The organism is Pseudomonas sp. KH_040, from assembly GCF_057839305.1.
This window is the reverse complement of record NZ_CM174487.1, coordinates 5998392-6113734: the sequence shown is the minus strand read 5'-3', so window position 1 is coordinate 6113734 and position 115343 is coordinate 5998392. Positions and strand designations below refer to the sequence as shown.

The 115343-nt window shown below is 58.0% G+C and carries 94 protein-coding genes, 7 tRNA genes and 3 rRNA genes (1 of these 104 only partly in view); 60 read left to right on the top strand and 44 right to left on the bottom strand.

The features are described from left to right. From AC3IUF_RS27305 to AC3IUF_RS27295, 3 genes are all read right to left on the bottom strand, one after another. Positions 1–1433 carry the 5' portion of a PhoX family protein gene (locus AC3IUF_RS27305; RefSeq protein ID WP_007910026.1) on the bottom strand. The gene continues 469 nt to the left of window position 1, outside the view, so the window shows 1433 of its 1902 coding nt (coding positions 1–1433); the start codon lies at positions 1431–1433; the stop codon falls past the left edge of the window. Positions 1434–1503: 70 nt separating this feature from the next. Next, positions 1504–2268 carry a TOBE domain-containing protein gene (locus tag AC3IUF_RS27300; protein ID WP_038363250.1) on the bottom strand — a complete coding sequence of 255 codons (765 nt, stop codon included), beginning with the start codon at positions 2266–2268 and terminating at the stop codon, positions 1504–1506. Positions 2269–2460: 192 nt separating this feature from the next. Further along, positions 2461–3195: a ComFC family protein gene (locus tag AC3IUF_RS27295; RefSeq protein WP_007910029.1), complete on the bottom strand. Its 735-nt coding sequence runs from the start codon at positions 3193–3195 to the stop codon at positions 2461–2463. 91 nt (positions 3196–3286) lie between these two features. Between AC3IUF_RS27295 and bioB the strand changes: the two genes are divergently transcribed. From bioB to AC3IUF_RS27245, 10 genes are all read left to right on the top strand, one after another. Further along, positions 3287–4342, top strand: a complete 1056-nt coding sequence (bioB, locus tag AC3IUF_RS27290) for a biotin synthase BioB (protein WP_007910031.1) — start codon at positions 3287–3289, stop codon at positions 4340–4342. A gap of 130 nt (positions 4343–4472) precedes the next feature. Then, positions 4473–5651 (top strand): 8-amino-7-oxononanoate synthase, encoded by a 1179-nt coding sequence (bioF, locus tag AC3IUF_RS27285; protein WP_414915567.1) that lies wholly within the window; start codon positions 4473–4475, stop codon positions 5649–5651. Continuing rightward, positions 5644–6375: an alpha/beta fold hydrolase gene (locus tag AC3IUF_RS27280; RefSeq protein WP_007910035.1), complete on the top strand. Its 732-nt coding sequence runs from the start codon at positions 5644–5646 to the stop codon at positions 6373–6375. Before bioF ends, AC3IUF_RS27280 begins: the two co-directional genes overlap by 8 nt. After that, positions 6368–7177 carry a malonyl-ACP O-methyltransferase BioC gene (gene bioC / locus AC3IUF_RS27275; RefSeq protein WP_007910042.1) on the top strand — a complete coding sequence of 270 codons (810 nt, stop codon included), beginning with the start codon at positions 6368–6370 and terminating at the stop codon, positions 7175–7177. Before AC3IUF_RS27280 ends, bioC begins: the two co-directional genes overlap by 8 nt. Next, on the top strand, positions 7174–7854 hold the full coding sequence (gene bioD, locus AC3IUF_RS27270; protein WP_007910044.1) for a dethiobiotin synthase: 681 nt from the start codon (positions 7174–7176) through the stop codon (positions 7852–7854). Before bioC ends, bioD begins: the two co-directional genes overlap by 4 nt. Positions 7855–7961: 107 nt before the next feature. Then, positions 7962–8258: a hypothetical protein gene (locus AC3IUF_RS27265; protein WP_007910046.1), complete on the top strand. Its 297-nt coding sequence runs from the start codon at positions 7962–7964 to the stop codon at positions 8256–8258. Between the two features lie 275 nt (positions 8259–8533). After that, the gene (locus AC3IUF_RS27260) at positions 8534–10339 is read left to right on the top strand and encodes a phenylacyl-CoA dehydrogenase (RefSeq protein ID WP_095112722.1); all 1806 of its coding nucleotides are present in this window, start codon (positions 8534–8536) and stop codon (positions 10337–10339) included. Positions 10340–10531: 192 nt separating this feature from the next. Further along, positions 10532–11821, top strand: coding sequence for a GGDEF domain-containing protein (locus AC3IUF_RS27255; protein ID WP_122604332.1), 1290 nt, complete (start codon positions 10532–10534; stop codon positions 11819–11821). A 90-nt stretch (positions 11822–11911) separates the two neighbouring features. Further along, positions 11912–13708, top strand: a complete 1797-nt coding sequence (locus AC3IUF_RS27250) for an acyl-CoA dehydrogenase C-terminal domain-containing protein (protein WP_489279775.1) — start codon at positions 11912–11914, stop codon at positions 13706–13708. Positions 13709–13904: 196 nt separating this feature from the next. After that, positions 13905–15683: an acyl-CoA dehydrogenase C-terminal domain-containing protein gene (locus AC3IUF_RS27245; RefSeq protein ID WP_007910055.1), complete on the top strand. Its 1779-nt coding sequence runs from the start codon at positions 13905–13907 to the stop codon at positions 15681–15683. A 227-nt stretch (positions 15684–15910) separates the two neighbouring features. Here the strand turns inward: AC3IUF_RS27245 and AC3IUF_RS27240 are convergent, their stop codons facing one another. Beyond that, positions 15911–16825, bottom strand: coding sequence for a LysR family transcriptional regulator (locus AC3IUF_RS27240; protein ID WP_007910057.1), 915 nt, complete (start codon positions 16823–16825; stop codon positions 15911–15913). Between the two features lie 169 nt (positions 16826–16994). On the opposite strand from AC3IUF_RS27240, the gene AC3IUF_RS27235 reads away from it, so the two are divergent. The 4 genes from AC3IUF_RS27235 (at position 16995) to AC3IUF_RS27220 (ending at position 19468) form a co-directional block, all read left to right on the top strand. Continuing rightward, entirely contained in the window at positions 16995–18278 is a 1284-nt protein-coding gene (locus tag AC3IUF_RS27235; RefSeq protein ID WP_095112719.1) for an aspartate aminotransferase family protein, read from the top strand. A gap of 252 nt (positions 18279–18530) precedes the next feature. Then, positions 18531–18887 carry a type II toxin-antitoxin system RelE/ParE family toxin gene (locus AC3IUF_RS27230; protein WP_095112718.1) on the top strand — a complete coding sequence of 119 codons (357 nt, stop codon included), beginning with the start codon at positions 18531–18533 and terminating at the stop codon, positions 18885–18887. Then, a complete protein-coding gene (locus tag AC3IUF_RS27225) occupies positions 18880–19200 on the top strand; it encodes a helix-turn-helix domain-containing protein (RefSeq protein ID WP_007910062.1) in 321 nt (106 codons plus the stop codon). Before AC3IUF_RS27230 ends, AC3IUF_RS27225 begins: the two co-directional genes overlap by 8 nt. A 109-nt stretch (positions 19201–19309) precedes the next feature. Further along, entirely contained in the window at positions 19310–19468 is a 159-nt protein-coding gene (locus tag AC3IUF_RS27220) for a YqaE/Pmp3 family membrane protein (RefSeq protein ID WP_003228885.1), read from the top strand. A gap of 111 nt (positions 19469–19579) precedes the next feature. Here AC3IUF_RS27220 and AC3IUF_RS27215 read toward each other — a convergent pair whose 3' ends face one another. From AC3IUF_RS27215 to rpsU, 17 genes are all read right to left on the bottom strand, one after another. Beyond that, positions 19580–21391, bottom strand: a complete 1812-nt coding sequence (locus tag AC3IUF_RS27215) for a S9 family peptidase (protein ID WP_489279772.1) — start codon at positions 21389–21391, stop codon at positions 19580–19582. After that, positions 21357–22517 (bottom strand): pyrroloquinoline quinone biosynthesis protein PqqE, encoded by a 1161-nt coding sequence (gene pqqE / locus AC3IUF_RS27210; protein ID WP_123375972.1) that lies wholly within the window; start codon positions 22515–22517, stop codon positions 21357–21359. The genes AC3IUF_RS27215 and pqqE overlap by 35 nt, the downstream gene beginning before the upstream one ends. Further along, the gene (gene pqqD / locus AC3IUF_RS27205; protein ID WP_007910068.1) at positions 22489–22764 is read right to left on the bottom strand and encodes a pyrroloquinoline quinone biosynthesis peptide chaperone PqqD; all 276 of its coding nucleotides are present in this window, start codon (positions 22762–22764) and stop codon (positions 22489–22491) included. The genes pqqE and pqqD overlap by 29 nt, the downstream gene beginning before the upstream one ends. Further along, positions 22761–23513 carry a pyrroloquinoline-quinone synthase PqqC gene (gene pqqC / locus AC3IUF_RS27200; RefSeq protein ID WP_007949605.1) on the bottom strand — a complete coding sequence of 251 codons (753 nt, stop codon included), beginning with the start codon at positions 23511–23513 and terminating at the stop codon, positions 22761–22763. Before pqqC ends, pqqD begins: the two co-directional genes overlap by 4 nt. A 134-nt stretch (positions 23514–23647) precedes the next feature. After that, positions 23648–24559, bottom strand: coding sequence for a pyrroloquinoline quinone biosynthesis protein PqqB (gene pqqB, locus AC3IUF_RS27195; RefSeq protein ID WP_095112716.1), 912 nt, complete (start codon positions 24557–24559; stop codon positions 23648–23650). Positions 24560–24640: 81 nt separating this feature from the next. Continuing rightward, positions 24641–24715 (bottom strand): pyrroloquinoline quinone precursor peptide PqqA, encoded by a 75-nt coding sequence (pqqA, locus tag AC3IUF_RS27190; protein WP_003422658.1) that lies wholly within the window; start codon positions 24713–24715, stop codon positions 24641–24643. A 157-nt stretch (positions 24716–24872) separates the two neighbouring features. Beyond that, positions 24873–27287, bottom strand: a complete 2415-nt coding sequence (pqqF, locus tag AC3IUF_RS27185) for a pyrroloquinoline quinone biosynthesis protein PqqF (RefSeq protein ID WP_489279771.1) — start codon at positions 27285–27287, stop codon at positions 24873–24875. A 38-nt stretch (positions 27288–27325) separates the two neighbouring features. Then, a complete protein-coding gene (locus AC3IUF_RS27180; RefSeq protein WP_489279770.1) occupies positions 27326–28120 on the bottom strand; it encodes a carbon-nitrogen hydrolase family protein in 795 nt (264 codons plus the stop codon). Positions 28121–28132: 12 nt separating this feature from the next. Beyond that, positions 28133–29815, bottom strand: coding sequence for a flavin monoamine oxidase family protein (locus AC3IUF_RS27175; RefSeq protein WP_489279768.1), 1683 nt, complete (start codon positions 29813–29815; stop codon positions 28133–28135). Between the two features lie 223 nt (positions 29816–30038). Next, on the bottom strand, positions 30039–30500 hold the full coding sequence (locus AC3IUF_RS27170) for an Lrp/AsnC family transcriptional regulator (RefSeq protein ID WP_007910086.1): 462 nt from the start codon (positions 30498–30500) through the stop codon (positions 30039–30041). 145 nt (positions 30501–30645) lie between these two features. Continuing rightward, positions 30646–31740 (bottom strand): pyoverdine biosynthesis transaminase PtaA, encoded by a 1095-nt coding sequence (gene ptaA, locus AC3IUF_RS27165; protein WP_007910087.1) that lies wholly within the window; start codon positions 31738–31740, stop codon positions 30646–30648. 176 nt (positions 31741–31916) lie between these two features. Beyond that, positions 31917–33017, bottom strand: a complete 1101-nt coding sequence (locus tag AC3IUF_RS27160; protein WP_489279766.1) for an acyltransferase family protein — start codon at positions 33015–33017, stop codon at positions 31917–31919. Between the two features lie 231 nt (positions 33018–33248). Next, positions 33249–33325, bottom strand: a tRNA-Ile gene (locus AC3IUF_RS27155). 15 nt (positions 33326–33340) lie between these two features. Beyond that, a complete protein-coding gene (locus tag AC3IUF_RS27150; RefSeq protein ID WP_123375976.1) occupies positions 33341–37087 on the bottom strand; it encodes a bifunctional diguanylate cyclase/phosphodiesterase in 3747 nt (1248 codons plus the stop codon). A 126-nt stretch (positions 37088–37213) separates the two neighbouring features. Then, entirely contained in the window at positions 37214–39058 is a 1845-nt protein-coding gene (gene rpoD / locus AC3IUF_RS27145; RefSeq protein ID WP_007949604.1) for an RNA polymerase sigma factor RpoD, read from the bottom strand. 67 nt (positions 39059–39125) lie between these two features. Next, positions 39126–41090, bottom strand: a complete 1965-nt coding sequence (gene dnaG / locus AC3IUF_RS27140) for a DNA primase (RefSeq protein ID WP_095112712.1) — start codon at positions 41088–41090, stop codon at positions 39126–39128. Positions 41091–41575: 485 nt separating this feature from the next. Continuing rightward, a complete protein-coding gene (gene rpsU / locus AC3IUF_RS27135; protein ID WP_002551877.1) occupies positions 41576–41791 on the bottom strand; it encodes a 30S ribosomal protein S21 in 216 nt (71 codons plus the stop codon). A 199-nt stretch (positions 41792–41990) separates the two neighbouring features. Here rpsU and tsaD point away from each other — a divergent pair, with 199 nt between their 5' ends. After that, positions 41991–43016, top strand: coding sequence for a tRNA (adenosine(37)-N6)-threonylcarbamoyltransferase complex transferase subunit TsaD (gene tsaD / locus AC3IUF_RS27130; protein WP_007910097.1), 1026 nt, complete (start codon positions 41991–41993; stop codon positions 43014–43016). 23 nt (positions 43017–43039) lie between these two features. Here tsaD and plsY read toward each other — a convergent pair whose 3' ends face one another. Further along, the gene (gene plsY / locus AC3IUF_RS27125; protein WP_007910103.1) at positions 43040–43609 is read right to left on the bottom strand and encodes a glycerol-3-phosphate 1-O-acyltransferase PlsY; all 570 of its coding nucleotides are present in this window, start codon (positions 43607–43609) and stop codon (positions 43040–43042) included. Between the two features lie 74 nt (positions 43610–43683). Between plsY and folB the strand changes: the two genes are divergently transcribed. Next, positions 43684–44040, top strand: a complete 357-nt coding sequence (folB, locus tag AC3IUF_RS27120) for a dihydroneopterin aldolase (protein WP_007910104.1) — start codon at positions 43684–43686, stop codon at positions 44038–44040. After that, entirely contained in the window at positions 44031–44546 is a 516-nt protein-coding gene (gene folK / locus AC3IUF_RS27115; protein ID WP_007910111.1) for a 2-amino-4-hydroxy-6-hydroxymethyldihydropteridine diphosphokinase, read from the top strand. Before folB ends, folK begins: the two co-directional genes overlap by 10 nt. An 89-nt stretch (positions 44547–44635) precedes the next feature. On the opposite strand, the gene AC3IUF_RS27110 is transcribed toward folK, so the two are convergent. The 11 genes from AC3IUF_RS27110 to AC3IUF_RS27060 form a co-directional block, all read right to left on the bottom strand. Next, on the bottom strand, positions 44636–45859 hold the full coding sequence (locus tag AC3IUF_RS27110) for a multifunctional CCA addition/repair protein (protein ID WP_095112711.1): 1224 nt from the start codon (positions 45857–45859) through the stop codon (positions 44636–44638). A 63-nt stretch (positions 45860–45922) separates the two neighbouring features. After that, entirely contained in the window at positions 45923–47485 is a 1563-nt protein-coding gene (locus AC3IUF_RS27105) for a SpoVR family protein (RefSeq protein ID WP_007910113.1), read from the bottom strand. Beyond that, complete coding sequence (locus AC3IUF_RS27100; RefSeq protein ID WP_007910114.1) at positions 47482–48753, bottom strand: YeaH/YhbH family protein; 1272 nt, start codon at positions 48751–48753, stop codon at positions 47482–47484. The genes AC3IUF_RS27105 and AC3IUF_RS27100 overlap by 4 nt, the downstream gene beginning before the upstream one ends. Before the next feature lie 121 nt (positions 48754–48874). Continuing rightward, the gene (locus tag AC3IUF_RS27095; RefSeq protein WP_007910115.1) at positions 48875–50797 is read right to left on the bottom strand and encodes a PrkA family serine protein kinase; all 1923 of its coding nucleotides are present in this window, start codon (positions 50795–50797) and stop codon (positions 48875–48877) included. 297 nt (positions 50798–51094) lie between these two features. Next, positions 51095–51424, bottom strand: a complete 330-nt coding sequence (gene glpE, locus AC3IUF_RS27090) for a thiosulfate sulfurtransferase GlpE (protein WP_016983139.1) — start codon at positions 51422–51424, stop codon at positions 51095–51097. A gap of 33 nt (positions 51425–51457) precedes the next feature. Further along, positions 51458–52339, bottom strand: a complete 882-nt coding sequence (locus tag AC3IUF_RS27085) for a symmetrical bis(5'-nucleosyl)-tetraphosphatase (protein ID WP_007910125.1) — start codon at positions 52337–52339, stop codon at positions 51458–51460. After that, entirely contained in the window at positions 52339–52719 is a 381-nt protein-coding gene (gene apaG / locus AC3IUF_RS27080; protein ID WP_007910127.1) for a Co2+/Mg2+ efflux protein ApaG, read from the bottom strand. Before apaG ends, AC3IUF_RS27085 begins: the two co-directional genes overlap by 1 nt. 113 nt (positions 52720–52832) lie before the next feature. Continuing rightward, positions 52833–53651 carry a 16S rRNA (adenine(1518)-N(6)/adenine(1519)-N(6))-dimethyltransferase RsmA gene (gene rsmA / locus AC3IUF_RS27075; RefSeq protein ID WP_007910128.1) on the bottom strand — a complete coding sequence of 273 codons (819 nt, stop codon included), beginning with the start codon at positions 53649–53651 and terminating at the stop codon, positions 52833–52835. Next, positions 53648–54637 (bottom strand): 4-hydroxythreonine-4-phosphate dehydrogenase PdxA, encoded by a 990-nt coding sequence (gene pdxA, locus AC3IUF_RS27070; protein WP_414915555.1) that lies wholly within the window; start codon positions 54635–54637, stop codon positions 53648–53650. Before pdxA ends, rsmA begins: the two co-directional genes overlap by 4 nt. Continuing rightward, positions 54634–55950 carry a peptidylprolyl isomerase SurA gene (gene surA / locus AC3IUF_RS27065; protein WP_045121567.1) on the bottom strand — a complete coding sequence of 439 codons (1317 nt, stop codon included), beginning with the start codon at positions 55948–55950 and terminating at the stop codon, positions 54634–54636. The genes pdxA and surA overlap by 4 nt, the downstream gene beginning before the upstream one ends. Continuing rightward, positions 55931–58726, bottom strand: a complete 2796-nt coding sequence (locus tag AC3IUF_RS27060) for an LPS-assembly protein LptD (protein WP_007910133.1) — start codon at positions 58724–58726, stop codon at positions 55931–55933. Before AC3IUF_RS27060 ends, surA begins: the two co-directional genes overlap by 20 nt. 130 nt (positions 58727–58856) lie before the next feature. Here AC3IUF_RS27060 and AC3IUF_RS27055 point away from each other — a divergent pair, with 130 nt between their 5' ends. The 3 genes from AC3IUF_RS27055 to AC3IUF_RS27045 are packed head-to-tail and all read left to right on the top strand — an operon-like array spanning position 58857 to position 61313. Continuing rightward, complete coding sequence (locus AC3IUF_RS27055; protein ID WP_489279763.1) at positions 58857–59876, top strand: aminoglycoside phosphotransferase family protein; 1020 nt, start codon at positions 58857–58859, stop codon at positions 59874–59876. Further along, positions 59873–60544, top strand: coding sequence for an N-acetylmuramate alpha-1-phosphate uridylyltransferase MurU (gene murU, locus AC3IUF_RS27050; RefSeq protein ID WP_489279762.1), 672 nt, complete (start codon positions 59873–59875; stop codon positions 60542–60544). Before AC3IUF_RS27055 ends, murU begins: the two co-directional genes overlap by 4 nt. A gap of 1 nt (position 60545) precedes the next feature. Beyond that, positions 60546–61313, top strand: coding sequence for a TerB family tellurite resistance protein (locus AC3IUF_RS27045; RefSeq protein ID WP_007910140.1), 768 nt, complete (start codon positions 60546–60548; stop codon positions 61311–61313). 122 nt (positions 61314–61435) lie between these two features. Here the strand turns inward: AC3IUF_RS27045 and AC3IUF_RS27040 are convergent, their stop codons facing one another. After that, positions 61436–62425: an alpha/beta hydrolase family protein gene (locus AC3IUF_RS27040; RefSeq protein WP_489279761.1), complete on the bottom strand. Its 990-nt coding sequence runs from the start codon at positions 62423–62425 to the stop codon at positions 61436–61438. Between the two features lie 73 nt (positions 62426–62498). Between AC3IUF_RS27040 and AC3IUF_RS27035 the strand changes: the two genes are divergently transcribed. The 10 genes from AC3IUF_RS27035 (at position 62499) to trpE (ending at position 75060) form a co-directional block, all read left to right on the top strand. Beyond that, positions 62499–64895, top strand: coding sequence for a PAS domain-containing sensor histidine kinase (locus tag AC3IUF_RS27035; protein WP_095112706.1), 2397 nt, complete (start codon positions 62499–62501; stop codon positions 64893–64895). 84 nt (positions 64896–64979) lie between these two features. Further along, positions 64980–65609 carry a response regulator gene (locus tag AC3IUF_RS27030; protein ID WP_007910149.1) on the top strand — a complete coding sequence of 210 codons (630 nt, stop codon included), beginning with the start codon at positions 64980–64982 and terminating at the stop codon, positions 65607–65609. 348 nt (positions 65610–65957) lie between these two features. Then, positions 65958–67082 carry an ABC transporter ATP-binding protein gene (locus AC3IUF_RS27025; RefSeq protein WP_007910151.1) on the top strand — a complete coding sequence of 375 codons (1125 nt, stop codon included), beginning with the start codon at positions 65958–65960 and terminating at the stop codon, positions 67080–67082. A 48-nt stretch (positions 67083–67130) separates the two neighbouring features. Further along, positions 67131–68174, top strand: a complete 1044-nt coding sequence (locus AC3IUF_RS27020) for an ABC transporter substrate-binding protein (RefSeq protein ID WP_038363355.1) — start codon at positions 67131–67133, stop codon at positions 68172–68174. 200 nt (positions 68175–68374) lie between these two features. Further along, positions 68375–69622, top strand: coding sequence for an ABC transporter permease (locus tag AC3IUF_RS27015; protein WP_489279758.1), 1248 nt, complete (start codon positions 68375–68377; stop codon positions 69620–69622). Positions 69623–69634: 12 nt separating this feature from the next. Then, entirely contained in the window at positions 69635–70459 is an 825-nt protein-coding gene (locus tag AC3IUF_RS27010; RefSeq protein WP_016985352.1) for an ABC transporter permease, read from the top strand. A 295-nt stretch (positions 70460–70754) separates the two neighbouring features. Further along, positions 70755–71903, top strand: coding sequence for an iron-containing alcohol dehydrogenase (locus tag AC3IUF_RS27005; RefSeq protein ID WP_489279756.1), 1149 nt, complete (start codon positions 70755–70757; stop codon positions 71901–71903). A gap of 114 nt (positions 71904–72017) precedes the next feature. Continuing rightward, entirely contained in the window at positions 72018–72692 is a 675-nt protein-coding gene (rpe, locus tag AC3IUF_RS27000) for a ribulose-phosphate 3-epimerase (protein ID WP_007918813.1), read from the top strand. Next, positions 72689–73507, top strand: a complete 819-nt coding sequence (locus tag AC3IUF_RS26995) for a phosphoglycolate phosphatase (RefSeq protein WP_007918811.1) — start codon at positions 72689–72691, stop codon at positions 73505–73507. The genes rpe and AC3IUF_RS26995 overlap by 4 nt, the downstream gene beginning before the upstream one ends. Positions 73508–73578: 71 nt before the next feature. Continuing rightward, on the top strand, positions 73579–75060 hold the full coding sequence (gene trpE, locus AC3IUF_RS26990) for an anthranilate synthase component I (RefSeq protein ID WP_095112702.1): 1482 nt from the start codon (positions 73579–73581) through the stop codon (positions 75058–75060). 173 nt (positions 75061–75233) lie between these two features. On the opposite strand, the gene estP is transcribed toward trpE, so the two are convergent. Continuing rightward, positions 75234–77141: an esterase EstP gene (estP, locus tag AC3IUF_RS26985; protein WP_489279754.1), complete on the bottom strand. Its 1908-nt coding sequence runs from the start codon at positions 77139–77141 to the stop codon at positions 75234–75236. Between the two features lie 408 nt (positions 77142–77549). On the opposite strand from estP, the gene AC3IUF_RS26980 reads away from it, so the two are divergent. The 4 genes from AC3IUF_RS26980 (at position 77550) to AC3IUF_RS26965 (ending at position 80872) form a co-directional block, all read left to right on the top strand. Continuing rightward, positions 77550–78143, top strand: a complete 594-nt coding sequence (locus AC3IUF_RS26980; protein ID WP_489279753.1) for an aminodeoxychorismate/anthranilate synthase component II — start codon at positions 77550–77552, stop codon at positions 78141–78143. A 9-nt stretch (positions 78144–78152) separates the two neighbouring features. Next, positions 78153–79202, top strand: coding sequence for an anthranilate phosphoribosyltransferase (trpD, locus tag AC3IUF_RS26975; protein WP_007918805.1), 1050 nt, complete (start codon positions 78153–78155; stop codon positions 79200–79202). Then, positions 79199–80035 (top strand): indole-3-glycerol phosphate synthase TrpC, encoded by an 837-nt coding sequence (trpC, locus tag AC3IUF_RS26970; RefSeq protein ID WP_489279751.1) that lies wholly within the window; start codon positions 79199–79201, stop codon positions 80033–80035. Before trpD ends, trpC begins: the two co-directional genes overlap by 4 nt. A gap of 135 nt (positions 80036–80170) precedes the next feature. After that, positions 80171–80872, top strand: coding sequence for a lipoate--protein ligase family protein (locus tag AC3IUF_RS26965; RefSeq protein ID WP_007918880.1), 702 nt, complete (start codon positions 80171–80173; stop codon positions 80870–80872). A 9-nt stretch (positions 80873–80881) separates the two neighbouring features. Here AC3IUF_RS26965 and crp read toward each other — a convergent pair whose 3' ends face one another. After that, positions 80882–81526, bottom strand: coding sequence for a cAMP-activated global transcriptional regulator CRP (crp, locus tag AC3IUF_RS26960; protein WP_007918881.1), 645 nt, complete (start codon positions 81524–81526; stop codon positions 80882–80884). Positions 81527–81762: 236 nt separating this feature from the next. Here crp and AC3IUF_RS26955 point away from each other — a divergent pair, with 236 nt between their 5' ends. Continuing rightward, positions 81763–82185: an OsmC family protein gene (locus AC3IUF_RS26955; RefSeq protein WP_003228794.1), complete on the top strand. Its 423-nt coding sequence runs from the start codon at positions 81763–81765 to the stop codon at positions 82183–82185. Between the two features lie 237 nt (positions 82186–82422). Beyond that, entirely contained in the window at positions 82423–83217 is a 795-nt protein-coding gene (speD, locus tag AC3IUF_RS26950) for an adenosylmethionine decarboxylase (RefSeq protein ID WP_007918883.1), read from the top strand. Positions 83218–83327: 110 nt separating this feature from the next. On the opposite strand, the gene coq7 is transcribed toward speD, so the two are convergent. The 6 genes from coq7 to hemJ all read right to left on the bottom strand — a co-directional run bounded on the left by coq7 (position 83328) and on the right by hemJ (position 87905). Then, entirely contained in the window at positions 83328–83975 is a 648-nt protein-coding gene (gene coq7, locus AC3IUF_RS26945) for a 2-polyprenyl-3-methyl-6-methoxy-1,4-benzoquinone monooxygenase (protein ID WP_007918889.1), read from the bottom strand. Between the two features lie 200 nt (positions 83976–84175). After that, complete coding sequence (locus tag AC3IUF_RS26940; protein WP_003228789.1) at positions 84176–84514, bottom strand: histidine triad nucleotide-binding protein; 339 nt, start codon at positions 84512–84514, stop codon at positions 84176–84178. Positions 84515–84595: 81 nt separating this feature from the next. Further along, positions 84596–85384, bottom strand: coding sequence for an SDR family NAD(P)-dependent oxidoreductase (locus AC3IUF_RS26935; RefSeq protein WP_095112697.1), 789 nt, complete (start codon positions 85382–85384; stop codon positions 84596–84598). Between the two features lie 61 nt (positions 85385–85445). Further along, on the bottom strand, positions 85446–86396 hold the full coding sequence (locus AC3IUF_RS26930; RefSeq protein WP_007918894.1) for a DUF805 domain-containing protein: 951 nt from the start codon (positions 86394–86396) through the stop codon (positions 85446–85448). A gap of 78 nt (positions 86397–86474) precedes the next feature. After that, entirely contained in the window at positions 86475–87443 is a 969-nt protein-coding gene (locus AC3IUF_RS26925) for an NAD(P)H-dependent flavin oxidoreductase (protein ID WP_414915547.1), read from the bottom strand. 33 nt (positions 87444–87476) lie between these two features. Further along, positions 87477–87905 (bottom strand): protoporphyrinogen oxidase HemJ, encoded by a 429-nt coding sequence (hemJ, locus tag AC3IUF_RS26920; protein ID WP_007918898.1) that lies wholly within the window; start codon positions 87903–87905, stop codon positions 87477–87479. Between the two features lie 133 nt (positions 87906–88038). Between hemJ and argC the strand changes: the two genes are divergently transcribed. Continuing rightward, complete coding sequence (gene argC / locus AC3IUF_RS26915) at positions 88039–89073, top strand: N-acetyl-gamma-glutamyl-phosphate reductase (protein ID WP_007918900.1); 1035 nt, start codon at positions 88039–88041, stop codon at positions 89071–89073. 168 nt (positions 89074–89241) lie between these two features. Then, positions 89242–89592: an iron-sulfur cluster insertion protein ErpA gene (gene erpA / locus AC3IUF_RS26910; protein WP_007918905.1), complete on the top strand. Its 351-nt coding sequence runs from the start codon at positions 89242–89244 to the stop codon at positions 89590–89592. A 73-nt stretch (positions 89593–89665) separates the two neighbouring features. Here the strand turns inward: erpA and AC3IUF_RS26905 are convergent, their stop codons facing one another. Both AC3IUF_RS26905 and AC3IUF_RS26900 read right to left on the bottom strand, forming a co-directional pair. Beyond that, positions 89666–90757: an anhydro-N-acetylmuramic acid kinase gene (locus tag AC3IUF_RS26905; RefSeq protein WP_489279747.1), complete on the bottom strand. Its 1092-nt coding sequence runs from the start codon at positions 90755–90757 to the stop codon at positions 89666–89668. Between the two features lie 3 nt (positions 90758–90760). Then, entirely contained in the window at positions 90761–92179 is a 1419-nt protein-coding gene (locus AC3IUF_RS26900; protein WP_489279746.1) for a peptidoglycan DD-metalloendopeptidase family protein, read from the bottom strand. A 212-nt stretch (positions 92180–92391) separates the two neighbouring features. Between AC3IUF_RS26900 and tyrS the strand changes: the two genes are divergently transcribed. From tyrS to rpoC, 22 genes are all read left to right on the top strand, one after another. Continuing rightward, positions 92392–93591, top strand: coding sequence for a tyrosine--tRNA ligase (gene tyrS / locus AC3IUF_RS26895; protein ID WP_007918909.1), 1200 nt, complete (start codon positions 92392–92394; stop codon positions 93589–93591). Between the two features lie 496 nt (positions 93592–94087). Next, positions 94088–95624: ribosomal RNA gene (locus AC3IUF_RS26890) — 16S ribosomal RNA — on the top strand. Positions 95625–95705: 81 nt separating this feature from the next. Continuing rightward, positions 95706–95782 (top strand) — tRNA-Ile (locus tag AC3IUF_RS26885). Between the two features lie 30 nt (positions 95783–95812). Continuing rightward, positions 95813–95888, top strand: a tRNA-Ala gene (locus AC3IUF_RS26880). Positions 95889–96135: 247 nt separating this feature from the next. Next, a 23S ribosomal RNA gene (locus tag AC3IUF_RS26875) occupies positions 96136–99029 on the top strand. A 151-nt stretch (positions 99030–99180) separates the two neighbouring features. Then, positions 99181–99296 (top strand): 5S ribosomal RNA (rrf, locus tag AC3IUF_RS26870). The 16S, 23S and 5S rRNA genes sit together here with 2 tRNA genes alongside, the layout of an rRNA operon. A gap of 132 nt (positions 99297–99428) precedes the next feature. Then, positions 99429–100382: a bifunctional biotin--[acetyl-CoA-carboxylase] ligase/biotin operon repressor BirA gene (gene birA, locus AC3IUF_RS26865; RefSeq protein ID WP_123375836.1), complete on the top strand. Its 954-nt coding sequence runs from the start codon at positions 99429–99431 to the stop codon at positions 100380–100382. Beyond that, positions 100372–101124, top strand: coding sequence for a pantothenate kinase (locus AC3IUF_RS26860; RefSeq protein WP_123375837.1), 753 nt, complete (start codon positions 100372–100374; stop codon positions 101122–101124). The genes birA and AC3IUF_RS26860 overlap by 11 nt, the downstream gene beginning before the upstream one ends. Before the next feature lie 7 nt (positions 101125–101131). Continuing rightward, positions 101132–101563 carry a hypothetical protein gene (locus AC3IUF_RS26855; protein WP_007918473.1) on the top strand — a complete coding sequence of 144 codons (432 nt, stop codon included), beginning with the start codon at positions 101132–101134 and terminating at the stop codon, positions 101561–101563. 143 nt (positions 101564–101706) lie between these two features. After that, positions 101707–101791: transfer RNA gene (locus tag AC3IUF_RS26850), tRNA-Tyr, on the top strand. Positions 101792–101816: 25 nt separating this feature from the next. After that, positions 101817–101890: transfer RNA gene (locus tag AC3IUF_RS26845), tRNA-Gly, on the top strand. Positions 101891–101916: 26 nt separating this feature from the next. Next, a tRNA-Thr gene (locus tag AC3IUF_RS26840) sits at positions 101917–101992 on the top strand. A gap of 85 nt (positions 101993–102077) precedes the next feature. Beyond that, positions 102078–103271 (top strand): elongation factor Tu, encoded by a 1194-nt coding sequence (tuf, locus tag AC3IUF_RS26835; protein ID WP_053124324.1) that lies wholly within the window; start codon positions 102078–102080, stop codon positions 103269–103271. A gap of 53 nt (positions 103272–103324) precedes the next feature. After that, positions 103325–103400: transfer RNA gene (locus AC3IUF_RS26830), tRNA-Trp, on the top strand. A 45-nt stretch (positions 103401–103445) separates the two neighbouring features. Beyond that, on the top strand, positions 103446–103814 hold the full coding sequence (secE, locus tag AC3IUF_RS26825) for a preprotein translocase subunit SecE (protein ID WP_007916493.1): 369 nt from the start codon (positions 103446–103448) through the stop codon (positions 103812–103814). A gap of 9 nt (positions 103815–103823) precedes the next feature. Next, a complete protein-coding gene (gene nusG, locus AC3IUF_RS26820; protein WP_007916492.1) occupies positions 103824–104357 on the top strand; it encodes a transcription termination/antitermination protein NusG in 534 nt (177 codons plus the stop codon). Between the two features lie 117 nt (positions 104358–104474). Continuing rightward, positions 104475–104906 carry a 50S ribosomal protein L11 gene (gene rplK / locus AC3IUF_RS26815; RefSeq protein WP_003228756.1) on the top strand — a complete coding sequence of 144 codons (432 nt, stop codon included), beginning with the start codon at positions 104475–104477 and terminating at the stop codon, positions 104904–104906. Further along, the gene (rplA, locus tag AC3IUF_RS26810; protein ID WP_007916481.1) at positions 104906–105601 is read left to right on the top strand and encodes a 50S ribosomal protein L1; all 696 of its coding nucleotides are present in this window, start codon (positions 104906–104908) and stop codon (positions 105599–105601) included. The genes rplK and rplA overlap by 1 nt, the downstream gene beginning before the upstream one ends. Positions 105602–105799: 198 nt before the next feature. Beyond that, the gene (rplJ, locus tag AC3IUF_RS26805; RefSeq protein ID WP_007916479.1) at positions 105800–106300 is read left to right on the top strand and encodes a 50S ribosomal protein L10; all 501 of its coding nucleotides are present in this window, start codon (positions 105800–105802) and stop codon (positions 106298–106300) included. A gap of 78 nt (positions 106301–106378) precedes the next feature. Then, positions 106379–106744: a 50S ribosomal protein L7/L12 gene (gene rplL / locus AC3IUF_RS26800; RefSeq protein ID WP_007916477.1), complete on the top strand. Its 366-nt coding sequence runs from the start codon at positions 106379–106381 to the stop codon at positions 106742–106744. Between the two features lie 221 nt (positions 106745–106965). Further along, a complete protein-coding gene (gene rpoB / locus AC3IUF_RS26795) occupies positions 106966–111039 on the top strand; it encodes a DNA-directed RNA polymerase subunit beta (protein ID WP_007950180.1) in 4074 nt (1357 codons plus the stop codon). A 64-nt stretch (positions 111040–111103) separates the two neighbouring features. Then, a complete protein-coding gene (gene rpoC, locus AC3IUF_RS26790) occupies positions 111104–115303 on the top strand; it encodes a DNA-directed RNA polymerase subunit beta' (RefSeq protein ID WP_007916472.1) in 4200 nt (1399 codons plus the stop codon). Positions 115304–115343 lie beyond the last annotated feature (40 nt).

Here is a 115343-nt window from a genome sequence, read left to right as displayed (position 1 = left end):
CGCAGGATCTGCCCGTAGACGTTCTTCTCGCGCGGGTTCGGTCCGCCCACTGGTTGCCCGTCTTCGCCGCGCTTGGCGTTGTTGGTCAGGGTGCAATAGACCTGGCCGTCCTTCGGACTGACGACGATCCATTCCGGGCGGTCCATGCGCGTTGCGCCGACTACGCTGGCGGCGAGGCGCGCATGGATCAGCACTTCGGCCTGATCGGCAAAACCACTGCTGGCATCGATGCCGTTTTTGCCGTGGGTCAGCTCGATCCACTGGCCCTGGCCTTTCGGGTGATCGGGGTTGCTGTCGCCGTTGTCGAATTTCGCTACGTACAAGGTGCCGTGGTCGAGGATGTCGCGGTTAGCCTTGGCGTTGCGGTGGTTGATGCGGTCGCGGCTGACAAACTTGTAGATGAACTCGCCACGCTCGTCGTCGCCCATGTACACCACGGCGCGACCGTCGTCGGTCTCGGCCAGGGCGGCGTTTTCATGTTTGAAGCGGCCCAGTGCCGTGCGTTTGACCGGAGTCGATTGCGGATCGAACGGATCGATCTCGACCACCCAGCCGTGACGGTTGAGTTCGTTGGGGTTTTTCGCCATGTCGAAGCGCGGATCGTACGGGTGCCAGTTGATCTCGCGGCTGGCGACCGAGACGCCGTAGCGCTTCTGCGCCGGGTCGAACTGCTGCTGGGCGTTGCTGCTGCCGAAGCAGTCGGTGAAGTTTTCTTCGCAGGTCAGGTAAGTGCCCCACGGCGTTTTGCCGTTGGCGCAGTTCTGGAACGTGCCGAGGACTTTCTTGCCGTGTTTGTCGGCGGCGGTTTTCATCAAGTCGTGACCGGCCGCCGGGCCGCTGATGCGCAGCGGCGAGTTGCCGTGAATGCGGCGGTTGTAGCGCGAGCCTTGGACGAACTGCCACTGACCGTTCTTGCGCTGCACTTCGATCACCGACACGCCTTCGCAGGCCAGTGCCTTGCGCACGTCTTCGGCCGATTGCGGCATGCCGCCGTGCGGGTAGAGGTAGCGGTAGTTGGTGTATTCGTTGTTGATCGCCATCAACGCGCGATTGCGGTCGTCGGGGAAGGCGAACAGGCTCATGCCGTCGTTGTTGTCGCCGAACTGCACTTCCTGTGCGGCTGCGGTGCCGTTGCCGCTCGGGTCGAAGGCCGGGCCATTTTTCTGCAATGGCTGGCCCCAACTGATCAGCACCGAAGACTTGTAGCCTTTGGGCAGCGTGATGACATCGGTGGTCGCAGCGGGAATGCTCTCGAAACCGAGCAGGCGACTGTTGCCGGCGCTGACGCCGGTGGCCAGCGCGCTGCGGCTCAACAGACTGCCACCGAGGAACATCGCCGCGCCGCACAGCGCACCGGCGCCGATGAAACCACGACGGCTGAGGCCGACCATCTTTTCCAGATCAGTGGATTGGTTTTCTTCTAATAGGCTCACATCAGGCTCCCTGCTTGGTTTTGGCAGCTACCTTAATGAGCGTCGATGACGCTTTCGTTGCAGCGCCTGACTACAGCGGCGTGCCGATCAGCACATTGGACGGCGAAAACTGCACCTGCACCGGTTGCTCGACGGTCAGCCCGCGCGTGCGCAAATCGAGCGGCTCAGCCAAGGCGCAGAGGGTATGGCCGTTGGGCAGGGTAATCCGTACTTCGCTGGGGCCGTCCTCGGCGTCGAGAATCGCTTCGATAGTGCCCTTCAGAAGATTGTGACCAGACGTTGCAGATTGCTCGGTGCCGAGCAATTCCAGCCAGCCGGCCTTGATCAGCGCCACCACTTCGGTACCGGTTTGCAGCTCAAGATGCACGGTGCTGTCGTGGGTGATCTGCGCGTCGAGGCACAGCCCTTCGGCCAGTTCGAGACGGATCAGGTCATTACGGCCCTGCGCTGCGATTGCCACGACTTTGCCGTGCAACTGATTGCGCGCACTGGTTCTGAGCATCAAGCGACCGAGCAGGTCGAGGTCGCTGGCATCTTCCGCTGCCTCCAGCACCTGGGCCTGCAAGGCCTGAAGCTTTTGATACAGGCGCAACACGCGCTCGCCTTCGCTGGAGAGTTTCGCACCGCCCCCGCCCTTGCCGCCGACGGCACGCTCGACCAGCGGTTTTTGCGCCAGATTGTTCAGCTCATCGATGGCATCCCACGCGGCTTTGTAACTCAGGCCTGCGCTCTTCGCGGCGCGGGTGATCGAGCCCTGTTCGGCGATGTGTTGCAGCAGGGCGATGCGCTGCGGACGGCGGACGATGTGCTGGGACAACAGGGACGGCATGGACATGGATGGGGTGCTTTTTTGCTGTGGCGGTGGGGGAGGAAGTTGGCCGCTCGCAACGCGAGAGTCAAGCCGAACCCAAATCCATTGTAGGAGTGAGCCTGCTCGCGATGGCGGTGGATCAGTCAGCATAATAAATGTTGGCAATGATGACGCTATCGCGAGCAGGATCATTCCCACAGGGGGATTGTGTCGACTTCAACCTCCAGGCTTTGGCGTGCGGGCCAGGCAATAGACATCGACCCGCGCGGCGCCAGCGTTCATCAGCAACCGGGCGAGAGCCTGTGCGGTAGCGCCGGTGGTCAATACGTCATCAACCAGCGCGAGATGTCGGTTTTTTACCTGCGCATCCGGCATGAGGTCGAAGGCATTGCGCAGATTACGTTTACGCGATTTGGCATCGAGCGACTGCTGGGCATCGGTGTCCTTGACTCGGCGCAGAACCGTTTCTTCACACGGCAGATCCAGCGACTCACTCAACCACCGCGCCAACATAGCTGCCTGGTTGAACCCGCGTTGACGCAGGCGTTTATTCGCCAGCGGTACCGGCAACAACGCATCAGGCCGTGGCAAACCCTCATCGAAGCGATGTTGCAGGTATTGCCCGAGAACGTCGGCGAGCAGGTGGCCAAACGGCCATTTTGCGTTGTGTTTAAAGCGCGTAATCAAACTGTCGACGGGGAAGCCATACTGCCACGGCACCACCACCTGTTCGAACGCCGGCGGCTCTAGCAGGCACTCGCCGCAGGTCAGGCCCGCGGCGAGGAGTGGCAAGGCGCAGGTCTGGCAGTGGTCGCCGAGCCAGGGCAGATCAGTTTCGCAAGCCACGCAAATTGGCATTTCTGCTTCTGCCGGCTCATCGCAAAGCAGGCAGGTTTGTACATTATTTAAACAGATGTAAACCGGTCCTTCGTATCGTGGTTGACAGCGCATGACTCTTCCTTAAATATGCCGAACATCCGTGTCGCGCCTGTGGGTATTCCATTCCCGCAGCCGCCAGCCAAGCATAACCAAGGAACTACCCATGAGCGCGAGCACCACCGCCACCCTGCGTCACGACTGGTCTCTGGCCGAAGTCAAAGCACTCTTCGTACAGCCATTCAACGACTTGCTGTTCCAGGCGCAAACGGTGCACCGCGCACATTTCAACGCCAACCGCGTTCAGGTTTCGACCCTGCTGTCGATCAAGACCGGCGCCTGCCCGGAAGACTGCAAGTACTGCCCGCAGTCCGGTCACTACAACACCGGCCTGGAAAAAGAAAAGCTGATGGAAGTGCAGAAGGTCCTCGAAGAGGCAGCACGCGCCAAGGCAATCGGCTCGACACGTTTTTGCATGGGCGCGGCGTGGAAGCATCCGTCGGCCAAAGACATGCCGTACGTGCTGAAAATGGTTGAAGGCGTAAAGGCCATGGGCCTGGAAACCTGCATGACTCTTGGCCGTCTCGACCAGGACCAGACCGAAGCACTGGCCAAGGCCGGTCTCGATTACTACAACCACAACCTCGACACGTCGCCCGAGTTCTACGGCAGCATCATCACCACCCGTACTTACAGCGAGCGTCTGCAGACCCTGGCTTACGTGCGTGAGTCGGGAATGAAGATCTGCTCCGGCGGCATCCTCGGTATGGGTGAATCGCTGGATGACCGCGCCAATCTGCTGATCCAGTTGGCCAACCTGCCGGAGCATCCGGAATCGGTGCCGATCAACATGCTGGTGAAAGTCGCCGGTACGCCACTGGAAAACGCCGAAGACGTCGACCCGTTCGACTTCATCCGCATGCTCGCCGTGGCGCGCATCCTCATGCCGCAATCCCACGTGCGCCTGTCCGCCGGCCGCGAAGCGATGAACGAGCAGATGCAGGCCCTCGCATTCTTTGCTGGGGCCAACTCGATTTTCTACGGCGACAAGTTGCTGACCACCGCCAACCCGCAGGCGGACAAGGACATGCAACTGTTTGCGCGTCTGGGCATTCAGCCGGAAGCCCGCGAGGAGCATTCCGACGAGGTGCATCAGGCCGCGATCGAGCAAGCGCTGGTGGAGCAGAAGAGCAGCGAGCAGTTCTACAACGCCGCCGTCTGATCGCCATACCGATTCCATGTAGGAGCTGCCGAAGGCTGCGATCTTTTGATCTTGTCTTTTAAAAAACAACATCAAAAGATCGCAGCCTTCGGCAGCTCCTACACAGTCATTTTTCAGATGTGAGGCCTGCATGTCTTTCGATCTCGCCGCACGCCTTGCTGCCCGTCGTGCCGAAAACCTCTATCGCCAGCGACCGCTGCTCGAGTCCCCGCAGGGGCCGCAAGTGGTGGTCGACGGCAAACCGCTGCTTGCCTTTTGCAACAACGATTACCTCGGTCTGGCCAATCACCCGCAAGTGATCGAAGCCTGGCGCGCCGGCGCTGAACGTTGGGGTGTCGGTGGTGGCGCCTCGCATCTGGTGATCGGCCACAGCGGCCCGCATCACGCACTGGAAGAAGCGTTGGCCGATCTCACCGGGCGTCCGCGTGCGCTGTTGTTCACCACCGGCTACATGGCCAATCTCGGCGCCGTCACGGCGCTGGTCGGGCAGGGCGATACGGTGCTGGAGGATCGGCTCAATCACGCCTCGTTACTGGATGCGGGTCTGTTGTCCGGCGCGCGTTTCAATCGCTATCTGCACAACGACGCGGTGAGCCTGGCCAAACGTCTGGAGAAAGCTACCGGCAATACGTTGGTCGTCACCGATGGCGTGTTCAGCATGGACGGCGACCTCGCTGATCTGCCGGCATTGGCCCGCGAAGCCAAGGCCAAAGGCGCGTGGCTGATGGTCGATGACGCTCACGGTTTCGGGCCGCTGGGTGCAAATGGCGGCGGGATTGTCGAGCATTTCGGTTTGAGTCAGGAGGACGTGCCGGTGCTGGTCGGCACCCTCGGTAAAGCGTTCGGCACCGCTGGCGCGTTCGTCGCGGGCAGCGAAGAGCTGATCGAAAGCCTGATCCAGTTCGCCCGTCCGTATATCTACACCACCAGTCAGCCACCGGCGCTGGCCTGCGCAACGCTGAAAAGTCTGGAGCTACTGCGCACTGAGCATTGGCGTCGAGAACATCTACAAACGCTGATCCGTCGGTTCCGCCATGGCGCCGAGCAGATTGGCCTGGAGTTGATGGACAGCTTCACGCCGATTCAGCCGATCATGATTGGCGATGCCGGGCGCGCCGTGCGGCTGTCGCAGATGTTGCGCGAGCGCGGCCTGATGGTCACGGCGATCCGCCCACCGACCGTGCCCGCCGGCAGCGCTCGCTTGCGCGTGACCCTGACCGCTGCCCACAGCGAGGCGCAGGTGCAGCTATTGTTAGAGGGACTGGCCGATTGCTTTGCCCAATTGTCGTCGGAGCCAAGCCATGCGTGATCGCCTGATTCTGCTGCCCGGCTGGGGCCTCGGTGTGTCGCCGATGGAGCCTCTGGCTGCGGCGTTGCAGGGGCTCGACGAACATCTGAAAGTCGACATCGAGCCGCTGCCGGAGCTGGATTCCAGCGATCTGCAGGACTGGCTCGAGGAACTCGATGAAAACATTCCTCAAGACGTCTGGCTCGGTGGCTGGTCGCTGGGCGGCATGCTTGCGTCCGAACTGGCGGCGCGCCGCGGCGAGCGTTGCTGCGGGTTGCTGACGCTAGCGAGTAATCCTTCTTTTGTTGCCCATGAACAATGGCCGAACGCGATGCCGGGCGAAACGTTCGATGCGTTTCTCGCCGGTTGCCAGGCCGATCCGCGGATGACCCTCAAACGTTTTTCGCTGCTCTGTGCTCAGGGGACGCAGGATCCGCGCGGCCTGTCGCGATTGATGTTGGGCGGCGCACCGCACACTGCGCCGACTGCATTGATGGCGGGACTGGAATTGCTCGCGCAGATGGACACACGCGAAGCCCTGCAAGCATTTCGCGGTCCGCAATTTCATCTGTTCGCGGGACAGGATGCCCTGGTCCCGGCGGAAGCGGCGGGGGCGTTGTTCGCCCTGTTGCCGGATATCGAAATAGGTCTGATCGAACAGGCCTGTCATGCGTTTCTTCTGGAAGACCCCCACGGACTGGCGGGCGCTATCCAGGCTTTTCTACACGAGTGCGGTGATGACTGATTTGTCTCTTGTGCTGCCTGGCGGCTTGCCTGACAAGCGTCAGGTCGCAGCCTCTTTTTCTCGCGCGGCGGCCAGTTACGACAGCGTCGCCGAGTTGCAACGTGATGTCGGTACACAATTGCTGCAGCGCTTGCCGGTGGATTTCGTACCAGCGCGCTGGCTGGATCTGGGCTGCGGCACGGGGTATTTCACCCGGGCGCTGGCCTCGCGTTTTGTTGAAGGCCATGGTCTGGCGCTGGATATCGCCGAAGGCATGCTTGAGCATGCGCGGCCACTGGGCGGTGCCGAGCATTTCATTGCTGGCGACGCGGAGCGGCTGCCGCTGCAGGAGTCGACCTGCGACCTGATTTTCTCCAGCCTCGCGGTGCAGTGGTGTGCGGATTTCGATGCAGTGCTCAGCGAAGCTTTTCGCGTGCTGAAACCGGGTGGGATTTTTGCGTTTGCTAGTCTTTGTGTAGGGACGCTGTTTGAGTTGCGCGACAGCTGGCGGCAAGTCGACGGGCTGGTGCACGTCAACCGCTTCCGCGAGTTCGCCCGTTATCAGCAATTGTGTGCGGCCAGTGGCTTGCGCACGCTGAGTCTGGAGAATCAACCACACGTGCTGCATTACCCGGATGTGCGCAGCCTGACCCATGAATTGAAAGCCTTGGGCGCGCACAATCTGAACCCGGGGCGGCCGGGCGGTTTGACCGGGCGGGCGCGGATTCTCGGTTTGGTTGAAGCTTACGAGCAGTTCCGTGAGGCGTCGGGGTTGCCGGCGACTTATCAGGTGGTCTACGCCGTGTTGGAGAAACCCGTATGAGCGCAGCCTATTTCATCACCGGAACGGATACCGATGTCGGCAAGACCACCGTTGCCGCCGGGTTGCTGCATGCAGCTCGTTCGGCGGGCTTGAGTACGGCGGCGGGCAAACCGGTGGCGTCCGGGTGCGAAGTGACGCCCAAGGGGCTGCGCAATTCCGATGCGTTGGCGCTGTTGGCCGAATGTTCGCTGCCGCTGACTTATCAACAGGTCAATCCGGTAGCGTTCGAGCCGGCGATTGCTCCGCATCTAGCAGCGCGCGAGGCCGGTGTAGCGTTGACCGTGCAATCGTTGCTGGCGCCGATGCGTGAGATTCTGGCAATGAATGCCGATTTCACCTTGATCGAAGGCGCGGGCGGCTGGCGAGTGCCGCTGGCGGATCAGGATAATTTGTCGGATCTGGCGATTGCCTTGAAACTGCCGGTGATCCTGGTGGTAGGCGTGCGGCTGGGTTGCATCAGTCATGCCTTGCTGACGGCGGAAGCGATTGCTCGTGATGGGCTGCAGTTGGCCGGGTGGGTGGCGAATATCATCGATGCGAAGACTTCGCGGCTGGAAGAAAACCTCGCGACGTTGGCCGAGCGGATTCCGGCGCCGTGCCTGGGGCGCGTGCCGAAACTCAAGGCCTTGAGTGCAGAGGCGGTGGCCGATCATTTGCAACTGGATCTGCTCGACTAAGCTTTTCTCTATGGGCAGGCACTGTGCCATTAGTGTTTTTGACGGGTGTTTTTCTGACGCCTCTGCTTCAATGGCGCCATTGATCCTTCCCAAGGATGAGAACCGTTATGGAAATCTCCGGTAACACAGCTTTTTATGCAGGTCTGAGCTCGATTCAGAGCGGGCAGAACCGCGTCGATCAGGCGGCCAGCCAGATTGCCAATAATACGATTGAACGCTCGGTGACCAGCCAGTCGTCCGAAGTGCAGGTTGACCGTCTACGCGGTGTCGATCGTGCCCAGCAATCGGATCTGGCCAGCAATATGGTCGAGATGTCTCAGGGCAAGATCCAGGCGGAGCTGGGTGTGAAGGTCGCCAAAGCCTCCGACGAAGTGCTCGGTACGATCATCGACACCTTCGCCTGATTTTTCTGTCTTCTGCACGCTGAACGCCGCGACCTGTCGCGGCGTTTTTCATGGTAAGTCCTTCTCCCTCAACTAATCTTTTTTCAGCACCCGTGACTCGTGCGAGCTCATGGCGGTTTGCTGTGCCCTGCGTTTGAAAATTCTGATGACGAACGGCAAAAGATCGATGCTTGACAAGATTTCGGCGTAAACGTATGTTTCAAACAACTGTTTGACCGTCACAACAAATCAACACGGTCGTTCATTCCCGGTTACATCAGCAGAGGTTTATCGCTATGCCTGACTACAAGGCCCCCTTGCGTGATATTCGCTTCGTTCGTGACGAACTGCTCGGCTACGAAGCGCACTATCAGAGCCTTCCGGCTTGCGCAGACGCAACTCCGGACATGGTTGACGCCATTCTCGAAGAAGGCGCCAAGTTTTGTGAGCAGGTACTGGCACCGCTGAACCGCGTGGGCGACCTCGAAGGTTGCACCTGGAGCGAGTCCGGCGTGAAAACCCCGACCGGCTTCAAAGAGGCTTACAAGCAATTCGTCGAAGGCGGCTGGCCAAGCCTGGCCCACGACGTTGAGCACGGCGGCCAAGGCCTGCCGGAGTCGCTGGGTCTGGCCGTGAGCGAAATGGTTGGCGAAGCCAACTGGTCGTGGGGCATGTACCCAGGCCTGTCGCACGGCGCGATGAACACCATCTCCGAGCACGGCACTCCAGAGCAGCAAGAAGCCTATCTGACCAAACTGGTTTCCGGCGAATGGACCGGCACCATGTGCCTGACCGAACCGCACTGCGGCACCGACCTGGGCATGCTGCGCACCAAGGCCGAACCTCAGGCCGACGGCTCCTACAAAGTTTCCGGCACCAAGATCTTCATCTCGGCCGGTGAACACGACATGGCCGACAACATCGTCCATATCGTACTGGCCCGCCTGCCGGACGCACCGGCTGGCACCAAAGGCATCTCGTTGTTCATCGTTCCGAAATTCATGCCGAATGCTGATGGCACCGTCGGTGCACGCAACGCAGTGAGCTGCGGTTCGCTGGAACACAAGATGGGCATCCACGGCAACGCTACCTGCGTGATGAACTTCGACGGCGCCACCGGTTACCTGATCGGCCCGGCGAACAAAGGCCTGAACTGCATGTTCACCTTTATGAACACCGCACGACTGGGTACCGCGCTGCAAGGTCTGGCCCACGCCGAAATCGGTTTCCAGGGCGGTTTGAAATACGCTCGCGATCGTCTGCAAATGCGCTCCCTGACTGGCCCGAAAGCGCCGGACAAAGCTGCTGACCCGATCATCGTGCACCCGGATGTACGCCGCATGCTGTTGACCATGAAGGCGTTCGCCGAAGGCAACCGTGCGATGGTGTACTTCACCGCCAAACAGGTCGACATCGTCAAATACGGCGTCGATGAAGAAGAGAAAAAGAAAGCTGACGCACTGCTGGCCTTCATGACTCCGATCGCCAAAGCGTTCATGACCGAAGTCGGTTTCGAATCCGCTAACCACGGCGTACAGATCTACGGCGGCCACGGCTTCATCGCCGAGTGGGGCATGGAGCAGAACGTTCGCGACAGCCGCATTTCGATGCTGTACGAAGGCACCACCGGTATCCAGGCACTCGACCTGCTGGGCCGTAAAGTGCTGATGACTCAAGGCGAAGCCCTGAAAGGCTTCACCAAGATCGTCCACAAGTTCTGCCAGAACAACGAAGGCAACGAAGCCGTTGCAGAATTCGTCGCACCGCTGGCCGCGATCAACAAGGAATGGGGCGAGCTGACCATGAAGGTCGGTATGGCCGCCATGAAAGATCGCGAAGAAGTCGGTGCGGCTTCCGTGGACTACCTGATGTACTCCGGTTATGCCTGCCTGGCTTACTTCTGGGCCGACATGGCGCGTCTGGCTGCTGAAAAGCTGGCCGAAGGCACCGGCGACGCGGCGTTCTACACCGCCAAGCTGCAAACCGCGCGCTTCTACTTCCAGCGCATTCTGCCGCGTACCCGTACCCACGTGGCCACCATGCTGTCGGGCGCCAACAACCTGATGGACATGAAAGAAGAAGACTTCGCACTGGGCTACTAAGTCTTAGCGCGGTCTTTTGAAAACCGCTGCTCCTGTTAGGGGGCGGCGGTTTTTTTGTTAGTGAATCGCTCAGATAGTCGGGCTTCCGGCCGTTAAAGAGACAGTGTGTGATCTGGGTCACATTGTGTGGGCTTGGCCGCACTTTGCAGGCACAATGCCATCTCTTTGATATGACGGGTCGGAGCTTTACCCTTGCCGCGTTCTTCCGCTGTACGTTTCAGCCATTTCCTACCTTCACTGCTGTTGTTACTTGCGGGGTTGGCGGCTGCGTACGTCAAAGACCTCAGCGTGTTCTTCACGTCGCTGTTCAACGTGTTGCCGACGTTGGTGCTGTTGCTGGGCGGCGCTTATTGCGCGGTTTACCGGCGTCAGCGCGAACTGTTTCTGATGCTCACGGTGTACATCGCCTACTTTCTGCTCGACACCCAGACCGACTATTACCGCGACAACGGCAAGGTCCGCGAAGACGCTGCGGTGGTCTTCCATCTCGTCTGTTTATTGCTGCCGTTGTTGTTTGGGCTGTTTGCGGCGTGGCAGGAGCGCACGCATCTGTTTCAGGACATGGTCGCGCGCTTCGCCGTTTTGCTGGCCTTCGGCAGCGTGGCGCTGGGACTTGAACAAAGTTATCCCCAGGCGCTGCTGATCTGGCTGTCGGAGATCCGTTGGCCGGCGCTGCACGGCGCGTGGATGAGTCTGATTCAGCTGTCCTATCCGGTGTTTATTTCGGCGTTCCTGCTACTGGCCTGGCAATACTGGCGCAATCCGCGTCCGCTGCATGCGGCGCAATTGGTTGGCCTGCTCGGCGTGTTCTGGATGCTGCCGAAAACCTTCATCCTGCCGTTCACCCTGAACATCATGTGCAGCCAAGTGATGTTGATGATCGCCGCAGCGGTTGCGCACGAGGCTTATCAAATGGCCTTCCGCGACGAACTCACCGGTCTGCCGGGCCGTCGCGCGCTCAACGAACGCATGCAACGCCTTGGTCGCAACTACGTATTGGCGATGAGTGACGTCGATCACTTCAAAAAATTCAACGACACCCACGGCCACGATGTCGGTGACCAGGTACTGCGATTAGTCGCCAGCAAACTGTCGAAAATCAGCGGTGGCGGTAGGGCGTATCGCTATGGCGGTGAGGAATTCGCCTTGGTGTTTGCAGGCAAAACCCTTGAGGAGTGTATGCCGCACCTTGAGGTGATCCGCGAGTCGATTGCGTCCTACAACATTCAGCTGCGCAATCAGGAAAACCGCCCGCAGGATGATCAGCAAGGTCGTCAGCGCCGCGCCGGCTCGGGTGCCTCCAGTGTGTCGGTGACGGTGAGCATCGGCGTCGCTGAACGAGTGGAACAACGCAACCCGGAACAAGTGCTGAAGTCTGCCGACGAGGCGCTCTATGCCGCAAAAGGTGCGGGGCGTAATTGCGTGATGGCCTACGGACAAAACCGCCGCGGCGCGGTGCGCATGGACACGGCCGCAGGTTGAGTGATGACGGCGCATTCAGCGTCTGCACAATGATTGTGGGGCGTGGTGGCCGGCAGTAGGTTGAGGAAATCTGCTGACGGAGAAGCCACCATGCCTGAGTACAAAGCTCCCCTGCGCGACATGCGCTTTCTGATCGACCACGTCTTCGACTTCCACGCCAATTACGCCACCCTCGGCGCGCACGACGCCAGCCCGGACATGATCAACGCGATTCTCGAAGAGGGCGCGAAGTTCTGCGAGAACGTTCTGGCGCCGCTCAATCGCAGCGGTGACGAAGAGGGCTGCCATTTCGACAATGGTGTGGTGACAACGCCTACAGGCTTCAAGCAAGCCTTCGCACAATACGTCGAGGGCGGCTGGCACGGTCTGGCAGCAGATCCGGTTTACGGCGGCCAGGGCTTGCCGAGTTCGCTGGGATTGGTGATCAGCGAAATGGTCGGCTCCAGCAATACCTCTTGGGGCATGTACCCGGGTTTGACCCACGGCGCGATGTCGGCGATCCACGCTCACGGCAGCGCTGAGCAAAAAGACACCTACCTGAGCAAACTCACCGCCGGCCAGTGGACCGGCACCATGTGCCTGACCGAAGCCCACTGCGGCACCGACCTGGGCATCATCAAGACCCGCGCCGTGCCTCAGGCCGACGGCAGTTATGCGGTCACCGGCAGCAAGATTTTCATCTCCGCCGGCGAGCACGACATGAGCGATAACATCATCCATCTGGTGTTGGCCAAGTTGCCGGATGCGCCGGCCGGGACCAAAGGGATTTCGCTGTTTATCGTGCCGAAATTCTTGCCGGATGCGGTGGGTGAGGCAGGCGAGCGCAACGGCGTGTCCTGCGGTTCGATCGAACACAAGATGGGCATCAAGGCCTCGGCCACTTGCGTGCTCAACTTCGACGGCGCCAAGGGTTACCTGATCGGCGAGCCGAACAAGGGCCTGAACTGCATGTTCACCATGATGAACCACGCACGGCTCGGCACCGGGATGCAGGGTTTGTGTTTGGGTGAAGCGAGTTTCCAGGGCGCCATCAAATACGCCAACGACCGCTTGCAGATGCGTTCACTGACGGGCGCCAAAGCCCCGGACAAAGCCGCCGACCCGATCATCGTCCACCCGGACGTGCGGCGCATGTTGTTGACCATGAAAGCCTTTAACGAAGGCAATCGGGCGCTGACCTACTTCACCGCGCAGTTGCTCGATGTCGCGCATCTGAGCACTGATGCCGAAGCACGGCAGGAGGCCGAGGATTTGTTGGCGTTCCTCACGCCGATCTGCAAAGCGTTCATGACCGACACTGGCCTGGAAGTGACCAACCACGGCATGCAGGTATTCGGTGGCCACGGCTTCATTCGTGAATGGGGCATGGAACAGTTGGTTCGCGACTGTCGGATCGCGCCAATCTACGAGGGCACCAACGGTATTCAGGCGCTGGACCTGCTCGGGCGCAAGGTGTTGGGCAGTCAGGGTAAGTTGCTGCGCGGTTTCACCAAAATCGTCCATAAGTTCTGCGCGGCCAACGCTGAGCACCCGCAGCTGGGCAGTTTCGCTGCGCAGCTCAATGAGCTGAACCAGCAGTGGGGCGACCTGACCATGAAGGTCGGCATGGCGGCCATGAAGAACCCGGATGAAGTGGGCGCGGCGTCGGTGGATTACCTGATGTACAGCGGTTACATCATTCTCGGTTATCTGTGGTTGCGCATGGCGTTGGTGGCGCAGGCGCAGCTGGAGGCGGGCGAGGGTGAGGCGGATTACCTGCGCGGGAAATTGGCGACGTGCGAGTTCTACTTCAAGCGTTTGTTGCCGCGTACGGCGGCGCATCGGGCGGCGATCGAGGCGGGGAGTGATTGCCTGATGAAACTGTCTGCGGAGTTGTTTGCACTTTAGAGAAGATAAAAAGATCGCGGCCTTCGGCAGCTCCTACAGGGAATCGGGCGTTGTCGAGGCTGCGATTTATTGTGGTGACTAAAAATAACAAATCAGTCACCGGTTGACCCTATGTGTCGCAAAAGTTGTTGAGGTACACTCGGGCTCAGAAAACATCATTCCACGAATCACCTGTTTAGATCTTGCGAGGTTTGCCATGGCTGACTACAAAGCGCCGCTGCGCGATATGCGCTTCGTCCTCAATGAAGTGTTCGAAGTCGCCAAACTCTGGGCCGAACTGCCGGCGCTGGCTGAGACTGTCGACGCCGAAACCGTTGAAGCCATTCTCGAAGAGGCCGGCAAGGTCACCAGCAAAAGCATCGCGCCGCTGAGCCGTGCCGCTGACGAAGAAGGCTGTCACTGGGCCGACGGCGCCGTCACCACTCCAGCCGGTTTTCCACAGGCTTATCAGACTTACGCCGAGGGCGGCTGGGTTGGCGTCGGTGGCGATCCGCAATACGGCGGCATGGGCATGCCCAAAGCCGTATCGGCGCAGGTTGAAGAAATGGTCAACTCCGCCAGCCTGTCGTTCGGTCTGTACCCGATGCTGACCGCTGGCGCCTGCCTGTCGATCAACGCCCATGCCAGCGAAGAGCTGAAAGCCGCGTACCTGCCGAACATGTATGCCGGCGTCTGGGCCGGCTCCATGTGCCTGACCGAGCCGCACGCCGGCACCGACCTGGGGATTATTCGGACAAAAGCCGAGCCTCAGGCCGACGGTTCCTACAAAGTCAGCGGCACCAAAATCTTCATTACCGGTGGCGAACACGATCTCACCGAAAACATCATTCATCTGGTGTTGGCGAAACTGCCGGACGCCCCGGCGGGTCCGAAAGGCATTTCGCTGTTCCTGGTGCCGAAGTTCATGGTCAATGCCGACGGCAGTCTGGGCGCACGCAATCCGGCGAACTGCGGTTCGATCGAACACAAGATGGGCATTCAGGCGTCCGCGACCTGCGTGATGAACTTCGACGAAGCCGTGGGTTATCTGGTTGGCGAGCCGAACAAAGGCCTGGCCGCGATGTTCACCATGATGAACTACGAGCGCCTCGGCGTCGGCATCCAAGGCCTGGCCACCGGCGAGCGTTCGTATCAGAACGCCGTTGAATACGCCCGCGACCGTCTGCAAAGCCGTTCGCCGACCGGCGCGCAGAACAAAGACAAAGTCGCAGACCCGATCATCGTCCACCCGGATGTGCGGCGCATGCTGCTGACCATGAAAGCCTCGAACGAAGGCGGCCGTGCGTTCTCCACCTACGTGGCGATGCAACTCGACACCGCCAAGTTCAGCGAAGACGCCACCACCCGCAAGCGTGCAGAAGATCTGGTCGCGTTGCTGACGCCGGTAGCCAAGGCATTCCTCACCGACCTGGGTCTGGAAACCACCGTGCACGGCCAGCAGATTTTCGGCGGCCACGGCTACATCCGCGAATGGGGCCAGGAGCAACTGGTGCGCGACGTGCGTATCACTCAGATCTACGAAGGCACCAACGGCATTCAGGCGCTGGACCTGGTCGGTCGTAAGATCGTCGGCAGCGGCGGCGCGTTCTACAAGCTGTTCGCCGACGAGATCCGCCATTTCACCGCGACAGCCAGTGCCGATCTGGGCGAATTCACCAAACCGCTGAACGATGCCGTCGACACGCTCGACGAGCTGACCTCGTGGTTGCTGGATCGGGCAAAAAACAACCCGAACGAAATTGGCGCGGCTTCGGTCGAATATTTGCAAGCATTCGGATACACGGCGTATGCCTACATGTGGGCATTGATGGCCAAAGCTTCGCTGGGCAAAGAAGCGCAGGACGATTTCTATGCCAGCAAGTTGGGCACTGCGCGCTTCTATTTCGCCCGCTTGCTCCCGCGGATTCACTCGTTGAGTGCGTCAGTAAAGGCCGGTAGCGAGTCGCTGTTCCTGCTGGATGCAGCGCAATTCTGATGCGATGACGTCATGTAAGCATTCTCTTACATGACGTGCTGCTGTTCTCCCATAGGCGAAGATTGGATCCACAGCTAATCTACATTTCATGGACGTCGCGCAGGAAGCGCAAAGCAACAACACGGACACGTAGGATTCTGCCAGGGTGGCGGAGTGAAATGGATGTCAGGGAAACAGTCTGCAAAGCCCCGCTTCGGCGGGGTTTTCTTTTGCCTGAAGAAAAGTGCTCAGACCAAAGGATCGAGCGGCGGCTTTACTTCTCGCTCCATCACTTCTTCCAGCAACGTCCGCAACAGCGCCAAAGAGGCCTGCTGGCGCTGCACATCGCGACACACCAGGCCAACCTTCAGCGGCACGCGCGGTTCGCTCAGCGGTTTCCACAACAGATCCTGATCGTCGTATTCCTTCTGCGAACGCCCCGGCAGCACTGTCGCCAGTTTGGTGTGTGGAAGGCTGTCGAGAATACCCACCATATTGTTCAACTCGGCTTGTACCTGCGGACGGCGCCCGAGGGCGGTCAGTTGCGCCTGCCATATCTGGCGGATCTGGAACTCTTCGCCCAGCAGCAACATCGGCAATTCGGCAGCCTGACGCATCGAGACTTTCTTGAATTCACGCAATGGATGATCCGCCGGGATGACCAGCGTCAGCTCATCTTCGTAAAGCATCACACCGTGCAGGCCCGGTTGGCGCGGCGGCAGGTAACTGATGCCGATGTCCAAAGAACCGTTGAGCAGCCGCCGTTCGATCTCAAGTCCGGTCAATTCATAGATTTGCACCACCAGATGTGGCTGTGCCTTGCGCACCCGCTCAAGCATTTGCGGGACCAGACTGGTGTGCACCGTTTGCAGCACGCCGATCGCCAGCGTGCGCAAGGCCTGGCCCTTGAAGTTGCCCAGCGCCTCGCGCGCTCGTTGCAAGCCATCGAGCAGCGGCAACGCATGGTTGTACAACGTGTGCGCGGCGAGGGTCGGCAGCAGGCGCTTGCTGCTGCGCTCGAACAAGGTGACGTCGAGGTTCTGTTCGAGCTGGCGGATCTGCTGCGACAGCGCCGGTTGCGAGATCGACAGGCGTTCAGCCGCCCGGCCGACATGACCTTCTTCGTAGACCGCGACGAAATAACGCAGTTGCTTGAAATCCATAAGTAACGCTTATCGAAAATGCTGATAAATCGAAATGGCCCGAAGCCGTCAGTGCGCCTAGTCTAACCGCATTCACAAGGCTTACAGGGCCAGAAAGCGCGATGAATAGCGATCGCTTCGACAGTGTTTGCATAGGCAGTTCAAAAAACCTCGAACGAGGGTTTTTTCAATGAATCTGTTCAGTTTGCGGCGCCAGACGCCGAGTCTTGATGACCTCGCTTTCGAGGCCAACCCTTCAGACATCAGCGAAAGTCTCAGCGCCGAGCGCCTGATGCCTAGCGTCGAACGGCCGCAACAGGTGTTTGTCCGTGGTCAGGGGTCGTGGCTGTGGGGCAGTAACGACCGCGCGTATCTCGACTTTTCTCAGGCCGGCGGCGCCAACAGCCTCGGCCACAGCCCGTCGGCGCTGGTCAAAGCCATCAGCAGTCAGGCGCAGGCGCTGATCAATCCCGGCTTCAATCTGCACAATCGAGGCATGCTCAGCCTTGCCGAGCGTCTGTGCGCCGCTACCTCCAGCGATCAGGCCTACCTGCTCAACAGCGGCAGCGAAGCCTGTGAAGCGGCGATCAAACTCGCGCGCAAATGGGGGCAGCTGCATCGCGGCGGCGCCTCGCGGATCATTGTCGCGAAGCAGGGTTGTCACGGTCGCAGTCTGGCGACGATTTCCGCCTCCGACAGCTGCAACCTGCACAACCGTTTTGCGCCGTTGCTGCCGGGGTTTGATCTGGTGCCGTTCAACGACTTGCCGGCCCTGCACGCCGCGGTCGATGCGCAAACCGTCGCGATCATGCTGGAGCCGATTCAAAGCGATGCCGGCGTTATTCCGGCCACTGAACATTACCTCAAGGGTGTCGAACGACTCTGTCGTGAACTGGGCATTCTCTTGATCCTCGACGAAGTGCAAACCGGTATCGGCCGCTGCGGCACTCTGCTCGCGGAACAGTCCTACGGCGTGCGCGCCGATATCGTCGTGCTCGGCAAAGGACTTGGCGGCGGTGTGCCATTGGCGGCGCTGCTGGCGCGGGGCAAAGCGTGCTGTTTCGAGGCCGGCGAACTGGGCGGCACCCATCACGGCAATGCATTGATGACGGCGGCCGGTCTGGTAGTGCTCGACAGCGTGCACGACCGCAGTTTCCTCCAGCAGGTCAACGACAACGGCCAGTACCTGCGCGAAGGCCTGGTCCGATTGGCACACCGCTATTACCACGGCGAACTGCGCGGTCAAGGCCTCTTCTTCGGACTGACCCTGTCAGACGATTCCGCAGAGGCCGTGGTCCACGCCGCCCTGCACGAAGGCCTGCTGCTCAATGCGCCGCAAGCCAACTGCCTGCGTTTCACCCCGGCCCTCACCGTCAGCAAAACCAACATCGATGAAATGCTCCTGCGCCTAGGCCGCTCCTTCTCGCGAGTGCGCACCGCGCAACTGCAATGCCGCAAAGGGATTGCCGTCTGAGCTGAAGTTTCCCACCCGATTTCCAGAACCGTCTCGCGGTATAACGCACGCCCCACGCCTGATTCTTTTGGCGTGGGGCGTTTTTTTTTGGCCGGGTTTTGCAGATGGCGTTTAGTGCTTGAGAGTTCGTTGTGCGAATGGTTTTTTAGAAAGTCCCTGCAGGGAATGCGGGGGCAGACCGATCGATATTTTCGAGACGGATGGCTTTGTAATCTATACCACTGGGTGGTATGTTTTTTGGAAGGGATACCGATGTCATTCAGGCTGTTCAAAACCAAGGGTTTTGCGATACGAGCCGGCAAGGCTTGGATCAGCGACGCGGAGCTCCGGGAAGCATTTTGCGAGATGCTTGAAGGTCAGGCTGACGATCTTGGTGGTGGCGTCTGGAAGAAGCGGTTGAACGCCAACCGTCATCGTTCGATTGTTTTGGCTAAGGGCGGGCGTTACTGGATCTATCAAGTGCTGTTCGCCAAGAAAGATCAGAGCAACATCACAACATCCGAATTGAAGGATTTACGAAAGTTAGCCAAAACCTATGCTCAACTGACCGAGGAGCAGATCCGGGATTTGTTGGCAATGAAGGAGTTTGTGGAGATATTTCATGAGTAAGAAATTCAAAAGTGAAGTTTTTGAATCGATACACGAATCAGCCAGCGCTCTACTGGCTGTCGGAGCAATCAGCAAGGCAACAATGCGGGAGTTTGATGAGTCGTGTCTGGCAACGGTTCCTGAAGCGATCCCGGCGGAACAGATCAAGGCTCTGCGCGAACGCAATAACGTCAGCCAGCCGGTATTCGCTCGCTACTTGAACACTAGCGCGTCGACAGTCAAACAATGGGAGTCGGGAGACAAACACCCCAGCGGAATGGCGCTGAAGTTACTGAGCATCGTGCAGAAGCACGGACTGCAAATTCTTAGCTGAGCTATCAGTTTGATACCGACACTGTGATTAGCACTGAACCCTGACGAACGGCGCGGGTCGATTAGCTTGTATGGCTCAAATGAGCCAACCCCCACACAGGAGCTGCCCCATGGATTTCATTCGCATCATCATCGCTATTCTGTTGCCACCACTGGGCGTGTTTCTGCAGGTCGGATTTGGCGGGGCGTTCTGGTTGAACATTCTGCTGACGTTGTGCGGGTATATTCCGGGGATCGTGCATGCGGTGTATATCATCGCCAAGCGCTGAGTCAGCGGCATAAACCTGTAGGTGCTGCGGCACGCTGCGATCTTTTGATTTTAATTCGAGGATCAGGATCAAAAGATCGCAGCGTGCCGCAGCTCCTACAGGAAGAGGGTTTCAGTCTGTAAATCCCATCACCCGCCGATAGAACTTCCACTCCTGCTCCAGCGCATGCGCCTGATTGGCGGCGCGGCGGAAGCCGTGGCGTTCGTCGGGGTAGTAATGCGCTTCGACCGGGACGCCGTTTTGCTCCAGCGCCGTGACCATGTCGCGGGTCTGTTGCGGGACAACGACGGCGTCCAGTTCACCTTGAAAGAAGATCACCGGTACGCGGATGTTGTTTGCGTGCAACAACGGCGTGCGGGCGGCGTAGCGTTCGGCGTCTTGCTCGGGATCGCCGATCAGCCAGTCCAGATAATCACCCTCGAATTTGTGCGTTGCCCGAGCCAATGCAACCGGGTCGCTAACGCCGTACAAACTCGCTCCGGCGCGGAAGACGTGTTTGAACGCCAGCGCACATAACGTGGTGTAGCCGCCTGCGCTGCCACCTCGAATGAATGCGCGTTCACCGTCGATCAAACCCTGTTCGGCGAGATAACTCACCGCCGCACAAGCATCCTCGACATCCACCTCGCCCCAGCTCAGATGCAGTGCCTGTCGATATTCCCGGCCATATCCACTGCTGCCGCGATAGTTGAGATCGGCGACGGTGAAGCCGCGTTGCGTCCAGTATTGAATGCGCGGGTCGAGCATCGGATAGCAGGCTGACGTCGGGCCACCGTGGATGAATACTACCAACGGCGGTTTCGTCTCACCGCTCATGGCTGGATAAAAGAATCCATGCGCTTCGCCCGAACCGCTTGGGTAGCGCAGGGTTTGCGGACGGCTGATGCGTTCGGCGGGCAGGGGCGCAACACCACCGGCCAGCACTTTCACTTCGCGACTCGTTCGATCAATAGCGATGACCGCCGAAGGGTTGATCGGCGAGGCGGCGATGCAGTAGATAAATTGCGCATCCAAAGCCAAATGCCGGAAGCGGCTGTAGTCGCCAGTGAAATCGTCATCGCCAAGCATCAGACGCCCGAAACCACCTTCGCTCCAACTGGCTAAAACCGAATTTTCAACAGGCAGCCAGGTGCAGCCGCCCAATTGCCACGGTGCTGGCGCGTGATCGGCTTGCGCAGCAGGTAATGGCTCCAAACCGTCGGAAGTCTCAGCCCACGGCTGCCAGAATCCACCACGATCGGTCAGGCAACAAAGGCGATTGTCGGCACCGAATCGAGGTTGTTGGATCGACTCTTCAAGCTCGACACCAGCGACACATTGCGGCGAACCAAATGCACCGTCAGTCAAACGCTCTGCCACCATCAACCGAGTCGACGTCCACGGCTGATGCGGCCGACTCCACTCGATCCAGGCCAAACGCTGGCCATCCACACTGAGGATTGGCGCCGCATAAAAATCCGCGCCTTCAGCCAATAAATGCCGCGTCCCGTCAGCGAGACCGATTGCTACCAGCCGATGCTGATCTTGCTGTTCTTCGACCGCCAGCACCTGGCCGGAAGCAAAATGCAGATCGCCATAACGGCACTCGCCCGACGTCAATGCTTCAGGCTCGCCATCGAGATTTTGGCGATACAACTGCTGATCCGCCTCAGCAACGAAAACCACCCCGTTCGGCGTCAGACAAAACGCACCACCGCCATATTCGTACACCCGACTGCGCACGCTGAAACCGTCTGGCGTAAGACAATTCGCCATGCCATCGCGCCAATGCCAGATCCGGCACGCGGCATCCTCCGGTCGATATTCATTCCAGAACAACCCGTTGGCGCCGAGCTGCAACTCGGCGAAGTCCATGCCGGCAGCGACGGCTTGCGAGGCGCTGAAAGGCTCAGCCCTTGGCGATGAGGCGCGAGTTTCGTTCATTGCGGAAGGCCAGTTGTTCGATGGTTTGGGTGGCGGTCTCGGCTTCTTCGCGGGCCTTGAGGATCACACCGTGATGTTCGGACTTGCTGCACACCGGGTCGGCATTGCTCGCATCGCCGGTGAGCATGAACGCCTGGCAGCGGCAGCCGCCGAAGTCTTTTTCTTTCTCGTCACAAGAGCGGCACGGCTCGGGCATCCAGTCGTAACCACGGAAGCGGTTGAAGCCGAACGAGTCGTACCAGATGTGTTGCATGCTGTGATCGCGCACATTGGGAAACTGCACCGGCATCTGTCGGGCGCCGTGGCAGGGCAGCGCGGTGCCGTCCGGGGTGACCGTCAGAAAGATACTGCCCCAGCCGTTCATGCAGGCTTTCGGGCGTTCTTCGTAGTAATCCGGGGTGACGAAAATCAGTTTGCACGGATGCCCTTCGGCTTCCAGCTTGGCGCGGTATTCGTTGGTGATGCGTTCGGCGCGCACCAGTTGTTCCTTGGTCGGCAACAGGCCGACACGATTGAGCTGCGCCCAACCGTAAAACTGGCAGGTGGCTAGTTCGACAAAGTCGGCTTCGAGCGCTATGCACAGTTCGATGATGCGGTCGATCTTGTCGATGTTGTGCCGATGGGTGACGAAGTTCAGCACCATCGGATAGCCGTGGGCCTTCACTGCGCGGGCCATTTCCAGCTTCTGCGCGAAAGCCTTTTTCGAACCGGCGAGCAGGTTGTTCACTTGCTCGTCGCTGGCTTGGAAACTGATCTGGATATGATCGAGGCCGGCCTTCTTGAAGTCGCTGATTTTCTGCTCGGTCAGGCCGATGCCGGAGGTGATCAGGTTGGTGTAGAAACCCAACTGCCGCGCTTCATGAATCAGCTCGGCGAGATCCTGACGCACCAGCGGCTCGCCGCCGGAAAAACCCAGTTGCGCCGCGCCCATCTCCCGCGCCTCGCGGAACACCTTGACCCATTGTTCTGTGGTCAGTTCTTTGCCCTGCTCGGCGAAATCCAGCGGATTGGAGCAGTACGGGCATTGCAGCGGGCAGCGGTAGGTCAGCTCGGCGAGCAGCCACAACGGCAGGCCGATTTCAGGCTTGGCCGGCAGATCAGGCAAGTTCGATCCAGTGCTGCGCACGGGCAACCTCCATGAATTGCTCGATGTCATCACCGAGCTCAGGCACGCCGGGGAACTGCTCGTCGAGTTTGGCGATGATCGCCGCGACATCGCGTTCACCGTCGATCAGCCCACCGATCAGCGCGGCGCTGTCGTTGAGTTTGATCATGCCTTCGGGGTAGAGCAGCACGTGACCTTTCTGCGCCGGTTCGTACTGGAAGCGGTAGCCGGGACGCCAGGTCGGGACTTTGCTGCGGTCGAAACTCATAAGGTGATTCCTTTATGCCAGACGCGTTGTTCGGTGACGCTGTGATACGGCGGGCGGTTCAGTTCGTAGGCCATGCTCATGGCATCGAGCATGCTCCAAAGAATGTCCAGTTTGAACTGGAGAATTTCCAGCATGCGCTCCTGGCCTTCACGCGTCTTGTAGTGCTCAAGCGTGATTGCCAGACCGTGCTCGACATCACGCCGTGCCTGACCGAGGCGGGTGCGGAAGTATTCGTAACCGGCCGGGTCGATCCACGGGTAATGCTGCGGCCAGCTGTCGAGGCGCGACTGGTGGATCTGCGGTGCAAACAGTTCGGTCAACGAGCTGCTGGCGGCTTCCTGCCAACTGGCGCGGCGGGCGAAGTTGACGTAGGCGTCGACGGCAAAGCGTACGCCGGGCAATACCAGTTCTTGGGAGCGCAGTTGATCCGGATCGAGACCGACCGCTTGACCGAGGCGCAGCCAGGCTTCGATACCGCCGTCTTCACCGGGAGCGCCGTCGTGGTCGAGCAGGCGCTGAATCCATTCGCGGCGGATTTCCCGATCGGGGCAGTTGGCGAGGATCGCCGCGTCCTTCAGGGGGATGTTCACCTGATAGTAGAAGCGGTTGGCGACCCAGCCCTGAATCTGTTCGCGAGTTGCTCGGCCTTGGTACATCGCCACGTGGTAGGGGTGGTGGATGTGGTAGTAGGCGCCTTTGGCGCGCAGGGCCGCTTCGAATTCGGTGGGGGACATTGGCGTGTCAGTCATGTCTGTTCTCCGGGAACAACCGTTGGATTCTGTGGTGTCTGTCAGGACGTCATCGCTGGCAAGCCAGCTCCCACAGGTTTTGTGTACACCACAGAACCTTGTGGGAGCTGGCTTGCCAGCGATGGGGCCATCCGCTACAGCACAATACTCATGCCGTCATACGCCACTTCAACATCACGCCGCGCCAACTCGGCACGCTCCGGCGAATCCTCATCGAGAATCGGATTGGTGTTGTTGATGTGGATAAGCACCTTGCGCTGCTCTGGCAGTTGTTCCAGCACTTCGAGCATGCCGCCAGGCCCGTTCTGTGCCAGGTGACCCATCTCGCGACCGGTGCGCGTGCCGACGCCACGGCGCTGCATTTCATCGTCATCCCACATCGTGCCGTCGACCAACAGGCAATCACTGCCCGCCATGATCTCCAGTAACGGTGCGTCGACCTTGCCCAGCCCCGGCGCGTAGAACAGCTTGCCGCCGGTGTTCAGGTCTTCAACGATCAAACCGATGTTATCGCCCGGATGCGGATCGAAGCGGTGTGGCGAATACGGCGGCGCCGCGCTGCGCAACGGCAGCGGAGTGAAGCGCAGGCTCGGGCACGCGGCCACGGTGAAACTTTGGTCAAGTTCGATGCGGTTCCAGTCCAGCCCACCGTTCCAGTGGGTGAGCATCTTGAACAGCGGAAAACCGGTGCTCAGATCTTCATGAACCATGTCCGTGCACCAGACCTGATGCGGGCAGCCTTCGCGCAGGCTGAGCAGGCCGGTGGTGTGGTCGATCTGGCTGTCCATCAGAATGATCGCGCTGATGCCGGTGTCGCGCAGGGCCCGGCCCGGTTGCATCGGGGCGAAGCTCTGCAGTTGCGCGCGGATGTCCGGCGAGGCGTTGCACAGCACCCAGTTCACGCCGTCGTCGGAAATCGCGATGGACGATTGGGTGCGGGCCTTGGCATTCAGGCTGCCGTCGCGAAAACCTGCACAGTTGACGCAGTTGCAGTTCCACTGCGGAAAACCGCCGCCAGCGGCCGAACCCAGAATCTGGACGAACATGAACACTCCATCATTTCAACGCGGAAAATAAAACGCCTCGGCGAGCCGAGGCGTTGCACTGCAATTCTACGTAAGCAGAACTCAGCGGCTGGCGAAGTACATGGTGACTTCGAAGCCGATACGCAGGTCGGTGTAAGCCGGTTTTGTCCAGGACATGGTGTGTCTCCTCAGGGTGGGGTGGGATAGCGCTGTCCATAGTTATAGTCCACGGCAGCGCAAAGATGTTCCAAATAGTTAGGCTGCTATGTTACTCAAAATTTCCGGGTAAATGCCCGTGAATCTTTGAGAAAGCTCCTTGCAGCCTTGGTAATGATCAATTTGCTGCTTGCCATGAGGTCTCGGGTGCCGGATCGCTGGCGAGGCAGAGCCAGCCGCCTTCGGCGTTGCTCAAGCGCTGCGCAGCGCTGAGCAATGTCTGGCGATCCAGTTGGCCGATGGCGGCGATCAATTGCTCAAGATAATCCGACGAGTGACCTGCAAGCCTGGCCTGCCAAAGCAGTTCGGCGGCGTCTTTGCTGGACAGGTTGGCGTCGTCGAATTGATCAGCGAGGCTCTGGCGTTGTTGCTCGAAGCTCGACTCATCATTCTTTTCGACCAGCATTGGCAGGCTTTCGAAGAACTGCCGAATGTGGCCGAGCAGTTCCACGGGTGGGGTGTTCGGGGATTGCACGCCGAACAGCATGGCCGTCTGGCCGTGAATCTGGCGCAGTGCGCTGAAAACTGCATAACCCAATTGCAATTCGACCCGCAGGCGCTGGTAGAAAGGTGTCTGGCACAACTGCGCCAACAGCCGCCACGCGGCTTCGTCGGCGAGGCTGCGGCTGGTAGTCGGGCAGAACAGCAGCAAGGCGTATTCGCTGGAGGCGGTATCGATATGTCGCCAGTGTTTTTGCGCGGTGATCGTCGTCGGCGCTGGCAACTGATTGTCCGCAATCCCGGGAATCCGGCTCAGGGCCAAGCCCATGGCAGATTGAGTCTGTTGATTCAGGCCCAGGGCGAGGCCGTCCCAGCGTGAAGTTGTCCACAGGTGTTGGGCGTCGTCGCCGGTTTTGGCTGATTCCAGCGTCTGTTCCGGCAACGTTTTCAACAGTTGGCGGATGGGGTTCAACGGCGCTTGCGGTTCACTGCGCGGCGAATCGGGGTCAACTTGCGTCAGAGATTTCAGCGCATGTTCAAGGACGCTGGGCATTGGCTCTTGCAGCCCGGTGAGCTTCAGCAGCCATTGATTGCCAGCGTCGCTGAAAGACAGGTCGACGCCGGCTTCTCGGGCGTCTTGCTGCGTTTGCCGAAGACTACGCTGCAACCTCGATTGCAGGTCAGCGCTGGCTGCAACTTCCACCTGCCAGCGCAGATAAACTGCGCCTTCATCCGTGTTGTCCGGCAACGCCCGACTGAACTGCATCGGCGAGCGTTCACGACGGCCGCGCGAACGATCCTGAGCGAACGTGCGCAGCCCTCGGTGGGCACTGGTCTGGCCGCGAATCAGCCCGGCGTTGGCCAAGGGTTCGCTGGCTCTCAGAAAAGGATTGGCAGCAGGCAGGCTCCAGTGATCGCTGAAGTTATCCACAGTGCCGATTTCGCTGAGAATTTGTGTAAGGGCTTTAACGCCGGAATCAGACAACCCGACTTCCAACGCTTCACTATCGAGCCGCGCCAGTTGCAGCGCGCCGCTGACTTGTTGCTGACGCTGAAGCAGCGCCGCGTATTCTTTTTGCAGTGGCACCCAATCTTGTTGAGCAAAGAAACTCAGCCAATCCAGCACCAACTCGCCAATGGCGTTTAACGATTCGGACGCTGCGCTGAACTCCAGATGCAGCAACGTTTGGCTGGCAAAGTGATAGACCGGCGCAGCTTTTAATCCATCGGCCAGATTCTGCTGCTGCAAATGCGCCAGCAAGCCTCCGGGTTTGGCGCTGTTCAACCAATGGCAAAGGAATGCCAAAGCCTCGCCAGACGACTCAGGCAAGGCATCGAACGCAAACATCAGGTTGCCGCGTCGCTCAGCCACCTGTTGATAACTTTTTACCGCCAGCGGTATGGATGCCGCCTGCGCAACTTTATCCCCAGCTGGCAAATCCGCTGCAAATTGTTCAGCCAGTGCTTTCAGTTCCTCAAGACTCTGCGGTCCGACCAGACTCAGCGTCATCTGCCCAGTCCGATAAAACTGCTGGTGGAAGGCTTTCAACGCCTGTTGAAACGCAGATTGTTCGACTGGCAGGCTGTCGCGATTCCCCGCATGAAATCCGCGCAACGGATGATCTGCCGGTAAACCTTCGTACAAGGAAAACTGCTGCTGCGCCGCAGAATCCTGCGTCCATGCGACAAATTCTGCCTGCAACACTTCCCGTTCCCGCAACTGATCGTCCAGATTCATACGCGGCTGAGCGAGCATGTCTGACAGACGCTCCAGCCCGTCGCTGAATGAGCGCGTCGGCAATTCAAAGAAAAAGTCAGTAGTACGTTCGCGCGTGCTGGCATTCACTTGCCCACCATGACGCTGTACGTAGGCCATCAGCCCATCGCCGGCAGGAAAACGCTCGGTGCCGAGAAACAGCAAGTGTTCAAGAAAGTGCGCCAGTCCCGGCCATGCCAGCGGCACATCATGGCTACCGACAGCCACGCGCAATGCAGCGGCACTGCGCTTCAGCCCGGGCACATGACGCAGGGTCACGCGCAAGCCGTTGGCCAGGATTTCAGAGTGGAGGCGGGGGTGAGTCGGCGCAGGCATGGGCACTTCCAGAACAGTGAAGTGCCAATGCTAGCGGATTAGCGCTGGTTGAGCGCGTCGTAAAGTTCGGGGCGACGGTCGCTGAGGTAGCGATTGGCGGCGCGGGAGTCGAGCATCAACTGTCGATCGAGCTTGCCGATGATCAGCGCTTCGTCGAGTCCGGCCTGAGCGATGCGGCTGCCATCCGGTGCGGCGATGCTGCTTTGCCCGCAGTAATGGATGTAACCTTCGTGGCCGCAGTAGTTGGCGTAAGCCACGTAGCATTGGTTTTCGAAGGCGCGTGAACGCACGGTGACGTCAGCGACAAAATCAAACGGGATCATGTTCGCCGTCGGCACCAGAATCAATTCGGCGCCGGCGAGCGCCAGACGTCGGGTGTTTTCCGGAAACTCCAGGTCGTAACAAATCAGGAAACCGAGCTTCCAGCCGTTGAGTTCGACGATGGGAAAATCATCATTGCCGGAGCTGAACATCGAGCGATCCAGATCACCGAACAGATGCGTCTTGCGGTAATTGCACAGGCGCTCACCGCTCGAATCGATCAACTGCACCGCGTTGTAAATCTGCCCGTCGGCGGTGCGCTCCGGATAACCGTAAGCAATCGCCAGACCCGCAGCCTTGGCGATCCGGCCGATCTGCTGCGCCCATTCACCGTTGTAGACCTCGGCCAAGGTGCTGACCGCTTCGGCGCCGATGTTGTAGCCGGTCATGAACATCTCCGGCAGCACCAACAGGTCGGCACCCTTGGCCTCCATCGCCAGTTGATGCAGGCGTTGCAGGTTGGCGGCGGGCTCCAGTGGCAGCGGTGGACATTGGTAAAGGGCTACACGCATCAGGAATTCCTCTTACTCGGGCAGGGCGATAGGGCCGATGTCTTTGAACACATCACCCGGGCCCGGGTTCGCTTTATGTGTCGAACCGCCGAAATGCTTCATGATCCCCCACACCGCGTTGAGCGACGTCTGCACTGCGCCTTCGACCCATGCCGGCGTCCACGAAACATCGTCGCCAGCGATAAAAATCCCGCGCTGCTCGGCTGGCATTTCGTCCTGCATGAAGTGCGCATACATGCGCTGGTTGTAGCGATAGTGGCCGGGCAGGGCGCCTTTGAATGCACCGAGGAAATGCGGGTCGGCTTCCCACGACACGGTGATCGGATCGCCGATGATCCGCGCAGCGATGTCGACTTTCGGGTAGATCTTTTTCAACGCATTCAACGCAAGCTCAACGCGTTTTTCCACCGGATGCGGCAGCATCTTCAGCGCGTCGCTCATCCACGAATAAGACAGGCAGATCACGCCCGGTTTGTCGTCGCCATTGTCGAACAGGTAAGTGCCACGGGTCAGGCGATCGGTGAGGGTCATGCTCATCAGGTCGCGGCCGGTTTCAGGGTCCTTGTCCTTCCAGAACGGCCGGTCGACCATCACGAAAGTCTTCGACGATTGCATGTAGCGGGTGCGGTCGAGGGCCATCCACATTTTCTGCGAGAACAGGCTTTCGTCGCATTCGATCTGGGTGGTCAACAGCCAGCTCTGACAAGTGGTCAGCACGGCGGCGTATTCGCGGGTGTCGCCATTATTGTCGGTGACCGCGAAACGACCATCCGCCGCGTGGGCAATTTTCTTCACGCCGGAGCGCGGCGCACCACGGTGCAGGGATTTCAGGCTGGTGCCTTCGGGCCAGTACACGCAGCGTTCCGGCACATGCCGCCAGATGCCCTGCGGTACTTGTTCGACGCCGCCGACCACCAGATGCTGATGATCGTCGCAGTTGGTCATCACCACGCGGAAGATTTCCAGCATCGAGTTAGGAAAGTCCGAATCCCAGCCGCCGGTGCCGAATCCGACTTGGCCGAACACTTCGCGGTGATGGAACGACAGTTTGGCGAAGGCCTCGGAGGTGGCGACAAAGTCATAGAAGGTGCGGTCGTCCCACAGCGGCACCAGCGTGTTCCACAGCTCTTTCAGGCGCGGTACATCGCGGTCGCGGATGGCTTGCTGGATATCGGCGAACTGCGAGCCGGCCTCCAGCGCATCCGCCCAGGCGTCAGCCACTTCCTGAAACAGTGCAGGAAGATCCGCCAGTTTTTGTGCGTAATGGGTTTTGCCTTCCAGGTCGATCACCGTGCTGCCGGAGGCCGGCGTCAGCGGGTTCGGGAAGGGTTTGGTTTCGAGGCCGAGCTTGTCGACGTAGTGATAAAACGCGGTGGAAGACACCGGGAAACGCATGCCGCCGAGTTCAGCGACGATGCCGTCGGTGCCGTTGAAGGCCTGCGAACGCAGACGGCCACCGAGTTTTGATGCTTCGTAAACCACCGGTTTCAAGCCGAGCTTCATCAACTCGTAAGCGGCCACCAGGCCGGCGATGCCTGCGCCGACGATCGCCACTTCAGCGCCATGATGGTGTTCAGGAATGCTGCCGAGACCGGCCGGGTGTTCGATCCAGTCGTCAAACGCGAACGGAAAGTCCGGACCGAAAATGGTGACTGGTTTCTTACCGTCTACAGGATGGCGATTGTTCTTGTTCATGGCTGACCTTGATGGCGACCCGACGCAGGATGCGCGTCTGAGTATAGGAAAAGTTGCCAGCCATTCTAGGGAGCGTAGAACACGTTAATAAGACGCAAAGTGTCGTCGTTTTGGCAGATTAGCGATCAATATGACGAGCAGTGGCTACACACCGACCAAAATTTGCGAGAGAGCCTGCTCGAGAAGAAGCTCTGAAATCCACCCGAGAAGCCCGATCAAAATCTTAAACCGGCTGCCCCCGATCAATCTTGCTACTCAATATGATCGAAGTCGTGGTCTTCTCCACCCCGTCCACGCTGCCAATCTGATCGAGTAACTGATCCAGTTGCTCCGGCGAGTCCGTACGCAACCACGCCACATAATCAAACTCGCCACTCACGGCACACAGTTGCTGCACCTGTGCCATCGCACTCAACCGGCGCAACACCTCTTTGCCTGAGCGCGGCTGCACCTTGATCCCGACATACGCCTGCAACCCGCCATCGACCACCCGCTGACCCAGGCGTACGCCATAGCCGGTGATCACTTTGGCTTTTTCCAGGCGCGCCAGACGCGACGTCACGGTGGTGCGCGCAATGCCCAATTGCCGGGCAAGCATGGCCACGCTCTCACGAGCATTGATCTGCAGGGCAGCGATCAACTGACGATCGATTTCATCAAGCACGGGCGGGCGGATGTCTGGCAAGGGGCGGCTCCATTGGCGCGGATCGGTGGTTGGCGCATGTTACAGGCTCAATTGCCGGGACGCTTGCAGGCGATGATTGGGTTTCATCCGCATGTCGACGCTATTGTCCTGCTGAAACCTGACCGTTGATTCGAGCCCGTGTTTCTTACGCCAGTACCTTGGCAAATGCCTCCCGGAATCGGCGCATGTCATCGTCCGTGCCGACGCTCACTCGAACCCAGGTCGGCCATTCTTTCCATACGCGACCGACATGAACGTGGCGCTCGGCCAATGCCTTTACCACGGCAGCCGCAGGGCGTCTGACATCAATCATGAAGCAATTGGCCTGGGACGCTGTGCAACGAAAACCTCGCGCACTCAGCCAGGCGATGGTTTCCTCTCGCAGACGCGTGTTGTTCTGTTTCCTTTGCGCCAGCAACGAAGCGTCCTCAAGGCTGGCGATTGCTCCCAGCAAAGAAGAAGCGGCCGGGACGTTGTAGTTGCCGAACACTTCCAATTGTTCCAACAGCGCAGGGTTACCTACTGCGATGCCGAGCCTTGCACCCGCCATGCCGTAGATTTTCGAAAAGGTACGCAGCACCAGCAGGTCGGGGTGATCCTTGACCAGTGGGATGCAGGTGATGGCCTGCGAGAAATCGATGTAAGCCTCATCCACCAACAGAATCGAGCCTTTGGGTTTGTCCTTCAACGCGCGTTCAATATCGCTGCGGGCAGTGAGGGTGCCGGTCGGATTATTCGGATTGCAGATGTAGATCAACCCCGGCTGATGATCGGCAGCCAGCATGCGCGGCAGGTCGTGAGCATGCTCAGCGTTCAGCGGTACTTCGTGGACAGCGACATTTCTACCGCGCGCAGCCTGGACGGGATCTTCATAGGACGGTGCGGCAACCACCAGACTTCCCTGTTGCGTGAAGGCATGCACGGCGTGCTGCAGGGCCTGCTTGGAGCCGCTGTAGGTCTGCACGAAATCTTCGGGAATGCCTTGCTGGCGGGCAAACAGTGCATTGAGCCGGTACTGGATCTTGTAGGGATAACGTCCCGACAGGGCGATACCTTCCTGCATCGCTTGTCGAGCAGCCGTCGAGGGTCCCCAAGGGCTTTCGTTGAAGTTGATCAGCACCTCGTCAGAAGTTGCCGCTACAGAGGCTGTTTCAATTTGAGCCTGAGCCCAAGGATTGTGCGCCAGCAGTGGCAGTGTCGCGGCAAATCCAACGAATGAGCGTCGAGTGACATCAACCATGAGAACTCCCTTTTCGGATCATCAGATGCGCCACTGCTGTGTGGCCCCTTTAATGAAGTAACGAAATGGTTAATGGTTGATTTACCGTTGAGGCACTGTGAAAAGCGATGGCACACTCAGCCCTGAAATAGATCTATGCAGTTTTCTGGATACAAGGCGTTTGCCATCTGCACTCTTCAGAGAGTGTTTGCGTTTTCTAGTGATCGTGGCAAAGGCCTTCTGGCTCGACGAGATACCTGCATTACGTGGCGCTCGACAAGTTGGTAACTGATGAATGAAACGAGAATGACCGCACTATAAGAAATGGTCCAGAAAAGTATGGCGCTCCACAGCCCACCGTTGGAGTAACCGAGCATGCTCCAAATACGACCGCAGACACTTAATGTGAGGATGTGCGACAGATACATTGAATAGGAAATGTCGCCGATAAATGCTAGCAGGCGGGGAGCGTGTTTTTTGCTTATGACTTCTTGCAAGGCACAAGCCAATAATAATAGAGCGTAGCCACCGCCGACCAGGAACGCCCTTTTCAGTGGTATCGCCTGAATAACATCAGCATTGCCCACTGTTTTATCGAAAAACGCGTAGAGCAGACTGCTCATCCCCACCGCTGCAAGTAACACGGGGGGTATCGTTTTCAGGCCGCGTTGCGCAAGCTTCAGATAAGCGACGCCCGACAGCGCGCCGAGTATGAATTCGATTGAAAATTCGTGGGTGATAATCCGCAGATAAGGAGCGCCCGTTGTGGTCATGAAAAAAGAAGCGAAGACAATTGCAAGCAACCACACGAGCAAGGCAGCCGAAACGTACTGTACTGGCAGCTTCAATATTAAGGCGAAGACCAGGTAAAACCATATTTCATGCGTGAGTGACCACGCAACCATCACCAGGGGAGCTGACTCTTCAGGTAGTAATAGAAAGGACGAAAGGATATTTGAATGGCCGCTCTGAGAGTTGTTTACCAGTTCTGGCCTGATGATGAAGACCAATAGGACTGCCAGAAAATAAACCCAGTAGGTCGGGTAGATTCGAAGAAAGCGGCCCTTGAGAAAGTTTAATGTCTCGCCGCGCAGCCCAAATTTTTTGCGAAAGGCGATGATCATTACGAAGCCACTGAGTGCGAAGAACAGGTCGACGCCTGTTTGTCCGAATACAAACAGCTCGGGAATGATCAACTCACTCTGTAGGTATTTTGTATTGATAAAAATAGAATGGAACGCAACAACCAGAAGAGCAGCCAGGCCTCTAGCAGCTTGTAGCGAGGTAAGTTTATGCACCTGATTTCGTCCTTCGAACTGGCTAGACATCCTGTGTTGGCAGTTTGAAAGTAACGCATCTTTGACGCAAGGGCGAAGCGCGGAAACCGCCATTTGCCATACGGCAATCGATTTCAAAAAATTGCAACGTTACGGCGGGTGTTGAGTGAGGCGGATGCCGTTCTGCTTCGACACTTGGCCCGCTCTCGCGCCAGAAACGCGAAAGCCGCGCATTTGCGCGGCTTTCAGGTTTGGTGGGCCCACACGGACTTGAACCGTGGACCAAAGGATTATGAGTCCTCTGCTCTAACCAACTGAGCTATAGGCCCTCAGTAGGTCGCGGATTATAGCGACGGTTTCTCGGCTGTGCTATCCGAATAATCCGATACGGTTACACGAAGAAACGTTGCCGCGAATTCTTCCGGTGGTAGCGGCAGGCTGACGATGTAGCCCTGGATCTGTTCGCAGCCTTCGGCGGCGAGAAATTGTTGTTGTGCCTGGGTTTCCACGCCCTCGGCGATGACCGTGAATTGCATGCTCCGCCCGAGTGCGATGATGGCCCGGACAATCGCCGCATCGTGGGGGTCGTCGGGCAGTCCGCGAACGAATGACTGGTCGATCTTGAGGATATCCAGCGGCAGGCGTTTGAGGTAACTGAGCGAAGAATAACCCGTACCGAAGTCATCAATCGCCAATTGAACGCCGAGGTGTTTGAGTTGGTGCAGCACGGCCAGCGCCTCTTCGGCCTGACTCATGATGAAATTCTCGGTAATTTCCAGTTGCAGTAAATCCGGCTGCAGGTGGTTGTCGTTGAGCAGTTGTTCGATGCGTCCGAGCAGATTCGGCTGACGCAGCTGTGCGCCGGCGAGGTTCACCGACAGCGGGCCGAGGCTGTCGTAGATCTGATTCCATTCGAACATTTGCCGGCACGCGGTCTCGAGCACCCAATCACCGATCTGCAGGATCATGCCGTTTTCTTCGGCCAGCGGAATGAAGTGCTCTGGCGGTACGTCGCCGAAAGTCGGGTGACGCCAACGGATCAACGCTTCGGCACCGACCAGACGATGGTCATCGAGGCTTATTTTCGGTTGGTAGTAGAGGAACAGTTCGTCACGCTCAATGGCGCGGCGCAATTCGTGTTCCAGCGCTATGCGCTCGCTGGCCTGGGCCGTGAGGTCGCGGGTGTAGCTTTCGACACGATTGCGGCCCTTGGCCTTGGAGCGGTACATCGCCGCGTCGGCGTTTTTCACCAGTGTGGCGACGTCGTTGCCGTCCCGAGGATAGAGACTGGTGCCGATGCTGGCGCTGATGAAAAACTCATGCTCGCCCGCCTGGAACGGTGCACCGAAGCAGTTGAGCAGTTTGGTGGCGATGTTATCCGCGTCGCTGGCCTGTTGCAGGCCGGGTAACAGAATGATGAATTCGTCGCCGCCCAGGCGCGCCACGGTATCGATGTCGCGCAGTTGCTCTTTCAGGCGCACGGCGATGCCCTTGAGCAGCAGGTCGCCGACCGGATGGCCGAGGCTGTCGTTGATATGTTTGAAACGGTCGAGATCGAGAAACAGCACGGCACCCTGTCCGCCGTTTTCCTGCTGACTGTTCAACGCCATCAACAAACGGTTTTCGAACAGCGTGCGGTTCGGCAGACCGGTAAGTGGGTCGTGGTGCGCCTGATAGTCGAGCTTGGCTTGTGCATGCTTGAGGCTGGAAATGTCGGCAAACACCGCGACAAAGTGAGTAATGAACTTGTCGCGATTGCGTACGGCACTGATGGTCAGCCAGCTCGGGTACAACTCGCCGTTCTTGCGCCGGTTGGAAATCTCGCCTTGCCAGTGTCCTTCGTCGGTCAATTGGTGCCACATTGCCGCGTAGAACGCGCTGTCGTGCAGGCCGGAGGCAAGCAGACGCGGTGTATGCCCGAGCGCTTCGCTTTCGCTGTAGCCGGTGATTTCGGTGAAGGCGCGGTTGACTGCGCTGATGTGCTGTTGGGTGTCGGTGATCAGCACGCCCTCGGCGGTGCTTTCGAACACGGTGGCGGCCTGTTGCAGTTTTTCCTGCATCAGATGGCGCTCGGTGATGTCGCGGGCGATGGTCAGCATGCAGTCTTCTTCACCGATCGGCAGCGGACGGCTGGACACTTCGCAGAGGCGAATCTGCCCGTCACTGCGCCGGATATGGCAGGTGAAGTCACGCACGAAGCCATCGCGATGCAACAGGTCGAGCATCTGTTTGCGCTCGTTGAGGTTCACCCAGATGCCCAAATCCAGCGCCGAGCGATCCACCGACATGGCGCTATTGAAACCGGTGATGCGGCTGAAACCTTCGTTGACCTCCAGCAGCAGGCCATCGCTCTGGCGTGACAACAACAATCCATCCGGCGAGGCATGGAAGGCTTTGGCGAACTTCTCTTCGGAGGTTTGCAGTTGCTGCTGGGTTTCCTTGAGCTGAGTGATATCACGCACAACGACGACCAGGGCTGGCGTTGTGTCCAGATCGAAGGGTTCGGCGGAAATCAGACCAGTGAACAGTTGGCCGTTGTTGCGGCGAAAAGGCATCTCCAGATTGCGAATACTGCCCGCCTGCAAACGTTGCAGCAGTCCCGGACCGACGCCGGGAATTCCCCAGATATTCAGGTCGGTGGCCGTTTGCCCAAGCACTTCCTCGGCTTTCAGCCCGATCTGTTCTTCAAATGCCTCATTGACCTCCAGCAGGCAACCATCGGACAGCCGTGCAATGACCAGGATGTCCGGGCACTGCTGGAAGACCGAAGCGAATTTTTGCTCCGAGAGCCGCAGCGCCTCTTCCGTGCGCTTGATTTCGCTGATGTCGATCATCAAACCACGCATCACCGGCTCGTGACCATGTTCGATCAGACTGACGATGTCGCGTACCCACAAACAGCGGCCATCCGCGGTGATCACGCGATAATCGACGATGTGATCGCGACCCTCGCGAAGCGCTTCTTTGCAGTAACTCTGCGTACGGGTCAGATCGGCCGGGTGAATGATGTTGTGCCAGAAACCGGGGATCAGCCAGTGCGATTGTGGATAGCCGAGCAAGTCTTCGGCGTGGGGCGAGACATAGCTGTAGGTGAAGTCGCTCATCCGCGCTTCCCAGGCGATGGCCGACAGGCTCTCGACCAGGCCGCGGTAGTGATACTCGCTGCTGCGCAGTTCCTGTTCGAGGTCGATGCGTCGGGCGATTTCCGAGCTCAGGCGTCGGTTGATGCGGATCACCACGGCGAGGATCGTCACCAGCAGCAACAGCCCGGGCAAGCCGTAGATCAGCAGGTCCGACCAGAATGTCCGATGATCAAGGACATTGCCGACCCAATGCTCCTGAATGCTGCTGATTTCATCAGGGCTCATGTCCGCGAGGACTTTGTCGAGAATCCCCACCAATACCTTGTTGTCGCGGGGTACGGCCATCGCCAGTTGGTAGCGATATGGGGTTTCGCCGCTGACGTACAGGCCGTCGAGCTTGAGCTGGCGCAGGCTCCAGACGCTGGACGCGAGGTCACCGACAACGGCGTCCACTTCGTCGGTCGCCAGCGCCTGCAATGCCGAGCTGACATTGGGCATGGCGACCAGATTCAGATCGGGGTGGTGAGTGCGCAGCAGTTCGTGGGGCGCGTAGTTCTCCACTACGGCGATCTTCAAACCGTACAGGTCGTCGAGCTTGCGTGGTTGCGCGCCGCCGATATGGGCAAGGATGACAATCGGGAAATCAAGATAAGGGCGGGTGAACGACAGGTAGGTCTGGCGCTCCGGGGTGGACATGATGCCGGGCAGGAGGTCGATCTTGCCCGATTTGACCTGTTCGAGCACCACCGTCCAGCTCACCGGTTCGATGGGCGTCAATTTGATCGCCAAGCGTTGGCGAATCACGTCGATATAGTCCGCCGCCAGGCCCTGATAACGGTTCTGGTCATCGCGAAATTCAAAGGGCGGCCACGACGCATCGACACCCAGGCGCAAGTCCGGGTGAGCCGCCAGCCAGCTACGTTCTTCATCGGTCAGAGTCAGCGCGTCAGCCGTTGCGGTCCAGATCATCAGTGACAGCAAAAAAAGCACGGACGCCAATCTGGGCATAACGCTCTCGTTATGGCTCGGGGATGATTGTTTCGAGTGTAGACGGGGTATGCGGGGGAGGGGCGTTGCGAAGGATTTAATCTGCCATATAAACAAAACCCCCGGCCTGGGCCGGGGGTTCTGGTATCACTCGTCGAGGAAGGAGCGCAGATGCTCGCTTCGCGTCGGGTGGCGCAGCTTGCGCAGCGCCTTGGCTTCGATCTGACGGATCCGCTCACGCGTTACGTCAAACTGTTTGCCCACTTCTTCGAGTGTATGGTCGGTGTTCATGTCGATACCGAAACGCATGCGCAGTACTTTGGCTTCACGGGCAGTGAGGCCGGACAGCACTTCGCGAGTCGCTTCTTTCAGGCTCTCAACAGTGGCGACATCGATTGGCGACTGCATCGTCGAGTCTTCGATGAAGTCACCCAGATGGGAGTCTTCGTCATCACCGATCGGGGTTTCCATGGAGATCGGCTCTTTAGCGATCTTCAATACCTTACGGATCTTGTCCTCAGGCATTTCCATGCGTTCGCCCAGCTCTTCCGGGGTCGGTTCGCGACCCATTTCCTGCAACATCTGCCGGGAAATGCGGTTGAGCTTGTTGATCGTCTCGATCATGTGCACCGGAATACGGATGGTGCGGGCCTGGTCGGCGATCGAGCGAGTGATCGCCTGACGGATCCACCAGGTGGCATAAGTCGAGAACTTGTAACCACGACGGTATTCGAACTTGTCCACCGCTTTCATCAGACCGATGTTGCCTTCCTGGATCAGATCGAGGAATTGCAGGCCGCGGTTGGTGTACTTCTTGGCGATCGAGATCACCAGACGCAGGTTGGCTTCAACCATCTCTTTCTTCGCGCGGCGGGCCTTGGCCTCACCGATCGACATGCGACGGTTGATGTCCTTGATTTCTGCGATGGTCAGACCGGTTTCGGTTTCCAGCGCGATCAGTTTCTGCTGGCAACGAATGATATCCGGCTGCACGCGACCGATGGCTTCGGCGTACTTGCTCTTGCCTTTGGCCAGGGCGTCGGACCAGCTTTCGTCGACTTCGTTGCCGGGGAACTGACGCAGGAAATCAGCGCGTGGCATACGTGCATCACGTACGCACAGTTGCATGATCGCGCGCTCTTGCTGACGCAGACGATCCAGGGCACCACGAACACGCTCGACCAGGCCTTCGAATTGCTTCGGTACCAGTTTGATCGGCATGAACAGCTCGGCCAGTGCCAGCAACTCGGCAATCGCTGCCTTGTTGTTGCGACCGTGCTTTTTCAGCGCCTTGCGGGTGATTTCCATCTGGTCAGCCACGGCGCCAAAGCGCTGGGCAGCGATGACCGGATCCGGACCGCTTTCGGCTTCTTCTTCGTCATCGGAAGATTCGGCTTCATCGTCATCGGTTTCGTCGTCGGCCTTCGCCGCTTTCGCTTCGACCGGCGGCGGCACCTCGGCAGGCGGCGCAATGCCGTCGTCCGGGTCGATATAACCGCTCAGGACGTCGGACAGGCGACCACCTTCGGTGGTGACGCGAGTGTACTCGGAGAGAATGTGGTCAACCGTGCCAGGGAAGTGCGCGATTGCGCTCATCACTTCACGGATGCCCTCTTCGATACGCTTGGCGATTTCGATTTCGCCTTCACGAGTCAGAAGCTCGACCGTACCCATTTCACGCATGTACATGCGCACTGGGTCAGTGGTGCGACCGATATCGGTCTCCACCGCGGCCAACGCAGCCGCTGCTTCTTCCGCAGCGGCCTCGTCGGTATCGGCGTCGGCCAACATAAGGGCGTCCGCATCCGGAGCACTCTCGTGTACGGGGATCCCCATGTCGTTAATCATGCGGATGATGTCTTCCACCTGCTCTGGATCTGAAATATCCTCGGGCAGGTGGTCGTTGACCTCGGCGTAAGTCAGATACTTCTGCTCACGACCCAGTTTGATCAACTCAATAATACGAGACTGCTGTTGCGCTTTTCCGGACATAACACCCTATCCACTGAAGGTCTTGGCGGGCAAAAAACAAGCCGAGGATTATACCTGAGCTATGACCTCACGCGCCAGTTGAGGTCGGGTTTGATGCGGAAACATTGCGACTTAAAAGGTCGCGCAGTTGATTTTTCTCTTCAACGCTCAGTTCGCTTTGACGCGCTTTCCTGAGCAACTGTTCCAGATTTCGCTCGCGTTGGCGGGCTGACAAGCTAGTAATGGTGTCGAAAAACTGTTGTTCAAGGTTATCTCCGTCAATCAGCCATTCCTTTTCTGCCAGTGCCTTGAGCAAGCGTCCCTGTTCAGTGCCGTGCCATCGCGCGATCAACTGAAATGAGTTTAGCTTGGGATTCTTCTGTACAGCTTCGAGCAGCGCCACAAGTAACTGGGCGTTGGTCTGATTCTCGTCCGCTATGTGCCCGGCATCTTCGACGCGCTCGGCCAATTGCGGGTGATGGAGCAGTGTGCGCAGGGCGGTCAGGGTCGGCGACTCGACGCCAATCGGCGTGCGCGGGCGTTGCTGATCGCGATCACCGCCACGCTTGCCGTTTTTGTCCCAGGGCTTCTTGTCCCACTTTTTGCCGCCAGCGCCGGGTTTCTTCGGCGTCCACTCCTGCTGCGGCACATACATGTCCTGTGCCTGCGGCTGATGGTAGTCGCTGTAGTCCGGCATTGCGTCGTAATCGATGCCCGGATCGTAGGCGGGCGGCGCTTCCTGCGGCGCACTTTGTGCGAGTTGGCTGACGGTTTCACTGCTCAGGCCGGTAATTTCGGTCAGGCGTTGACGCATCAGGATGCGCAGGTTGGCGCCCGGCACTTTGTCGATCAACGGTGCGGCAAGGGTGGCCATATGGGCCTTGCCTTCGAGCGAACGCGGATCGGCTTCTTCAGTCAGTTGCTGGAAAAAATAGTCCGCCAGCGGTTGAGCATGCTGATTGATCCGTGCTTTGAACGCGTCAGTGCCTTCGGCGCGCACCAGGGTGTCCGGGTCTTCGCCTTCGGGCAGAAACAGGAATCGCGCCCGGCGCCCGTCTTGCAGGCTCGATAGCGTTGCTTCCAGGGCTCGCCACGCAGCGTTGCGGCCGGCTTGGTCACCGTCGAAGCAGAAGAGTACGTTCGGCACTACCCGGAACAGGCGCTTCAAGTGTTCTTCGCTGGTCGCAGTGCCCAGCGTCGCGACGGCATTTTTCAACCCCTGCTGGGCGAGAGCAATGACGTCCATATAGCCTTCGACGACGATGATTTCGTCGAGGTTGCGGTTGTTCTTGCGTGCTTCATAGAGGCCGTAGAGTTCCTGGCCTTTATGAAAAACCGGGGTTTCCGGTGAGTTCAGGTATTTCGGCTTGTCGTCGCCGAGTACGCGGCCGCCGAAAGCGATGATGCGCCCACGGGTATCGCGGATCGGGAACATCACGCGATCGCGGAAGCGGTCATAGCGTTTGCCGGTTTCAGCGTTCTCGATCAGCAGGCCGGCGTCGATCATGGCCTTCTGCTGCAGGGTGTCGCTGCTCAAGTGCTTGAACAGGTTGTCCCAGCCGGGCGGCGCAAAGCCGAGCCCGAAATCCCGGGCGATCTCGCCAGTCAGTCCGCGGCCCTTGAGGTAATCCACTGCGGCTTTGCGCGAAGGATGACTCTTGAGCGCCTGACGATAAAAATCGGCGGCAGCGCTGAGCAGCGGATACAACGGCGAATCGGTCGGCTGGCGCGGTTTGTGCGGGCGACCGCTTTCTTCGCGGGGGATTTCCATGCCGGCGGCTTTCGCCAGATCTTCAACGGCCTGGGGGAAATCCAGGTTGTCGTGATCCATGAGAAAGCCGAGGGCGTTACCGCCGGCACCGCAGCCGAAGCAATAGTAGAACTGCTTGTCGGGGCTGACGCTGAAAGACGGGGTTTTCTCTTTGTGGAACGGGCAACAGGCGGTGTAGTTCTTGCCGGCCTTCTTCAATTGCACGCGCGAACTGACCACGTCGACAATGTCGGTGCGGTTCAGCAGGTCGTCAATGAAGCTCTGGGGAATCAGCCCGGCCATGGCGTTCTCGTCGTCTGCGCTGTAAAAAGTCCGATGCGTAAGGCTGGCGGACGCGGGTCATTGTTTGAAGCGCGCAAAATATGCGGCTCGACCGGTGTCGTCTGCGTAATCGCTGTCGGGAATTGTATCTGCCGAAAATCCACTGACGTTAGTACTCATCAGCCTTCGACTATTTGAAAGTGTTGCGCTGAATCCGCTGACGGCCGGTTAAGGGCCTCGGATAGCTCAATAAAGCGGGCACGCATGCAGGTGCCTTGGGCTGATCGTCGTGAGAGGAATCAGTGGGTGTGCTCGTCAGTAGCCTTGAAAGGCTCGTCAGAAAAGACGTGCACCGCTGGCAAAAGAGCCAGGTCTGACGCGTGAAGCAGATTTGTCTCGGTCGCGTGTGCGGCTTCGACGGTGAAGCATCAAGCGTTTTACGCAAATGCCATTAGCCCGGCTGAGAGCCGGGCTTAGGCAAGAAGCTTGCTACGAACGTCTGTGTATTAGTACAGACGAACGGCGCGGCGCTGTTCGCGCTGAACTTTCTTGGCGTGACGCTTAACAGCGGCTGCTGCTTTGCGCTTACGCTCAGAAGTTGGCTTCTCGTAAAATTCGCGGCTACGAACTTCAGCCAGTACACCGGCTTTTTCGCAGGAGCGCTTGAAACGACGCAGAGCTACGTCGAAGGGTTCGTTCTCTTTAACTTTGACGGCTGGCATCCAGAGCTACCTTCATTCATTACCGGGGTCAACATCCTCGCGGCAAAAGAGCACTTGAAGACGTCGGTTTTTAAGGGTTGCGGATGTTAACCCCTCATCGCTCGGAATGCAAAGCCTCTGATCGAAAACCGCTGGTCGGGGCATCACGCGGCGACTATTATGCGCGCCTTCGAATTCAGCCTAAACAAGGCGCAAACCCATGCTAGTACTGGGATTAGAAACCTCCTGCGACGAAACCGGCGTCGCATTATATGACAGTGAACGCGGCTTGCTGGCCGATGCATTGTTCAGCCAGATCGACCTGCACCGCGCCTATGGCGGCGTGGTGCCGGAGCTCGCCTCGCGTGACCACGTCAAACGCATGCTGCCCTTGATTCGTCAGGTGTTGGCCGAGGCTGACTGTGTGCCGACCGAGATCGATGCGATCGCCTATACCGCGGGTCCCGGGCTGGTTGGCGCGTTGCTGGTCGGTGCTTCCTGCGCTCAGGCGCTGGCCTTTGCCTGGGGCATTCCGGCACTCGGAGTGCACCACATGGAAGGGCATTTGCTGGCGCCGATGCTGGAGCCAAAACCGCCGGAGTTCCCGTTCGTCGCTTTGTTGGTCTCTGGAGGTCACACGCAACTGGTTCAGGTCGATGGCATCGGTCAATACAGCCTGCTTGGCGAGACGCTCGACGATGCCGCTGGCGAAGCGTTCGACAAGACTGCAAAGATGATGGGCCTCAATTATCCGGGCGGACCGGAAATCGCCAAGTTGGCGGAGAAGGGCGTCGCCGGACGTTTCACCTTTCCGCGTCCGATGTGTGATCGCCCGGGTCTGCAATTCAGCTTCAGTGGCCTGAAAACCTCTGCACTCAACGCCTGGCAGCAGTGCGTCAGCGCCGGAGACGACAACGAGCAAGCCCGTTGCGACATCGCGCTGGCGTTCCAGCAGGCCGTGGTGGAGACTTTGACCATCAAGTGCAAGCGAGCCCTGAAACAGGCGGGCATGAAGCGTCTGGTGATCGCTGGCGGCGTCAGTGCCAACAAGGCCTTGCGTGTTTCGCTGGAGAAGATGCTCGGCGACATGAAGGGCGATGTGTTTTACGCCCGCCCGGAGTTCTGCACCGACAATGGCGCAATGATCGCGTTCGCCGGTTGCCAGCGCTTGCAGGCCGGTCAGCAGGAAAGTCTGGCGATCAGCGTGCAGGCGCGCTGGCCGATGGAGCAATTGTCGCCGCTGTGATGAGAGGCGCTCACGCGCGCCATTTAAAAATGCCGTTCGCGCCCGGCAAACAGGTCGCGTAAATTGCCGCGGTGGCGCCAGACGATCAGCAAGGTCAATGCGCTCATCGGCAACAACGCCTCCGGCTCCTGCCAGGCCAACAACGGCAGGGTCAAAGGCGTGGCGATCAGCGCTGCGAGCGAACTGGTGCGGGTCAGGTAAAACGTCAGCAACCAGGTGCATACTGCCAGCAGCGCGGCGGGGGGATACAGGCCGAGCAGCATGCCGGCGGCGGTGGCGACGCCCTTGCCGCCACGAAAGCGAAAGTACAGCGGGAACAGGTGACCGATCACGGCGCACACGCCGATCCATGCCTGATCCTGCAGCGAAAGGCCTGCAGCCGAGGCGATCAGCACCGGCACCAGGCCTTTGCACAAATCACCCAGCAGGGTCAGGATCGCGAGTTTGCGGCCGGCCAGGCGCAGCATGTTGGTGGCACCGGCATTGCCCGAGCCACTCATTCGCGGATCCGGATTTCCGGTCAGGCGGCTGAGCAAAATGGCGAAGGACAGCGAGCCGAGCAGGTAGGCGAAAGTCGCCAGTAACCAAAACATGCTAACTATTCCGGGCGAGGACGCCCTGATTCTAACGGCGCATTGCGCCCTTGTCGTGCAGCGGAGAGAAGTGCTTGGACAGAGTGTTTATCGAGGGCCTGGAAGTCGACACCGTGATCGGTGCCTACGACTGGGAGCGCGGCATCCGACAGTGCCTGCGACTTGATCTGAGCTTCGCCTGGGACAATCGCCCGGCCGCCGCCGGTGATGACCTGACCCTGGCGCTTGACTACGCCAGCGTGTCCAGCCGAATTCAGGCGTTTGCCGAGCAGGCGCAGTTCCAGCTGGTCGAAACGTTCGCCGAGCGCCTTGTCGAGGTGCTGATGAATGAATTCAAGATTACTTGGGTTCGCCTGAAGTTGACCAAGCCAGGCGCCGTACCGGCTGCCAAAGGTGGCGTGGGTGTGGAGATCGAGCGCGGATGTCGCTGACTCAGGTCTACCTCGGGCTCGGTAGCAATATCGAGCGCGAAACCCATTTGCGCGCCGGGCTCGATGCTTTGGCGACGTTTCTGGTGGATATCCGCTGTTCGGCGGTGTTCGAGAGCGCACCTGTGGGGATCAAGAGTGGGCCGTTCTTCAACTTCGTGGTGTCGGCGTATACCGATCTGCCGCTGATGGAGCTGGACCGACGCTTGAAATTCATCGAGGCGGATAATGGCCGTTACGCGCCGGATCGCAAGGGGTTGCCGCTGGATATCGACGTGCTGCTGTATGGCGATCTGGTGGGGAATTTCGACGGTCTGGTTTTGCCGCGGGCCGAGATTCTGAAAAACGCGTTTGTGCTGTGGCCGTTGTCGCTGATTGCACCGGATCGCGTGCATCCCGGTGTGGGAAAAAGCTTCGCCACGTTGTGGGCTGAGGCGCAGATTGATCAGGTGCTGGCGCCGGTGGCGTTCGAATGGCGGGGTGAGCAACTCACGCCTGAGAACCTTTAAAGCAAAAGATCGCAGCCTGCGGCAGCTCCTACAGGAGAAACATAATCCCGTGTAGGAGCTGCCGCAGGCTGCGATTTTTTGATCTTGCTTCAAGCGTTCTCTTTGTAGGCTTTCAGCGCTTTTAGCCGTTCACGCTTGAGCGCTTCGCCCAGTTCCGGCCCTTTGAATCCCTTCTCCAGCAACGGTTGCACCGCAACTTCCCGCGCTGCCTTTGCCGCACCGCGCAAGTAATCCGCCTGTGGGTAACTTCTCTGCTCCAGCCCTTTACGGCCTCGGGCGTCCATTTCGCATGCGGCGATAAATTCTTCAAAGCGCTGCGGCCGGCGATACACGTCAAAACTCTGCAACAACTCCAGTAACGTCGAAGCCTTCAGCTCCAGGGCGCGGTGCCCGTGGGTGTGGTACTTGCCAACCAGCAACGCCAATTCCTGGCAATCCTTCGGCGCCTTGAAGCGCTCGTTGACCGCTTTGATCAGCTTCAACCCCGTGTGCTCATGGGCGATATGTCGTGGCCATTGATCTTCCGGGGTCAAGCCTTTGCCAAGGTCGTGCAAGAGGCAAGCCCAACGAACCGTCAGCGGTTGTTTGTGCAGCGCCGATTGCTCCAAAACGCTCAGCGTGTGCAGGCCGGTATCGATTTCCGGGTGATGCGCTTCCGGCTGTGGCACACCAAAAAGTGCGTCGACTTCCGGCATCAATACCTTCAACGCGCCACAGTCGCGAAGCACCTGAATGAACACCTGCGGCTGTTCTTCCAACAGTGCACGGGAGATTTCTTTCCAGCTGCGTTCGGCGGTCAGCGCCTCCAGTTCTCCGGATTCGCTGAGCTGTCGCATCAGTTCGAGCGTTTCGGGTGCCACGGTGAAACCGAGTCCGGCATAACGCGCAGCGAATCGGGCTACGCGCAAGACACGGAGGGGATCCTCGGCGAACGCCGGAGATACATGGCGCAGAATTCGGGCTTGAAGATCGCGCTGGCCATGGTACGGATCAGTCAGATTGTGCTGATCGTCCTCGGCCATGGCGTTGATGGTCAGGTCGCGACGAATCAGGTCTTCTTCGAGCGTCACTTCAGGGCTGGCGTGAAAGGTGAAGCCGCCGTAACCGCGCCCGCTCTTGCGTTCAGTGCGGGCGAGGGCATATTCCTCGCCGCTTTTTGGGTGAAGAAACACCGGAAAATCTGCGCCGACCGGGCGGTATCCCTGGGCGAGCATTTCTTCCGTGGTAGCGCCGACCACCACCCAATCGATGTCAGTAACCGGTTTGCCCAGCAAGCGATCACGTACTGCGCCGCCAACCTTGAAAATCTGCATAAAAAACCTCCGTTAGCCCGACAGGATAACCCTTGCGTCGGACTTTCGGAGGCCGGAACCGGATCAAAGATGAATGACGGCCAGATCCAGTCGACCGTAATCCCCTTCGCTGTGTTCACTGCGTGGCGGAACGTGATGGGTTTTCATGATCTGGTCGCCTTGCAGGGTTTCCAGATGAATGTCGAAGCCCCACAGGCGATGCAAGTGTTTGAGCACTTCTTCGGTGGAGTCGCCCAATGGTTTGCGGTCGTGCTGTTGGTGACGCAAGGTCAGTGAGCGATCACCGCGTCGATCGATGCTGTAGATCTGCACGTTCGGCTCACGATTGCCGAGGTTGTACTGCGCAGCAAGGGTTTCACGAATGATCCGGTAGCCGGGTTCGTCATGAATCGCAGGCACCAACAAGTCGTCCTTCTGATCGTCATCCATGATGCTGAACAGTTTCAGGTCACGGATCACCTTTGGCGACAGATACTGCAGGATGAAACTCTCATCCTTGAAGCTGCTCATGGCGAATTTGATGGTCGACAGCCAGTCGCTCCCGGCAATTTCCGGGAACCAGTGACGATCTTCTTCGGTAGGTTCTTCACACATGCGCCGGATGTCCCGATACATCGCGAAGCCCAGCGCGTAGGGGTTGATCCCGTTGTAGTAGGGGCTGTCGAAACCCGGTTGAAACACCACGCTGGTGTGCGACGTCAGGAACTCCATCATGAAGCCATCGGTGACCAGCCCTTCATCGTAGAGGTCGTTCATCAGCGTGTAGTGCCAGAACGTCGCCCAGCCTTCGTTCATCACCTGGGTCTGACGTTGTGGATAGAAATACTGAGCGATCTTGCGCACGATCCGCACGATTTCACGCTGCCACGGCTCCAGCAACGGCGCATGTTTCTCGATAAAATACAGGATGTTTTCCTGCGGCTCGGCCGGGAAACGCGCGTTGTCCCTGTCGCTGTACTTGTCTGCGCCTTTGGGAATGGTGCGCCACAGATCGTTGATCTGTTTCTGCAGGTGTTCTTCGCGATCTTTCTGCCGCCGGCGCTCCTCTTCGGCGGAAATTGGATACGGACGTTTGTAGCGATCGACGCCGTAGTTCATCAACGCATGGCAGGAGTCGAGCAGGTCTTCCACTGCATCGATGCCATGGCGCTCTTCACACTGCATGATGTACTGCTTGGCGAACACCAGGTAATCGATGATCGAACTCGCGTCGGTCCAGGTGCGAAACAGGTAGTTGCCCTTGAAAAAGCTGTTGTGGCCATAGCACGCGTGCGCTACCACCAGCGCCTGCATGCAGATGGTGTTTTCCTCCATCAGATAGGCAATGCAAGGGTCGGAGTTGATCACGATTTCGTAGGCCAGGCCCATTTGCCCACGGCTGTAGGATTTTTCGGTGCTGAGAAAATGTTTACCGTAAGACCAGTGGTGGTAACCCAGCGGCATGCCGACCGAGGCATAGGCGTCCATCATCTGCTCGGCGGTGATCACTTCGATCTGGTTGGGGTAGGTATCCAGCGCATAGCGGGCCGCGATCCGGGCAATTTCGCGGTCGTAGGTCTGGATCAGCTCGAACGTCCATTCGGAGCCGGTGGAAATGGGTTGGCGCTTCTGCTCTTTGGCGGTCATGTCACTAACCTGCGCTGGAAGAGTTCACGGAAGACCGGATAGATATCCCCGGCCGAGACCAGTTGCTGCTGGGCAAAAGTGTCAGAGAAAGCTTCGGCGATGCGTTCGTACTCGTACCACAAGGCCTGATGTTCGCGCGGGGTGATCTCCACGTAAGTGTAGTACTGCACAAACGGCATGATCTGGTTGATCAGGATATCGCGGCAGATCGGCGAGTCGTCGTTCCAGTTGTCGCCATCGGAAGCCTGAGCCGCGTAGATGTTCCATTCGTTGCTCGGATAGCGCTCGGCCATGATCTCTTGCATCAGCTTCAGGGCACTGGAAACGATGGTGCCGCCGGTTTCCCGCGAGTAGAAAAACTCTTCTTCATCGACTTCCCGGGCACTGGTGTGGTGGCGGATGAACACCACGTCGATCTTGTCGTAGTTCCGTTTCAGGAACAGGTACAACAGGATGAAAAAGCGTTTGGCAATGTCCTTGGTCGCCTGGGTCATGGAGCCGGAGACGTCCATCAGGCAGAACATCACCGCTTTAGAGCTGGGGTTGGGCTGTTTGATCAGCAGGTTGTACTTCAAGTCGAATGTATCGAGAAACGGTACGCGATGAATGCGCGCGCTGAGTTTTTCGATTTCCGCCTCGAGTTCCTGAATATCGCCGAAGTTGTCCGGCTCTTCGCGTCTCAGCCGTTCAAGTTCTTCTTTGACTTCGCGCAGTTTCGCCCGGCTGCTGCCGGACAGGGCAATGCGCCGTGCATGGGCCGAACGCAGGGTACGGATAATGTTGATGCGCGACGGGTTGCCTTCGTTGCTGATCCCGGCGCGCACGGTTTTAAAGGTGTCGGTACCGCTGAGGTTGCGCTTGACCAAGTTCGGCAGCTCAAGGTCTTCGAACATGAATTCGAGAAATTCTTCCTGGGTGATCTGGAAGACAAACTCGTCCATGCCCTCGCCGGAATTGCCGGCCTTGCCCGGGCCGCGTCCGCCGCCACCTCCCGGCGGGCGGGCGATATGTTCGCCAGCGGTGAATTCCTTGTTGCCGGGATGAACCACGGTCTGCTTACCGCCACGGCCGTGGTGAAGCACCGGTTCGTCGATATCGCGACCGGGAATGCTGATCTGTTCGCCGTGCTCCATATCGGTAATGGAACGCCGGCTGACCGCCTCTTCGACGGCCTTCTTGATGTGGTCACGGTAGCGCCGCAGGAAACGCTGGCGGTTTACCGTGCTCTTGTTCTTGCCATTGAGACGTCGGTCGATCACATAACTCATAGGAAGCCCTCCGGGCAGCTTCAAGTTGTGAGCTTCAAGCTGCAAGTAAAAGCAGGTTCCCGGGCATCAGTGGGTTACGCGCTTTGTTCTTGCAGCTTGTAGCTAGAAGCTTGCAGCTGCTTCACTGCGACTTCCGTACCCGCAGGTACCATTCGGAAAGAAGCCGTACCTGTTTGTCGGTGTAGCCGCGTTCGACCATTCGAGTGACGAAGTCGTTGTGCTTTTGCTGATCCTCTTTGCTGGCCTTGGCATTGAAGCTGATGACTGGCAGCAGATCTTCGGTGTTCGAGAACATTTTCTTCTCGATGACCACCCGCAGTTTTTCGTAGCTGAGCCAGGTCGGATTCTTGCCGTTGTTGTTGGCCCGGGCGCGCAGGACGAAGTTGACGATTTCATTGCGGAAATCCTTCGGATTGCTGATGCCGGCCGGTTTTTCGATTTTCTCGAGTTCTTCGTTCAGGGCGACGCGGTTGAGGATCTCGCCGGTTTCCGGATCGCGGTATTCCTGATCCTGAATCCAGAAGTCCGCGTAGAGCACGTAGCGGTCGAAGATGTTCTGGCCGTACTCGCTGTAAGACTCGAGGTACGCGGTCTGGATCTCCTTGCCGATGAATTCGATATAACGCGGTGCCAGGTATTCCTTCAGATAGCGCAGATAGCGCTCGCGGGTTTCGGCCTGGAATTGTTCCTGTTCGATCTGTTGCTCAAGTACGTAGAGCAGGTGCACCGGGTTGGCGGCGATTTCATGCGGATCGAAGTTGAACACCTTGGACAGGATCTTGAAGGCGAAGCGGGTCGACAGACCGTTCATGCCTTCATCGACACCGGCTGAGTCGCGGTATTCCTGAATCGACTTGGCCTTCGGATCGGTGTCTTTGAGGTTTTCGCCGTCGTAGACGCGCATTTTCGAATAGATGTTAGAGTTTTCCGGCTCCTTGAGGCGTGACAGCACAGTGAACTGCGCGAGCATTTTCAAGGTGTCCGGCGCGCAATGCGCCTTGGCCAGGGAGCTGTTGAACAGCAATTTGTCGTAGATCTTCACCTCGTCACTGACGCGCAGGCAGTACGGCACTTTGACGATGTAGATCCGGTCGATGAAGGCTTCGTTGTTCTTGTTGTTGCGGAAGGTGTGCCATTCCGATTCGTTGGAGTGGGCGAGCAGGATCCCGGTGAACGGAATCGCGCCGAGACCTTCGGTACTGTTGTAGTTGCCTTCCTGAGTCGCGGTCAGCAACGGGTGCAGCACCTTGATCGGTGCCTTGAACATTTCGACGAATTCCATCAGGCCCTGGTTGGCCCGGCACAGCGCACCGGAATAGCTGTAAGCGTCGGCGTCGTTCTGTGGGTATTCCTCGAGTTTGCGGATGTCGACCTTACCGACCAGCGCCGAGATGTCCTGGTTGTTCTCGTCACCCGGTTCGGTTTTGGCCACGGCGATCTGGTTGAGGATCGACGGGTACAGCTTGACCACGCGGAACTGGCTGATATCGCCGCCGAACTCGGCCAGGCGTTTGGTGGCCCATGGCGACATGATGGTGTTCAGGTAGCGCCGTGGAATGCCGAAGTCTTCCTCGAGGATCGCGCCATCTTCGGTGGCGTTGAACAGACCCAGTGGCGATTCGAATACCGGCGAGCCCTTGATCGCATAGAAGGGCACTTTTTCAATCAGTTGTTTCAGCTTCTCGGCCAGCGACGATTTACCACCGCCGACAGGGCCGAGCAGATAGAGGATTTGTTTCTTCTCTTCCAGGCCTTGGGCGGCATGGCGGAAATACGAGACGATCTGGTCGATGCATTCTTCCATCCCGTGGAAGTCTTCAAAGGCCGGATAGCGGCGGATCACCTTGTTGGAGAAGATGCGTGACAGCCTCGAATTGGTCGAGGTGTCGAGCAGTTCCGGTTCGCCGATGGCCAGCAATAGACGCTCGGCAGCGGAAACGTAGGCGCTACGGTCTTTCTTGCACAGCTCCAGGTACTCTTGCAGCGAGAGTTCTTCCTGGCGTGTGGACTCGAAGCGTTGTTGGAAGTGGCTAAAGATACTCATGACGTCACCTCGCTCGATACGTGGAGCCGACGCCGGATCACTCAGTCGATGCTGGCAAGCAGCCGCAGTAGCAGCTGATTGTTTACCCCCCAGAACACTTTCACGATCGACAATCGTGAAAGTCACTCCCGATGACCCGTGCGCCGGTGTACCGGCTCTCCCCTGATTTGGATGGCCTGGGCTTAAGGATAGTTGGGAATTCGGGAGGTAAAGGCGAGATACGTAATTAGTTGTGGCAAGACCGTTCGTCTGCCCGCGCAGGCCCACGGCAGCCGGGGCCTGCGCGTGACAAAAAAATTATTCGGCGGTGCCTTGGGCCGTTTCCGCAGGATAAGTCGTACGCCACAACTCAAAGCCACCGTCCATGCTGTAGACGTCGGAGAAGCCTTGGCTGATCAGGTACGCCGCTGCGCCCTGGCTGGAATTGCCGTGATAGCAGACGACCACGGTCGGTGCATCAAGGTCGGCGCCTTGAATAAAGGCGTGCAGCGAATGATTGTCCAGATGCTTCGAGCCGCTGATGTGCAGGGCGGCAAAAGTCGCCGGGTCGCGCACGTCGACCACGACAGCGCCTTGTTCACGCAGGGCCTGGGCCTGTTCCGGGGGGATTCGTTTGAATTCGCTCATGGCGGGTTCCTGTTGCTCGGCTGAAAGCGCAGTCTAACGCGGGACGCTGACTGGCGAAGTTTCGGAGATAAGTGGTGCGACGGTCGGGGCGAGGCCGCCATGTTCATCGCATTTGCACGACAGGCGTTCACCGCTGTCGACGTTCATCAGGGTCAGGCTGCCGCCCCAGACACAACCGGTATCCAGCGCCGAAATACCCGGTTCATGGATATTGCCCTCGAGTGCCGCCCAGTGGCCGAAGATGATGCGCAAGCCTTTGGTCTTGCGGTCCCGGTGCTGGAACCACGGTTTGTAGCCGGGCGGGGCGGTGTCGAGGCCTTCCTTGCTCTTGAGGTCGAGCTTGCCTTCGGCGGTGCAGAAGCGCATCCGCGTGAAATAGTTGGTGATGACGCGCAGACGGGCTACGCCCTTGAGGTCGTTGTCCCACTTCGCCGGCTCGTTGCCGTACATGCCGTCGAGGTAGGCAGGCAACATGTTGTCGTCACGCAGGGCGGTCTCGACTTCGTCTGCGCACTTCAAGGCCCGGCGCAGCGACCACTGGGGTGGAATGCCAGCGTGGACCATGGCGACATCGCGCTGCTCGTCGTAGTGCATGAGCTTTTGTTGCCGCACCCACTCCAGCAGTTCGGCGCTGTCCGGCGCTTCGAGAATCTCGCGCAGGGTATCGGACTTCTTCAGGCGCTCGATGTTTCTAGCCGCAGCCAGCAGGTGCAGGTCGTGATTGCCCAGAACGCAGACCAGCGACTCGCGCATGCCATATAGAAAGCGCAGGGTTTCCAGCGATTGTGGGCCACGGTTGACCAGATCGCCGACCAGCCACAGACGATCGAGTGTCGGGTCGAATGCCACTTGCTTGAGCAGGCACTTGAGCGGTTCGAGGCAGCCTTGCAGGTCGCCGACGGCATACGTCGTCATCAGTGCAAGGCTCCGGGCACCGCCAGACGGAAAGGTTTGATGATGGCGTCGAAGTGTTTGCCATCGTCGGCAACCATTTCGTAGGTGCCCTGCATGGTGCCGACCTTGGTGGTCATCACTGTGCCGCTGCTGTAAGTGTGGCTCTGGCCGGCATCAATCAACGGTTGCTGACCGACCACGCCTGCACCGCGCACTTCTTCGACATGGCCGTCACCGTCGGTGATTACCCAATGCCGCGACATCAGGCGTGCGGGTTGCTCGCCATTGTTCTGCACGGTGATGGTGTAGGCGAAGGCGAAGCGGTCGTGCTCGGGTTGCGATTGGTCTGCCAGATAGCGGGTAACGACGCTGACATCGACCTGGTAACGGGAATCGGACATGCAAGAGGCCTTAAACGAAGCGGAACGCGGGGCGTAGCTGATGGGGAGTCAGTCTAGGCAAGTATCGGGCAGTAAACCAGAGTGGCGTCCTGCCCGATAGCGTTCATCGTTTATCAGTCAGCGGCGGGGGAGGCCGGAACCTGAATGGCGAGCTGGTCGGCGAGGCGTACGAACGCGGCCAGATCCAGTTGCTCCGGACGCAGGCTGCCATCGACGCCGGCGGCTTCGATTTCAGCGTTGCTGAGCAATTGCTTGAGGGTGTTGCGCAAGGTTTTGCGGCGTTGGTTGAACGCTTCGCGCACCACGCGCTCCAGCAGCTTGTGATCCTTGGCCGGGTGCGGCAGTACGGCGTGAGGCACCAGACGGACGATCGCCGAGTCGACTTTCGGCGGAGGATTGAACGCGCCCGGGCCAACGTTGAACAGGTGCTCTACACGGCAGTGGTACTGAACCATGATCGACAGGCGACCCCAGTCACCGCCACCCGGGCCTGCGGCCAGACGCTCGACCACTTCTTTCTGCAGCATGAAGTGCATGTCGCGAATGATGCCAGCGTTGTTCAGCAGGTGAAAAATCAGCGGCGTGGAAATGTTGTACGGCAGGTTGCCGACCACTCGCAGGCTGTTCGGCGCCGCATTGAGCGTGTTGAAGTCGAACTTCAGCGCATCGCCCTGATGCAGGTTGAAATTGCTCTTGCCGGCAAACTGCTGGTTGAGGATCGGGATCAGGTCCTTGTCCAGTTCCACCACGTCGAGTTGCGCGCCGGAACTGAGCAGGCCGGCGGTCAATGCGCCTTGGCCCGGGCCGATTTCCAGCAGGCGATCTTCAGACTTGGCGCTGATGGAGCGCAGGATGCGGTCAATAACGCCGGCATCGTGCAGGAAGTTCTGGCCAAAGCGTTTGCGCGCCTTGTGTTGGTATTGCTCGGTCATAAACGGGTCTCGGCCATCTGGTAGGCGGTTTCCAGGGCGACTTGCAGGCTGCCGGTGTCGATCTTGCCGCTGCCGGCCAGATCCAGGGCGGTGCCGTGGTCGACCGACGTGCGGATGATCGGCAGACCCAGGGTCACGTTGACGGCAGCGCCGAAGCCTTTGTACTTGAGCACAGGCAGGCCCTGGTCGTGGTACATCGCCAGCACTGCGTCGCAGTGCTCCAGATATTTGGGGGTAAACAGAGTGTCGGCAGGCAGCGGGCCACGAAGGTCCATGCCCTCGCCGCGCAGGCGCTCTAATGTCGGTTCAATGATGTCGATTTCTTCATGGCCCAGGTGGCCGCCTTCACCGGCGTGCGGGTTGAGCCCGCAGACCAGGATGCGTGGCTGGGCGATGCCGAATTTGTGTTGCAGGTCGCTGTGCAGAATCCGCGTCACGCGCTCCAGCCGTTCTGGTGTGATCGCGTCGGCAATCTCGCGCAGGGGCAGGTGAGTGGTGACCAGTGCCACGCGCAAACCACGCGTGGCGAGCATCATCACCACTTGTGCGGTATGAGTCAGGTCGGCGAGGAATTCCGTGTGCCCGGAAAAGGCGATGCCTGACTCGTTGATCACGCCCTTGTGCACAGGGGCGGTGATCATCCCGGCGAAGTCGCCGTTGAGGCAACCGTTGCCGGCGCGGGTCAGGGTTTCGAGGACGAACGCAGCGTTGGCCTTGTCCAGTTGCCCGGCAACCACGGGGGCGCTGAGCGGCGTATCCCAGACATACAGGCTGTTGGCGGGCGCCGGAGCGTCCGGCCAGTGATCAGGCGCAACATCCAGCAAAGTGACAGCCAGCCCCAGCTGCGCGGCCCGCTCAAGGAGCAAGTCGCGGCTGGTGATGGCAATCAGGGGATGTGGCTGGGCTTGCGAGGCGAGCAGCAGGCACAGGTCGGGACCGATGCCGGCTGGTTCGCCGGGTGTCAGCGCGAAACGCTGGGGTTTCACTGCGCTGCCTGGTCTGCACCAGGGAGTTTGATCTCTACGTACGCTTCGTCACGGATCTGACGCAGCCAGGTTTGCAGCTCTTCGTCGTATTTGCGGTTACGCAGTACGGTCATGGCTTGCTGCTCACGGGCCTGTTCAGTGCTGTCGGTGGCGCGACGGCCAAGGACTTCGAGAACGTGCCAGCCATATTGGGTCTGGAACGGCTTGGACAGCTGACCTTGTGGGGTCTTGGCCATCACTTCGCGGAATTCCGGAACCAGTGCGTTCGGGTCGATCCAGTTCAGGTCGCCGCCGTTAAGCGCCGAGCCTGGGTCTTCGGAGTAGCTTTTGGCCAGAGTGGCGAAATCTTCGCCGGCCAGAATGCGCTCGTACAAGGATTGAACCAGCGCCTTGGTCTTCGCTTCATCGCGAATCGGGCTCGGCTTGACCAGAATGTGACGTACATGCACTTCATCGCGCATCTGCGCTTCGCCACCGCGTTTTGCCAGCAGCTTGAGGATGATGAAGCCACCCGGTGTGCGGGCAGGTTGAGTGATGTCGCCGACGGCCATGCTGCTCAACTCGCGGTCGAACGGCGGTGGCAGTTGCGCGGCTTTACGCCAGCCCATGTCGCCGCCTTCCAGCGCGTTGTCGCTGCCGGATTTGGCAACGGCCATCTGGCCGAAGTCAGCGCCTTGCTTGAGCTGCTGGTAAACCTCCATGGCCTGACGGGCTGCACTTTGAATGGCTTCAGAGTTGGCGCTTTCCGGCGTCGGGATCAGGATGTTGGCCAGGTGCAGTTCTTCGGACAGTTGCATTTTGCCCAGGTCGGAGGCGAGGAAGTTTTTCACTTCCTGTTCGGAAACCTGAATGCGTTCTGCCACGCGACGCTGACGCACACGGCTGATGACCATCTCGCGCTTGATCTGCTCACGGGCGTCGTCATAGTTCAGACCGTCGCGAGCCAGGGCGGAGCGGAACTGCTCAACAGTCATGTTGTTGCGCTGAGCAATGGTGCCGACCGCCTGGTTCAGCTCTTCGTCAGTGATGCGGATGCCAGAGCGTTCGCCAATCTGCAGTTGCAGGTTTTCGACGATCAGGCGCTCGAGCACCTGTTGATCCAGTACGCCAGGAGGCGGCAGGCCACCGCCACGCTTGGCGATGGTCTGTTGAACTTCGTGGACACGTTGGTCCAGTTGGCTCTGCATGACCACGTCGTTGTCGACGATCGCTACCACTTTGTCGATGGATTGAACTGCGGCGTTAGCCGCAGTACCCAGGAACAGCGCGCCCAGCATCAGCGGGCGCAGACAATCAGAAAGCTTGGTCTTCACGTTCACGATAACCTTGAATGCCTTTGTCGAGGAAGCTCTCTACCTTGGCGCCGGTGAGGCCGCCGAGTCCCTTCAGAACAATTTGGAGGAAGACGCCATGGTCGCCTTTTTCGTTTTGCGGAGCATCCTGGCTGAACTCGTCATAGGAAACCCAGTAACGGTTGATCAGGCGCAACTTCCAGCAGCAGTTGTCGTACTCGAAACCACCGAAGGCTTCCAGGGTACGGTTGCGGTTGTAGTCGTACTGCCAGCGGCTGATCGCGTTCCACTGCGGAACGATCGGCCAGATGACCGAGAAGTCATGCTGCTGGATCTTGTAGTAGTCCTTCACATAGCCAGCTGTGCCAGGTGTGCCGTAGTCGCCACCCATCTGCCACTTGCCCGTTGTCTGGTCGTAGCGGATCTGGTCGTTGCGATAGCGATAGCCGGCGTTGATAACCTTGTTCGGGTTGTCTTCAGGCTGATAGTGGAACATCGCACTGCCGGAACGCGGGCTGCGGCTGTCCGGATCCCAGTTGTAGTCGGCAGTGGTGCGCCAGTCGCGGTTCCAGCGGTATTCGTATTCAAGCGCATACGGAGACACATTGGAGTGCGCGTCGTCACGGGTTTTCGCGTCGATACCTGGCAGTTGAACTTCACGATCCTTGAAGTACAGGGCCTGGCCGACACTGATGCGTTGACGCTCGAACCCGTCGTCTTCGATCCAGCGGCTGGTCACGCCCAGCGACAGTTTGTTCTCGTCGCCGACACGGTCGGAGCCTGCGAAGCGGTTATCACGGAACAGCGACGCATAGTTGAAGGTGTATTCGCTGGTGTCGAACACCGGGATATCGTTCTGGTCTTTCTCGGGTACATAGAGATAGAACAGGCGCGGTTCCAGGGTCTGGCGATAGTTCTTGCCGAAGAACGACGTGTTGCGGTCGAAGTACAGGCCGCTGTCGATACTGGCGATCGGGACGCCACGGTTTTGCGAGCTGCTGTACTTCTCACCCAGCGCCGAAGCGCCGTTGCGGTTAGTCACCAGGTCGTCTTTACCTTGTCCGTCGAGATCCAGATCGTACTGGGTGTACTGATACTTGAGCGATGGCTTCAGGAAGCCATAGGTCCAGTTCATCGGCAGGCTGACACCCGGTTTCAGGTTCAAACGATCGCCGTTGGCGCGAGCCAGGCCTGCTACGTTGGTATCAAGGCGCGATGATGAATTGCCATTTTCATCGATGAAATTGCCGGTTTTCAGATCACGATCAAACCGCACCAACTCGGTCTCGTAATCGAAGTCCAGGCCTTGCGGATGATACGGCAGCTGACCATTGAAGGTGATCTGCGGCAGGCGGCCATACGGCGTGATGCTCGCAACGGTCGCCAATTGGTACTGCTGGGCATTCAAGCGAGCGGTGTAGCTGTCACCCCGATAGCTGATCGAACCTTGCTGGTTCACGAAGTCGCTGGACTTCACGCCAATCTGATCGGTCTGCAGATCCTGGAAGTAATACGGATCGCTGATCTTGGTGTAGTCGACTTCAGTGAACACACGGGAGTCGAGACCGCCCTTGTGCTGCCAGTTGTACATGTAGCGGGTTTTTTCGTAGTCGGTCTGCTTGCTGCGCTCGGTATCGTCATCGTTCAGATACGCGGCACCGAACTGACCTTCACTCGACTTGGTCAGGTAACGGAATTCGCCTTCCACCAGCATGCCGCGCTTGCTCATGTAACGCGGGTACAACGTGGCGTCGTAGTTCGGCGCCAGGTTGAAGTAGTACGGTGTAACCAGCATGAAGCCGGTGTCGCTGCCGCTGCCGATGGTCGGCGGCAGGAAGCCCGACTGACGACGGTCGTCGATCGGGAAATAGATGTACGGCGTGTACAGAATCGGAATGTCTTTAACGCGCAACGTCACGTTGGTCGCGGTACCGAAACCGGTGGCCGGGTTCAAGGTGATGTTGTTGCCCTTGAGCTGCCAGGCATTGCTGTTCGGTTCGCACGTGGTGTACGTGCCGTCCTTCAAGCGAATGATCGCGTTCTCGGCACGTTTGGCGTACAGCGCATTACCGCGGATACGCGATTTGTGCATCACGTATTCGGCGTTGTCGACTTTCGCTTCACCGGTGTCGAGCTGCACGTCGGCGTGGTCGCCGACGATCAGCGCACCGTTGTCGCGGATGCGTACATCGCCATTGAGTTCGGCGCGGCTCTCGGCCTGATACAGGCTGGCCTCGTCGGATTCGACCTGCATGCTGCCCTGACGCAGAACGACATCGCCGGCCAGCGTACCGACTTGATCATCGGTGTTATAGCGCGAGGCTTTTGCGCCGATAAAGGTCGGTGCATCGCTTTTATTCGTCTTGTCATTCATGCCAGGACGAATCGGTTCGATATAGGCACCAGAGCAGTAAGGCCCGGTCTCGGCCAATTGGGCGGCGGTGAGCTTCTCGCGCGGAACCCAGTCGAGGTGACTGAAGTCTTCGCTACGGGATTTCAGACCGCGGCCCTTGGCTTCGGTGACCAGCGCCGTTTTAGGGGCTGTGTCGGCAACCGAACCGTTCTCGGTCGCGGCTTCGCCGGTAGCGCTGACGGCACTGCCGTCATGCACTGGGCGCGGCGGCAACGCAGCAGCGGTTGATTTGGGCGCACAGGCCCAACCACCCGAAGCCGAGACGGAGCAGTCATACTGCTCGGCGGCAACAACGAATTGACTGGCCAGAGGTTGCATAGCCAGCAGACTGCCGGTTACCAACAACGGAAATTTTTTACGAAACGCGGGGGATTTCAATGCCATCTTATTAGTCCGGGCTTCCTGCGTGCCATCTGCCCGCGGTGTGGGCCGCACGCCTCTCGATGGTCTGAAAAAGATGCTGGATAATAAAGCATGACCCGCTTGACGGCTAGCGCCGTCGGAGACCCTTGCAATGCCTGACCAAGATGTACGCTTGCAACACCTGAAAGTTTGGCTCGATGAGCAGTTGGCAATCCTGTTTGCAGATCAGGGCTGGGGCACCGTGCCCCCGGCCACGTTGACCGCGGCCAGCAGCGACGCGAGTTTCCGCCGCTACTTCCGTTGGGAAGGCGAGGGTCGCAGCTTCGTCGTGATGGACGCGCCGCCGCCCCAGGAAAACTGCAAACCGTTCGTGGATATCGCTTTTTTGCTGGCGAAATCCGGAATAAATGTGCCGAAAATTTATGCCGAGGACCTTGAGCGTGGATTTCTTTTGCTCAATGACCTGGGTAACAAGACCTATCTCGACGTGATCGATGGCGAAAATGCCGACGCATTATTCAGTGATGCCCTGCAAGCGCTGCTGGCTTTTCAGCAATTGCCGATGGTCGCACCGTTACCGAGCTACGACGTTGCCTTGCTGCGCCGAGAGCTGGAACTGTTCCCCGAGTGGTACGTAAAGCGTGAACTCGGTGTCGAATTCGACGCGACCCAGCAACAGCAGTGGCAGAAGGTCAGCGATCTGCTGATCGACAGCGCACTCGCGCAGCCCAAAGTGCTGGTGCACCGCGACTACATGCCGCGCAACCTGATGCTCAGCGAGCCGAACCCCGGTGTGCTGGATTTCCAGGATGCGGTCTACGGCCCGGTGACCTACGACGTGACCTGTCTGTTCAAGGATGCCTTTCTCAGCTGGCCTGAAGAGCGTGTGCGCGGCTGGCTGGAAAGCTACTGGCAGCAAGCCTCGGCACTGAATATCCCGGTGCAGCCGGACTTCGAAGACTTCCTGTGCGCCAGTGACCTGATGGGCGTACAGCGCCACCTGAAGGTCATCGGCATCTTCGCGCGCATTTGTCATCGTGATGGCAAGCCGCGTTATCTGGCCGACGTACCGCGCTTCTTCTCTTATATAGAGGCGGTGATTGCGCGTCGTCCTGAATTGGCAGAACTGCAAGCGCTGTTCACCAGCCTGCGGGGTGGAGCAACAGCATGAAGGCAATGATTCTGGCGGCAGGCAAAGGCGAGCGCATGCGCCCGCTGACCCTGACTACGCCGAAACCACTGGTGCGTGCCGGCGGTGTCCCACTGATCGAATATCACCTGCGGGCTCTCGCTGCCGCAGGGTTCAACGAGATCGTGATCAATCACGCCTGGCTCGGTCAGCAGATCGAAGATTATCTGGGCGACGGCTCGCAATTTGGCGTGAGCATTCAGTATTCGCCGGAAGGTGAGCCACTGGAAACCGGCGGCGGGATTTTCCGTGCGCTGCCGTTGCTCGGCGATGATGCGTTTCTGGTGGTGAACGGTGATATCTGGACCGATTACGACTTCAGCGTCCTGCACCAGCCGATCAACGGGCTCGCGCATCTGGTACTGGCGGACAATCCGGCGCACCACCCGCGCGGTGATTTCACACTGGTCGACGGCGAAGTGCACGACGGTCAGCCGGACGCTGCGACCCTGACTTACAGCGGCATCGCCGTATTGCATCCGCAACTGTTCGACGGCTGTACCGACGGTGCCTTCAAACTGGCGCCGCTGTTGCGTAACGCCATGGCGGCTGGCGAAGTCACGGGCGAGCGTCTGAAAGGTCACTGGGTGGATGTCGGTACGCACGAGCGGCTGGCCGAAGCTGAAACATTGATAGAAGCGAGTCGCTGACATGTTGTGGCCAGGGACTCTGATTGGAGCCGGAGCGGGTTTTGCGATTGCCAGCATTCCGGGGGCCATGCTTGGGGCATTGTTGGGGCAGGCGCTGGATCGGCGCCTGCACTTGCAAAGCTGGGGGCATTTGCGCGAAAAACTCGGCGGTCGGCCGATGTTGCGCAATGACGAATTGTTGTTTGTGCTGCTCGGGCGTCTGGCCAAAAGTGACGGTCGGGTCACTGACGGGCATATCCAGCAGGCGCGTAACGAAATGCGTGCGCTGGAAATGAGCGAGCCGGCGACGCGTCGGGCGATTGCCGCGTTCAATCGCGGCAAGTCCGGCAGCGACAATCTGCGCGGTTATCTACGGCGCCTGAGTGCGCAGCCGCATGCCGCCGAAGGTGTGTTGCGCGCCTGTTGGCGGATGGTCTGGGCCGATGGTCGCGCGGGTGTCAGTGAGCGTGAACTGCTGGCGCAATGGGGCAAGTGGCTGGGCTGGACGACGCATCAGGTGCAGGCACTGGCCAATGATTACGAGCCGGGCAAACGACCGATCGTCAGCGCTGCTGTGAGTTATCAGGAGGCGATGCGTTTATTGGGCGTGTCGGCGTCCAGTGAACCGGCGCAGATCAAGCGCGCCTATCGGCGCCTGCTCAGTCGTCATCATCCGGACAAGATTGCCGGGTCGGGGGCGACGCCAGTGCAGGTGCGTGAAGCCACCGAAAAAACCCGTGAGCTGCACAACGCCTACACGTTGATTCGTGAGCGGCGGGATTTTCGCTAACCGTTAGATGTGTAGCGACTGCGCTGGCCTCTTCGCGAGCAGGCTCGCTCCCACCATGGACTGTGTACGCAGATCCATGTGGGAGCGAGCCTGCTCGCGAAGGGGGAGACTCGGTCTTTCTGTCAGTCCGTGTTCTGCGGGTTCAGCCAGCCACGCACCCGGCGGAACAACTGTTCCTGTTCAGCCTTGTTATCCGGCAAAGCCTTGAGCGCGACCTGGCTGAACGCCGAGGTCTTCAAGCGCTTGCTCGCCTGCATGCGCTCCAGCGCGGCGTTGCGATCCAGCGGCTTGTCCATATAGAAAATATCGGCGGTCGGCAGCTTCAGTGTCGGCGTCACTTCGGCCAGTGGCGGTTTGGCCTTGGCTGGCATCTGTGCATCGACCATGACGAACTTTTCTACCTGCGCCGTTTGTTTCTCGCTCAGGTATCGCGCGGCCCAATAGGCGCCAGTGCCGTGCCCAAGCACGACAATGCTGCGTGCGCTCTGCTGCTCGGCGTAAGCAATCGCGGCGTCGATGCGCGCGAAGATGCGTTCGGCGTCGGCCTTGGATTGCTCTTCAGTGGTTTCGGCGACCACCTGATCCGCCACTTCTGCTTCACCGCCAGCGGCTTGCTCGATCGGCTGCGCGGTGGTGGAGTCCTTGCTGCCGGACTCCGGGGCTTTCGGCACAGCGGGTGCCTCGATCACGCGCGGTGCAAAGGCGTCGCTTTGCAAGTCGGGCAGCGTAATACTCAGGCTGCTCCATTTTGCATCCGGCAGTTTGCGCCGCAACGGGCCGATTGCCTGCGGCCAGTCAGCGGTTTCGCCGGTGCCGGGGACGATGATCACTGCGCCTTTCGGTTCGGCAGTGTTGGCCGGTTTCCACAGGGCGAGGAAGGTGTCGGTACCGGCCTGCAACTGTTGCTGTTCTTGCGCCGGGACTTTACGTTCCAGTGCGGCGGCCTCTTCCTGACTACGCTCAAGCAGTGGCTGGCGTTCGGCCGGTTTTTCTTCGGCCGGTTTTTCCGCTGTGGCGGCGGGTGCCGGATCGGCGGCTTCGACGGAAAACGCACAAGGCAGGAGCAGCGACAGGCACAATGCTGGCATTGCCAGGCGGTAGACAGAGGGCATCGGTTATTCCAGGCCAGAAAGTATCCCGGCAGCCTAATGGGTTGGTCAGAATTTGTCAGTGTATGAGACTTCAATGAAGCGATTTTGCTGCCTGTGGGTTATCGGCTGTTTGTGGTTTCCCTTGATGGGCTGGGCGGCGCCTGCGCCGCCTTCTCATCTCGCACAGTTGTCGGCGAGCCAGCAGCAATGGCTGGCGCAACACAATGAATTGCGCGTCGGCCTGGTGTTGCAAGCCCCGTATGCGCAATACGACCGGCGCTTGCAACGGCTGTCGGGGGCCAACGTCGAGCTGATGAAGTTGCTGGCCAAGGTGCTCAATGTCGAACTGAGCTGGCGCAACTTTCAGGATCTCGCGCAATTGGACGCCGCCATGCGCGAGGGCGAGATCGATATCGCTCCGGGCCTGAGCCAGACCCCGAGTGCCCTGCGTCTGTGGCAGTTCTCTGATCCGTACATGCGCGTGCCGCAACTGGTGGTCAGCGACCAGAAGGCCAGTGGTGTGGTCGATCTGGAGAAGCTCGACAGCCAGATCCGCGTCGCCGTGCGCATGCCCAGCAGCACGGCTGATTACCTGCGCGGCAACTACCCCCATCTGAATCTGCAAGGTGTACCACTGGAGCGTCAGGCCTTGCAGTTGCTGTTGAGTCAGCAGGCCGCCTACGCCGTGGTCGATGAGGCGCAACTCGGGCGCTTGTCGGTAGAGCCTGAGTTCGCCGGGCTGGTGGTGGTCGGCGATATCGGCCTGCCACAACTGCTGCGCGTCGGCTCGCGCCGCGATTGGCCAGAGTTGGCCGGCATCATTCAAAGTGCGCTGCGTGCCATCCCGGCCAAGGATCTGGAGCAGTTACACAACCAGTGGCTGCAACCGAAATATCCGCGACTCTCGGAGTCGCCGGGGTTCTGGCAAAACCTCAGCTTGTTGTTTGCAGTGATGCTGCTCAGTTGTGTCGCGATCGTGTTCTGGCAGCGTCGCCAACAGCACAGCCTCGAACAGCGATTGCTGGCCGCCCGGGAAGACATCGCCTTGCGCGCGGCCAACGAAGAAGCGCTGCGGTTGACGCAGTTCTCCATCGACCAAAGCACCGTCGGCATCCTTTGGGTCAACTGGGACAGCCATGTGCGCTACGCCAATCGCGCGGCGGAAATCATGCTCGGTTATCCCTCGGGCGGACTGATCGAACGGCCATTGATCGACTTCGAACCGGGTCTGCACATGGACCGCTGGCTCAATCTGTGGAAGCGCGCGCGGGCCAGTGAAGAAGGTCCGCTGAGTTTCGAAACCAGTTGCGTGCGGGCTGACGGCAGTATTTTGCCGGCGGATGTCTCGCTGAGTTTCCTGCGCTTTCGCGACAGTGAATACCTGGTGGTGTACCTCACCGACGTCACCGAGCGCCGTCGCGCCCTCGCCGCGTTGCAGGAAAGCGAGGCGCGTCTGCAAGGCATCGCCGCCAACGTGCCGGGATTGGTGTTTCGTCTGGAGCGCGCGCCGGTGACCGGGCAGATCGACTTTGCCTACATCAGCGAGGGCAGCGAAAGCCTGGTCGGTTACGCCCCGGCCACCATAGCCCATCGCGACATGGGTCTGCGCAGCCTGGTGCATCCCGACGATAAGGCGAGTTATCACCGCACTCAGGATCAGGCTTTGGACACCGACAGTGACTGGTCGTGGCAGGGCCGGATCCTCACGCGTCAAGGCCAGCAGCGCTGGGCCGAGATCAAGGCGATCACCCGGCAACTGGAGGATGGCGCCTATGTCTGGGACGGCATCGTCTGGGACATCACCGAGAGCAAGCGTATCGAGCTGGAACTGGCGGCCTCCCGTGAGCAACTGCGCGAACTGTCGGCGCACCTTGAGAGCGTGCGTGAAGAAGAGAAGGCGCGCATTGCCCGCGAGGTTCACGATGAACTGGGGCAGATGTTGACCGTGCTGAAGCTGGAAACATCGATGTGCGAGTTAGCCTACGCGCAACTCGATCCGGGGTTGAACGAGCGGTTGAACAGCATGAAACGCCTGATCGCTCAGTTGTTCCAGTTGGTGCGCGACGTGGCCACGGCGCTGCGACCGCCGATTCTCGATGCCGGGATTGCCTCGGCGATCGAGTGGCAGGCGCGGCGCTTCGAGGCGCGTACGCAGATCCCGTGTCTGGTGCAGGTACCGGATAATCTGCCGGTACTCAGTGATGCCAAGGCAATTGGCTTGTTCCGGATCTTGCAGGAGGCGCTGACCAATGTGATGCGCCATGCTCAGGCGCATACTGTGGAACTGACGTTGGCGCTGGAAGGCGATGAGTTATGTCTGACGGTCAGTGATGATGGCGTAGGATTTGTTCCCGCCAGCGGTCGACCGACTTCGTTTGGCCTGGTCGGCATGCGTGAGCGGGTGCTGATCATGGGCGGGCGGTTGGTGCTGGAGAGTGAGCCGGGGGAGGGCACCAGTCTGAATGTTTGGGTGCCGGTGAGTGAGGTTTGAAGATATGTGGTGTTTGGGCTGACGCTTTCGCGAGCAGGCTCGCTCCCACAGGGATTGCTGTGTACCTGAAATCTGGAGAAAAACGTGATCCGTGTACTGGTAGCCGAAGACCACACCATCGTCCGTGAAGGCATCAAACAATTGATCGGCCTGGCCAAGGATCTGCAAGTAGTGGGCGAGGCGAGCAATGGCGAGCAATTGCTTGAGGCCCTGCGCAGCGTGCCGTGCGAAGTGGTGCTGCTCGACATCTCCATGCCCGGGGTCAATGGCCTGGAGGCGATCCCGCGAATCCGCGCGCTGAACAATCCACCGGCGATCCTGGTGCTATCTATGCACGACGAAGCGCAGATGGCTGCGCGGGCGCTGAAGGTCGGAGCCGCCGGGTATGCGACCAAGGACAGTGACCCGGCGCTGTTGCTCACCGCCATTCGTAAAGTCGCGGCGGGTGGGCGATACATTGATCCGGATCTGGCGGATCGCATGGTGTTTGAAGTCGGCCTGACCGATGCACGGCCGCTGCATTCGTTGCTGTCCGAGCGCGAGTTCTCGGTGTTCGAACGCCTGGCCCAGGGCGCCAACGTCAACGACATCGCCCAGCAACTGGCGCTGAGCAGCAAAACCATCAGCACCCACAAGGCGCGGCTGATGCAGAAGCTCAACATCACCTCGCTGGCCGAACTGGTCAAATACGCGATGGAACACAAACTCCTCTAAATGCACCACAAAACTCTGTGGGAGCTGGCTTGCCAGCGATGAGGGCATGTCAATCACATCAATGTCGGCTGATCCACCGCTATCGCTGGCAAGCCAGCTCCCACAGGTTTCGTTGTTTAACCCTGGATTGTGAGCATATCTGTTAGCGACAGGCGCTTTTGCTTGTTCTTGCAGCTTGCAGCTCAACCCTCGCCACTGCCTTATCCATTAGCGCCATCCTTGTAGGGCAATCCCTACCCCCAACCTTCCATCCGGCTGAGGCGATTCTCTCCTGCGCCCCGATTTGCGCGCCTGTCAGCAGCCACTAGGCTTAACCCACAAGCAGTCATCAACAACAAAGGTGTGGGTATGAGCCAGGTCGATACAAACGCAGGGGCCAGTGATGTGCTGGTCAGCTTTCGTGGAGTGCAGAAGAGCTACGACGGCGAGAACCTGATCGTCAAAGACCTCAACCTGGACATTCGCAAAGGCGAATTTCTCACCCTGCTCGGGCCGTCCGGTTCCGGCAAGACCACCAGCCTGATGATGCTCGCCGGTTTCGAAACGCCGACCGCTGGCGAGATCCTGCTGGCCGGGCGTTCGATCAACAACGTGCCGCCACACAAGCGTGACATCGGCATGGTGTTCCAGAACTACGCGCTGTTCCCGCACATGACCGTCGCCGAAAACCTCGCGTTCCCGCTGAGCGTGCGTGGCCTGAATAAAAGCGACGTCAACGACAAGGTCAAGAAAGTCCTCAGCATGGTCCAGCTCGATGCGTTTGCCTCGCGCTACCCGGCGCAGTTGTCCGGTGGTCAGCAGCAGCGTGTGGCGCTGGCCCGCGCGCTGGTGTTCGAACCGCAACTGGTGCTGATGGACGAACCCCTCGGCGCCCTCGACAAGCAACTGCGTGAACACATGCAGATGGAAATCAAACACCTGCACCAGCGCCTCGGCGTAACCGTGGTCTACGTGACCCACGATCAGGGCGAAGCGCTGACCATGTCCGATCGCGTTGCGGTATTCCATCAGGGCGAAATCCAGCAGATCGCCCCGCCGCGCACACTTTACGAAGAGCCGAAAAATACCTTTGTTGCCAACTTCATCGGTGAAAACAACCGCCTTAACGGTCGCCTGTTGAGCCAGAACGGCGAGCGTTGCGTGGTCGAGTTGGGCCGTGGCGAAAAGGTCGAGGCGCTGGCGGTCAACGTCGGCCAGACCGGCGAACCGGTGACTTTGTCGATCCGTCCGGAGCGCATCAGTCTCAACGGTTCCAGCGATCAATGCGTTAACCGCTTCTCAGGGAGGGTGGCGGAATTCATCTATCTGGGCGACCACGTCCGGGTGCGCCTGGAAGTCTGCGGCAAGACCGACTTCTTCGTGAAACAGCCGATTGCCGAGCTCGATCCAGCGCTCGCGGTCGGTGACGTGGTTCCGCTTGGCTGGCAGGTCGAGCACGTACGCGCACTCGATCCTCTTCTAGAGGCGAACTGATCGCCCCGGCAATACCAACACCAACCCTGCACGTGGAGAGAACAATAAATGTTGAGATCCCTGAAGTTCACCGCCCTGACCCTGGGCCTGATGGGTGCGGCCAGCGCGATGGCCGCCGGCCCGGATTTGACCGTGGTGTCGTTTGGCGGGGCGAACAAGGCCGCGCAAGTCAAAGCCTTCTATGCACCGTGGGAAGCGGCGGGCAACGGCAAGATCGTCGCTGGCGAGTACAACGGCGAAATGGCCAAGGTCAAAGCCATGGTCGACACCAAGAGCGTGTCGTGGGACTTGGTCGAAGTTGAATCGCCAGAGCTGTCCCGTGGCTGCGACGAAGACATGTTCGAACAACTCGACCCGGCGCTGTTCGGCAAGACTGAAGACTACGTCAAAGGCGCGATTCAGCCGTGCGGCGTGGGCTTCTTCGTTTGGTCGACCGTGTTGGCTTACAACGCCGACAAGCTGAAAACCGCCCCGACCAGTTGGGCGGATTTCTGGGACACCAAGAAATTCCCGGGTAAACGTGGCCTGCGCAAAGGCGCCAAGTACACCCTCGAATTCGCTTTGATGGCCGATGGCGTAGCGCCGAAAGACGTCTACAAAGAGCTGGCGAGCAAGGGCGGCCAGGATCGCGCGTTCAAGAAGCTTGATGAGCTGAAGCCAAGCATTCAGTGGTGGGAAGCCGGCGCGCAACCGCCGCAATACCTCGCTTCCGGTGACGTGGTGATGAGCTCGGCTTACAACGGTCGCATCGCGGCGGTGCAGAAGGAATCCAACCTGAAAGTGGTGTGGAACGGCGGTATCTACGACTTCGACGCCTGGGCCATCCCGAAAGGTCTGGACGCCAAACGCGCGGAAGCGGCGAAGAAGTTCATCGCCTTCTCGGTACAGCCGCAGCAGCAGAAGACCTACTCGGAAAACATCGCCTATGGCCCGGCTAACACCCAAGCCGTACCGCTGCTGGCCAAGGACGTCCTCAAAGACATGCCGACCACCCCGGAAAACATCGCCAACCAGGTGCAGATCGACGTCAGCTTCTGGGCTGACAACGGCGAGCAACTGGAGCAGCGCTTCAACTCCTGGGCTGCGAAGTAACCCGAGCATACGGGCCGACGGCTTTCCGGATGATCGTTCCCACGCTCTGCGTGGGAACGCCGCCCGGGACGCTCCGCGTCCCCGTGTGACGCAGAGCGTCACTGGATTCATTCCCACGCAGAGCGTGGGAACGATCAGTAGCAAAAGTTCGAGGTGGTATTCACCACCTCTGTAACGATCAAAGATTTGCGGAGTACGTCATGGCCATCGCCGTTCCCCTGAACGAGGGCAACAGCCCCACCTTGAAGCAGAAGCTCAAGCGCGCCGAGCGGGTCAACCGCTGGAAGGCTCGAGCGCTGATTGCGCCGCTGGTGCTGTTTCTGTTGCTGGTGTTTCTGGTGCCGATCGTGGCGCTGCTCTACAAAAGCGTCGGCAACCCCGAAGTGGTCGGCGGCATGCCGCGCACCGTGGCGGCCATCGCCAGTTGGGACGGCCGCGGCCTGCCCGCTGAACCGGTCTACAAAGCCGCCGGCGAAGACCTCGCCGAAGCGCGCAAAAACCAGACGCTGGGCGATCTGTCCAAGCGCTTGAACATGGAGTTGGCCGGCTATCGCAGCCTGTTGACCAAAACCGCCCGGGCGCTGCCGTTCGCCAGCGAACCGGCCTCTTATAAAGAAGCGCTGGAAGCACTCGACGAACGTTGGGGCGACCCGGCCTACTGGCAAGCGGTCAAACGCAACACCAGCAGCATCACCCCGTATTACCTGCTGGCGGCAGTCGATCACCGCATCGACGACCTCGGCGAAATCGCCCCGGCCACGCCGGATCAGGCGATCTATCTCGACATCTTCGCCCGCACGTTCTGGATGGGCCTGGTCATCACCGTGATCTGTCTGGTGCTCGCGTATCCACTGGCCTACCTGTTGGCGAACCTGCCATCGCGGCAAAGCAACCTGCTGATGATTCTGGTGCTGCTGCCGTTCTGGACCTCGATCCTGGTGCGCGTCGCCGCGTGGATCGTGCTCCTGCAATCCGGCGGGTTGATCAACAGCGGCCTGATGGCCATGGGCATCATCGATAAACCGCTGGAACTGGTGTTCAACCGCACCGGTGTGTACATCTCGATGGTGCACATCCTGCTGCCGTTCATGATTCTGCCGATCTACAGCGTGATGAAAGGCATCTCGCCTACCTACATGCGTGCCGCCATTTCCCTCGGCTGCCACCCGTTCGCCAGTTTCTGGCGGGTGTACTTCCCGCAGACCTACGCCGGTGTTGGCGCCGGTTGCCTGTTGGTGTTCATCCTCGCCATCGGCTACTACATCACCCCGGCGCTGCTCGGCAGCCCGAACGATCAAATGGTCAGCTACTTCGTCGCCTTCTACACCAACACCAGCATCAACTGGGGCATGGCCACCGCGCTGGGCGGGCTGTTGCTGCTGGCGACTGTAGTGCTTTATCTGATTTACAGCTGGCTGGTCGGCGCCAGTCGCCTGCGCCTGAGCTAAGGGGAATTCGAAATGCTGAGTCCTTACATGTCGCCCATTGAACGGGTGTGGTTCTACAGCCTGCGGATTCTCTGCGGCTTGATTCTGTTGTTCCTGATTCTGCCGGTGCTGGTGATCATTCCGCTGTCGTTCAACTCGGGGAGTTTTCTGGTCTATCCGCTGCAGGGTTTCTCGCTGCAGTGGTACCACGACTTCTTCGCCTCGGCGGAATGGATGCGCGCACTGAAGAACAGCATCATTGTTGCCCCGGCGGCGACGGTACTGGCGATGGTCTTCGGTACGCTGGCGGCGATCGGTCTTACTCGCGGTGACTTCCCCGGCAAATCACTGGTGATGGCGTTGGTGATTTCGCCGATGGTGGTGCCGGTGGTGATCATCGGTGTGGCGAGTTATCTGTTCTTCGCGCCGCTGGGATTGGGCAACAGCTTCTTCTCATTGATCGTCGTGCATGCGGTGCTGGGTGTGCCGTTTGTGATCATCACGGTGTCGGCGACGTTGCAGGGGTTTAATCACAATCTGGTGCGGGCGGCGGCGAGTCTCGGTGCATCGCCACTGACGGCGTTCCGCCGAGTGACCTTGCCGCTGATTGCGCCGGGGGTGATTTCCGGGGCGCTGTTTGCCTTTGCGACGTCGTTTGATGAGGTGGTGGTGACGCTGTTTCTCGCAGGTCCCGAGCAGGCGACGTTGCCTCGGCAGATGTTCAGCGGGATTCGCGAGAACCTCAGCCCGACGATTGCGGCTGCTGCTACGTTGCTGATTGCCTTCTCGGTCATCTTGTTGCTGACCCTGGAATGGCTGCGTGGTCGTAGCGAAAAACTGCGGACTGCTCAGGTTTAAGGGCCAGATCAAAAGCTTACCCCCTCACCCCAGCCCTCTCCCCCAGGGGGGGCGAGGGGGAAAGGGAGCAGATCTTCATGGCTTTCGAGGCCTGAGTTCGACTCGGTATTTCAGGTCGGTGTACTTCGAGAGTACAACGCGGTCAGTCCCCTCTCCCTCGGGGAGAGGGCTAGGGTGAGGGGCTCTTGCTCTTGCTCTCGCCTGCGAGGGGTCATTCACCAGATGAATAGCAGACAACCCCAATTCCCCAGCTAATCTTGTGCCCAGCTCCCACATCTATAAGAGGCTGCGCACGATGAGTCTGTCCCAGTTCAAAATCGCTCATAAACTGATCACCGGCGCCGCCGCCATCGAACAACTGGCCGCCGAACTCACACGCCTCGACATCGACAACCCATTGATCGTCACCGATGCCGCGCTGGTCAAATCCGGCACGGTAGAGCTGGCGCTGGTGCAACTCGGTGGTCGCGACTACGAGATTTTTGACCGCGTTTTGCCAGACCCGGAAATTGCCATCGTCGAAGACTGCATGCGTGTCTACCGCGAAGGCGGGCATGATGGTTTGATCGGCCTCGGTGGCGGCAGTGCCATCGACATCGCCAAAAGCGTCGCCGCCTACGCCGGTTACCACGGCGCGCTGGAGGACCTGTTCGGCGTCGACCAGGTGCCGCGCAAAGGCCCGCCGCTGATCGCCATCCCGACCACCGCCGGCACCGGTTCCGAAGTTACCAACGTCGCGATCCTCTCGGACAAAGTCGCGCAGTTGAAGAAAGGCATCGTCAGCGACTTTCTATTACCGGACGTGGCGCTGGTCAGCCCGCAGATGACCCTGACCTGCCCGCGCAGCGTCACCGCCGCCAGTGGTGTCGACGCGCTGGTGCACGCCATGGAATCCTATCTGTCGGTGAATGCCTCGCCGATCACCGACTCGCTGGCCATCGGCGCCATCAAGCTGATCGCCAACGCGTTGCCCAAGGCCTACGCCAACGGCACCAACCTGCAAGCGCGCGAAGACATGGCCACCGCCAGCCTGATGGCCGGCATGGCGTTCGGCAATGCCGGGGTCGGCGCGGTGCATGCGCTGGCGTATCCGCTGGGCGGGCGTTTCAACATTGCCCATGGCGTCAGCAATGCCTTGCTGCTGCCGTATGTCATGACCTGGAACAAGATGGCCTGCGTCGAACGCATGCAGGATATTGCCGAAGCCATGGGGGTGAAGACTGCTCATCTGAGTGCCGCCGAAGCAGCGGATAAAGCCGTGCAGGCAATGAGCGATCTGTGCGCAGCCGTGGAAATTCCGGCCGGGCTGCGCAGTTTCGGTGTGCCGGAAGAGGCAATCCCGGCGATGGCCGTGGAAGCGGCGGGCATTGAGCGGCTGATGCGCAACAATCCGCGCAAACTCAGCGCTGGGGACATCGAGAAGATCTACCGCGCGGCGTATTGAGTCAGCGCCCGTCCTCCGTCATGGCACAACCCAATCATCGCGGTCACGGTGCGCGCTTGGAAACTTGAGGTATACAATGCGCGCCATCGTGATTTAGCTCAGAAAAGGTGCGTCATGCAGCCCTTCGTAATTGCTCCGTCGATTCTCTCCGCCGACTTCGCCCGCCTCGGCGAGGAAGTAGACAACGTTCTTGCCGCTGGCGCCGACTTCGTCCACTTCGACGTCATGGACAATCACTACGTGCCAAACCTGACCATCGGTCCGATGGTCTGCGCGGCATTGCGCAAGTACGGCGTCACCGCGCCGATCGATGCGCACCTGATGGTCAGCCCGGTGGATCGTATCGTTGGCGACTTCATCGAAGCCGGCGCCACCTACATCACCTTCCACCCGGAAGCCACGCTGCACGTTGATCGTTCGCTGCAACTGATCCGTGAAGGCGGCTGCAAATCCGGTCTGGTGTTCAACCCGGCGACGCCGCTGGACGTGCTCAAGTACGTGATCGACAAGGTCGATATGGTCTTGCTGATGAGCGTCAACCCAGGCTTCGGCGGGCAGAAATTCATTCCCGGCACCCTCGACAAACTGCGCGAAGCGCGAGCGATCATCGATGCCTCTGGCCGTGACATCCGTCTGGAAATCGACGGCGGCGTCAACGTCAACAACATCCGCGAAATCGCCGCGGCGGGCGCTGACACCTTTGTTGCCGGCTCGGCGATCTTCAATGCGCCGAACTATCAGGAAGTCATCGACAAGATGCGTTCCGAACTGGCGCTGGCGCGCCCATGAGCGGGTTTGAGCAGCTGTTCCCGGGGAAACTGCCACGGCTGGTGATGTTCGATCTGGATGGCACACTGATCGACTCGGTTCCAGACCTGGCAGCGGCGGTGGACACCATGCTGCTCTCACTTGGCCGCCAACCTGCGGGCATCGAATCGGTGCGCGAGTGGGTGGGCAACGGCGCGCCGGTCCTGGTGCGCCGCGCCTTGGCCGGTGGCATCGATCATTCGGCGGTGGATGACGTTGAGGCCGAGCATGCACTGGAAGTGTTCATGCAAGCCTACGGCGCCAGCCATGAGCTGACCGTGGTCTATCCCGGCGTGCGCGACACTCTCAAGTGGCTGCACAAGCAGGGCGTGGCCATGGCGCTGATCACCAACAAGCCGGAGCGCTTCGTCGCGCCGTTGCTGGATCAGATGAAAATCGGCCGCTACTTCAAGTGGATCATTGGCGGCGATACCTTGCCGCAGAAGAAACCGGATCCAGCCGCGCTGTTTTTTGTAATGAAAATGGCCAACATTCCGGCCTCGCAATCGTTGTTCGTCGGCGACTCGCGCAGCGATGTGCTGGCGGCGAAAGCGGCGGGGGTCAAATGCGTAGCGCTGAGTTATGGCTACAACCATGGCCGACCGATTGCCGAAGAATCACCGGCGCTGGTCATCGACGATCTGCGCAAGCTAATTCCCGGTTGCCTAGGTTCCGCCGCTGAGATAACGTTGCCCGACGCTGCTCAATCCCGTTCTGGAAACGCCATCGTGGTGGTCACTCGCAAACTCTGGATGAAAGTCATCAAGGCCCTGGCCCGCTGGCGTTGGCGCGCCTGACTTGTTCCTGGCCGGCCTGCCGGCGCGTTTGCATACCTGACTGATTTGCCCCTCACACCACGAGGCACCTTATGATCCGCGAAGAATTCCTGCGCTTGGCCGCTGACGGCTACAACCGCATTCCGTTGGCCTGCGAAACCCTGGCCGACTTCGACACGCCGCTGTCGATTTACCTGAAACTGGCCGACCAGCCCAACTCCTACCTGCTTGAATCGGTGCAGGGCGGCGAGAAGTGGGGCCGTTACTCGATCATCGGCCTGCCGTGCCGCACCGTGCTGCGGGTTCACGACCATCACGTCAGCATCACCGTTGATGGCGTTGAAACCGAAAGCCACGATGTTGAAGACCCGCTGGCCTTCGTTGAAACCTTCAAAGCGCGCTACAACGTGCCGACAATCGCCGGTCTGCCGCGTTTCAACGGTGGTCTGGTCGGTTACTTCGGTTATGACTGCGTACGTTATGTCGAGAAGCGCTTGGGCAAATGCCCGAACCCGGATCCGCTGGGTGTGCCGGACATTCTGCTGATGGTCTCCGACGCGGTCGTGGTGTTCGATAACCTCGCCGGCAAGATGCACGCGATCGTCCTGGCCGACCCTGCGCAGGCGGATGCCTTCGAACAAGGTCAGGCGCAATTGCAGGCATTGCTGGAAAAACTGCGTCAGCCGATCACCCCGCGCCGTGGCCTGGATTTCAGCAAGCAGCAGGCGGCTGATCCGGTATTCCGTTCCAGTTTCACTCAGGACGATTACGAAAAAGCCGTCGACACCATCAAGGAATACATCCTGGCCGGTGACTGCATGCAGGTCGTGCCGTCGCAACGCATGTCGATCGACTTCAAGGCTGCACCCATCGATCTGTACCGCGCCCTGCGTTGCTTCAACCCGACGCCTTACATGTACTTCTTCAACTTCGGCGACTTCCACGTCGTTGGCAGTTCGCCGGAAGTGCTGGTGCGGGTTGAAGACAATCTGATCACCGTGCGCCCGATTGCCGGTACTCGCCCACGTGGCGCCACCGAAGAAGCCGATGTGGCGCTGGAAGAAGATCTGCTGTCGGACGACAAAGAGATCGCCGAGCACTTGATGCTGATCGATCTGGGCCGTAACGATACCGGTCGTGTTTCGGAAATCGGCTCGGTGAAGCTCACCGAGAAAATGGTCATCGAACGTTATTCCAATGTGATGCACATCGTCTCCAACGTTACCGGCCAGTTGAAGGCCGGGTTGACGGCGATGGACGCACTGCGGGCGATTCTGCCGGCGGGCACCTTGTCGGGTGCGCCGAAGATTCGCGCGATGGAAATCATCGACGAACTGGAGCCGGTCAAGCGTGGTGTGTACGGTGGCGCGGTCGGTTATTTCGCCTGGAACGGCAACATGGACACTGCAATCGCGATTCGCACGGCGGTGATCAAGAACGGCGAGCTGCACGTGCAGGCCGGTGGCGGCATCGTTGCCGACTCGGTGCCGGCGCTGGAATGGGAAGAAACCCTGAACAAACGCCGTGCGATGTTCCGCGCCGTCGCCCTGGCCGAGCAAACCCCGGAAGCCTGAGTCCACACAAAACCCTTGTAGGAGTGAGCCTGCTCGCGATAGCGGATTAACATTCAACGGATTTGTTGAGTGAATCACCGCAATCGCGAGCAGGCTCACTCCTGCATTTTGATCTGTGTCCGGCAATAAAAAAGCGGCGCCCGCGAGGGCGCCGCTTTTTTTGTGCCAGGGGTTTAAAAGTCCAGCACCACCCCGACGTTAACGCCCTGCTGGGTAAAATCATCATCCTTGCGCAACGAATAACCGCCACGCAGCGCCAGATCCGCCGTGAGTTTGTGGCTCACACCCAGACTCAAGCGGTTCAAATGACTTTGCGGCGTATAGCCCTCAAGTGTGAAGTCGTTGGCCGGCAAGGTATTGAGCGCGATGTTGACCTTTTGTACGTCATCTTCGTACTCACGTTCGTGGGCGTATTCGCCGAACACTTGGGTTTGCGGGGTGATGTTGTACTTGCCCTGCAAGCCCAGCCCCAGGCGTTTCGAGTCGCGGGTCTGATCATCGAAGGTCAGCGCCGTGGCGCGATTGCTCTTCTCGGAGTAGCCATCGACATCAACGCTGGCGTAATCGGCGCTGACGAATGGCGACAGGTGCCACTCGCTGCCCGGCTGGGCAATGTCGTAACCGACACGCGCGCTGAAGGCCCAGAGGCTGCCGTCAGTGTCGCCTTTCTCCGCACCTTCGCTGGCGCCCAGATCAAACTTGCGCTTGAGGTTGTCGTAGTCGAGTTTGCCACCGGTCAACGCCGCGTCAGCCCACCAGCGGTTTTGCTGGTACTGGGCAAATGCCGTGGCCATGTAGCTGTTGAGTTTGTAGTCCGAATCGTTATGACCGGCCTCCAGATTCTGCCGGTAGAAACCGCCCGCCACACCGACGCGCCAGGCTTCATTCAAGCGATAGCTGCCACCGACGTTGAGGTTGTATCCGCTGCCATCAGCGCTGGCGCCGCTGCTTTGGCTGTCGACATCCAGATGCTGGCCGCCCGCCGAGACAATGGCGCGCCATTGACCGACCGCTTGCCAATTCTCCCAATCCGCCTGCCATTGGTTGCGCAGTTCATCCTGATGCGCGCGCACTGTGGCGTGGGCCATTTCTGGTAGCAGCGTCAGTTCCCACGGCGCGGCGAGCAGGGAGTAGGCGTAATCGGAGATCAGTTTTTGTCCGGCCTCGGTTGGATGCACTCCGTCGTTGTAGATCAGCTTGCTCGGATCGGGTGTCGCGCTGTTGATCCCGTAACGGGCGTTCTCGGTGCAGCTATTGCCGCTGAAGCAGGTCGCGGTCAGGTTCTGATCGGTCGCGAGGCCAAAGCGCCCAGGATCGGCGAACACTTCCGAGAGCAGTACCGGAATGTTCAGCGGAATGATTTCGGCGTTGATGCCTTGCAGGCGTGTGACCAACTGACTGTTGAACTGGGTGGCGAGTTGACTGCTGAAGGTTTGCAGTGGCGTACCGTTGATCGCTGGCGTCAGGCCAACATCAGGCAACAGCCAGACCATCACGTATTTGGCACCGGCGGTTTGCAGGGTTTGCACGCTGTCGGCCAGCCGATCGGCGGCGGCGTTGGCTTGCGGCAGGCTGAGAATTCGTCCTTGCAGGAAGTCGTTACCGCCGCCGGAAATGTAATACAGCGCATTCGGGTCGGCGCGGAAGCCGTTTGAGGGCAGGTAACCGGCACGGGTGCGTTCACCGGTGGCGGATTGCGTCGTGATCGAGTCGAGGATCTGGTCGGTGCGATAACCGCCAACCGCCCAGTTGTTGCCGTCCGGCTGGCCGTTTTCGGCGCGCACGGCGGAGCTGGAAGAGGCTGTCTGGTCTGGCGAAAAGCCAAGGCGTCTGCCGAGCAACTGCGTGGAGTTCAATGAATACAGTTCCCCGCTGCCATCCTGATAAACCGGCCCGGTCCGGTTGGTGTAACGCTCGGTGGAGCCGGCCGGTCCGCCAGTGTCGGTGAAGGTACCGGCATCATTGAGGCTGTCGCCAAACACAATGAAACTGGAATAAGGATTGGGCGCTGCGTTGGCCTGGGCGCAGGCCAGTGCGAGCAGGCAGCCGGCCAGCGGTACAAACAACGTCTGTTTGATCATGAGCAAGTCCGTTTATTTATTGTTGTAGGTGAACGAAACGACAGTACCAAAAACTCCCGGCGTTTTGCCATCGGTCGCGAATCCTCCCCTGGATTTATTCCCCAAAGCCCCGGCCATATTGCACGCCCCGCCCAGCTAAGTTACTGTGCTGGAACGTATGAACGAGACATTCCCCGTGTTGATCACCAGCAAACTTCTGGATCAAGTCATCAAGGCACACGCCCGCTGGCGTTGGCGCGCCTGAATCTTTTCTGCCGGCCCCGCCGGATCTGTATCGCTTTGCCTTCCTTGCCTGTTTGAAATGCCGCTGTGCCGACGCGTCTATCTGCGTCCGACATCGTGCAGCGCCCTGCGGGCAAGTGATCTGAAGGCTGTTTTCAAATCAGAATTCAAGAGGTTCGAAACGCCATGTTGCTGATGATCGACAACTACGACTCCTTTACTTACAACGTTGTGCAATACCTTGGCGAATTGGGTGCCGACGTCAAAGTCGTGCGCAACGACGAATTGACCGTCGCCGAAATCGAAGCACTCAAGCCTGAGCGCATCGTGGTGTCCCCAGGCCCGTGCACGCCGACCGAGGCCGGTATCTCCATCGAAGCCATCAAGCACTTTGCCGGCAAACTGCCAATCCTCGGCGTCTGCCTGGGTCACCAGTCCATCGGCCAGGCTTTTGGCGGCGATGTAGTGCGCGCGCGTCAGGTAATGCACGGTAAGACTAGTCCGGTATTCCACGAGGACAAGGGCGTTTTCGCTGGCCTGAACCATCCGCTGACGGTCACCCGTTACCACTCGCTGATCGTCAAGCACGACACGTTGCCCGATTGCCTGGAACTGACCGCATGGACCCAGCACGATGACGGTTCGGTCGAAGAAATCATGGGCCTGCGTCACAAGACCCTGAACATTGAGGGCGTACAGTTCCACCCCGAGTCGATCCTGACCGAGCAGGGTCATGAACTGTTTGCCAACTTCCTCAAACAAACCGGCGGCACGCGCTAAGGACTTCCCATGAATATCAAGACAGCCCTGAGCCGTATCGTCGATCACCTCGACCTCAGCACCGATGAGATGCGCGATGTGATGCGCGAAATCATGACCGGCCAATGCACTGACGCGCAGATCGGCGCGTTCATGATGGCCATGCGCATGAAGAGCGAGAGCATCGACGAGATCGTCGGCGCGGTGTCGGTGATGCGTGAGCTGGCCGATCAGGTTGAACTGAAGACCCTCGACGGCGTGGTCGATGTGGTCGGTACCGGCGGTGACGGTGCCAATATCTTCAACGTGTCGACGGCTTCTTCGTTTGTTGTTGCCGCTGCCGGTTGCACTGTCGCCAAGCACGGCAACCGCGCAGTCTCGGGCAAGAGCGGCAGCGCCGACTTGCTCGAAGCTGCCGGCATCTATCTGAACCTGACGCCGGTTCAGGTAGCGCGTTGCATCGACAACGTCGGTATCGGTTTCATGTTCGCCCAGACCCATCACAAAGCCATGAAGTACGCCGCCGGCCCGCGCCGCGATCTCGGCCTGCGTACGCTGTTCAACATGCTCGGCCCGCTTACGAATCCGGCCGGTGTGAAGCATCAGGTGGTGGGCGTGTTCACCCAGGCACTGTGCCGGCCATTGGCCGAAGTCTTGCAACGCTTGGGCAGCAAGCATGTGCTGGTGGTGCATTCGAAGGACGGCCTGGACGAGTTCAGTCTCGCCGCACCAACCTTTGTGGCGGAACTGAAGAACAACGAAATCACCGAGTATTGGGTCGAGCCAGAAGATCTCGGCATGAAGAGCCAGAGCCTGCACGGTCTGTCGGTCGAAGGCCCGGAGGCTTCGCTGGCACTGATCCGCGATGCTCTCGGCAAGCGCAAGACCGAAAACGGTCAGAAAGCCGCCGAAATGATTGTGCTCAACGCCGGTGCCGCGCTGTACGCCGCCGACGTGGCGAGTAGTTTGAAACAGGGCGTCGAGCTTGCGCACGACGCCTTGCACACCGGTCTCGCTCGGGAAAAACTTGAGGAGCTGGGTGCCTTTACCGCGGTATTCAGAGTGGAGAATGAGGGATGAGTGTACCGACGGTTCTGGAAAACATTCTGGCGCGTAAAGTCCAGGAAGTCGCCGAGCGTAGCGCTCGCGTCAGCCTGAGCGAGCTGGAAAGTCTGGCCAAGGCGGCCGATGCACCCCGTGGTTTCGCCCAGGCATTGCTGGCGCAGGCGAAGAAGAAGCAGCCTGCGGTGATTGCCGAAATCAAAAAGGCCTCGCCGAGCAAAGGCGTGATTCGCGAGAACTTCGTTCCGGCCGACATCGCCAAAAGCTACGAGAAGGGTGGGGCGACCTGTCTTTCCGTACTGACCGATATCGATTACTTCCAGGGCGCCGATGCGTACCTGCAACAGGCTCGTACCGCGTGCAGCCTGCCGGTGATCCGCAAGGACTTCATGATTGATCCTTACCAGATCGTTGAAGCCCGTGCGCTGGGCGCCGACTGTGTGCTGTTGATCGTCTCCGCACTGGATGACGTGAAAATGGCCGAGCTGGCCGCCGTCGCCAAAAGCGTCGGTCTCGATGTGCTGGTCGAAGTACACGATGGCGATGAGTTGGAGCGCGCGTTGAAAACCCTCGACACACCACTGGTCGGGGTCAACAACCGCAATCTGCACACCTTCGACGTCAGCCTGGAAACCACCCTCGACCTGCTGCCGCGCATTCCGCGCGATCGTCTGGTCATTACCGAGAGCGGTATTCTCAATCGCGCCGATGTCGAATTGATGGAAATCAGCGACGTCTATTCGTTCCTCGTCGGTGAAGCGTTCATGCGCGCGGAAAATCCGGGCACTGAACTGCAGCGACTGTTCTTCCCGGAGCGTGGCACTTCCATCAGCGGTTCGACCCTCGATTGATTCGCTCCAGACCGAGTCGACGCCATCGCGAGCAGGCTCACTCCTACAGGGGAACGCGTTCCAATTGTAGGAGTGAGCCTGCTCGCGATGAGGTACTAGAAATCCCCAAAGATTCCAGATCTGCCGGAGCCTTCCATGTCGCTGCCAACCCCCCTGACCATCGAAGCCGGCCTGCAAGCCGAACAGGATTTGCTGGCCTCGGTCTGCGCCGGCGACTCAGAGTTCGGCCTGCTTTTCTGGCAACCCAGCGATCGCGCCCTGGTCATGCCGCGCCGCCTCAATCGTCTTCCCGGTTTCGACCGTGCCTGCGAAGTCTCTGCCGCCGCTGGCTGGCCGGTGCTCTTGCGCGAAACTGGCGGCGAGCCCGTTCCGCAATCGGCCGCCACAATCAATATCGCACTCGTCTATGCGCCACCGCGCAGCGAAGGCGATCTGAACCGCATCGAAACCGGCTACCACCGTCTCTGCGATCCGATCTGCCAGTTGCTCGACGAGTTGGGTGGCGCATCATCATTGGGCGAAATCGATGGCGCATTCTGCGACGGTCGCTTCAACGTCAACCTCGATGGCCGCAAAATGGTCGGCACGGCCCAGCGCTGGCGCCAAAGCCAGGGCGGACAGCGTCCGGTCGGTCTGGTACACGGTGCGATGCTGATGGATAACGAGCGCGAGTCGATGGTTGCGGCGGTCAATCGCTTCAACGAAGCATGCGGCCTGGAGCAACGGGTGCGGGCTGAAAGCCACATTGCCCTGCATGAGAAATTCAACGCGCCACAGGCCTTGGCGCGTCTCGATGAGTTGTTTCGTCTGATGCTGGCGCAGATCTACAGCGCCTGATATTCGGGCTTACCGCGTACCGTAGACCACCATGGTCTTGCCTTTCACATCGACCAGGTTGCGTTCCTCAAGATCCTTGAGCACGCGACCGACCATCTCCCGCGAACAACCGACAATCCGGCCGATTTCCTGACGGGTCACCTTGATCTGCATGCCGTCCGGGTGCGTCATCGCGTCCGGCTGCTTGCACAACTCCAATAGGCAGCGGGCTACACGACCGGTCACGTCGAAGAACGCCAAGTCGCCAACCTTGCGCGTGGTGTTGCGCAGGCGTTGTGCGATTTGTCCGCTAAGCACGTAAAGAATGTCCGGGTCTTGCTGCGACAATTCGCGGAACTTGGCGTAGCTGATTTCTGCAGTTTCGCATTCAACCTTGGCCCGCACCCAGGCGCTGCGTTCCTGTTCCTGTCCCGCCTGCTCGAACAGGCCCAATTCGCCAAAGAAATCCCCGGCATTAAGGTAAGCGATGATCATCTCGCGGCCGTCGTCATCCTCGATCAGGATTGTCACCGAGCCCTTGATGATGAAGTACAGCGTGTCCGAGCGATCGCCCGCACAGATGATATTGCTTTTGGCCGCATGGCGACGGCGCTGACAATGCATCAACAGCTTGTCGAGGTTCTTGATTTTGGGTGTGGGGGTAATAGCAACCATGGTTGTATCCCGAAAAGACTGCACGGTGATGTTTGATTTTTTTATGAGGCGCTGAAGGCGGTCGCTACACAGCCGGCATGGGCGCCAGCGAATTGGCGCCAGCTTAACAGACACTTCGTCGCAAATTCGAGAAATTACCTACAGGGCAGAAGCATCTGTCCTAGGAACGTGGCTCGCTGTCCGGGCAAAGCCCTGTGCTAAGCTGGCGACCCTTTTTTTACAGTGGAGTCTGGGCGATGAAGGCACGCATCCAATGGGCTGGCGAAGCCATGTTCCTCGGCGAATCCGGTAGCGGTCATGTCGTGGTGATGGACGGTCCGCCGGACGCCGGTGGTCGTAATCTGGGTGTTCGCCCGATGGAAATGCTCCTGCTGGGCGTGGGCGGTTGCAGTAACTTCGACGTGGTCAGCATTCTGAAGAAGTCCCGCCAGGCTGTTGAAAGCTGCGAAGCCTTTCTCGAAGCAGAGCGCGCGACCGAAGATCCGAAGGTGTTCACCAAGATCCACATGCATTTCGTGGTCAAGGGTCGTGGTCTGAAAGAAGCCCAGGTCAAACGCGCGATCGAACTGTCCGCCGAGAAGTATTGCTCGGCCTCGATCATGCTCGGCGCCGCTGGCGTGGCAATCACTCACGATTACGAAATCGTCGAACTCGGTTGAACCGACATTCAACTATCATAAAAGCAGTGCAGACTCTGGCGATCCCTCGCTGACGTCTGCATAATGCGCCACTTTTTTCAGGGCAGTGATCGGTCAGCCGACGGATCAGCCGCCTGAACAGATAACCAAAATCGCCATCGCGAAGAGGTGTTAACCGTCCTACGCAGGTGCGTTGTTCGCACTTGACGGGCATGCTTGATCACGCGGCCGGGCCGCATACATAGAGAGTTTTTAACGGTGAAAAGCAAACTCAAGCTCCACGGGTTCAATAACCTGACAAAGACCTTGAGCTTCAACATCTATGACATCTGCTACGCGGAAACCCCGCAAGACCAGCAGGCTTACGTTGAGTACATCAATCAAGAGTACAACGCGAAACGCCTGACGCAGATTCTCACAGAAGTTGTCGAGATCATTGGTGCCAACATCCTGAATATTGCCAGTCAGGACTATGAACCTCAGGGCGCCAGCGTCACGATTCTGATTTCTGAAGAGCCGGTAACCCCGACTGAAAGCCAGATCGAAGAATCGCCGGGCCCGTTGCCCGAAATTATCCTGGCCCACCTCGACAAGAGTCATATCACGGTGCACACCTACCCGGAAATCCATCCGGACGACGGTATTGCAACTTTCCGTGTGGACATCGATGTGTCGACTTGTGGTGTCATTTCACCGCTGAAAGCGCTCAATTTCCTCATTCACCAGTTCGATTCGGACATCGTGACTGTGGATTACCGTGTGCGCGGCTTCACCCGTGACGTTGAAGGCAACAAGCACTTCATCGACCACGAGATCAATTCGATCCAGAACTACTTGTCCGAAGACACTCGCGACGCGTACCAGATGACCGACGTGAACGTGTACCAGGAAAACCTGTTCCACACCAAAATGCTGCTGAAGAACTTCGAACTGGATAACTACCTGTTTGGCGACGCCACCAGCAACCTGTCTGCGGAGCAACGCGCTCAGGTGACCGACCGGGTGAAACACGAAATGCTCGAAATCTTCTACGCGCGCAACATGCCGACCTAAGATTCCCGGGCACAAAAAAGGCGACCTTTCGGTCGCCTTTTTCATTCCTGGCACGAACCCCTGTGGGAGCGAGCCTGCTCGCGAAGTTGCCCTCTGCAGCAATACCGTTCTCAGATCCGATAAGTACTCTTGGTCATCACCTTGGCCAGAATACTCATCCCGAATTTCACCGGTGCCGGAAAACGGAACCCACCAGCCTCCAAAGCACTTTCGGCATGATGTTCTTCATCAATGCGCATCTGCTCGAGAATCGCCCGGGATTTCTCGTCCTCGGCCGGCAGTTGTTCCAGATGTTCATTCAGATGTTTGCACACCTGATGCTCGGTCGCCGCGACAAACCCGAGGCTGACCTTGTCGCTGATCAACCCGGCTACCGCGCCAATACCGAACGACATACCGTAAAACAGTGGATTCAAAACGCTGGTATGGCTGCCCAACTGATGAATGCGCTGTTCGCACCACACCAGGTGATCAATCTCTTCTTCGGCCGCGTGCTCCATGGCTGCGCGCACCTGCGGTAGCTTGGCGGTCAGCGCCTGCCCCTGATACAGCGCCTGGGCGCAGACTTCACCGGTATGGTTGATGCGCATCAGACCGGCGACGTGGCGGGTGTCTTCGTCGCTCATTTGCGTATCCGGCTGCAGAATGGCTGGCGACGGACGGTACGGCTGGCCGCTGAAGGGCAGCAGGGTACGCATCGCGGCATCGGCTTGCAGCAGAAGACGGTCAATCGGCGAGTAGTGACGTTGGGTAGTCATGCTGACCTCCGGGAAGAATCTCGGCGACCAGTTTAACCGAATCAGCCGGGGAAGGTTTGCGCTGGGTCATCAGTCACACTGGATGTGCTTTTTGCTTTATGTAGGAGCCGCCGAAGGCTGCGATCTTTTGATCTTGTTTTTGATACTCGAAGATCAAAAGATCGCAGCCTTCGGCAGCTCCTACACAGGTTTGCTGGATATTAGCCCGGTGGCCAGTTCATCTGACGCTGACCGAGGACGTGCATATGAATGTGGTAGACCGTCTGGCCACCCTTCTCGTTGCAGTTCATCACCACGCGGAAACCTTCTTCGCAACCCAGCTCCAGCGCCAGACGCTGTGCAGTGAACAGAATATGCCCGGCCAGTGCCTTGTCGTCTTCGGTCAGGTCATTGAGGGTGCGCACCGGTTTCTTCGGGATCACCAGGAAATGCACCGGTGCCTGAGGGGCGATGTCGTGAAACGCCAGAACCTGGTCGTCTTCGTAAATGATCTTGGCCGGGATCTCCCGGTTGATGATCTTGGTGAACAGAGTATCCACTGCTGTTTTCTCCGTTGTTTGGGCTGGTCTGAGTGTACGCAGGGTGGCTTATCCCGCCCAGTGTTTTACCTGTAGGGCAATTCAGCGCGGGCAGTAAGCCTTGTTGACCATGCCGACAATGGTGCGATTGAGCCAGCGCGAACCGAGTCGCGGCAAAAAGGCGAACCAGCGGTTGCGGCGCCCCGGGATGATGATCGCCCGGTTCTTGTCGAGGGCGCGCACGGTGTACAGCGCAACTTCCTCCGGGCTCATCAGCAATTTGCTGTCTTTGATTTTGTCGCTGTTGAGTTGTGCCGTGCGGAAAAATGCCGTGCGCGTCGGGCCGGGGCAAAGCACCGAAACCTTCACAGCACTTTGCTTGAGTTCTACTCGCAAGGCTTCGGAGAAGTGCAGAACATAGGCTTTGCTGGCGTAATAAGTGCTCATCCACGGGCCGGGATTGAACGCGGCCACCGAAGCAACGTTGAGAATCTGCCCGCCACCCTGCAGCGCCATGCTGTTGCCGATCGCGTGGCACAGGCGGGTGAGGGCGAGGATGTTCACTTCGATCAGGTCCTGCTCGGTCATCCAGTCCTGCGCGAGAAACGGGCCGCAGGTGCCAATGCCTGCACAGTTCACCAGCAAGTCGATCTGCCGGTCGCCTTCTTCCAGCTCCAGCAAGAAACCGGACAAGCGCAGCGGCTCGCCCAGATCGCAGGCGCGGAACAGCACCTCGACGCCAAAACGCTGGGTCAATTCGAACGCAATGCTTTCCAGCTGATCACGCTGTCGGGCCACCAGAATCAGGCTGCGGCCGCGCCGGGCCAGCGCTTCGGCCATGGCCAAGCCAATGCCGCTGGAAGCGCCGGTGATCAGTGCGTAACGGGTCATGCAATTCTCCATCGCAACAGCTCCGCGCCAGCGACGCGGGTGTCACGGCGGGGAGCGCTGTTCATTCTTTCGCAGAGTCTACAGGGGCCTGCGCCGCTTCGGCTGCTTCGTCGGCGGAATCCACGGGTGATTCGACTTCTACTTCGACTTCATCGGTGGTCACCGAGCCACTTTCGTAGCTGCTTTCCAGATTGCTTTCGTATTCCTGCTGGATCGCCGAGATCCCGCCCAGCATTCCACCTGCAAAAATCAGCGCGAAGAACACAATCCACAGGGAGCACAGCACTTTTACTGCGGTACTGTTTGCCGGAGGGGGAGGGCCATAGCGATTGGCGCCGGTGTTGCCCGGTACGACCATGATCACCAGCGGGAAGAAGCTGCCCACAAAGGGTACAAGGTTCAATAGCCAGAGCCAGCCCGACCAGCCGATATCGTGCAGACGCTGAACGCTGAACAGAATGCTGACAATCAGGAAAGCGATAAACAGGAAAAACGCGAAGATCCCGCCGATGATCAGGCCGGTAGTGGAATCACCGCTGACCAGCCCCAGAGCCAACAGGGCGAACACGCCGACAATGGGCAATGTCACCAGACTCAGCACCATTGTCCAGGCCAGAAAACGCAGGCGTCCGATCCGCCCTTCGACGCTGAACGGCTTGAGCGTGGCGAACTCCGGCAGATTTTCACCGACGTTGGCGCGAGGTGCCGCGTAAGGCGAGTCAGGTTCGGCAACAACCTGAGCCTGCTCATGGACATCGGCCAGATTCAGCTCAATGGCTGTTTCCGTTTCGATTCGCGCAGCAATCCCGGTTTTGTTCAGTGCCTGCAGGTACGTTTGAGCATCACTGTGGGAGAGTTCGCGCTTGAGTGCGACGACGCTGCCGTTAAAAAGGCGCTCAATCGCGGTCACATCGCTTTTGAACAGATCCGCCAGATTGAGTTTGGCAGTGGTGATATCGACACCGGGCTGTAGAGCACCGTCGAACACGATCTTGTAACGGGGTTCGCTCATGGCCGAGGCATCCTTGTCGCGAATGAATTGAAAGGTCAGCAGTGTAAGGCCAGTCCATTGGGGCCGGCCTGGTTTTTCTTAGCGTGGCCAGCGTTTCGGCAATTGTGCCGCGCGTTCCTGTGCCTGGCGATACTCGGCATCCAGTCGTGCGATCAAATCATCCACGCTCGGCAGATCATCGATCTGCCCTACGCCTTGACCGGCAGACCACACGGTTTTCCAGGCTTTGGCTTCATCACTGATCGGCTTGAGCTTGTCACCAAAATTCACTTCGCCTTTACCTTGCAGAGCCGCCATATCGAAGCCGGCCGCCTCCAGACTCTGGCGCATAAAACTCGCCGGTACCCCCGACACCGCTGGAGTATGGATGATGTCTGCAGCCTTGGCTGTCAGCAGCATCTCCTTGTAGGCGTCAGGCGCATGACTTTCGGTGGTGCCGATAAATCGCGTACCGAAGTAGGCCAAATCCGCGCCGAGCAGTTGCGCGGCGAGAATCTCATGACCGTGGTTAAGACATCCTGCAAGCAACAGGGTTTTATCGAAGAACTGGCGGATCTCCGCGATCAGCGCGAATGGGCTCCAGGTCCCGGCATGGCCCCCGGCGCCCGCAGCAACGGCGATCAAGCCGTCGACACCGGCCTCGGCCGCTTTCTCTGCATGCCGGCGAGTGGTGACGTCATGGAAGACCAGACCGCCGTAGCTGTGTACCGCATCGACCAATTCCTTTACCGCGCCGAGGCTGGTGATGACGATCGGCACTTTATGTTCGACGCAGATATTCAGGTCCGCCTGCAAGCGCGGGTTGCTGTTGTGCACGATAAGGTTCACTGCATAGGGGGCCGGATTCTCCAGTGTCGCCAGTCCCGCTTCGATCTGTTCCAGCCAGGCCTTGAACCCGCTACTTTCACGCTGGTTCAGCGCCGGGAAGCTGCCAACGACGCCATTACGGCAGCAGGCGAGTACCAGTTCCGGGTTGGAAATCAGAAACATCGGCGCGGCCACCACGGGCAGACGCAGACGTTGTTCGAGCAAAGCGGGCAGCGACATTATGGATACCCCAAAGATCTGTAGTTGTTGAAGTTAGAACGGCTTGACCACGACCAGAATTACGATAGCCAGCAATATCAGAACCGGTACTTCATTGAACCAGCGATAAAAGACATGGCTGCGGGTGTTCTCGCCACGGGCAAAACGTTTTACCTGCGCGCCGCACATGTGGTGGTAGCCGATCAGCAAGACGACAAGGGTCAGCTTGGCGTGAATCCAGCCGCCCATGCTGAAGAGGCTCGGGTTCAGATAGATCAGCCAGCCGCCGAAGATCAGCGTGGCGATCATCGCCGGGCCCATGATGCCGCGATACAGCTTGCGCTCCATGACACTGAAGCGCTCTTTGCTGATCGTGTCTTCGCTTTGCGCGTGATACACGAACAGACGCGGCAAGTAGAACAGCCCGGCAAACCAGCAAACGACGCTGACAATGTGAAACGCTTTTACCCACAGATAGAGCATTTTTAGTTATTCCTAATTCACGGTAAGCCGGATAGTAGAGGCTTGAGCGTCCGCACGTCACCTTGACGGTTGTCGCAGGCGTGCGCGGCCCCTATTATCGACGGCTTTCCAGTGGGTTCTTTGAGGGCAGGTTATGGTCAAGGTCGGTATTGTCGGCGGCACGGGGTACACCGGTGTCGAACTGCTGCGTCTGTTGGCGCAGCATCCGCAAGCAGAAGTGGTTGTGATCACTTCCCGATCCGAGGCCGGGCTGGCCGTGGCTGACATGTACCCGAACCTGCGCGGTCACTACGACGGCCTGGCCTTCAGCGTGCCGGACATCAAGACCCTCGGCGCTTGCGACGTGGTGTTCTTCGCCACGCCGCACGGTGTGGCTCACGCATTGGCCGGTGAATTGCTGGCGGCGGGCACCAAGGTCATCGACCTGTCGGCAGACTTCCGTCTGCAAGACGCTGAAGAGTGGGCCAAATGGTACGGCCAGCCGCACGGCGCGCCTGAATTGCTGGACGAGGCGGTTTATGGCCTGCCGGAAGTCAATCGCGAGCAGATCAAGAAAGCTCGCCTGATCGCTGTGCCAGGTTGCTATCCAACCGCGACGCAGCTGGGTTTCCTGCCGCTGCTTGAAGCTGGACTGGCCGATACTTCGCGTCTGATCGCCGACTGCAAATCCGGTGTCAGTGGTGCCGGTCGTGGTGCGGCTGTAGGCTCGTTGTACTCCGAGACGTCGGAAAGCATGAAGGCCTATGCGGTAAAGGGTCACCGTCACTTGCCGGAAATTCGCCAAGGTCTGCGTCGCGCAGCGAGTAAGGACGTTGGTCTGACCTTCGTTCCGCACCTGACCCCGATGATCCGTGGCATTCACTCGACGCTCTACGCGACCGTGGTTGATCGCTCGGTGGATCTGCAGGCGCTGTTCGAAAAGCGTTATGCCAACGAACCGTTCGTCGATGTAATGCCTGCCGGCAGCCATCCGGAAACCCGTAGCGTGCGTGGTGCCAACGTTTGCCGTATCGCCGTTCACCGTCCGCAGGATGGCGATCTTGTGGTCGTACTGTCGGTGATCGACAACCTGGTCAAAGGCGCGTCGGGTCAGGCGGTGCAGAACATGAACATTCTGTTCGGGCTGGACGAGCGTTTCGGCCTGTCCCACGCCGGTATGCTGCCGTAACACTTTAAGCCGCACAGCGAAAAGGCCCGTCAAGCGGGCCTTTTTGCATTGTGAACAGCTCGTCGGCTTTATTGATATACCGTAACAATAGTTGACCGATTTTCTAGGACAAGCGGATAATGCGCGTCATCACGCATTATGGCGGCGTAACGCCGGGAGATAGTCAGCATGAGCGTCGAATCCTTCACCCCCACGGCTTTGCAATTCACTCAAGGTGCTGCGCACAAGGTGAAGAGCCTGGTCGATGAAGAGGGGAATGATCGCTTGAAGCTGCGCGTATTCGTTACGGGCGGCGGTTGTTCAGGGTTTCAATATGGTTTCACCTTCGATGAAGACGTGGCCGATGACGACACGATCGTTGAGCGCGAAGGCGTGAGTCTGGTGGTTGATCCGATGAGCTTCCAGTACCTGGCCGGTGCTGAAGTGGATTACCAGGAAGGTCTGGAAGGTTCGCGCTTCGTGATCAAGAACCCGAATGCCACCACAACCTGTGGTTGCGGGTCTTCGTTCTCGATCTGATCGCTCTTCGTTACAGACAACAAAACGCCGCAGAGCCTTACGGTTCTGCGGCGTTTTGCTGTGTGCGAGTTGATCAGGCTGGATAGATGGCGCCGAGTATCCGCAGACCGCGTGCGCCGGTGACGCTTGGGCGGTTGGCGGCGATCCCTTCGAGGCAGCAATGGGCCAGCCATGCGAAAGCCATCGCTTCTACCCAGTCCGGATCAACGCCGTGGGTCTGGGTGCTGGCTACCGTCGTGTTCGGTAGCAGGTCGGCCAAGCGTTTCATCAGTGTGCTGTTGTGTGCGCCGCCGCCGCAGACCAACAACTCTTGGGTGTCGGATTGAGCGCTGTGCAGCGACTCGACGATGGTCAGCGCAGTCAGCTCAAGCAACGTGGCCTGCACGTTTTCCGCAGCGAAGGCTGGGAGCCGTGACAGATGTTGCTCCAGCCATGGCAGGTTGAATACTTCGCGGCCGGTACTTTTTGGGCCCTTGGTAATAAAGAACGGATCGCTGAGCAGTGCTTCCAGCAACATCGGTTCTACCGTACCGGTTTTTGCCCATTCGCCATTACGATCATAGTTTTCACCACGCTGCTGCTGAATCCAGGCGTCCATCAGCACATTCCCAGGGCCGCAGTCGAAACCGGCTACAGGCTTGGTCGGCTCTATCAGACTCAAATTGCTGAAACCGCCGACATTCAAGACGGCCTGATTGCCGGTACGCTCTTCGAACAAAGCTTCATGGAATGCAGGAACCAACGGAGCACCTTGGCCGCCAGCTGCGACATCGCGGCTGCGGAAGTCGCTGACGACAGTGATATCGGTCAGTTCGGTCAGCAGGGCCGGGTTGCCGATCTGCACGGTGAAGCCGCGCGCCGGTTCGTGGCGAATGGTCTGGCCGTGGCTGCCAATCGCTCGAATGTCTTGGGGTTTGAGTTGTTGCTGAGCGAGGAGGGTGTGAATGCCCTGCGCAGCGAGCGTCACCCAGTTCTGTTGGGCAATCGCCGAGCGGGCGATTTCGTCAGGGCCGCTGGCGCACAAGCCGAGCAGCTCGGCGCGCAGGGATTCAGGCATGGGAACGTAGTGCGTGGCGATCAAGTTGATCGCCGAGGACTGTTCGATCAGGGCAATGTCCAGACCGTCGAGGCTGGTTCCGGACATTACGCCGATATACAGGGCCATGACTTAACGCTTGCTCGAAGCCAGCATGGTGGCCTTCTCTTGATCCATGCGTGCCATGAGCGGTTGGCTCTGTGCGAGGAAGCGAGCGCGTTCGGCTTTGGCGATCGGATCGGCCATTGGCAGTTTCTGGCCCAGTGGATCGACGTGAACGCCATTGACCTGGAATTCGTAATGCAAGTGCGGGCCGGTGGACAGGCCGGTAGTGCCGATGTAACCGATCACTTGGCCCTGCTTGACGGTACCGCCGGTTTTCACGCCTTTGGCGAAGCCTTGCATGTGGCCGTAGAGGGTACGGTAAGTGTTGCCGTGCTGAATGATCACGGTGTTGCCGTAACCGCCACGGCGGCCGGCCAGCAGTACTTTACCGTCGCCGGCAGCCTTGATCGGCGTGCCGCGTGGCGCTGCGTAGTCGACACCTTTGTGGGCGCGGATCTTGTTGAGGATCGGGTGCTTGCGGCCCATGGAGAACTTCGAGCTGATGCGGGCGAAGTCCACCGGCGTACGGATGAACGCCTTGCGCATGCTGTTGCCATCAGCGGTGTAGTAGCTGCTGTTGCCTTGCTTGTTGGTGTAACGCACGGCGGTGTAAGTCTTGCCGCGGTTGGTGAAGCGTGCGGACAGGATGGGGCCAGTGCCGACGGCTTTGCCGTTGACCACTTTCTGCTCGTAGATCACGTCGAATTCGTCACCCTGACGGATGTCCTGAGCGAAGTCGACGTCGTAGCCGAAGACACTGGCCATATCCATGGTCAGGCTGTGCGAGAGGCCGGCACGGGCCGCGGATTGCGAGAGTGAGCTATTGATGACGCCGTGCACGTAAGCGGTACGAACGGTTGGCTTTGCGGTAACCCGGTTGAAGGCATAACCCTTGTCATTCTTGGTCAGGGTAATGGTTTCGACGTCGCTGACCTTGCTGTGCAAGCTGGTCAGCTGGCCTTCAGGGTTCAATTCGAATTCGAGTTTTTGGCCGTGTTTAAGCTGGCTGAATTGTTTGGCTTGCTTGTCGCTGGCCAGGACTTCGTGAACGGAGGCGGCAGGCAGGCCGACCTTTTCGAACAGGGTCGACAGCGTATCGCCCTTGGCAACGATGACTTCACGGTGGCCAAGTGACTTTGGCTTTTCGGCGGCTGGCGCAGGTGCTGCTTCGGCGGTTTGCGGGGTGTTTTCGTTACTGTTTTCGATTTGAGCAAACGGCGAAGTTACTGGCTCATTTGTGGCTTGAGTCGCATCAGCTGCGTCTTGATCTTGTGTCAGCTGTTCAGCAGGACTTTCCAGTTCAAGGCTCAGGGTCGTCTTTTTGGCTTCTACATCACTGGAAGGAAATACCAGGAGAGCCAGGCTGAGAAGGGCGGCGATTCCACTTGCGGCGAGCAGGTGGGTCTTCGGGTAAAGCGGAGGCGCTTTAGACGGTTCTGTGGTCATAGGTAATTTTGACTTTGAAAAATGATGAATTGGAAAAGATGAATGACATGATGAAGATGAAATAACTGTATAAAATATAACCAAATCATCTCTGAAGCAAGTCTACAGACAGCACGTCTGTGGATTGGTGTCCGTGCGCCGGGCAAAACTTGTAATTGGTGCGCGATCTTGTATGGTTGGTTCCCTTTGAATCTGAGCCTTGCGGGTCTGTTATGAAGTCGGTTGAAGAGCAGCTAGCGCTGATTAAACGTGGTGCGGAAGAACTGTTGGTCGAGTCCGAGCTGATCGAGAAGCTCAAGCGCGGCCAGCCGCTGCGGATCAAGGCTGGTTTTGACCCGACCGCTCCGGATCTGCACCTGGGTCATACCGTGCTTATTAATAAGCTGCGCCAGTTCCAGGAGCTGGGGCATCAGGTAATCTTCCTTATAGGTGACTTCACCGGGATGATCGGTGATCCGAGCGGCAAGAGCGCCACTCGTCCTCCGCTGACTCGTGAGCAGGTTCTGGAAAACGCCGAGACCTACAAGACTCAGGTGTTCAAGATTCTTGATCCGGCGAAAACTGAAGTTGCATTCAACTCCACCTGGATGGATCAGATGGGGCCGGCGGACTTCATTCGTCTGACTTCACAGTACACCGTCGCGCGCATGCTTGAGCGTGATGACTTCGACAAGCGCTACACGACTAACCAGCCAATCGCGATTCACGAGTTTCTCTATCCGCTGGTTCAGGGTTACGACTCGGTGGCCCTGCGCGCGGATGTGGAGTTGGGTGGCACTGATCAGAAGTTCAACTTGCTGATGGGGCGTGAGCTGCAGCGCGGTTATGGTCAAGAGGCTCAATGCATTCTGACCATGCCGCTGCTTGAGGGGCTGGATGGCGTGAAGAAGATGTCCAAGTCATTGGGCAACTACGTCGGCATTCAGGAAGCGCCGGGCGTCATGTACAGCAAGCTGGTTTCGATTCCGGATGCGTTGATGTGGCGTTACTTCGAGCTGCTCAGCTTCCGCTCGATGGATGAGATCAATGCGTTACGTGCCGATGTAGAAGCGGGCGCCAATCCGCGCGACGTCAAAATCAAGCTGGCTGAAGAGATCGTTGCGCGCTTCCATGGTGAAGAGGCAGCGGCCAACGCTCATCGTGCGGCGGGTAACCGTATGAAGGATGGTGAGTTGCCGGATGATCTGCCGGAGGTCGAACTGGCTTCTACTGAAGATATGCCGATCGCGGCTGTCCTTAATAAGGCAGGCCTGGTGAAGAACTCGGCGGCGGCGCGCGATCTGCTGGCGTCTGGTGGGGTGCGCATTGATGGTGAAGTGGTTGATCGCTCCTTTATATATGTACTGGGTGCGACCCACGTTTGCCAGGCAGGCAAGAAGGCATTTGCACGCATCACTCTGAAATCTGAGTGATTCTGAAAATAAGTGTTGACGGCGAATTTTAGATGTCTATAATTCGCCCCACTTCCGGCGCAGTCGAAACGGAAAACTCCTTGAGATTCAATGAGTTATGTAGGTTTCGGCAGTGAGTTGCTTCAGTTCATCGAAGCCGAAAGGAAGTTGAAAAAGAGGTGTTGACAGCAGCGTGTAACGCTGTAGAATTCGCCTCCCGCTGACGAGAGATCGGAGGCGCAAGTGGTTGAAGTTGTTGAAGAATTCTTCGAAAACTTCTGAAAATAATCACTTGACAGCAAATGAGGCTGCTGTAGAATGCGCGCCTCGGTTGAGACGAAAGATCTTAACCAACCGCTCTTTAACAACTGAATCAAGCAATTCGTGTGGGTGCTTGTGGAGTCAGACTGATAGTCAACAAGATTATCAGCATCACAAGTTACTCCGCGAGAAATCAAAGATGTAACCAACGATTGCTGAGCCAAGTTTAGGGTTTCTTAAAAACCCAAAGATGTTTGAACTGAAGAGTTTGATCATGGCTCAGATTGAACGCTGGCGGCAGGCCTAACACATGCAAGTCGAGCGGATGAGAGGAGCTTGCTCCTGGATTCAGCGGCGGACGGGTGAGTAATGCCTAGGAATCTGCCTGGTAGTGGGGGACAACGTTTCGAAAGGAACGCTAATACCGCATACGTCCTACGGGAGAAAGCAGGGGACCTTCGGGCCTTGCGCTATCAGATGAGCCTAGGTCGGATTAGCTAGTTGGTGAGGTAATGGCTCACCAAGGCGACGATCCGTAACTGGTCTGAGAGGATGATCAGTCACACTGGAACTGAGACACGGTCCAGACTCCTACGGGAGGCAGCAGTGGGGAATATTGGACAATGGGCGAAAGCCTGATCCAGCCATGCCGCGTGTGTGAAGAAGGTCTTCGGATTGTAAAGCACTTTAAGTTGGGAGGAAGGGTTGTAGATTAATACTCTGCAATTTTGACGTTACCGACAGAATAAGCACCGGCTAACTCTGTGCCAGCAGCCGCGGTAATACAGAGGGTGCAAGCGTTAATCGGAATTACTGGGCGTAAAGCGCGCGTAGGTGGTTCGTTAAGTTGGATGTGAAATCCCCGGGCTCAACCTGGGAACTGCATTCAAAACTGTCGAGCTAGAGTATGGTAGAGGGTGGTGGAATTTCCTGTGTAGCGGTGAAATGCGTAGATATAGGAAGGAACACCAGTGGCGAAGGCGACCACCTGGACTGATACTGACACTGAGGTGCGAAAGCGTGGGGAGCAAACAGGATTAGATACCCTGGTAGTCCACGCCGTAAACGATGTCAACTAGCCGTTGGGAGCCTTGAGCTCTTAGTGGCGCAGCTAACGCATTAAGTTGACCGCCTGGGGAGTACGGCCGCAAGGTTAAAACTCAAATGAATTGACGGGGGCCCGCACAAGCGGTGGAGCATGTGGTTTAATTCGAAGCAACGCGAAGAACCTTACCAGGCCTTGACATCCAATGAACTTTCCAGAGATGGATTGGTGCCTTCGGGAACATTGAGACAGGTGCTGCATGGCTGTCGTCAGCTCGTGTCGTGAGATGTTGGGTTAAGTCCCGTAACGAGCGCAACCCTTGTCCTTAGTTACCAGCACGTAATGGTGGGCACTCTAAGGAGACTGCCGGTGACAAACCGGAGGAAGGTGGGGATGACGTCAAGTCATCATGGCCCTTACGGCCTGGGCTACACACGTGCTACAATGGTCGGTACAAAGGGTTGCCAAGCCGCGAGGTGGAGCTAATCCCATAAAACCGATCGTAGTCCGGATCGCAGTCTGCAACTCGACTGCGTGAAGTCGGAATCGCTAGTAATCGTGAATCAGAATGTCACGGTGAATACGTTCCCGGGCCTTGTACACACCGCCCGTCACACCATGGGAGTGGGTTGCACCAGAAGTAGCTAGTCTAACCTTCGGGAGGACGGTTACCACGGTGTGATTCATGACTGGGGTGAAGTCGTAACAAGGTAGCCGTAGGGGAACCTGCGGCTGGATCACCTCCTTAATCGACGACATCAGCTGCTTCATAAGTTCCCACACGAATTGCTTGATTCATTGAAGAAGACGAAAGAAGCAGCCCGAAATTGGGTCTGTAGCTCAGTTGGTTAGAGCGCACCCCTGATAAGGGTGAGGTCGGCAGTTCGAATCTGCCCAGACCCACCAATTTTGTGTGGGAAACGCCTGTAGAAATACGGGGCCATAGCTCAGCTGGGAGAGCGCCTGCCTTGCACGCAGGAGGTCAACGGTTCGATCCCGTTTGGCTCCACCACTACTGCTTCTGAAGTTTGAAAGCTTAGAAATGAGCATTCCATCGCTGTGATGATGAATGTTGATTTCTAGTCTTTGACTAGTTCGTTCTTTAAAAATTTGGGTATGTGATAGAAAGATAGACTGAACGTTACTTTCACTGGTAACGGATCAGGCTAAGGTAAAATTTGTGAGTTCTCTTAATTGAGAAATTCGAATTTTCGGCGAATGTCGTCTTCACAGTATAACCAGATTGCTTGGGGTTATATGGTCAAGTGAAGAAGCGCATACGGTGGATGCCTTGGCAGTCAGAGGCGATGAAAGACGTGGTAGCCTGCGAAAAGCTTCGGGGAGTCGGCAAACAGACTTTGATCCGGAGATGTCTGAATGGGGGAACCCAGCCATCATAAGATGGTTATCTTGTACTGAATACATAGGTGCAAGAGGCGAACCAGGGGAACTGAAACATCTAAGTACCCTGAGGAAAAGAAATCAACCGAGATTCCCTTAGTAGTGGCGAGCGAACGGGGACTAGCCCTTAAGTGGCTTTGAGATTAGCGGAACGCTCTGGAAAGTGCGGCCATAGTGGGTGATAGCCCTGTACGCGAAAATCTCTTAGTCATGAAATCGAGTAGGACGGAGCACGAGAAACTTTGTCTGAATATGGGGGGACCATCCTCCAAGGCTAAATACTACTGACTGACCGATAGTGAACTAGTACCGTGAGGGAAAGGCGAAAAGAACCCCGGAGAGGGGAGTGAAATAGATCCTGAAACCGTATGCGTACAAGCAGTGGGAGCCCACTTTGTTGGGTGACTGCGTACCTTTTGTATAATGGGTCAGCGACTTATTTTCAGTGGCGAGCTTAACCGAATAGGGGAGGCGTAGCGAAAGCGAGTCTTAATAGGGCGTCTAGTCGCTGGGAATAGACCCGAAACCGGGCGATCTATCCATGGGCAGGTTGAAGGTTGGGTAACACTAACTGGAGGACCGAACCGACTACCGTTGAAAAGTTAGCGGATGACCTGTGGATCGGAGTGAAAGGCTAATCAAGCTCGGAGATAGCTGGTTCTCCTCGAAAGCTATTTAGGTAGCGCCTCATGTATCACTGTAGGGGGTAGAGCACTGTTTCGGCTAGGGGGTCATCCCGACTTACCAAACCGATGCAAACTCCGAATACCTACAAGTGCCGAGCATGGGAGACACACGGCGGGTGCTAACGTCCGTCGTGAAAAGGGAAACAACCCAGACCGTCAGCTAAGGTCCCAAAGTTATGGTTAAGTGGGAAACGATGTGGGAAGGCTTAGACAGCTAGGAGGTTGGCTTAGAAGCAGCCACCCTTTAAAGAAAGCGTAATAGCTCACTAGTCGAGTCGGCCTGCGCGGAAGATGTAACGGGGCTCAAACCATACACCGAAGCTACGGGTATCATCTTCGGATGATGCGGTAGAGGAGCGTTCTGTAAGCCTGTGAAGGTGAGTTGAGAAGCTTGCTGGAGGTATCAGAAGTGCGAATGCTGACATGAGTAACGACAATGGGTGTGAAAAACACCCACGCCGAAAGACCAAGGTTTCCTGCGCAACGTTAATCGACGCAGGGTTAGTCGGTCCCTAAGGCGAGGCTGAAAAGCGTAGTCGATGGAAAACAGGTTAATATTCCTGTACTTCTGGTTATTGCGATGGAGGGACGGAGAAGGCTAGGCCAGCTTGGCGTTGGTTGTCCAAGTTTAAGGTGGTAGGCTGAGATCTTAGGTAAATCCGGGATCTTAAGGCCGAGAGCTGATGACGAGTGTTCTTTTAGAACACGAAGTGGTTGATGCCATGCTTCCAAGAAAAGCTTCTAAGCTTCAGGTAACCAGGAACCGTACCCCAAACCGACACAGGTGGTTGGGTAGAGAATACCAAGGCGCTTGAGAGAACTCGGGTGAAGGAACTAGGCAAAATGGCACCGTAACTTCGGGAGAAGGTGCGCCGGTGAGGGTGAAGGACTTGCTCCGTAAGCTCATGCCGGTCGAAGATACCAGGCCGCTGCGACTGTTTATTAAAAACACAGCACTCTGCAAACACGAAAGTGGACGTATAGGGTGTGACGCCTGCCCGGTGCCGGAAGGTTAATTGATGGGGTTAGCTAACGCGAAGCTCTTGATCGAAGCCCCGGTAAACGGCGGCCGTAACTATAACGGTCCTAAGGTAGCGAAATTCCTTGTCGGGTAAGTTCCGACCTGCACGAATGGCGTAACGATGGCGGCGCTGTCTCCACCCGAGACTCAGTGAAATTGAAATCGCTGTGAAGATGCAGTGTATCCGCGGCTAGACGGAAAGACCCCGTGAACCTTTACTATAGCTTTGCACTGGACTTTGAATTTGCTTGTGTAGGATAGGTGGGAGGCTTTGAAGCGTGGACGCCAGTTCGCGTGGAGCCATCCTTGAAATACCACCCTGGCAACTTTGAGGTTCTAACTCAGGTCCGTTATCCGGATCGAGGACAGTGTATGGTGGGTAGTTTGACTGGGGCGGTCTCCTCCTAAAGAGTAACGGAGGAGTACGAAGGTGCGCTCAGACCGGTCGGAAATCGGTCGTAGAGTATAAAGGCAAAAGCGCGCTTGACTGCGAGACAGACACGTCGAGCAGGTACGAAAGTAGGTCTTAGTGATCCGGTGGTTCTGTATGGAAGGGCCATCGCTCAACGGATAAAAGGTACTCCGGGGATAACAGGCTGATACCGCCCAAGAGTTCATATCGACGGCGGTGTTTGGCACCTCGATGTCGGCTCATCACATCCTGGGGCTGAAGCCGGTCCCAAGGGTATGGCTGTTCGCCATTTAAAGTGGTACGCGAGCTGGGTTTAGAACGTCGTGAGACAGTTCGGTCCCTATCTGCCGTGGACGTTTGAGATTTGAGAGGGGCTGCTCCTAGTACGAGAGGACCGGAGTGGACGAACCTCTGGTGTTCCGGTTGTCACGCCAGTGGCATTGCCGGGTAGCTATGTTCGGGAAAGATAACCGCTGAAAGCATCTAAGCGGGAAACTTGCCTCAAGATGAGATCTCACTGGAACCTTGAGTTCCCTGAAGGGCCGTCGAAGACTACGACGTTGATAGGTTGGGTGTGTAAGCGCTGTGAGGCGTTGAGCTAACCAATACTAATTGCCCGTGAGGCTTGACCATATAACACCCAAGCAATTTGCGTCGAAGAGACCAGATTGCGGTGTGTGAAGACGAAACGAACCGAAAGTTCGAAAGACTCACAAAACACCAGCTGTCACATACCCAATTTGCTGAAGCGAGGCCACAAGGCCACGACTCAGTACCCGAATTTCTTGACGACCATAGAGCGTTGGAACCACCTGATCCCATCCCGAACTCAGCAGTGAAACGATGCATCGCCGATGGTAGTGTGGGGTTTCCCCATGTGAGAGTAGGTCATCGTCAAGATTAAATTCCGAAACCCCAATTGCGAAAGCAGTTGGGGTTTTGTTTTGCCTGCAGGAAAAGCGTCTGCTTGATTTCTATGCAACGGCCCGGAGCATGGCTATTATTCGGGCCTCATTGTGAGGCGAGACCTGCATGCTGACGTTGTTGAACCTTCTGAAGGATGGTCGATTCCATTCTGGTCAGGATCTGGGGGCTGCCCTGGGAATAAGTCGAAGTGCTGTATGGAAACAGCTTCAGCATCTAGAGGCTGAGCTTGGCTTGTCCATTCATAAAGTTCGTGGGCGGGGTTATCAATTGGCTGCGCCATTAACGCTTCTCGACTCTCGGGCGATATCGGCAATGGCGCCAGGTTGGCCGGTGACCGTTCTGGATTCAGTCGACTCGACAAATGCTGAGGCCTTGCGTGCGATCGGCCAAGGTAGTTTGGCCCCCTTTTTGGTACTCGCGGAGCGACAAGTCTCTGGACGTGGGCGAAGAGGTCGCAAGTGGGTGAGTCCGTTTGCTGAGAATCTCTATTACAGTCTTGTCCTGCGTATTGATGGCGGAATGCGGCAACTTGAGGGGTTGAGTCTTGTCGTGGGGTTGGCTGTTTTGCAGGCTCTGCGAAATTTTGGAGTGCAAAGTACCGGATTGAAGTGGCCCAACGATGTCTTGGTAGGTAACAAGAAAATCGCTGGCATTCTCCTTGAGCTCGTCGGAGACCCCGCCGACGTTTGCCATGTTGTGCTGGGCATTGGCATTAACGTGAATATGCAGCTATCGGATGAGGTCGATCAGGAATGGACCTCTATCCGTCTTGAGTCAGGCAAAAGCAGTGATCGTAATGCCTTGGTGGTTGAGCTGAGTAAACAGTTAAGTGCTCACATCAAGCGCCATCAGGCGGATGGTTTCTCGGTTCTCCAGTCAGAATGGGAGGCCAATCACTTGTGGCAGGGTCGGCCTGTATCGTTGATTGCGGGCTCCAGTCAGATAGACGGCGTTGTGCTCGGAATAGATAGTCAGGGTGCGCTGCGCCTGAAGGTGGATGGCGTGGAAAAAGTCTTTAGTGGTGGTGAGCTCAGCCTGAGGTTGCGTGATGATTCTTGAGCTCGACTGCGGGAACAGCTTTATTAAGTGGCGAGTGCTGAAAGCTGCGCCCGGGGGTCTCTTTTCTGAAGGGGTTGTCGACTCTGATCTGGCGTTACTTGAAAGTTTGAGATCCCTGGACGGGCTTGTGCTGCGCAAGTGCCGCGTGGTCAGTGTCAGGACTGCGGAAGAAACTGATGTATTAATCGATGCGATCAAGCGGGAGTTCGGTATTTCGGTGGTGTGTGCGAAGTCCGCCCGTGAAATGTCTGGTGTCAAAAATGGTTATGAAGACTATGAGCGTCTAGGGCTTGATAGGTGGTTGGCCATGCTGGGCGGGTTTCATCTTGCATCGGGCAGCGCTTGCCTGGTACTCGATTTCGGTACGGCGGTAACGGCTGACTTTATTGCTGCTGATGGTGAGCATCTGGGAGGTTTCATTTGTCCTGGTATGCCATTGATGCGCAATCAGTTACGTACACATACCCGTAAGATTCGCTATGGAGATCTGGCGGCTGAGCGCGCGTTGTCCAGCAATGCACCTGGGCGCACCACCGTTGAGGCGGTGGAGCGTGGGTGTTCGTTAATGTTGCGAGGTTTTGTGCTTACGCAGCTGGAAATGGCGAGCGCCTACTGGGGGGAAGATTTTGCAGTCTTTATAACTGGTGGTGATGCTGTATTGGTTGCAGATGTCGCGCCCAGGGCCAAGGTTGTTCCTGACCTGGTATTTGTGGGGCTGGCTATGGCATGTCCTTTTTCCTGAGGTTTGTATGCGTTGGTTGTTCCTCCTGCTTATCGTTCTTAATGGCTTCTATTATGTCTGGCACCAGCAGGAAGCACCTTTGCGGGCGAAGGACGTAACGCCTCTCAGTTTGTATCGAGGTCCCCAGCAAGACATTCGCTTGCTTAGTGAAACGACAGGTGATGTTCGGGAGGGGCGGGGAGGGCGACGGCAGGAATGTCTGTTCCTCGGTGGTTTTTCCCGGCAGGACTCGCTTTCAGCCCTTCAGCAGCGTTTGGCCGAAATGGGGGTCGACGCGCAATCTTCATCGAAGGATGCTTCCGGGGCTGGTTATTGGTTGTCTGTCGCGCCTCAGGGCCAGCGTTTGTTGGGTGATGCTCAGCTGCAGAACCTTTCCAACGAATTCAATGAGTTAAAACATAAAATAATGCTGTGTGAGGGGGTTGCACCTGCTGAATAGTTTGCATAGAATGGCGCCCGCTCCACAGCGAAGACCCAAACAGGTTTTCAGTGTGAGGCGGTGTCAACGCAGCTAACCTCAGGTTTTTAAATGAGAAAATGCTTGACAGGGGTTTGGCATAGTATAGAATGCCGGCCTGATTAGGAGGGGTTCCCGAGCGGCCAAAGGGATCAGACTGTAAATCTGACGTCTACGACTTCGAAGGTTCGAATCCTTCTCCCTCCACCAGATTTAAGCGTGAGCTGCAGGCTCCGCGGGTATAGTTTAGTGGTAGAACCTCAGCCTTCCAAGCTGATGATGCGGGTTCGATTCCCGCTACCCGCTCCAAGTTTGCAGGTTGTGCAAAGTGTTTTGCTCTTGTAGCTCAGTTGGTAGAGCACACCCTTGGTAAGGGTGAGGTCAGCGGTTCAAATCCGCTCAAGAGCTCCATATAACAAGGCAGATATGAAAATATCTGCCTTTGTTTTAATGGTTGATATTGTTTGTCTAATTTCTTCTGTTGAGGGTGATATCGATGGCTAAGGAAAAATTTGATCGTTCCCTGCCCCACGTCAACGTTGGGACCATTGGTCACGTTGACCACGGTAAAACCACTCTGACTGCTGCTCTGACTCGCGTTTGCTCCGAAGTTTTCGGTTCTGCAATCGTTGACTTCGACAAGATCGACAGTGCGCCAGAAGAAAAGGCTCGCGGTATCACCATCAACACCGCACACGTTGAGTACAACTCGAAGATCCGTCACTACGCTCACGTTGACTGCCCAGGTCACGCTGACTATGTGAAGAACATGATCACCGGTGCTGCTCAGATGGACGGCGCTATTCTGGTTTGCTCGGCTGCTGATGGTCCGATGCCTCAAACCCGTGAGCACATCCTGCTGTCCCGTCAGGTTGGCGTTCCGTACATCGTGGTTTTCCTGAACAAGGCTGACCTGGTAGACGACGCTGAGCTGCTGGAGCTGGTTGAGATGGAAGTTCGCGACCTGCTGTCCACCTATGACTTCCCAGGCGACGATACTCCGATCATCATCGGTTCGGCTCGTATGGCTCTGGAAGGCAAAGACGACAACGAGATGGGCACCACTGCCGTCAAGAAACTGGTTGAAACTCTGGATAGCTACATCCCAGAGCCAGTGCGTGTAACCGACAAGCCGTTCCTGATGCCAATCGAAGACGTATTCTCGATCTCGGGTCGCGGTACTGTTGTGACCGGTCGTATCGAGCGCGGTATCGTTCGCGTTCAAGATCCGCTGGAAATCGTTGGTCTGCGTGACACCACCGTTACTACTTGCACCGGTGTTGAAATGTTCCGCAAGCTGCTCGACGAAGGTCGTGCTGGCGAGAACTGCGGCGTTCTGCTGCGTGGCACCAAGCGTGACGACGTTGAGCGTGGTCAGGTTCTGGTTAAGCCGGGTTCGGTTAAGCCGCACACCAAGTTCACTGCAGAGGTTTATGTTCTGAGCAAGGAAGAGGGCGGTCGTCATACTCCGTTCTTCAAAGGCTACCGTCCACAGTTCTACTTCCGTACTACTGACGTGACTGGTAATTGCGAGTTGCCAGAAGGCGTTGAAATGGTAATGCCAGGTGATAACATTCAGATGACTGTTACCCTGATCAAAACCATCGCAATGGAAGACGGTCTGCGCTTCGCTATCCGTGAAGGCGGTCGTACCGTCGGCGCCGGTGTCGTAGCTAAAATCATCGAGTAAGTAGTTGTAATGTATTTTTCGGGCCGGCATAATGGTCGGCCTGATTTTGTTTTAGGTCAGTAGCTCAATTGGCAGAGCGACGGTCTCCAAAACCGTAGGTTGGGGGTTCGATTCCCTCCTGACCTGCCAGATTCACTTGGTGTGTCTGGCTTTCTTTTCACAGGATCTTCAAAGATGACTCCTAAAGCTGAAGCTCAAGGCTCTCGCTTCGATCTGCTCAAGTGGCTTGTAGTTGTCGCTTTGGTGGTTGTTGGCGTTGTTGGCAATCAGTATTACTCTGCTTCGCCGATCCTGTACCGTGTACTCGCCTTGCTTGTCATTGCTGCTGTAGCTGCCTTTGTAGGCCTGCAGACTGCGAAGGGCAAGTCTTTCTTTGTACTGGTTAAGGAAGCTCGCACCGAGATTCGTAAAGTCGTTTGGCCAACTCGCCAAGAAACCACGCAGACCACCCTTATTGTGGTGGCTGTTGTTCTGGTTATGGCGTTGCTGTTGTGGGGTCTTGACTCCCTGCTCGGCTGGCTTGTTTCCTTGATTGTCGGCTAAGGGTGTCCCGTGGCTAAGCGTTGGTATGTTGTGCATGCTTACTCGGGTTACGAGAAGCATGTGATGCGCTCGCTGGTCGAGCGCGTAAAGCTGGCTGGCATGGAAGATGGCTTCGGCGAGATTCTGGTTCCCACTGAAGAAGTGGTTGAAATGCGTAACGGCCAGAAGCGCAAAAGCGAGCGTAAGTTCTTTCCAGGCTACGTGCTGGTTCAGATGGATATGAACGAGGGTACTTGGCACTTGGTCAAGGATACTCCTCGGGTGATGGGTTTCATTGGCGGTACCGCTGATAAGCCTGCACCAATCACCGATAAAGAGGCAGAAGCAATTCTGCGTCGTGTTGCTGATGGTAGCGACAAGCCGAAGCCGAAGACTCTCTTTGAGCCAGGTGAAACGGTGCGAGTCAATGACGGTCCATTTGCTGATTTCAATGGCGTTGTTGAAGAAGTTAACTACGAAAAGAGCCGGATCCAAGTGGCTGTGCTTATTTTCGGTCGCTCTACCCCGGTAGAGTTGGAGTTCAGTCAGGTCGAAAAGGTCTAGCTGAACAAGCATCCCAACCCCGCAGCCCTAGGCTGTGGGGTTTTGTCGTCACTGGGATAAACGCGCAAGTAACCGGGGAGCCTTTCGAGGCGATCGAACCCGTAATTGGAGTGCCTCATGGCCAAAAAAATTACCGCTTACATCAAGCTGCAAGTGAAGGCCGCGCAGGCTAACCCAAGCCCACCTGTTGGTCCTGCTCTGGGTCAACACGGCGTGAACATCATGGAATTCTGCAAGGCTTTCAATGCCCGTACTCAGGGTCTTGAAGCAGGTCTGCCGACTCCAGTGATCATCACTGTCTACAGCGACCGTAGCTTCACTTTTGAAACAAAATCCACCCCTGCTTCGGTTCTGCTGAAGAAAGCGGCCGGTCTGACCAGCGGTTCCGCTCGTCCGAACACCGTTAAGGTTGGCACTGTTACCCGTGCTCAGCTGGAAGAAATCGCGAAAACCAAAAACGCGGATCTGACTGCAGCTGATATGGATGCAGCCGTGCGTACTATCGCCGGTTCTGCTCGTAGCATGGGCCTTAACGTGGAGGGTGTGTAATGGCTAAGCTGACCAAGCGTCAAAAGGCTATCGCCGGCAAAATCGAAGCAGGCAAGGCCTACAACATTGTAGACGCCGCTGCCCTGTTGGCCGAGCTGTCGACTGTCAAGTTCAGCGAGTCGTTTGACGTTGCTGTGAACCTGGGTGTAGACCCGCGTAAATCCGACCAGGTTGTTCGTAGCGCTACTGTGCTGCCACACGGCACTGGCAAGACTGTTCGCGTTGCTGTGTTCACCCAGGGTCCAGCTGCCGAGGCCGCTCTGGCTGCCGGCGCTGACCGTGTAGGTATGGACGACCTGGCTGCCGAAATGAAAGGCGGCGACCTGAACTATGACGTAGTGATCGCATCCCCGGATGCCATGCGCGTTGTAGGTCAACTGGGCCAGATCCTTGGTCCGCGCGGTCTGATGCCTAACCCTAAGGTTGGTACCGTAACTCCAGATGTAGCGACTGCGGTCAAGAATGCTAAAGCTGGTCAGGTTCGTTATCGCACCGACAAAAACGGCATCATTCACACTTCCGTTGGCAAGATGGGCTTCGATGCCGTCAAGCTGAAGGAAAACGTTGAAGCCCTGATCGCTGATCTGAAGCGTATCAAGCCAGCTTCCTCGAAAGGTATCTACGTCAAGCGCGTTACCCTGAGCACCACTATGGGCCCAGGTCTGGTTATCGACCAGAGCTCGCTGGACGCTTAAGACAAAAATTGGCGCGACTATTCGCGCCAGTTGAAATATTGGGGTCCCTGCCTGGCGGGGGCTATCCAAGACCGTAGGCGACGCAAGTCTTAAACCACCAGCCTACGCAGATGGTGCTCCCGGTTCCTTACCGAATCAGACACCAAAACGACATTCGGTTTCGATCGAATGAAACGGTAACAAGCAGGAGTTAAACCCGTGGCAATTAATCTCGAAGACAAGAAGGCCATCGTCGCTGAAGTCAACGAGGCTGCCAAAGTCGCTCTGTCCGCTGTCGTGGTTGATGCCCGTGGCGTAACAGTAGGCGCAATGACCGGACTCCGTAAAGAGGCTCGTGAAGCTGGCGTTTACGTACGTGTTGTACGTAACACCCTGCTCAAGCGCGCTGTTGCTGACACTGAATACAGTGTTCTCAACGACGTGTTCACCGGCCCGACCTTGATCGCATTCTCCAACGAACACCCGGGCGCTGCTGCTCGTCTGTTCAAAGAGTTCGCTAAAGGTCAGGACAAGTTCGAGATCAAGGCAGCTGCGTTCGAGGGCAAGTTCCTCGCAGCTAATCAGATCGACGTTCTGGCAAGCCTGCCGACCCGTGACGAAGCAATTTCCCAGCTGATGAGCGTGATTCAAGGCGCTACCAGCAAATTGGCTCGTACTCTGGCGGCACTTCGCGACCAGAAAGAAGCTGCTGCAGCCTGAGGCTGAGCGTTTCCTCTCTCGCGTATTTTTGTTTATTTCGATGGCCTCCAGGCTATCCCCCAATTCAGGAAATAAGTCATGTCTCTGACTAACGAACAAATCATCGACGCAATCGGCGAAAAATCGGTTCTGGAAATCGTTGAGCTGATCAAGGCAATGGAAGAGAAGTTCGGCGTATCCGCTGCCGCTGCTTCTGCTGGTCCAGCTGCTGCTGCCGCTGTTGTTGAAGAGCAAACCGAGTTCAACGTTGTTCTGCTGGAAGCTGGCGAGAAGAAGGTTAACGTGATCAAGGCAGTTCGTGAACTGACTGGTCTGGGCCTGAAAGAAGCCAAAGAGAAAGTAGACGGCGCTCCTCAGGTTGTAGCTGAAGGCGTTTCGAAAGAAGCGGCTGAAGACGCTAAGAAGAAGCTGGAAGAAGCAGGCGCTAAAGTCGAGCTGAAATAAGTATCGACTTTGCTCCTCCAGCCCGAGCGTCAAGCGACAGGCTGATGGCTGGTGGCTCTTGCCACCGGCCTTTTTCCGTTATTGGCAGCCGACTGGGTCGGTGCTGATAAAGGCGCTGTAACCACCCGATGCGGTGGCGCAAACCATGGGGTTTGCACGATTTTCTGGCTGCTCCCGTCGGGAGGGGCCAAACAAGCAGGTGACCAAGCTGGGGAACGCTGATGGCTTACTCATATACTGAGAAAAAACGTATCCGCAAGGACTTTAGCAAGTTGCCGGACGTCATGGATGTGCCTTACCTCCTGGCCATCCAGCTGGATTCGTATCGTGAATTCTTGCAAGCGGGAGCGACTAAAGATCAGTTCCGCGACGTGGGCCTGCATGCGGCCTTCAAATCCGTTTTCCCGATCATCAGCTACTCCGGCAATGCTGCGCTGGAGTACGTCGGTTATCGCTTGGGCGAACCGGCATTTGATGTCAAAGAATGCGTATTGCGCGGTGTAACTTTCGCCGTACCTTTGCGGGTAAAAGTGCGCCTGATCATTTTCGACAAAGAATCGTCGAACAAAGCGATCAAGGACATCAAAGAGCAAGAAGTCTACATGGGTGAAATCCCCCTGATGACTGAGAACGGTACCTTTGTAATCAATGGTACCGAGCGTGTAATCGTTTCCCAGCTGCACCGTTCCCCGGGCGTGTTCTTCGACCACGACCGCGGCAAGACGCATAGCTCCGGCAAACTGCTGTACTCCGCGCGCATCATTCCTTACCGCGGTTCGTGGCTGGACTTTGAGTTCGACCCGAAAGACTGCGTGTTCGTGCGTATTGACCGTCGCCGCAAGCTGCCGGCATCGGTACTGCTGCGCGCGCTCGGCTATACCACTGAAGAAGTGCTGGACGCTTTCTACACCACCAACGTTTTCCACCTGAGCGGCGAAACCCTCAGCCTGGAACTGATTGCTTCGCGTCTGCGTGGTGAAATTGCGGTTCTGGACATTCAGGACGAGAAGGGCAAGGTGATTGTTGAGGCGGGCCGCCGTATTACCGCGCGCCACATCAACCAGATCGAAAAAGCCGGCATCAAGACTCTGGAAGTACCCCTGGACTACGTCCTCGGTCGTACTACCGCCAAGGTCATCGTGCACCCGGCTACCGGCGAAATCCTGGCAGAGTGCAACACCGAACTGAACACCGAAGTCCTGGCAAAAATTGCCAAATCCGGCGTTGTTCGCATCGAAACGCTGTACACCAACGACATCGACTGCGGTCCGTTCGTTTCTGACACGCTGAAGATTGACTCCACCAGCAACCAATTGGAAGCGCTGGTCGAGATCTACCGCATGATGCGTCCAGGCGAGCCGCCAACCAAAGACGCTGCCGAAACCCTGTTCAACAACCTGTTCTTCAGCCCTGAGCGCTATGACCTGTCTGCGGTCGGCCGGATGAAGTTCAACCGTCGTATCGGTCGTACCGAGATCGAAGGTTCGGGCGTGCTGTGCAAGGAAGACATCGTCGCGGTACTGAAGACTCTGGTCGACATCCGTAACGGTAAAGGCATCGTCGATGACATCGACCACCTGGGTAACCGTCGTGTTCGCTGCGTAGGCGAAATGGCCGAGAACCAGTTCCGCGTTGGCCTGGTACGTGTTGAGCGTGCGGTCAAAGAGCGTCTGTCGATGGCTGAAAGCGAAGGCCTGATGCCGCAAGACCTGATCAATGCCAAGCCAGTGGCTGCGGCGGTGAAAGAGTTCTTCGGTTCCAGCCAGCTCTCGCAGTTCATGGACCAGAACAACCCGCTGTCCGAGATCACCCACAAGCGTCGTGTCTCTGCACTCGGCCCTGGCGGTCTGACTCGTGAGCGCGCAGGCTTTGAAGTTCGTGACGTACACCCGACTCACTACGGTCGTGTTTGCCCGATTGAAACGCCGGAAGGTCCGAACATCGGTCTGATCAACTCCCTGGCTGCGTACGCTCGCACCAACCAGTACGGCTTCCTGGAAAGCCCGTACCGCGTGGTGAAAGAGGGTGTGGTCACCGACGAGATCGTGTTCCTGTCCGCTATTGAAGAAGCCGATCACGTGATCGCGCAGGCTTCGGCGACCATGAACGACCAGAAAGTCCTGATCGACGAACTGGTAGCCGTACGTCACCTGAACGAATTCACCGTTAAGGCGCCTGAAGAAGTCACCTTGATGGACGTTTCGCCGAAACAGGTAGTTTCGGTTGCAGCGTCGCTGATTCCGTTCCTCGAGCACGACGACGCCAACCGTGCGTTGATGGGTTCGAACATGCAGCGTCAAGCTGTACCAACCCTGCGCGCTGACAAGCCGCTGGTAGGTACTGGCATGGAGCGTAACGTAGCCCGTGACTCCGGCGTTTGCGTCGTGGCTCGTCGTGGCGGCGTGATCGATTCCGTCGACGCCAGCCGTATCGTGGTTCGTGTTGCTGATGACGAAGTTGAAACCGGCGAAGCTGGTGTCGACATCTACAACCTGACCAAATACACCCGCTCGAACCAGAACACCTGCATCAACCAGCGTCCGCTGGTGAGCAAGGGTGATCGTGTTCAGCGTAGCGACATCATGGCCGACGGCCCGTCCACCGACATGGGTGAACTGGCACTGGGTCAGAACATGCGCATCGCGTTCATGGCATGGAACGGCTTCAACTTCGAAGACTCCATCTGCCTGTCCGAGCGTGTTGTTCAAGAAGACCGCTTCACCACGATCCACATTCAGGAACTGACCTGTGTGGCCCGTGACACCAAGCTTGGGCCTGAAGAGATCACTGCGGACATCCCTAACGTGGGTGAAGCTGCACTGAACAAACTGGACGAAGCCGGTATCGTTTACGTAGGTGCTGAAGTTGGCGCAGGCGACATCCTGGTCGGTAAGGTCACTCCGAAAGGCGAGACCCAACTGACTCCGGAAGAAAAACTGCTGCGTGCAATCTTCGGTGAAAAAGCCAGCGACGTTAAAGACACTTCCCTGCGCGTACCTACCGGTACCAAAGGTACTGTTATCGACGTACAGGTCTTCACCCGCGACGGCGTTGAGCGTGATGCTCGTGCACTGTCGATCGAGAAGACTCAACTCGACGAGATCCGCAAGGATCTGAACGAAGAGTTCCGTATCGTTGAGGGCGCGACCTTCGAACGTCTGCGTTCCGCTCTGGTAGGCCACAAGGCTGAAGGCGGCGCAGGTCTGAAGAAAGGTCAGGACATCACCGACGAAGTGCTCGACGGTCTTGAGCATGGTCAGTGGTTCAAACTGCGCATGGCTGAAGATGCTCTGAACGAGCAGCTCGAGAAGGCTCAGGCCTACATCGTTGATCGCCGCCGTCTGCTGGACGACAAGTTCGAAGACAAGAAGCGCAAACTGCAGCAGGGCGATGACCTGGCTCCAGGCGTGCTGAAAATCGTCAAGGTTTACCTGGCAATCCGTCGTCGCATCCAGCCGGGCGACAAGATGGCCGGTCGTCACGGTAACAAAGGTGTGGTCTCCGTGATCATGCCGGTTGAAGACATGCCGCACGATGCCAATGGCACCCCGGTCGACGTCGTCCTCAACCCACTGGGCGTACCTTCGCGTATGAACGTTGGTCAGATCCTTGAAACCCACCTGGGCCTCGCAGCCAAGGGTCTGGGCGAGAAGATCAACCGGATGATCGAAGAGCAGCGTAAAGTCGCTGAACTGCGTACCTTCCTGGACGAGATCTACAACCAGATCGGCGGTCGTAACGAAGATCTGGACAGCTTCTCCGATCAGGAAATCCTGGATCTGGCGAAGAACCTGCGTGGCGGTGTTCCAATGGCCACTCCAGTGTTCGACGGCGCCAAGGAAAGCGAAATCAAGGCCATGCTGAAACTGGCAGACCTGCCGGAAAGCGGCCAGATGCAGCTGACTGACGGCCGTACCGGCAACAAGTTCGAGCGTCCAGTTACCGTTGGCTACATGTACATGCTGAAGCTGAACCACTTGGTAGACGACAAGATGCACGCGCGTTCTACCGGTTCGTACAGCCTGGTTACCCAGCAGCCGCTGGGTGGTAAGGCACAGTTCGGTGGTCAGCGTTTCGGGGAGATGGAGGTCTGGGCACTGGAAGCATACGGTGCTGCTTACACTCTGCAAGAAATGCTCACAGTGAAGTCGGACGATGTGAACGGCCGTACCAAGATGTACAAAAACATCGTGGATGGCGATCACCGTATGGAGCCGGGCATGCCCGAGTCCTTCAACGTGTTGATCAAGGAAATTCGTTCCCTCGGCATCGATATCGATCTGGAAACCGAATAACACGTGACGCGAATCGAGAGCGGGGCAGGATTGCCCGCTCTCTGCTCCGCCAGGAGGAAAGGCCTTGAAAGACCTACTGAATTTGCTGAAAAACCAGGGTCAAGTCGAAGAGTTCGACGCCATCCGTATCGGATTGGCCTCGCCTGAGATGATCCGCTCATGGTCGTTCGGTGAAGTTAAAAAGCCGGAAACCATCAACTACCGTACGTTCAAACCTGAACGTGATGGCCTGTTCTGCGCCAAGATCTTTGGCCCGGTAAAGGATTACGAGTGCCTGTGCGGTAAGTACAAGCGCTTGAAGCACCGTGGTGTGATCTGCGAGAAGTGCGGCGTTGAAGTTGCACTGGCCAAGGTTCGTCGTGAGCGCATGGCGCACATCGAACTGGCTTCGCCGGTTGCCCACATCTGGTTCCTGAAATCGCTGCCGTCCCGTATCGGCTTGCTGATGGACATGACCCTGCGTGATATCGAACGCGTTCTCTACTTCGAGAGCTATGTCGTTATCGATCCAGGCATGACCACCCTTGAAAAAGGTCAGCTGCTGAATGACGAGCAGTACTTCGAAGCGCTGGAAGAGTTCGGTGACGACTTCGACGCCCGTATGGGTGCTGAAGCTGTTCGTGAACTGCTGCACGCTATCGACCTGGAACACGAGATTGGCCGTCTGCGCGAAGAAATTCCGCAAACCAACTCTGAAACCAAGATCAAGAAGCTGTCCAAGCGTCTGAAGTTGATGGAAGCCTTCCAGGGTTCCGGCAACTTGCCAGAGTGGATGGTGCTGACCGTTCTGCCGGTTCTGCCGCCAGATCTGCGTCCACTGGTCCCGCTGGACGGCGGTCGTTTCGCGACTTCCGACCTCAACGATCTGTATCGTCGAGTGATCAACCGTAACAACCGTTTGAAGCGCCTGCTGGATCTGTCCGCTCCGGACATCATCGTGCGCAACGAAAAGCGTATGTTGCAGGAAGCTGTCGATGCTCTGCTCGACAACGGTCGTCGTGGCCGCGCTATCACCGGTTCGAACAAGCGTCCTCTGAAATCCCTGGCTGACATGATCAAGGGTAAGCAAGGTCGTTTCCGTCAGAACTTGCTCGGTAAGCGTGTTGACTACTCCGGTCGTTCGGTAATTACCGTAGGCCCGACCCTGCGTCTGCACCAGTGCGGTCTGCCGAAGAAGATGGCTCTCGAGCTGTTCAAGCCGTTCATTTTCGGCAAGCTCGAAATGCGTGGTCTCGCGACCACCATCAAAGCGGCCAAGAAAATGGTCGAGCGCGAACTGCCAGAGGTTTGGGACGTTCTCGCTGAAGTGATTCGCGAACACCCGGTTCTTCTCAACCGTGCACCGACCCTTCACCGTCTGGGTATCCAGGCGTTTGAACCGGTACTGATTGAAGGTAAGGCTATCCAGCTGCACCCTCTGGTCTGCGCCGCGTACAACGCCGACTTCGACGGCGACCAAATGGCCGTGCACGTACCGCTGACTCTGGAAGCCCAGTTGGAAGCGCGTGCGTTGATGATGTCGACCAACAACATTCTGTCGCCAGCCAACGGTGAGCCAATCATCGTTCCGTCGCAGGACGTTGTATTGGGTCTGTACTACATGACTCGTGAAGCGATCAACGCCAAGGGCGAAGGTCGTGTGTTCGCGGATCTGCAGGAAGTTGACCGTGTGTTCCGTGCCGGCGAAGCCGCACTGCACGCCAAGGTTAAAGTACGTATCAACGAAACCGTCAACGACCGTGACGGCAACAGCGTGAGCGGTACCCGTATCGTCGACACCACTGTCGGCCGTGCGCTGCTGTTCCAGGTTGTGCCAAAAGGCCTGTCGTACGACGTCGTCAACCTGCCGATGAAGAAAAAGGCGATCTCCAAGCTGATCAACCAGTGCTACCGCGTGGTTGGTCTGAAAGAGACCGTGATCTTCGCTGACCAGTTGATGTACACCGGTTTCGCTTACTCGACCATCTCCGGCGTTTCCATCGGTGTTAACGACTTCGTTATCCCGGACGAGAAAGCCCGCATCATCGGTGCTGCCACCGACGAAGTGAAAGAGATCGAGAGCCAGTACGCCTCCGGCCTGGTAACCCAGGGCGAGAAGTACAACAAAGTGATCGACCTTTGGTCGAAAGCGAACGACGAAGTTTCCAAGGCAATGATGGCCAACCTCTCGAAAGAGAAGGTTATCGACCGTCACGGCGTTGAAGTCGATCAAGAGTCGTTCAACTCGATGTACATGATGGCCGACTCGGGTGCGCGGGGTTCCGCAGCACAGATTCGTCAGCTGGCCGGTATGCGTGGTCTGATGGCCAAGCCGGACGGTTCCATCATTGAAACGCCGATTACTGCGAACTTCCGTGAAGGTTTGAGCGTACTTCAGTACTTCATCTCGACTCACGGTGCTCGTAAAGGTCTGGCGGATACCGCGTTGAAAACTGCGAACTCCGGTTACCTGACTCGTCGTCTGGTAGACGTGGCGCAGGATCTGGTTGTAACCGAGATCGATTGCGGCACCGAACACGGTCTGCTGATGACTCCGCACATTGAAGGCGGTGACGTTGTAGAGCCGTTGGGTGAGCGCGTATTGGGTCGTGTTATTGCCCGTGACGTATTCAAGCCAGGCACCGAGGACGTTATCGTTCCAGCCGGTACTCTGGTAGACGAGAAGTGGGTCGAGTTCATCGAGCTGAACAGCATCGACGAAGTGATCGTGCGTTCGCCGATCAGTTGCGAAACCCGCTATGGCATTTGCGCCAAGTGCTATGGCCGTGACTTGGCTCGTGGTCACCAGGTGAACATCGGTGAAGCGGTCGGCGTTATCGCTGCCCAGTCCATCGGTGAGCCGGGTACCCAGCTGACGATGCGTACGTTCCACATCGGTGGTGCGGCAAGCCGTACTTCCGCAGCCGACAGCGTTCAGGTGAAGAATGGCGGTACCGTCCGTCTGCACAACCTGAAGCACGTTGAGCGAGTGGATGGTCACCTGGTTGCTGTGTCCCGTTCCGGTGAGCTGGCCATCGCTGATGACTTCGGTCGTGAGCGTGAGCGTTACAAGCTGCCGTACGGTGCTGTGATTTCGGTTAAAGAAGGTGACAAGGTCGACGCTGGCGCAATCGTGGCCAAGTGGGATCCGCACACTCACCCAATCGTTACCGAAATGAAAGGTACCGTGACCTACGTGGGCATGGAAGAAGGCATCACGATCAAGCGTCAGACTGACGAATTGACCGGTATGACCAACATTGAAGTCCTCGACGCGAAAGATCGTCCAGCTGCGGGCAAAGAAATCCGTCCGGCAGTGAAGATGGTCGACGACAACGGCAAGGATCTGTTGCTGCCAGGCACTGACGTTATCGCTCAGTACTTCCTGCCAGCCAACGCCCTGGTCGGTGTGGCTGACGGTGCGAAGATCGCGATCGGTGATGTTATCGCGCGTATCCCGCAAGAAACTTCGAAGACTCGTGACATCACCGGTGGTCTGCCGCGTGTTGCCGACTTGTTCGAAGCTCGTCGTCCGAAAGAAGCGTCGATTCTCGCTGAAGTCAGCGGCACCATCGCGTTCGGTAAAGAAACCAAAGGCAAGCGCCGTCTGGTTATTACCCCGAACGACGGTACCGATCCGTACGAAGAGCTGATTCCGAAGTGGCGTCACCTGAACGTCTTCGAAGGCGAACAGGTAAACCGCGGCGAAGTTATCTCCGACGGTCCAAGCGATCCGCACGACATCCTGCGTCTGCTGGGTGTGAGCGCGTTGGCCAAGTACATCGTCAACGAGATCCAGGATGTTTACCGTCTGCAAGGCGTGAAGATCAACGACAAGCACATCGAGACCATCCTGCGTCAGATGCTGCGTAAAGTTGAAATCGCTGAATCCGGCGATTCGAGTTTCATCAAGGGCGACCAGATGGAACTGACTCACGTACTGGTAGAAAACGAGCGTTTGGGCGGCGAAGACAAGTTCGTCTCCAAATACACTCGCGTTCTGCTGGGTATCACCAAGGCGTCGTTGTCCACCGAATCGTTCATCTCGGCGGCTTCCTTCCAGGAAACCACTCGTGTACTGACCGAAGCGGCAGTCACCGGCAAGCGCGACTACCTGCGCGGCCTGAAAGAAAACGTTGTCGTGGGTCGTCTGATCCCGGCAGGTACCGGCCTGGCATATCACAGCGAGCGCAAGCGTCGTCGTGAAGCAGACAAGCCGCTGCGCGTAAGCGCCAGTGAAGTGGAAGCTGCACTGACCGAAGCGCTGAACTCGAGCGGTAACTGAGTTCTGCGATAAATGAGCGTAAGGCCCTGGTCGCTCCGTT

What these genes read in the sequence shown, in the direction of transcription:
- AC3IUF_RS27300 (WP_038363250.1), bottom strand. Translation starts at nt 2,268, where the DNA reads ATGTCCATGCCGTCCCTGTTGTCCCAGCACATCGTCCGCCGTCCGCAG.
- AC3IUF_RS27295 (WP_007910029.1), bottom strand. Translation starts at nt 3,195, where the DNA reads ATGCGCTGTCAACCACGATACGAAGGACCGGTTTACATCTGTTTAAAT.
- bioB (WP_007910031.1), top strand. Translation starts at nt 3,287, where the DNA reads ATGAGCGCGAGCACCACCGCCACCCTGCGTCACGACTGGTCTCTGGCC.
- bioF (WP_414915567.1), top strand. Translation starts at nt 4,473, where the DNA reads ATGTCTTTCGATCTCGCCGCACGCCTTGCTGCCCGTCGTGCCGAAAAC.
- AC3IUF_RS27280 (WP_007910035.1), top strand. Translation starts at nt 5,644, where the DNA reads ATGCGTGATCGCCTGATTCTGCTGCCCGGCTGGGGCCTCGGTGTGTCG.
- bioC (WP_007910042.1), top strand. Translation starts at nt 6,368, where the DNA reads ATGACTGATTTGTCTCTTGTGCTGCCTGGCGGCTTGCCTGACAAGCGT.
- bioD (WP_007910044.1), top strand. Translation starts at nt 7,174, where the DNA reads ATGAGCGCAGCCTATTTCATCACCGGAACGGATACCGATGTCGGCAAG.
- AC3IUF_RS27265 (WP_007910046.1), top strand. Translation starts at nt 7,962, where the DNA reads ATGGAAATCTCCGGTAACACAGCTTTTTATGCAGGTCTGAGCTCGATT.
- AC3IUF_RS27260 (WP_095112722.1), top strand. Translation starts at nt 8,534, where the DNA reads ATGCCTGACTACAAGGCCCCCTTGCGTGATATTCGCTTCGTTCGTGAC.
- AC3IUF_RS27250 (WP_489279775.1), top strand. Translation starts at nt 11,912, where the DNA reads ATGCCTGAGTACAAAGCTCCCCTGCGCGACATGCGCTTTCTGATCGAC.
- AC3IUF_RS27245 (WP_007910055.1), top strand. Translation starts at nt 13,905, where the DNA reads ATGGCTGACTACAAAGCGCCGCTGCGCGATATGCGCTTCGTCCTCAAT.
- AC3IUF_RS27240 (WP_007910057.1), bottom strand. Translation starts at nt 16,825, where the DNA reads ATGGATTTCAAGCAACTGCGTTATTTCGTCGCGGTCTACGAAGAAGGT.
- AC3IUF_RS27235 (WP_095112719.1), top strand. Translation starts at nt 16,995, where the DNA reads ATGAATCTGTTCAGTTTGCGGCGCCAGACGCCGAGTCTTGATGACCTC.
- AC3IUF_RS27230 (WP_095112718.1), top strand. Translation starts at nt 18,531, where the DNA reads ATGTCATTCAGGCTGTTCAAAACCAAGGGTTTTGCGATACGAGCCGGC.
- AC3IUF_RS27225 (WP_007910062.1), top strand. Translation starts at nt 18,880, where the DNA reads ATGAGTAAGAAATTCAAAAGTGAAGTTTTTGAATCGATACACGAATCA.
- AC3IUF_RS27220 (WP_003228885.1), top strand. Translation starts at nt 19,310, where the DNA reads ATGGATTTCATTCGCATCATCATCGCTATTCTGTTGCCACCACTGGGC.
- AC3IUF_RS27215 (WP_489279772.1), bottom strand. Translation starts at nt 21,391, where the DNA reads ATGAACGAAACTCGCGCCTCATCGCCAAGGGCTGAGCCTTTCAGCGCC.
- pqqD (WP_007910068.1), bottom strand. Translation starts at nt 22,764, where the DNA reads ATGAGTTTCGACCGCAGCAAAGTCCCGACCTGGCGTCCCGGCTACCGC.
- pqqC (WP_007949605.1), bottom strand. Translation starts at nt 23,513, where the DNA reads ATGACTGACACGCCAATGTCCCCCACCGAATTCGAAGCGGCCCTGCGC.
- pqqB (WP_095112716.1), bottom strand. Translation starts at nt 24,559, where the DNA reads ATGTTCGTCCAGATTCTGGGTTCGGCCGCTGGCGGCGGTTTTCCGCAG.
- pqqF (WP_489279771.1), bottom strand. Translation starts at nt 27,287, where the DNA reads ATGCCTGCGCCGACTCACCCCCGCCTCCACTCTGAAATCCTGGCCAAC.
- AC3IUF_RS27180 (WP_489279770.1), bottom strand. Translation starts at nt 28,120, where the DNA reads ATGCGTGTAGCCCTTTACCAATGTCCACCGCTGCCACTGGAGCCCGCC.
- AC3IUF_RS27175 (WP_489279768.1), bottom strand. Translation starts at nt 29,815, where the DNA reads ATGAACAAGAACAATCGCCATCCTGTAGACGGTAAGAAACCAGTCACC.
- ptaA (WP_007910087.1), bottom strand. Translation starts at nt 31,740, where the DNA reads ATGGTTGATGTCACTCGACGCTCATTCGTTGGATTTGCCGCGACACTG.
- AC3IUF_RS27150 (WP_123375976.1), bottom strand. Translation starts at nt 37,087, where the DNA reads ATGCCCAGATTGGCGTCCGTGCTTTTTTTGCTGTCACTGATGATCTGG.
- rpoD (WP_007949604.1), bottom strand. Translation starts at nt 39,058, where the DNA reads ATGTCCGGAAAAGCGCAACAGCAGTCTCGTATTATTGAGTTGATCAAA.
- dnaG (WP_095112712.1), bottom strand. Translation starts at nt 41,090, where the DNA reads ATGGCCGGGCTGATTCCCCAGAGCTTCATTGACGACCTGCTGAACCGC.
- rpsU (WP_002551877.1), bottom strand. Translation starts at nt 41,791, where the DNA reads ATGCCAGCCGTCAAAGTTAAAGAGAACGAACCCTTCGACGTAGCTCTG.
- tsaD (WP_007910097.1), top strand. Translation starts at nt 41,991, where the DNA reads ATGCTAGTACTGGGATTAGAAACCTCCTGCGACGAAACCGGCGTCGCA.
- plsY (WP_007910103.1), bottom strand. Translation starts at nt 43,609, where the DNA reads ATGTTTTGGTTACTGGCGACTTTCGCCTACCTGCTCGGCTCGCTGTCC.
- folK (WP_007910111.1), top strand. Translation starts at nt 44,031, where the DNA reads ATGTCGCTGACTCAGGTCTACCTCGGGCTCGGTAGCAATATCGAGCGC.
- AC3IUF_RS27110 (WP_095112711.1), bottom strand. Translation starts at nt 45,859, where the DNA reads ATGCAGATTTTCAAGGTTGGCGGCGCAGTACGTGATCGCTTGCTGGGC.
- AC3IUF_RS27105 (WP_007910113.1), bottom strand. Translation starts at nt 47,485, where the DNA reads ATGACCGCCAAAGAGCAGAAGCGCCAACCCATTTCCACCGGCTCCGAA.
- AC3IUF_RS27100 (WP_007910114.1), bottom strand. Translation starts at nt 48,753, where the DNA reads ATGAGTTATGTGATCGACCGACGTCTCAATGGCAAGAACAAGAGCACG.
- AC3IUF_RS27095 (WP_007910115.1), bottom strand. Translation starts at nt 50,797, where the DNA reads ATGAGTATCTTTAGCCACTTCCAACAACGCTTCGAGTCCACACGCCAG.
- glpE (WP_016983139.1), bottom strand. Translation starts at nt 51,424, where the DNA reads ATGAGCGAATTCAAACGAATCCCCCCGGAACAGGCCCAGGCCCTGCGT.
- AC3IUF_RS27085 (WP_007910125.1), bottom strand. Translation starts at nt 52,339, where the DNA reads ATGACGACGTATGCCGTCGGCGACCTGCAAGGCTGCCTCGAACCGCTC.
- apaG (WP_007910127.1), bottom strand. Translation starts at nt 52,719, where the DNA reads ATGTCCGATTCCCGTTACCAGGTCGATGTCAGCGTCGTTACCCGCTAT.
- rsmA (WP_007910128.1), bottom strand. Translation starts at nt 53,651, where the DNA reads ATGACCGAGCAATACCAACACAAGGCGCGCAAACGCTTTGGCCAGAAC.
- AC3IUF_RS27060 (WP_007910133.1), bottom strand. Translation starts at nt 58,726, where the DNA reads ATGGCATTGAAATCCCCCGCGTTTCGTAAAAAATTTCCGTTGTTGGTA.
- AC3IUF_RS27055 (WP_489279763.1), top strand. Translation starts at nt 58,857, where the DNA reads ATGCCTGACCAAGATGTACGCTTGCAACACCTGAAAGTTTGGCTCGAT.
- murU (WP_489279762.1), top strand. Translation starts at nt 59,873, where the DNA reads ATGAAGGCAATGATTCTGGCGGCAGGCAAAGGCGAGCGCATGCGCCCG.
- AC3IUF_RS27045 (WP_007910140.1), top strand. Translation starts at nt 60,546, where the DNA reads ATGTTGTGGCCAGGGACTCTGATTGGAGCCGGAGCGGGTTTTGCGATT.
- AC3IUF_RS27040 (WP_489279761.1), bottom strand. Translation starts at nt 62,425, where the DNA reads ATGCCCTCTGTCTACCGCCTGGCAATGCCAGCATTGTGCCTGTCGCTG.
- AC3IUF_RS27035 (WP_095112706.1), top strand. Translation starts at nt 62,499, where the DNA reads ATGAAGCGATTTTGCTGCCTGTGGGTTATCGGCTGTTTGTGGTTTCCC.
- AC3IUF_RS27025 (WP_007910151.1), top strand. Translation starts at nt 65,958, where the DNA reads ATGAGCCAGGTCGATACAAACGCAGGGGCCAGTGATGTGCTGGTCAGC.
- AC3IUF_RS27020 (WP_038363355.1), top strand. Translation starts at nt 67,131, where the DNA reads ATGTTGAGATCCCTGAAGTTCACCGCCCTGACCCTGGGCCTGATGGGT.
- AC3IUF_RS27015 (WP_489279758.1), top strand. Translation starts at nt 68,375, where the DNA reads ATGGCCATCGCCGTTCCCCTGAACGAGGGCAACAGCCCCACCTTGAAG.
- AC3IUF_RS27010 (WP_016985352.1), top strand. Translation starts at nt 69,635, where the DNA reads ATGCTGAGTCCTTACATGTCGCCCATTGAACGGGTGTGGTTCTACAGC.
- AC3IUF_RS27005 (WP_489279756.1), top strand. Translation starts at nt 70,755, where the DNA reads ATGAGTCTGTCCCAGTTCAAAATCGCTCATAAACTGATCACCGGCGCC.
- rpe (WP_007918813.1), top strand. Translation starts at nt 72,018, where the DNA reads ATGCAGCCCTTCGTAATTGCTCCGTCGATTCTCTCCGCCGACTTCGCC.
- AC3IUF_RS26995 (WP_007918811.1), top strand. Translation starts at nt 72,689, where the DNA reads ATGAGCGGGTTTGAGCAGCTGTTCCCGGGGAAACTGCCACGGCTGGTG.
- trpE (WP_095112702.1), top strand. Translation starts at nt 73,579, where the DNA reads ATGATCCGCGAAGAATTCCTGCGCTTGGCCGCTGACGGCTACAACCGC.
- estP (WP_489279754.1), bottom strand. Translation starts at nt 77,141, where the DNA reads ATGATCAAACAGACGTTGTTTGTACCGCTGGCCGGCTGCCTGCTCGCA.
- AC3IUF_RS26980 (WP_489279753.1), top strand. Translation starts at nt 77,550, where the DNA reads ATGTTGCTGATGATCGACAACTACGACTCCTTTACTTACAACGTTGTG.
- trpD (WP_007918805.1), top strand. Translation starts at nt 78,153, where the DNA reads ATGAATATCAAGACAGCCCTGAGCCGTATCGTCGATCACCTCGACCTC.
- trpC (WP_489279751.1), top strand. Translation starts at nt 79,199, where the DNA reads ATGAGTGTACCGACGGTTCTGGAAAACATTCTGGCGCGTAAAGTCCAG.
- AC3IUF_RS26965 (WP_007918880.1), top strand. Translation starts at nt 80,171, where the DNA reads ATGTCGCTGCCAACCCCCCTGACCATCGAAGCCGGCCTGCAAGCCGAA.
- crp (WP_007918881.1), bottom strand. Translation starts at nt 81,526, where the DNA reads ATGGTTGCTATTACCCCCACACCCAAAATCAAGAACCTCGACAAGCTG.
- AC3IUF_RS26955 (WP_003228794.1), top strand. Translation starts at nt 81,763, where the DNA reads ATGAAGGCACGCATCCAATGGGCTGGCGAAGCCATGTTCCTCGGCGAA.
- coq7 (WP_007918889.1), bottom strand. Translation starts at nt 83,975, where the DNA reads ATGACTACCCAACGTCACTACTCGCCGATTGACCGTCTTCTGCTGCAA.
- AC3IUF_RS26935 (WP_095112697.1), bottom strand. Translation starts at nt 85,384, where the DNA reads ATGACCCGTTACGCACTGATCACCGGCGCTTCCAGCGGCATTGGCTTG.
- AC3IUF_RS26930 (WP_007918894.1), bottom strand. Translation starts at nt 86,396, where the DNA reads ATGAGCGAACCCCGTTACAAGATCGTGTTCGACGGTGCTCTACAGCCC.
- AC3IUF_RS26925 (WP_414915547.1), bottom strand. Translation starts at nt 87,443, where the DNA reads ATGTCGCTGCCCGCTTTGCTCGAACAACGTCTGCGTCTGCCCGTGGTG.
- hemJ (WP_007918898.1), bottom strand. Translation starts at nt 87,905, where the DNA reads ATGCTCTATCTGTGGGTAAAAGCGTTTCACATTGTCAGCGTCGTTTGC.
- argC (WP_007918900.1), top strand. Translation starts at nt 88,039, where the DNA reads ATGGTCAAGGTCGGTATTGTCGGCGGCACGGGGTACACCGGTGTCGAA.
- erpA (WP_007918905.1), top strand. Translation starts at nt 89,242, where the DNA reads ATGAGCGTCGAATCCTTCACCCCCACGGCTTTGCAATTCACTCAAGGT.
- AC3IUF_RS26905 (WP_489279747.1), bottom strand. Translation starts at nt 90,757, where the DNA reads ATGGCCCTGTATATCGGCGTAATGTCCGGAACCAGCCTCGACGGTCTG.
- AC3IUF_RS26900 (WP_489279746.1), bottom strand. Translation starts at nt 92,179, where the DNA reads ATGACCACAGAACCGTCTAAAGCGCCTCCGCTTTACCCGAAGACCCAC.
- tyrS (WP_007918909.1), top strand. Translation starts at nt 92,392, where the DNA reads ATGAAGTCGGTTGAAGAGCAGCTAGCGCTGATTAAACGTGGTGCGGAA.
- birA (WP_123375836.1), top strand. Translation starts at nt 99,429, where the DNA reads ATGCTGACGTTGTTGAACCTTCTGAAGGATGGTCGATTCCATTCTGGT.
- AC3IUF_RS26860 (WP_123375837.1), top strand. Translation starts at nt 100,372, where the DNA reads ATGATTCTTGAGCTCGACTGCGGGAACAGCTTTATTAAGTGGCGAGTG.
- AC3IUF_RS26855 (WP_007918473.1), top strand. Translation starts at nt 101,132, where the DNA reads ATGCGTTGGTTGTTCCTCCTGCTTATCGTTCTTAATGGCTTCTATTAT.
- tuf (WP_053124324.1), top strand. Translation starts at nt 102,078, where the DNA reads ATGGCTAAGGAAAAATTTGATCGTTCCCTGCCCCACGTCAACGTTGGG.
- secE (WP_007916493.1), top strand. Translation starts at nt 103,446, where the DNA reads ATGACTCCTAAAGCTGAAGCTCAAGGCTCTCGCTTCGATCTGCTCAAG.
- rplK (WP_003228756.1), top strand. Translation starts at nt 104,475, where the DNA reads ATGGCCAAAAAAATTACCGCTTACATCAAGCTGCAAGTGAAGGCCGCG.
- rplA (WP_007916481.1), top strand. Translation starts at nt 104,906, where the DNA reads ATGGCTAAGCTGACCAAGCGTCAAAAGGCTATCGCCGGCAAAATCGAA.
- rplL (WP_007916477.1), top strand. Translation starts at nt 106,379, where the DNA reads ATGTCTCTGACTAACGAACAAATCATCGACGCAATCGGCGAAAAATCG.
- rpoB (WP_007950180.1), top strand. Translation starts at nt 106,966, where the DNA reads ATGGCTTACTCATATACTGAGAAAAAACGTATCCGCAAGGACTTTAGC.